This window comes from Kitasatospora sp. NBC_01560, assembly GCF_045208415.1.
Lineage (GTDB): Bacteria > Actinomycetota > Actinomycetes > Streptomycetales > Streptomycetaceae > Kitasatospora.
Genome location: NZ_CP109364.1, coordinates 3,830,740 through 3,945,369, shown reverse-complemented (window position 1 = coordinate 3,945,369; position 114,630 = coordinate 3,830,740). Strand labels below are relative to the sequence as shown.

98 protein-coding genes and 2 pseudogenes (2 of these 100 cut by a window edge) are annotated in these 114,630 nt (G+C 73.7%); 56 read left to right on the top strand and 44 right to left on the bottom strand.

Annotated features, from left to right (window positions below; all coding sequences use genetic code 11):
* The 5 genes and pseudogenes from OH807_RS16925 to OH807_RS16905 all read left to right on the top strand — a co-directional run.
* A protein-coding gene (locus tag OH807_RS16925) for an FAD-dependent oxidoreductase (protein WP_406199426.1) crosses the window boundary here: on the top strand, nt 1-1,516 show its 3' portion. The gene continues 329 nt to the left of window position 1, outside the view; the window shows 1,516 of its 1,845 coding nt (coding positions 330-1,845); its start codon lies off the left edge, out of view; it ends in the stop codon at nt 1,514-1,516.
* 118 nt (nt 1,517-1,634) lie between these two features.
* A complete protein-coding gene (locus OH807_RS16920; protein ID WP_406199424.1) occupies nt 1,635-3,401 on the top strand; it encodes a hypothetical protein in 1,767 nt (588 codons plus the stop codon).
* Nucleotides 3,402-4,509: 1,108 nt separating this feature from the next.
* Nucleotides 4,510-6,105, top strand: a complete 1,596-nt coding sequence (gene guaA, locus OH807_RS16915) for a glutamine-hydrolyzing GMP synthase (protein WP_406199422.1) — start codon at nt 4,510-4,512, stop codon at nt 6,103-6,105.
* 274 nt (nt 6,106-6,379) lie between these two features.
* A pseudogene (locus OH807_RS16910) lies at nt 6,380-6,889 on the top strand (DoxX family protein); the annotation flags it as partial.
* A gap of 42 nt (nt 6,890-6,931) precedes the next feature.
* Nucleotides 6,932-7,381 (top strand): ubiquinol-cytochrome c reductase iron-sulfur subunit, encoded by a 450-nt coding sequence (locus OH807_RS16905; protein WP_406211028.1) that lies wholly within the window; start codon nt 6,932-6,934, stop codon nt 7,379-7,381.
* A 17-nt stretch (nt 7,382-7,398) separates the two neighbouring features.
* Here the strand turns inward: OH807_RS16905 and OH807_RS16900 are convergent, their stop codons facing one another.
* Nucleotides 7,399-7,608, bottom strand: a complete 210-nt coding sequence (locus OH807_RS16900; RefSeq protein WP_406199419.1) for a hypothetical protein — start codon at nt 7,606-7,608, stop codon at nt 7,399-7,401.
* Complete coding sequence (locus OH807_RS16895) at nt 7,605-9,077, bottom strand: PspC domain-containing protein (protein WP_406199417.1); 1,473 nt, start codon at nt 9,075-9,077, stop codon at nt 7,605-7,607. Before OH807_RS16895 ends, OH807_RS16900 begins: the two co-directional genes overlap by 4 nt.
* Nucleotides 9,078-9,339: 262 nt before the next feature.
* Here OH807_RS16895 and OH807_RS16890 point away from each other — a divergent pair, with 262 nt between their 5' ends.
* From OH807_RS16890 to pcrA, 3 genes are all read left to right on the top strand, one after another.
* Nucleotides 9,340-10,683, top strand: coding sequence for a PspC domain-containing protein (locus tag OH807_RS16890; protein WP_406211027.1), 1,344 nt, complete (start codon nt 9,340-9,342; stop codon nt 10,681-10,683).
* A complete protein-coding gene (locus tag OH807_RS16885) occupies nt 10,676-11,428 on the top strand; it encodes a LuxR C-terminal-related transcriptional regulator (protein ID WP_406199414.1) in 753 nt (250 codons plus the stop codon). The genes OH807_RS16890 and OH807_RS16885 overlap by 8 nt, the downstream gene beginning before the upstream one ends.
* 83 nt (nt 11,429-11,511) lie before the next feature.
* Nucleotides 11,512-14,139 carry a DNA helicase PcrA gene (pcrA, locus tag OH807_RS16880; RefSeq protein ID WP_406199411.1) on the top strand — a complete coding sequence of 876 codons (2,628 nt, stop codon included), beginning with the start codon at nt 11,512-11,514 and terminating at the stop codon, nt 14,137-14,139.
* A 33-nt stretch (nt 14,140-14,172) separates the two neighbouring features.
* On the opposite strand, the gene OH807_RS16875 is transcribed toward pcrA, so the two are convergent.
* Entirely contained in the window at nt 14,173-14,988 is an 816-nt protein-coding gene (locus tag OH807_RS16875) for a M23 family metallopeptidase (protein ID WP_406199409.1), read from the bottom strand.
* 314 nt (nt 14,989-15,302) lie between these two features.
* On the opposite strand from OH807_RS16875, the gene OH807_RS16870 reads away from it, so the two are divergent.
* Nucleotides 15,303-15,710 carry a cobalamin B12-binding domain-containing protein gene (locus tag OH807_RS16870; RefSeq protein ID WP_148644434.1) on the top strand — a complete coding sequence of 136 codons (408 nt, stop codon included), beginning with the start codon at nt 15,303-15,305 and terminating at the stop codon, nt 15,708-15,710.
* Between the two features lie 66 nt (nt 15,711-15,776).
* Here OH807_RS16870 and OH807_RS16865 read toward each other — a convergent pair whose 3' ends face one another.
* Together OH807_RS16865 and OH807_RS16860 are read right to left on the bottom strand one after the other, a co-directional pair.
* Nucleotides 15,777-17,360: a DUF5691 domain-containing protein gene (locus OH807_RS16865; RefSeq protein WP_406199407.1), complete on the bottom strand. Its 1,584-nt coding sequence runs from the start codon at nt 17,358-17,360 to the stop codon at nt 15,777-15,779.
* A 44-nt stretch (nt 17,361-17,404) separates the two neighbouring features.
* A complete protein-coding gene (locus OH807_RS16860; protein ID WP_406199404.1) occupies nt 17,405-18,724 on the bottom strand; it encodes an SWIM zinc finger family protein in 1,320 nt (439 codons plus the stop codon).
* A 178-nt stretch (nt 18,725-18,902) separates the two neighbouring features.
* Between OH807_RS16860 and OH807_RS16855 the strand changes: the two genes are divergently transcribed.
* The 5 genes from OH807_RS16855 to sucD all read left to right on the top strand — a co-directional run bounded on the left by OH807_RS16855 (nt 18,903) and on the right by sucD (nt 26,073).
* Nucleotides 18,903-19,985 carry an AAA family ATPase gene (locus tag OH807_RS16855; protein ID WP_406199401.1) on the top strand — a complete coding sequence of 361 codons (1,083 nt, stop codon included), beginning with the start codon at nt 18,903-18,905 and terminating at the stop codon, nt 19,983-19,985.
* Between the two features lie 37 nt (nt 19,986-20,022).
* Nucleotides 20,023-22,383: a DUF5682 family protein gene (locus OH807_RS16850; RefSeq protein WP_406199398.1), complete on the top strand. Its 2,361-nt coding sequence runs from the start codon at nt 20,023-20,025 to the stop codon at nt 22,381-22,383.
* A 107-nt stretch (nt 22,384-22,490) separates the two neighbouring features.
* Nucleotides 22,491-23,666: a VWA domain-containing protein gene (locus OH807_RS16845; RefSeq protein ID WP_406199396.1), complete on the top strand. Its 1,176-nt coding sequence runs from the start codon at nt 22,491-22,493 to the stop codon at nt 23,664-23,666.
* 334 nt (nt 23,667-24,000) lie between these two features.
* Nucleotides 24,001-25,173 carry an ADP-forming succinate--CoA ligase subunit beta gene (sucC, locus tag OH807_RS16840; RefSeq protein ID WP_406199394.1) on the top strand — a complete coding sequence of 391 codons (1,173 nt, stop codon included), beginning with the start codon at nt 24,001-24,003 and terminating at the stop codon, nt 25,171-25,173.
* An 18-nt stretch (nt 25,174-25,191) separates the two neighbouring features.
* Nucleotides 25,192-26,073 (top strand): succinate--CoA ligase subunit alpha, encoded by an 882-nt coding sequence (sucD, locus tag OH807_RS16835; protein ID WP_406199392.1) that lies wholly within the window; start codon nt 25,192-25,194, stop codon nt 26,071-26,073.
* Between the two features lie 111 nt (nt 26,074-26,184).
* Here the strand turns inward: sucD and OH807_RS16830 are convergent, their stop codons facing one another.
* Nucleotides 26,185-28,119 carry a LuxR C-terminal-related transcriptional regulator gene (locus OH807_RS16830; RefSeq protein WP_406199390.1) on the bottom strand — a complete coding sequence of 645 codons (1,935 nt, stop codon included), beginning with the start codon at nt 28,117-28,119 and terminating at the stop codon, nt 26,185-26,187.
* A gap of 132 nt (nt 28,120-28,251) precedes the next feature.
* Here OH807_RS16830 and OH807_RS16825 point away from each other — a divergent pair, with 132 nt between their 5' ends.
* A complete protein-coding gene (locus OH807_RS16825) occupies nt 28,252-29,946 on the top strand; it encodes a DUF6350 family protein (RefSeq protein ID WP_406199387.1) in 1,695 nt (564 codons plus the stop codon).
* Here OH807_RS16825 and OH807_RS16820 read toward each other — a convergent pair.
* Complete coding sequence (locus OH807_RS16820) at nt 29,927-30,568, bottom strand: hypothetical protein (protein ID WP_406199385.1); 642 nt, start codon at nt 30,566-30,568, stop codon at nt 29,927-29,929. The genes OH807_RS16825 and OH807_RS16820 overlap by 20 nt on opposite strands.
* A gap of 356 nt (nt 30,569-30,924) precedes the next feature.
* Between OH807_RS16820 and purN the strand changes: the two genes are divergently transcribed.
* Nucleotides 30,925-31,584 (top strand): phosphoribosylglycinamide formyltransferase, encoded by a 660-nt coding sequence (gene purN, locus OH807_RS16815; protein WP_406199383.1) that lies wholly within the window; start codon nt 30,925-30,927, stop codon nt 31,582-31,584.
* Nucleotides 31,581-33,161, top strand: a complete 1,581-nt coding sequence (purH, locus tag OH807_RS16810; RefSeq protein WP_406199380.1) for a bifunctional phosphoribosylaminoimidazolecarboxamide formyltransferase/IMP cyclohydrolase — start codon at nt 31,581-31,583, stop codon at nt 33,159-33,161. The genes purN and purH overlap by 4 nt, the downstream gene beginning before the upstream one ends.
* A gap of 118 nt (nt 33,162-33,279) precedes the next feature.
* Here purH and OH807_RS16805 read toward each other — a convergent pair whose 3' ends face one another.
* Nucleotides 33,280-34,038: an RDD family protein gene (locus OH807_RS16805; RefSeq protein ID WP_406199377.1), complete on the bottom strand. Its 759-nt coding sequence runs from the start codon at nt 34,036-34,038 to the stop codon at nt 33,280-33,282.
* 584 nt (nt 34,039-34,622) lie between these two features.
* Here OH807_RS16805 and OH807_RS16800 point away from each other — a divergent pair.
* The 8 genes from OH807_RS16800 (at nt 34,623) to OH807_RS16765 (ending at nt 45,394) form a co-directional block, all read left to right on the top strand.
* Nucleotides 34,623-35,477 carry a bifunctional methylenetetrahydrofolate dehydrogenase/methenyltetrahydrofolate cyclohydrolase gene (locus OH807_RS16800; protein ID WP_406199375.1) on the top strand — a complete coding sequence of 285 codons (855 nt, stop codon included), beginning with the start codon at nt 34,623-34,625 and terminating at the stop codon, nt 35,475-35,477.
* A 35-nt stretch (nt 35,478-35,512) separates the two neighbouring features.
* Nucleotides 35,513-35,938, top strand: a complete 426-nt coding sequence (locus OH807_RS16795; RefSeq protein WP_406199373.1) for a DUF3017 domain-containing protein — start codon at nt 35,513-35,515, stop codon at nt 35,936-35,938.
* A gap of 252 nt (nt 35,939-36,190) precedes the next feature.
* Complete coding sequence (locus OH807_RS16790; RefSeq protein ID WP_406199371.1) at nt 36,191-37,552, top strand: hypothetical protein; 1,362 nt, start codon at nt 36,191-36,193, stop codon at nt 37,550-37,552.
* A gap of 297 nt (nt 37,553-37,849) precedes the next feature.
* Nucleotides 37,850-41,116 (top strand): hypothetical protein, encoded by a 3,267-nt coding sequence (locus tag OH807_RS16785; protein ID WP_406199369.1) that lies wholly within the window; start codon nt 37,850-37,852, stop codon nt 41,114-41,116.
* Nucleotides 41,117-41,382: 266 nt separating this feature from the next.
* The gene (locus tag OH807_RS16780) at nt 41,383-42,375 is read left to right on the top strand and encodes a malate dehydrogenase (RefSeq protein WP_406199367.1); all 993 of its coding nucleotides are present in this window, start codon (nt 41,383-41,385) and stop codon (nt 42,373-42,375) included.
* Between the two features lie 74 nt (nt 42,376-42,449).
* Entirely contained in the window at nt 42,450-43,772 is a 1,323-nt protein-coding gene (locus OH807_RS16775) for a hemolysin family protein (RefSeq protein WP_406199365.1), read from the top strand.
* Between the two features lie 30 nt (nt 43,773-43,802).
* On the top strand, nt 43,803-44,843 hold the full coding sequence (gene trpS, locus OH807_RS16770; RefSeq protein WP_406199362.1) for a tryptophan--tRNA ligase: 1,041 nt from the start codon (nt 43,803-43,805) through the stop codon (nt 44,841-44,843).
* A 62-nt stretch (nt 44,844-44,905) separates the two neighbouring features.
* Nucleotides 44,906-45,394, top strand: coding sequence for a 2'-5' RNA ligase family protein (locus OH807_RS16765; RefSeq protein WP_406199359.1), 489 nt, complete (start codon nt 44,906-44,908; stop codon nt 45,392-45,394).
* Nucleotides 45,395-45,427: 33 nt separating this feature from the next.
* Here the strand turns inward: OH807_RS16765 and OH807_RS16760 are convergent, their stop codons facing one another.
* The gene (locus OH807_RS16760) at nt 45,428-47,926 is read right to left on the bottom strand and encodes a CDP-glycerol glycerophosphotransferase family protein (protein WP_406199357.1); all 2,499 of its coding nucleotides are present in this window, start codon (nt 47,924-47,926) and stop codon (nt 45,428-45,430) included.
* 279 nt (nt 47,927-48,205) lie between these two features.
* A complete protein-coding gene (locus OH807_RS16755; RefSeq protein ID WP_406199356.1) occupies nt 48,206-51,778 on the bottom strand; it encodes a CDP-glycerol glycerophosphotransferase family protein in 3,573 nt (1,190 codons plus the stop codon).
* 154 nt (nt 51,779-51,932) lie between these two features.
* Between OH807_RS16755 and OH807_RS16750 the strand changes: the two genes are divergently transcribed.
* Nucleotides 51,933-52,931 carry a glycosyltransferase family 2 protein gene (locus OH807_RS16750; protein ID WP_406199354.1) on the top strand — a complete coding sequence of 333 codons (999 nt, stop codon included), beginning with the start codon at nt 51,933-51,935 and terminating at the stop codon, nt 52,929-52,931.
* 62 nt (nt 52,932-52,993) lie between these two features.
* Entirely contained in the window at nt 52,994-53,944 is a 951-nt protein-coding gene (locus OH807_RS16745; RefSeq protein ID WP_406199352.1) for a YihY/virulence factor BrkB family protein, read from the top strand.
* 43 nt (nt 53,945-53,987) lie between these two features.
* Here the strand turns inward: OH807_RS16745 and OH807_RS16740 are convergent, their stop codons facing one another.
* Nucleotides 53,988-55,202 carry a D-alanyl-D-alanine carboxypeptidase family protein gene (locus tag OH807_RS16740; protein ID WP_406199349.1) on the bottom strand — a complete coding sequence of 405 codons (1,215 nt, stop codon included), beginning with the start codon at nt 55,200-55,202 and terminating at the stop codon, nt 53,988-53,990.
* Between the two features lie 145 nt (nt 55,203-55,347).
* On the opposite strand from OH807_RS16740, the gene OH807_RS16735 reads away from it, so the two are divergent.
* Nucleotides 55,348-55,605 (top strand): SCO4848 family membrane protein, encoded by a 258-nt coding sequence (locus OH807_RS16735; RefSeq protein ID WP_406199348.1) that lies wholly within the window; start codon nt 55,348-55,350, stop codon nt 55,603-55,605.
* Nucleotides 55,606-55,681: 76 nt separating this feature from the next.
* Nucleotides 55,682-57,310, top strand: a complete 1,629-nt coding sequence (locus OH807_RS16730; protein ID WP_406199346.1) for a hypothetical protein — start codon at nt 55,682-55,684, stop codon at nt 57,308-57,310.
* Between the two features lie 63 nt (nt 57,311-57,373).
* Here the strand turns inward: OH807_RS16730 and OH807_RS16725 are convergent, their stop codons facing one another.
* The 4 genes from OH807_RS16725 to sdhC are packed head-to-tail and all read right to left on the bottom strand — an operon-like array spanning nt 57,374 to nt 60,801.
* Nucleotides 57,374-58,147, bottom strand: coding sequence for a succinate dehydrogenase iron-sulfur subunit (locus OH807_RS16725; RefSeq protein ID WP_406199343.1), 774 nt, complete (start codon nt 58,145-58,147; stop codon nt 57,374-57,376).
* Nucleotides 58,147-59,889, bottom strand: a complete 1,743-nt coding sequence (gene sdhA / locus OH807_RS16720; protein ID WP_406199341.1) for a succinate dehydrogenase flavoprotein subunit — start codon at nt 59,887-59,889, stop codon at nt 58,147-58,149. Before sdhA ends, OH807_RS16725 begins: the two co-directional genes overlap by 1 nt.
* 31 nt (nt 59,890-59,920) lie before the next feature.
* Entirely contained in the window at nt 59,921-60,412 is a 492-nt protein-coding gene (locus tag OH807_RS16715; RefSeq protein ID WP_406199339.1) for a succinate dehydrogenase hydrophobic membrane anchor subunit, read from the bottom strand.
* A gap of 8 nt (nt 60,413-60,420) precedes the next feature.
* Entirely contained in the window at nt 60,421-60,801 is a 381-nt protein-coding gene (sdhC, locus tag OH807_RS16710; RefSeq protein WP_406199337.1) for a succinate dehydrogenase, cytochrome b556 subunit, read from the bottom strand.
* Nucleotides 60,802-61,055: 254 nt separating this feature from the next.
* Between sdhC and OH807_RS16705 the strand changes: the two genes are divergently transcribed.
* A complete protein-coding gene (locus tag OH807_RS16705; RefSeq protein WP_406199336.1) occupies nt 61,056-61,823 on the top strand; it encodes a hypothetical protein in 768 nt (255 codons plus the stop codon).
* Between the two features lie 6 nt (nt 61,824-61,829).
* On the opposite strand, the gene OH807_RS16700 is transcribed toward OH807_RS16705, so the two are convergent.
* The 3 genes from OH807_RS16700 to OH807_RS16690 form a co-directional block, all read right to left on the bottom strand.
* On the bottom strand, nt 61,830-62,315 hold the full coding sequence (locus tag OH807_RS16700; protein WP_406199333.1) for a 2-oxo-4-hydroxy-4-carboxy-5-ureidoimidazoline decarboxylase: 486 nt from the start codon (nt 62,313-62,315) through the stop codon (nt 61,830-61,832).
* Nucleotides 62,316-62,610: 295 nt separating this feature from the next.
* Nucleotides 62,611-64,263, bottom strand: a complete 1,653-nt coding sequence (locus OH807_RS16695) for an alpha/beta hydrolase (protein ID WP_406199331.1) — start codon at nt 64,261-64,263, stop codon at nt 62,611-62,613.
* A gap of 80 nt (nt 64,264-64,343) precedes the next feature.
* Nucleotides 64,344-65,084, bottom strand: a complete 741-nt coding sequence (locus OH807_RS16690) for an SDR family oxidoreductase (protein WP_406199329.1) — start codon at nt 65,082-65,084, stop codon at nt 64,344-64,346.
* A 186-nt stretch (nt 65,085-65,270) separates the two neighbouring features.
* On the opposite strand from OH807_RS16690, the gene OH807_RS16685 reads away from it, so the two are divergent.
* From OH807_RS16685 to OH807_RS16650, 8 genes are all read left to right on the top strand, one after another.
* Nucleotides 65,271-66,860 (top strand): methylmalonyl-CoA mutase, encoded by a 1,590-nt coding sequence (locus OH807_RS16685; RefSeq protein ID WP_406199326.1) that lies wholly within the window; start codon nt 65,271-65,273, stop codon nt 66,858-66,860.
* A 236-nt stretch (nt 66,861-67,096) separates the two neighbouring features.
* Nucleotides 67,097-68,368, top strand: coding sequence for an amidohydrolase (locus tag OH807_RS16680; RefSeq protein ID WP_406199323.1), 1,272 nt, complete (start codon nt 67,097-67,099; stop codon nt 68,366-68,368).
* Nucleotides 68,369-68,605: 237 nt separating this feature from the next.
* Nucleotides 68,606-69,661, top strand: a complete 1,056-nt coding sequence (locus OH807_RS16675) for a BMP family protein (RefSeq protein WP_406199321.1) — start codon at nt 68,606-68,608, stop codon at nt 69,659-69,661.
* Nucleotides 69,662-69,792: 131 nt separating this feature from the next.
* A complete protein-coding gene (locus OH807_RS16670) occupies nt 69,793-71,541 on the top strand; it encodes an ABC transporter ATP-binding protein (protein WP_406199319.1) in 1,749 nt (582 codons plus the stop codon).
* A 4-nt stretch (nt 71,542-71,545) separates the two neighbouring features.
* Nucleotides 71,546-72,709: an ABC transporter permease gene (locus OH807_RS16665; protein ID WP_406199317.1), complete on the top strand. Its 1,164-nt coding sequence runs from the start codon at nt 71,546-71,548 to the stop codon at nt 72,707-72,709.
* Nucleotides 72,706-73,971: an ABC transporter permease gene (locus tag OH807_RS16660; RefSeq protein WP_406199314.1), complete on the top strand. Its 1,266-nt coding sequence runs from the start codon at nt 72,706-72,708 to the stop codon at nt 73,969-73,971. The genes OH807_RS16665 and OH807_RS16660 overlap by 4 nt, the downstream gene beginning before the upstream one ends.
* A complete protein-coding gene (locus OH807_RS16655) occupies nt 73,968-74,366 on the top strand; it encodes a cytidine deaminase (protein ID WP_406199312.1) in 399 nt (132 codons plus the stop codon). Before OH807_RS16660 ends, OH807_RS16655 begins: the two co-directional genes overlap by 4 nt.
* A gap of 115 nt (nt 74,367-74,481) precedes the next feature.
* Nucleotides 74,482-75,759, top strand: coding sequence for a thymidine phosphorylase (locus OH807_RS16650; RefSeq protein ID WP_406199310.1), 1,278 nt, complete (start codon nt 74,482-74,484; stop codon nt 75,757-75,759).
* 29 nt (nt 75,760-75,788) lie between these two features.
* Here OH807_RS16650 and OH807_RS16645 read toward each other — a convergent pair.
* From OH807_RS16645 to OH807_RS16625, 5 genes and pseudogenes are all read right to left on the bottom strand, one after another.
* Nucleotides 75,789-75,983, bottom strand: a pseudogene (locus OH807_RS16645) (Uma2 family endonuclease); the annotation flags it as partial.
* A 25-nt stretch (nt 75,984-76,008) separates the two neighbouring features.
* Nucleotides 76,009-76,683, bottom strand: a complete 675-nt coding sequence (locus OH807_RS16640; RefSeq protein WP_406199307.1) for an alpha/beta fold hydrolase — start codon at nt 76,681-76,683, stop codon at nt 76,009-76,011.
* Nucleotides 76,684-76,791: 108 nt separating this feature from the next.
* Nucleotides 76,792-77,085 (bottom strand): hypothetical protein, encoded by a 294-nt coding sequence (locus OH807_RS16635; protein WP_406199305.1) that lies wholly within the window; start codon nt 77,083-77,085, stop codon nt 76,792-76,794.
* The gene (locus OH807_RS16630; RefSeq protein WP_406199303.1) at nt 77,072-77,425 is read right to left on the bottom strand and encodes an AbrB/MazE/SpoVT family DNA-binding domain-containing protein; all 354 of its coding nucleotides are present in this window, start codon (nt 77,423-77,425) and stop codon (nt 77,072-77,074) included. Before OH807_RS16630 ends, OH807_RS16635 begins: the two co-directional genes overlap by 14 nt.
* Nucleotides 77,426-77,434: 9 nt before the next feature.
* Nucleotides 77,435-78,763: an MFS transporter gene (locus tag OH807_RS16625; protein WP_406199300.1), complete on the bottom strand. Its 1,329-nt coding sequence runs from the start codon at nt 78,761-78,763 to the stop codon at nt 77,435-77,437.
* Between the two features lie 154 nt (nt 78,764-78,917).
* Here OH807_RS16625 and OH807_RS16620 point away from each other — a divergent pair, with 154 nt between their 5' ends.
* The 3 genes from OH807_RS16620 (at nt 78,918) to OH807_RS16610 (ending at nt 81,706) form a co-directional block, all read left to right on the top strand.
* Nucleotides 78,918-79,835: a LysR family transcriptional regulator gene (locus tag OH807_RS16620; RefSeq protein WP_406211025.1), complete on the top strand. Its 918-nt coding sequence runs from the start codon at nt 78,918-78,920 to the stop codon at nt 79,833-79,835.
* 164 nt (nt 79,836-79,999) lie between these two features.
* Nucleotides 80,000-81,148, top strand: coding sequence for an adenosine deaminase (locus OH807_RS16615; protein ID WP_406199297.1), 1,149 nt, complete (start codon nt 80,000-80,002; stop codon nt 81,146-81,148).
* 207 nt (nt 81,149-81,355) lie between these two features.
* The gene (locus OH807_RS16610; protein WP_406199295.1) at nt 81,356-81,706 is read left to right on the top strand and encodes a hypothetical protein; all 351 of its coding nucleotides are present in this window, start codon (nt 81,356-81,358) and stop codon (nt 81,704-81,706) included.
* 92 nt (nt 81,707-81,798) lie between these two features.
* On the opposite strand, the gene OH807_RS16605 is transcribed toward OH807_RS16610, so the two are convergent.
* Nucleotides 81,799-81,981: a PspC domain-containing protein gene (locus OH807_RS16605; RefSeq protein WP_406199292.1), complete on the bottom strand. Its 183-nt coding sequence runs from the start codon at nt 81,979-81,981 to the stop codon at nt 81,799-81,801.
* Nucleotides 81,982-82,231: 250 nt separating this feature from the next.
* Between OH807_RS16605 and OH807_RS16600 the strand changes: the two genes are divergently transcribed.
* The 3 genes from OH807_RS16600 to OH807_RS16590 are packed head-to-tail and all read left to right on the top strand — an operon-like array spanning nt 82,232 to nt 84,707.
* On the top strand, nt 82,232-82,654 hold the full coding sequence (locus tag OH807_RS16600) for a GntR family transcriptional regulator (protein ID WP_406199290.1): 423 nt from the start codon (nt 82,232-82,234) through the stop codon (nt 82,652-82,654).
* Nucleotides 82,651-83,613 (top strand): ABC transporter ATP-binding protein, encoded by a 963-nt coding sequence (locus OH807_RS16595; RefSeq protein ID WP_406199288.1) that lies wholly within the window; start codon nt 82,651-82,653, stop codon nt 83,611-83,613. Before OH807_RS16600 ends, OH807_RS16595 begins: the two co-directional genes overlap by 4 nt.
* Nucleotides 83,610-84,707, top strand: a complete 1,098-nt coding sequence (locus tag OH807_RS16590; protein WP_406199285.1) for a hypothetical protein — start codon at nt 83,610-83,612, stop codon at nt 84,705-84,707. Before OH807_RS16595 ends, OH807_RS16590 begins: the two co-directional genes overlap by 4 nt.
* A gap of 309 nt (nt 84,708-85,016) precedes the next feature.
* On the opposite strand, the gene OH807_RS16585 is transcribed toward OH807_RS16590, so the two are convergent.
* From OH807_RS16585 to OH807_RS16575, 3 genes are read right to left on the bottom strand one after another with little or no spacing between them, the layout of a single operon-like run.
* A complete protein-coding gene (locus OH807_RS16585; RefSeq protein WP_406199283.1) occupies nt 85,017-85,256 on the bottom strand; it encodes a hypothetical protein in 240 nt (79 codons plus the stop codon).
* Entirely contained in the window at nt 85,244-85,504 is a 261-nt protein-coding gene (locus OH807_RS16580; RefSeq protein WP_406199280.1) for a hypothetical protein, read from the bottom strand. Before OH807_RS16580 ends, OH807_RS16585 begins: the two co-directional genes overlap by 13 nt.
* The gene (locus OH807_RS16575) at nt 85,501-85,872 is read right to left on the bottom strand and encodes an ATP-binding protein (RefSeq protein WP_406199278.1); all 372 of its coding nucleotides are present in this window, start codon (nt 85,870-85,872) and stop codon (nt 85,501-85,503) included. Before OH807_RS16575 ends, OH807_RS16580 begins: the two co-directional genes overlap by 4 nt.
* 262 nt (nt 85,873-86,134) lie before the next feature.
* Between OH807_RS16575 and OH807_RS16570 the strand changes: the two genes are divergently transcribed.
* From OH807_RS16570 to OH807_RS16545, 6 genes are all read left to right on the top strand, one after another.
* Nucleotides 86,135-87,025 carry a helix-turn-helix domain-containing protein gene (locus OH807_RS16570; RefSeq protein WP_406199276.1) on the top strand — a complete coding sequence of 297 codons (891 nt, stop codon included), beginning with the start codon at nt 86,135-86,137 and terminating at the stop codon, nt 87,023-87,025.
* 10 nt (nt 87,026-87,035) lie between these two features.
* Nucleotides 87,036-87,236 (top strand): DUF397 domain-containing protein, encoded by a 201-nt coding sequence (locus OH807_RS16565; RefSeq protein WP_406199273.1) that lies wholly within the window; start codon nt 87,036-87,038, stop codon nt 87,234-87,236.
* Nucleotides 87,237-87,305: 69 nt separating this feature from the next.
* Nucleotides 87,306-87,506 carry a DUF397 domain-containing protein gene (locus OH807_RS16560; protein ID WP_406211023.1) on the top strand — a complete coding sequence of 67 codons (201 nt, stop codon included), beginning with the start codon at nt 87,306-87,308 and terminating at the stop codon, nt 87,504-87,506.
* 151 nt (nt 87,507-87,657) lie between these two features.
* The gene (locus tag OH807_RS16555; protein ID WP_406199271.1) at nt 87,658-88,251 is read left to right on the top strand and encodes a DUF5753 domain-containing protein; all 594 of its coding nucleotides are present in this window, start codon (nt 87,658-87,660) and stop codon (nt 88,249-88,251) included.
* A gap of 308 nt (nt 88,252-88,559) precedes the next feature.
* Nucleotides 88,560-89,837, top strand: coding sequence for an aspartate--tRNA(Asn) ligase (gene aspS, locus OH807_RS16550; protein WP_406199269.1), 1,278 nt, complete (start codon nt 88,560-88,562; stop codon nt 89,835-89,837).
* Between the two features lie 104 nt (nt 89,838-89,941).
* The gene (locus tag OH807_RS16545) at nt 89,942-90,355 is read left to right on the top strand and encodes a hypothetical protein (protein ID WP_406199267.1); all 414 of its coding nucleotides are present in this window, start codon (nt 89,942-89,944) and stop codon (nt 90,353-90,355) included.
* 74 nt (nt 90,356-90,429) lie between these two features.
* On the opposite strand, the gene OH807_RS16540 is transcribed toward OH807_RS16545, so the two are convergent.
* Nucleotides 90,430-90,945 carry a hypothetical protein gene (locus tag OH807_RS16540; protein WP_406199265.1) on the bottom strand — a complete coding sequence of 172 codons (516 nt, stop codon included), beginning with the start codon at nt 90,943-90,945 and terminating at the stop codon, nt 90,430-90,432.
* Between the two features lie 400 nt (nt 90,946-91,345).
* Here OH807_RS16540 and OH807_RS16535 point away from each other — a divergent pair, with 400 nt between their 5' ends.
* From OH807_RS16535 to OH807_RS16525, 3 genes are all read left to right on the top strand, one after another.
* The gene (locus OH807_RS16535) at nt 91,346-92,764 is read left to right on the top strand and encodes a hypothetical protein (RefSeq protein WP_406199263.1); all 1,419 of its coding nucleotides are present in this window, start codon (nt 91,346-91,348) and stop codon (nt 92,762-92,764) included.
* 124 nt (nt 92,765-92,888) lie between these two features.
* Entirely contained in the window at nt 92,889-93,530 is a 642-nt protein-coding gene (locus OH807_RS16530) for a PhzF family phenazine biosynthesis protein (protein WP_406199260.1), read from the top strand.
* Nucleotides 93,531-93,616: 86 nt separating this feature from the next.
* Nucleotides 93,617-93,847, top strand: a complete 231-nt coding sequence (locus OH807_RS16525; protein WP_406199258.1) for a hypothetical protein — start codon at nt 93,617-93,619, stop codon at nt 93,845-93,847.
* A gap of 23 nt (nt 93,848-93,870) precedes the next feature.
* Here OH807_RS16525 and OH807_RS16520 read toward each other — a convergent pair whose 3' ends face one another.
* The 4 genes from OH807_RS16520 to OH807_RS16505 form a co-directional block, all read right to left on the bottom strand.
* Nucleotides 93,871-94,416: a VanZ family protein gene (locus OH807_RS16520; RefSeq protein WP_406199256.1), complete on the bottom strand. Its 546-nt coding sequence runs from the start codon at nt 94,414-94,416 to the stop codon at nt 93,871-93,873.
* 191 nt (nt 94,417-94,607) lie between these two features.
* A complete protein-coding gene (locus OH807_RS16515; protein ID WP_406199253.1) occupies nt 94,608-95,093 on the bottom strand; it encodes a hypothetical protein in 486 nt (161 codons plus the stop codon).
* Nucleotides 95,090-96,604 carry an ATP-binding protein gene (locus OH807_RS16510; protein ID WP_406199250.1) on the bottom strand — a complete coding sequence of 505 codons (1,515 nt, stop codon included), beginning with the start codon at nt 96,602-96,604 and terminating at the stop codon, nt 95,090-95,092. The genes OH807_RS16515 and OH807_RS16510 overlap by 4 nt, the downstream gene beginning before the upstream one ends.
* A gap of 66 nt (nt 96,605-96,670) precedes the next feature.
* Nucleotides 96,671-97,348: a response regulator transcription factor gene (locus OH807_RS16505; protein WP_148644494.1), complete on the bottom strand. Its 678-nt coding sequence runs from the start codon at nt 97,346-97,348 to the stop codon at nt 96,671-96,673.
* Nucleotides 97,349-97,936: 588 nt separating this feature from the next.
* On the opposite strand from OH807_RS16505, the gene OH807_RS16500 reads away from it, so the two are divergent.
* On the top strand, nt 97,937-98,614 hold the full coding sequence (locus OH807_RS16500; protein WP_406211021.1) for a SigE family RNA polymerase sigma factor: 678 nt from the start codon (nt 97,937-97,939) through the stop codon (nt 98,612-98,614).
* Nucleotides 98,615-98,873: 259 nt separating this feature from the next.
* Here OH807_RS16500 and OH807_RS16495 read toward each other — a convergent pair whose 3' ends face one another.
* From OH807_RS16495 to deoC, 5 genes are all read right to left on the bottom strand, one after another.
* On the bottom strand, nt 98,874-99,509 hold the full coding sequence (locus OH807_RS16495; RefSeq protein ID WP_406199247.1) for an ATP-binding protein: 636 nt from the start codon (nt 99,507-99,509) through the stop codon (nt 98,874-98,876).
* Between the two features lie 47 nt (nt 99,510-99,556).
* Nucleotides 99,557-99,967: a hypothetical protein gene (locus tag OH807_RS16490; RefSeq protein ID WP_406199245.1), complete on the bottom strand. Its 411-nt coding sequence runs from the start codon at nt 99,965-99,967 to the stop codon at nt 99,557-99,559.
* Nucleotides 99,968-100,224: 257 nt separating this feature from the next.
* On the bottom strand, nt 100,225-101,127 hold the full coding sequence (locus tag OH807_RS16485; RefSeq protein ID WP_406199243.1) for an aldehyde dehydrogenase family protein: 903 nt from the start codon (nt 101,125-101,127) through the stop codon (nt 100,225-100,227).
* Nucleotides 101,120-102,616 (bottom strand): aldehyde dehydrogenase family protein, encoded by a 1,497-nt coding sequence (locus OH807_RS16480; protein WP_406199241.1) that lies wholly within the window; start codon nt 102,614-102,616, stop codon nt 101,120-101,122. Before OH807_RS16480 ends, OH807_RS16485 begins: the two co-directional genes overlap by 8 nt.
* Nucleotides 102,617-102,621: 5 nt before the next feature.
* Complete coding sequence (deoC, locus tag OH807_RS16475; protein ID WP_406199239.1) at nt 102,622-103,638, bottom strand: deoxyribose-phosphate aldolase; 1,017 nt, start codon at nt 103,636-103,638, stop codon at nt 102,622-102,624.
* Nucleotides 103,639-103,954: 316 nt separating this feature from the next.
* Between deoC and OH807_RS16470 the strand changes: the two genes are divergently transcribed.
* Nucleotides 103,955-104,629: a PH domain-containing protein gene (locus OH807_RS16470; protein ID WP_406199237.1), complete on the top strand. Its 675-nt coding sequence runs from the start codon at nt 103,955-103,957 to the stop codon at nt 104,627-104,629.
* 243 nt (nt 104,630-104,872) lie between these two features.
* Here OH807_RS16470 and OH807_RS16465 read toward each other — a convergent pair whose 3' ends face one another.
* The 6 genes from OH807_RS16465 to OH807_RS16440 all read right to left on the bottom strand — a co-directional run bounded on the left by OH807_RS16465 (nt 104,873) and on the right by OH807_RS16440 (nt 113,099).
* Nucleotides 104,873-106,597, bottom strand: coding sequence for a phospho-sugar mutase (locus OH807_RS16465; protein ID WP_406199235.1), 1,725 nt, complete (start codon nt 106,595-106,597; stop codon nt 104,873-104,875).
* A 147-nt stretch (nt 106,598-106,744) separates the two neighbouring features.
* Nucleotides 106,745-107,566 carry a purine-nucleoside phosphorylase gene (locus OH807_RS16460; protein ID WP_406199233.1) on the bottom strand — a complete coding sequence of 274 codons (822 nt, stop codon included), beginning with the start codon at nt 107,564-107,566 and terminating at the stop codon, nt 106,745-106,747.
* Between the two features lie 127 nt (nt 107,567-107,693).
* Nucleotides 107,694-108,791 carry an NlpC/P60 family protein gene (locus OH807_RS16455; protein ID WP_406199231.1) on the bottom strand — a complete coding sequence of 366 codons (1,098 nt, stop codon included), beginning with the start codon at nt 108,789-108,791 and terminating at the stop codon, nt 107,694-107,696.
* A 136-nt stretch (nt 108,792-108,927) separates the two neighbouring features.
* On the bottom strand, nt 108,928-109,410 hold the full coding sequence (locus tag OH807_RS16450; protein WP_406199229.1) for a poly-gamma-glutamate biosynthesis protein PgsC/CapC: 483 nt from the start codon (nt 109,408-109,410) through the stop codon (nt 108,928-108,930).
* On the bottom strand, nt 109,407-110,876 hold the full coding sequence (gene pgsB / locus OH807_RS16445; protein ID WP_406199227.1) for a poly-gamma-glutamate synthase PgsB: 1,470 nt from the start codon (nt 110,874-110,876) through the stop codon (nt 109,407-109,409). The genes OH807_RS16450 and pgsB overlap by 4 nt, the downstream gene beginning before the upstream one ends.
* 15 nt (nt 110,877-110,891) lie before the next feature.
* Nucleotides 110,892-113,099, bottom strand: a complete 2,208-nt coding sequence (locus OH807_RS16440; protein ID WP_406199224.1) for a HAMP domain-containing protein — start codon at nt 113,097-113,099, stop codon at nt 110,892-110,894.
* Nucleotides 113,100-113,310: 211 nt separating this feature from the next.
* Between OH807_RS16440 and OH807_RS16435 the strand changes: the two genes are divergently transcribed.
* Complete coding sequence (locus OH807_RS16435; protein WP_406199222.1) at nt 113,311-114,273, top strand: hypothetical protein; 963 nt, start codon at nt 113,311-113,313, stop codon at nt 114,271-114,273.
* A gap of 6 nt (nt 114,274-114,279) precedes the next feature.
* Here OH807_RS16435 and OH807_RS16430 read toward each other — a convergent pair whose 3' ends face one another.
* Nucleotides 114,280-114,630: the 3' portion of a gamma-glutamylcyclotransferase gene (locus OH807_RS16430; RefSeq protein WP_406199220.1), read on the bottom strand. It continues 87 nt past the right edge of the window; 351 of the gene's 438 nt are visible here — the last part of the coding sequence; its start codon lies off the right edge, out of view; it ends in the stop codon at nt 114,280-114,282.

Sequence of the window (114,630 nt, the reverse complement as noted above, 5' to 3'; positions counted from 1 at the left end):
CCGCCAGTGGGCGCACATCACCGACTGGCAGGCGGAGCTGGCGCCGTTCTACGACCAGGCGCAGCGGATGCTCGGCGTCCGGCTCAACCCGACCGTCACGCCGTCGGACGTCCACCTCAGGGCGGCCGCCGAGAAGATGGGCGTCGGCGACACCTTCCACATGGCGCCGGTCGGGGTCTTCTTCGGCGACGGCAAGGACGCGGTGGGCGCCGCGGAGGCGCAGAGCGGCGGAGGCTGCGCCAAGGCGGCTCCCGGCGACGAGATCGCGGACCCGTACTTCGGCGGGGCCGGCCCCGCGCGGCGGGCCTGCGTGGAGTGCGGCGAGTGCATGACCGGCTGCCGGCACGGCGCCAAGAACATGCTCACCGAGAACTACCTCCACCTGGCCGAGGGCCTCGGCGCCGAGATCCACCCGCTCACCACGGTGGCCCGGATCCGGGAGTTCACCGCGGCCGACGGGGCGCCGGGCTACAAGGTGGATGTCCGGCGGACGGACGCCCGCTCCACCTCCGACCCGGTGAAGGCGGGCGCGCGGACCCTCACCGCGGCCCGGGTGGTGGTCGCGGCCGGCACGTACGGCACGCAGGCGCTGCTGCACCGGATGCGCGACGGCGGCCACCTGCCGCGGATCTCCGGCCGGCTCGGCGAGCTGACCCGGACCAACTCGGAGGCGCTGGTCGGCGCGCAGACCACCGACCGGCGGTACGGGGCGCGGGCGGACTTCACCAAGGGCGTCGCGATCACCTCGTCGATCCACCCGGACGCGAACACCCACATCGAGCCGGTCCGCTACGGCAAGGGCTCCAACGCGATGGGGGCGCTGTCGATCGCGCAGGTGAAGGGCGGCGGCAAGGGTCCGCGCTGGCTGCGCTACCTGGGGACGTCGGTGCGGCACCCGGTGACCTTCGCGCGTTCGATGAACCAGCGCCGGTGGTCCGAGAAGACGATCATCGGCCTGGTGATGCAGTCGCTGGACAACTCGATCACCGTCTCGCTGAAGCAGAAGGGCTTCGGCAAGGGCCAGCTCACCTCCAGCCAGGGCCACGGCGCGCCCAACCCGACCTGGATCCCGGCGGCCGAGGAGGGTGCCCGGGTGCTGGCCGACGAGATCAACGGCTTCGCGGGCAGCACCGTCGGCGAGATCTTCGACATCCCGATGACCGCGCACTTCCTCGGTGGCTGCCCGATCGGCGACTCCGCCGAGACCGGTGTGGTCGACCCGTACCACCGCCTCTACGGCCACCCCGGGATCAGCGTGGTGGACGGCTCGGCCGTCTCCGCCAACCTCGGGGTGAACCCCTCGCTGACGATCACCGCGCAGGCCGAGCGGGCCCTGTCGATGTGGCCCAACAAGGGCGAGCAGGACGGGCGCCCGGCCCCGGGCGAGCCGTACCGCCGGGTCGGGGCGGTCGCGCCGGTCCGGCCGGCGGTGCCCGCGGAGGCCTTCGGTGCGCTGCGGCTGCCGCTGCTGGCCGTCCCCGAGGTGCCGAAGAAGCGTGGTTCGCAGGCCTCCTGATCCGCTGCCGGGGCCAACGGGCGCTGCGCCGTGGCCGGTTGACAGCCGTCCGGGCCCGGTGGGATAAACGGGCTCCCTGGGGGACCAGGGGCTTGTTCTCACGGGGGGATCACGGTCCATGGCCATCTGCGCAGTCTGCGGCGCGGCTTCGGCGGACGGGGCGCTCGGCTGCGCCTCCTGCGGGCGGCCGCCGGTGCCGCCACCGCCGTCCGGAGCGCCGTCCGTCCCGCCGGTGCCGCCCGCGGCGCCGCAGGCCGGGCCGGCCCACCCGCCGCCGGCGGTCCCGGCGCCGCCCGTCGCCCCTCCGATGGCGACGCCCACCGCGCTGCCCGCGGTGGGGAGTTGGGGCGCCGGCCGACCGTACGATCCGGCCGCCGGGCAGCCCGCCGCGCTCCGCCGGCTGACCGGCCAGGACTGGCGGCCGGCGCTCAGGGTGGCCGTCGCACCGACCGCGGTACTGCTGCTCGCGGCGTTGATCGCGGCCGTCCCCGACGGCTACGACCTCCCCTTCGCGGACTCGCCCGGGTTCGGCGACCGCTTCGGCAGCGCCGTGGCGATGGCTCTGGCCGCCCTCGGCGCGCCGTTCCGGCTGGGCCTCACCGGCCGGCTGTTCGGTCCGGGCGGCACGGACTTCCAGGTGCGGGCGGTGCCGATGACGGTCACCGTGCTGTGGCTGCTCGCGCTCTGGCTCGGCCTGCGCTCCGGCAGCCGGCTCCGGCAGGCCCGGACGGGCGCGCAGACGACCAGGGCGCAGGCGGCCGGCGAGGCCGCCCGCACCGCCGTGGTGCTGGCGGCCGTGACCCTGGTGACCGGGCTGCTCGGCGGGGCCGACTGGAGCCCGGCGGCGGACGGCCGGGGGGCGGACTGGGCCAGCTACGCGCGCGGCGTCGAGTACAGCTCCGACTCCGGCTGGCTGGAGGCCGTCGGCTGGAGCGCCCTGCTCGGCGGGCTGCTCGCCTTCGCCGTGTACGGGACGGACGCGCTGCGCTGGGCGGCCTGGCGCAACCGCACGGTGCGCGGCTGGGCGGTGGCCGGGCTGGCCGCGGGCCGGGCGGCGGCGGTCTCGGTGGGGCTCGCCGCGCTGGTCGCCCTCCTGCTGATCGCCACGGAGGACGACGGCCTGTCGACCGGCGTCGCGGTGGCCTTCCTGCCGAACCTCGGCCTGATGCTGCTCGGTCTGGGCTCGGGGGCGACCGCCCGGACGTCCTACGGTGCCGGTTACGGCGAGGGCTACGGCGACGGGCCGGACTCCGCGGCCTTCGGCCGGGGTGCGCGGTCCGGTGACGAGTTCTCGCTGTTCGACCTGCACGGCGAGACGGCGGACTGGCGCTGGGCGCTGCTGCTCGCGGTGGTGGCGGCGGCCTACCTCGGCTGGACGGCCCACCGGCGCGGGCTGGACGCGGCCGACCGGATCCGGCTGGCCGTCGTCTCCGCGGTCGGCCTCACCCTGCTGATGGCGGTGGCGGGCCTCCTGGTGACGGGTACCTCGGGCTCCCAGGGCGGCGGGTGGAGCTCGTCGGTGCAGGTCGACCGGACGTTCTCGGTCGGCCTGGTGTTCGGCACCCAGCTGGTGGCCAACGCGGTCTGGGCGGCGATCGGCGCGCTGGCGGTGCCGCCGCTGCTGGCGGCGGTCCTCCGGGTCCGGTCCGGCGGACCGTCCGTGGCGGTGCCGCCGGAGCCCGGGCCGGACGGTTCGGCCGCCTTCGGGGCCGGCGCGCCGGCGCCGGGGGACGCGGCCGCGGCGTCGGTGCCCGCGCAGGGCGCCGGCCCGCTGGTGAGCGACGTGGTGGGCTCGGGCGAGGAGGCGCCGTCGGCCGGGGCCACGCCGTCGCAGGCCGGCGACGGCGCGGCCGCCGATCCGAGCGTCTGGCGCAAGGAGCCGTAGCCGCCCGGGGGCGCGCGCCGAACCGGCCCGCGCCCCTGACCGGATGTGCGGGCCGGGGGCGGCCGGGGCGGGCGCGCGACATGGCCCCCGGCTCGCGAAAAGGCCCCCGGACAGGGCAAAGGGCCCCGCGGGGGAACGGGGCCCTTTGTCGCTCAGCACGCGGCGTCAGGGCTGCGCCGGTGCTGGGGTGACGGCGCCGGGGGAGGAGCGCCGTCCTGTCGGTTGGTTTCTGGGGCCGCGTCGTCGCGGCGCCGGCGGGGTGGGCCGGGCGCGCGGGGCGCACACACACTCCTGGGGCGGTGGGCCGGCACGTCTGTCTGCGTCGAGCCTTCGCTCACGGAGCGTGAGGTGATAATCGTTGCCATCGGGGTCTCGGCGGCACCGGGACGAACCTCCACCGGTGGCCTTCGGCCAGCGGGAGAACCTCTTCCAAGCAGCATCGTGCTGGACGGAGGGCTTGCTCTGCAACCGATTCGGCATGATTCGGCACAGTCCATTTTCGGCCCGGCCGGTCCGCTGCGGTGTCTCCGGAGCCGCCCGACGGCCTTCCGGGCCGTCCGGGCGGGCGGGTTCGATGATCACGGTGCGTAGTGAAGTCGGCCGGAGCGCACGGAGACGCGCGTAGCGGCGCGGGACGGTGAAGGGTGTGCGCCTGGGTCGCGCCGGGGTGCGGCGGCCGGTCCCGGGCGTCCCCGGGGCCGGCCGCCCCACCTCCTTGGTCCAGTCGCGGCCGGGGTCGCTGTCCCCTGCTGGCCGGCCGCTGCACCCGCGCACGGTCCCACGGCGCACCGCTCCCGGCGGAGCCGGGACCGCGGCGGCGCCACGCGCGCCGGTGGACTGGGATGAGCTCCACGCGTGGTCCTGCAAGCCCGTACGGCGGCGCCCCTGGCCGGGGCGGAGGCGGCGCACCTGGTGGGTGCGGCGCGGTCGTACGGTCGTCAGAAGCAACGAACCGGCGGCCCGCACGGTCACGGTCTCCTGGACGGGCAGACGAGTGAAACCGGCCCGCCCGGTAGACTCGACCCCAGACCCCCGCCCGTCGCCCGCCGTCGCCCTCCGGAGGAGCGCTGCGCGCGACACCTTTCGTACCGCTGCCGGAAGGCCGTCTGTGTCCTCTGCTATTCCCGACCAGTCCGCACCCGAGACCGACACCGTCCTGGTCGTCGACTTCGGTGCCCAGTACGCCCAGCTCATCGCCCGTCGGGTGCGTGAGGCCAGGGTCTACAGCGAGATCGTGCCGAGCAGCATGCCGGTCGCCGAGATGCTCGCCAAGAACCCCAAGGCGATCGTCCTCTCCGGCGGCCCCTCGTCGGTCTACGAAGAGGGCGCGCCGCAGCTCGACCGCGCGATCTTCGAGGCCGGCGTGCCGGTCTTCGGCATGTGCTACGGCTTCCAGCTGATGGCCAAGACGCTCGGCGGCACCGTCGACAACACCGGCTCGCGCGAGTACGGCCGCACCCCGCTGACCGTCTCGCGGAGCGGCTCCACCCTGTTCGAGGGCGTCCCGGCGCAGCACTCGGTCTGGATGTCGCACGGCGACGCCTGCTCGGCGGCCCCCGAGGGCTTCACCGTCACCGCGTCCACCGACGTGGTGCCGGTCGCGGCCTTCGAGAACGACGAGGCCCGGCTCTACGGCGTCCAGTACCACCCCGAGGTGCTGCACTCCGACCACGGCCAGCAGATCCTGGAGCACTTCCTCTACCGCGGTGCCGGCCTGGCGCCGACCTGGACCACCGGCAACGTGGTGGACGAGCAGGTCGCGCTGATCCGCGCCCAGGTCGGCGACAAGCGCGCCATCTGCGGCCTCTCCGGCGGCGTGGACTCCGCGGTCGCGGCCGCCCTGGTCAACAAGGCCATCGGCGAGAAGCTGACCTGCGTCTACGTCGACCACGGTCTGATGCGCAAGGGCGAGACCGAGCAGGTCGAGAAGGACTTCGTCGCGGCCACCGGCGTCCAGCTGAAGGTCGTCGACGCGCAGGAGCGCTTCCTGGAGGCGCTCAAGGGGGTCAGTGACCCCGAGGAGAAGCGCAAGATCATCGGCCGGGAGTTCATCCGGGTCTTCGAGCAGGCGCAGGCCGAGATCGTGGCCGAGGCCGGCGAGCACGGCGAGTCGGTGGACTTCCTCGTCCAGGGCACCCTGTACCCGGACGTCGTGGAGTCCGGCGGCGGCACCGGTACCGCCAACATCAAGTCGCACCACAACGTCGGCGGCCTGCCGGAGGACCTCCAGTTCCAGCTGGTGGAGCCGCTGCGCAAGCTGTTCAAGGACGAGGTCCGGATGGTCGGCCAGGAGCTCGGCCTGCCGGAGGAGATCGTCCAGCGCCAGCCCTTCCCGGGCCCGGGCCTGGGCATCCGGATCGTCGGCGAGGTCACCCGGGAGCGCCTGGACCTGCTGCGCGAGGCCGACGCCATCGCCCGCGAGGAGCTGACCGCGGCCGGTCTCGACCGGGAGATCTGGCAGTGCCCGGTCGTGCTGCTCGCGGACGTCCGCAGTGTCGGCGTCCAGGGCGACGGCCGCACCTACGGTCACCCGATCGTGCTGCGTCCGGTGTCCTCCGAGGACGCCATGACGGCCGACTGGTCGCGCCTGCCGTACGAGGTGCTGGCGAAGATCTCCACCCGGATCACCAACGAGGTCCGCGACGTCAACCGCGTCGTCCTGGACTGCACCAGCAAGCCGCCGGGCACCATCGAGTGGGAGTGACCGCTCCCGGCCGGCGGCGAGCCGACCGGTAGTGAACGGCCGCGCCGTCGTTTCCGTACACAAGGGAAACGACGGCGCGGCCGTTCGCGGTGCACCGGGCGCCCACCGGGTGGGGTCTCCCACCGAAAGCGCTCACAACCGTGCAGAATGCGGACCGGACCTGTCAGGCGGTGGCAGGCCGCGAGGGAAGGTGTGAGGGATGACGGAGGTCAGCAGTCCCGTGGAGGCGAGCGACCCCGTGGAGGCCGGCGGCCCGCTGCCCGGCGGCGGCCCGGTGGCGACCGGTACGGGCGCGGACGGCGCGGCAGGCCGGGCGGCCCGGTGGCGGGCGGTGGCCTCGCGCTACGCGCTGCTGCCGCTGCGGATCTTCCTCGGCGTCACCTTCGTCTACGCGGCGCTCGACAAGCTCGCCGACGCGCACTACCTGGCCGGCGCCGGGGACCCTGCCTCGTTCGTGTCGCAGACCCAGGCCGCCAAGGGCTCCAGCCCGATCTCCTTCCTGCTCGGCGCCGCCCTCGACGCGCCGACCCTGTTCGCGCTCGCCATCGCCTTCGGTGAGCTGGCGGTCGGCCTGGGCACCCTGTTCGGCCTCTGGGGCCGGGTCGCGGCCCTCGGCGGCGCGCTGATCAACCTGAGCCTCTGGCTGACGGTCAGCTGGAACGTCTCGCCGTACTACCTCGGCAACGACCTGGCCTACCTGATGGCCTGGACCCCGCTGCTGCTGGCCGGCACCCCGTACCTCTCGCTGGACGGCTACCTGGCCCGGCGGGCCGCCCGGGACCGCACGCGCGGGCTGCGCGAGGACCACGTCCGCCGCCGGTCGCTGGTGGACGGCGGGATCGCGGCCGTCGCGATCGGCGGTGCGGGGCTGCTCACCGGCTCGCTGACCGCCACCTTCGGCCGGGACAAGAAGGCCGTCGGCCCGGCCGCCGCCCCGGCCCCCGGCGCGAAGACGCCCGCCGGGCCGCCCGTCTCGGTGGCCGCGGCGAGCGTCCCGGTCGGCGGCTCGGCCCAGGTCAAGGACCCGGCCACCGGCGACGCGGTGTTCATCGTCCAGCCCAAGGCCGGCCAGTACTGCGCCTTCTCCGCCGTCTGCACGCACTCCGGCTGCGCCGTCGACGCCCCGAAGAACGGTCAGCTGTACTGCCCGTGCCACGGCTCGCGGTTCGACGCGGCCACCGGCGCCGTGGTCAACGGCCCGGCCACCAAGCCGCTGCCCAAGTACGGCGTCACCAAGGCCGGCGACCAGCTGAACCTCGGGCCGCTGCAGGGCTGAGCCCGGGGCCGGGGCGGTCAGTCGCCGGCGCCGCCGCGGCCGCGCCTGGTCACCGCCGCGACGGCGCCGGCCAGGCCGCCGAGCCCCAGCACGATGAAGGTCACCGGTATCACGATCCGGCCGTTCACCGAGATGTCGTTCACCGCCGCCACCAGGTAGAGCACCGCGATCACGGTGAACAGGCCGCCCGCGATCAGCGAGAAGAGATCGAGCTGGTGCTTCCTCACGACTGGACCACCTTGATGCTGCCGAGCCCGACCGTCAGCTTCAGGTCGAGCGTGCCCTTGGATGTCTGACCGTTCGACGGCCGGTACTGGTAGGTGCGGACGACGTTCTCGCTGCCGACCGGCTCGCCCGGGGCCTGGACGTCGCCGAGCAGCACCCGGGTGGTCAGGTTCACCGTGACGTCCGGCGGCAGGGTGACCGTCAGGTCGCCGGCGCCGAGCTCCACGCTCGTCGCCAGGGTGGCGCCCGCCGGGTCCAGGCCACCGAGGTCCAGCCGGATCTCGCCGGCGCCGAGGACGTAGCTGTGCTCCAGCCCGGCGGCCGAGGTGACCGTCCAGCTGCGCTCGCCGGCCGCGTTCTGCATGGAGGTCGGCGAGTGGCCGACGAAGGCGAGCGCCAGGGTGAGCAGCAGCCCGGGCACGACCAGTTTCCGGGCCCGGCCGAACTTCGCGCCGACGAGCAGCGTCAGGCCGATCACCAGCAGGCCGCTCGCCAGCACGCCGGCGCTCACCACGGTGGGGCTCCCGTGCCCCTTCGAGGCCGCCCAGACCGCGCTGGCCGCCCCCACCGCCAGCAGCAGCCCGATCAGGCCGAGCGGCGAGTGCTCGCGCCGGCGGTGCACCGTCACCCGCGGGGGCGGGACGGCCGGGCCGCCCTTGCGCAGCGGGTCGCCCTCCGGCAGGTCGGTGCGCTGCCACCACGGCCGCACCGGGGCGCCGGCCGGGCTGCCGGGAGCCCCCGTGGGGGTGCCCTGGGGGGCGGAGCCGGCCTCGCCGTACGGGTTGCGCTCGGGGTGGCGCGGGTCCCAGAGGTAGCCGCTCGGGCCGGCGTGCGGGGTGTCGGCCGGCACCGTGCCGGCCTCCCGCTCCCGGGCGTGCCGCTCGCGGGCGGCCTCGTCCTCCTCGGGCCGCGGCCACGTGTAGGTGGTACCGGTCGGGCCTTGGCCGGGGAAGTGCCGGTCGTACGGGCCGTGGTGGCGGTGTTCCCGGTCGCGCCGGCGCCCGGTCCGGCGGTCGTGGCGGCGCTCGGGGTCGTAGCGGACGGCCAGGAAGACCAGGGCGCCGAGCAGCATCAGCGGGAAGAGCTGGTCGCCGTCGCCCATCGAGGAGAAGAAGACGCCGGTGCCGATCACGGTCAGCAGCACCGCGCCGACCGACTGGCCGTCCACCCGGCCGGTGAGCACCCGCTGGAGCTCGGTCCGGCCCGGCCGCGTGCCGCCCTTGCCGTCCGCGACCGGCTCGGTCGGCACGACCAGCCAGGCCAGCCCGTAGAGGAAGAGCCCGAGGCCGCCGGAGAGGCAGAGCACCACCGTCACGACCCGGAAGACCACCGGGTCGATGTCCAGGTGCCGGCCCAGGCCGCCGCAGACGCCGGCGACCACGCGGTGGTGCTCGGTCCGGTTCAGCGGGGGGCGGTCCGGCGCGGCCGGGGCGGTCGGCCCGGTCTCCTGGATGCGGTGGTCCTCGGTCATGTCCACCATCCTGGTGGCTCCCGGGCGTCCGCCCAACCGGTCCCGGCCCTGTCCGTACCCTGACTTGTCCCTGAGAACGGGTAGGGACCGACCCTGATGCGTCCGGCCCCGCCCGCGTGGAACCATCGGTGGCGTGGCAGCCCCAGGTACCGACCCCCGTCCGCTCGTCCCCGACGCACCGCCGTCGCCGGGCGCCGATCCGGCCGCCCCCGGCGAGGGCCGGCCGCCGTACCGCCGGCTCTACCGCAGCCCGCAGGGCCGGATGCTGGGCGGGGTCGCGCACGGGCTCGCGGTGCACCTGGGCCTGCCGGTCACCTGGGTCCGGGTCGCCTTCGTCCTGCTGTTCTTCGCGCAGGGGATCGGCGCGCTGCTGTACGCGGCCTTCTGGTTCGTGGTGCCGATCGGCATCGGCGAGCCCGCGCAGCGCGGCGGCGCGCACTGGGTCTACGTCGACGGGGCCTTCGTGCCGGCCGGCTCCTGGCAGGCCTCCGGCGCGTCCGGGGCGGAGCTGAGCAAGGGCCGCCGCGGCCGGATCGGCCGGCTGCGGGAGCTGCTCCAGCACGCCCTCCAGGGCGAGCCGGCCGTGGTGCCGGACACCGTCGAGCCGGGGGCGGCCCGGGCCGCCTCGAAGCGCCAGGGCGGGCTGGGGCAGCTCGCCGCGCTGGTCATGGTCGTCATCGGCCTGATCGCCCTGCTGAACGCGCTCGGCGTGCAGACCGCCCGGCCGTACACCTGGCCGCTGCTGGCGATCGGGGTCGGTGTCGCGCTGGTCTGGCGGCAGGCCGACGACTCGCGCTGGCAGCGCTGGTTCGGCCTGGAGGAGGGCGAGAAGAGGCGCGGCGCCTACACCCGGGTGGGCGGCGGCGTGCTGCTGGTGGTGGCCGGCACCATCGCCTTCCTCGCGATGCAGGGCAGCGGCTCCACGCTCGGCTCGGTGATCGAGGCCTCGCTCGCGGTGCTGGCCGGCGTGCTGGTGCTGGTCGGCCCATACGCGCTGCGGATGTGGCAGGACCTCGGCGCCGAGCGGACCGCCCGCATCCGCGCCCAGGAGCGGGCCGAGATCGCCGCGCACGTGCACGACTCGGTGCTGCACACGCTGACCCTGATCCAGCGCCGGGCCGAGGACCCGAAGGAGGTGCTCCGGCTCGCCCGGGCCCAGGAGCGCGAGCTGCGCCTGTGGCTCTACCGCCCGGAGGCGGCCGCCGAGGCCGCGCCGGACACCATGGCGGAGAGCCTGCGCGCGGTGGTCGCCGAGGTCGAGGACCGCCACGGCGTGCCGGTCGAGGTGGTCGTCGTCGGCGACTGCCCGATGGACGAGCGGATCGCGGCCCAGATGCAGGCCGCGAGGGAGGCGACGGTCAACGCGGCCAAGTACGGTGGCGGGGGACCGGTCCAGGTCTACGCCGAGGTGGAGGGGAGGACGGTGATGGTGTTCGTCCGCGACCACGGCCCCGGCTTCGACCCCGACACGGTGCCCGAGGACCGGATGGGCGTACGCGAGTCGATCCTCGGCCGGATGAAGCGCAACGGCGGCACCGCACGGGTGCGGCCCGCGCCGGACGGCGGCACCGAGGTCGAGCTGGAGATGGAGAGAATCAATGACTGAGGCAGCGCCGACGGGGGCATCGCCGGCCGAGGGCCCGGGGCGGATCGCGCGGGTCGTGCTGGTCGACGACCACCGCATGTTCCGTACGGGCGTCCGGGCCGAGATCGGGCGCACCGAGTCCACCGGCATCGACGTGGTCGGCGAGGCCGACGACGTGGAGTCGGCGGTCCGGGTGGTCGCCGAGACCAGGCCCGACGTCGTCCTCCTCGACGTCCACCTGCCCGGCGGCGGCGGCGTCGAGGTGCTGCGCCGCTCGGCCGGGCTGATGGGGGACGGAGGGGCGGCGCGGGGCGCCTCGGACAAGGGCGGTGGCGGGCGACGGGAGGGCGGGGTGACGTTCCTGGCGCTGTCCGTCTCGGACGCGGCCGAGGACGTGATCGGCGTGATCCGCGGCGGCGCCCGCGGCTACGTCACCAAGACCATCACCGGCACCGACCTGGTCGACGCGATCTTCCGGATCTCCGACGGCGACGCGGTGTTCTCCCCGCGGCTGGCCGGCTTCGTGCTGGACGCCTTCGCGGCCACCGACACCCCGCCGGTGGACGAGGACCTGGACCGGCTGACCCAGCGCGAGCGCGAGGTGCTGCGGCTGATCGCGCGCGGCTACGCGTACAAGGAGATCGCCAAGCAGCTGTTCATCTCGGTGAAGACGGTGGAGAGCCACGTCTCCGCGGTGCTGCGCAAGCTCCAGCTCAGCAACCGGCACGAGCTGACCCGCTGGGCCACCGCCCGCCGGCTGGTCTGACGCCCCGCGCACCCCGCCCGCCCGGCCCGGACCGCTCCGGGCCGGGCGGGCTTGTCAGTGCGGGGCCATAGACTCGGAGTGCCATGAGTAGCCTCTTTGACGACCTCCCGCTCCCCGGTTTCGAGGCCCCCGCCGCCGGGTCGAAGCAGCAGCCCGCCGCCGCGCCGCCCCAGGACGAGGAGCCGCCGCCGTACGAGGACGACACCCCGTACGACGCGTACGAGGAGGCGATCCCGGACGGGCTGTTCCCCACCGACCACGCCGCCGAGGCCGAGCGGGACGCCTGGTACCGCAACGGCGCCGCCCGCCCGGTGATCGACCCGGCGCAGCTGCTGGAGGGGATGAACGACCCGCAGCGCGAGGCGGTGCTGCACGCGGGCTCGCCGCTGCTCATCGTGGCCGGCGCCGGCTCCGGCAAGACCCGGGTGCTGACCCACCGGATCGCCCACCTGCTGGGCGCCCGCGGGGTGCAGCCGGGCGAGATCCTGGCGATCACCTTCACCAACAAGGCGGCCGGCGAGATGCGCGAGCGCGTCGAGCAGCTGGTCGGCCCGCGGGCCCGGGCGATGTGGGTCTCGACCTTCCACAGCGCCTGCGTGCGGATCCTGCGCCGCGAGTCCAAGCTGCTCGGCTTCACCTCGTCGTTCTCGATCTACGACTCGGCCGACTCGCAGCGGCTGATGGCCCTGGTCTGCCGGGACCTCGACCTCGACCCGAAGCAGTTCCCGCCGAAGTCCTTCACCGCGAAGGTCAGCAACCTCAAGAACGAGCTGATCGACGAGGAGACCTACGCCGACCAGGCCGCCAACCCGATGGAGAAGAAGCTCGCCGAGGCGTACTTCCTCTACCAGCGGCGGCTGCGCGAGGCCAACGCGCTCGACTTCGACGACATCATCATGACGACGGTGAACCTGCTCCAGGCCTTCCCGGACGTCGCCGGGCACTACCGCCGCCGGTTCCGGCACATCCTGGTCGACGAGTACCAGGACACCAACCACGCCCAGTACATGCTGGTGCGCGAGCTGAGCGGGGGCTCCGCCGCCTCGGCGCCCAGGCGCACCGTGGACGGGGACTTCGTGAACCCGGCCGCCGCCGGCCTCGCCGAGGTGCCGCCCGCCGAGCTCTGCGTGGTCGGTGACGCGGACCAGTCGATCTACGCCTTCCGCGGCGCGACGATCCGCAACATCCTCCAGTTCGAGGAGGACTACCCCGACGCCACGACGATCCTGCTGGAGCAGAACTACCGCTCCACCCAGACCATCCTCAGCGCCGCCAACGCCGTCATCGAGCGGAACAGCAGCCGGCGCGAGAAGAAGCTCTGGACGGCCGGCGACCACGGAGAGAAGGTCGTCGGCTACGTCGCCGACGACGAGCACGGCGAGGCCCAGTTCATCGCCGACGAGATCGACCGGCTCACCGACCGGGGCGAGGCCAAGCCCGGCGACGTCGCGATCTTCTACCGCACCAACGCGCAGTCCCGCGTCTTCGAGGAGGTGTTCATCCGGGTCGGCCTGCCGTACAAGGTGGTCGGCGGGGTGCGCTTCTACGAGCGCAAGGAGGTCCGGGACGTCCTGGCGTACCTGCGGGTGCTCTCCAACCCGGAGGACACCGTCCCGCTGCGCCGGATCCTCAACGTGCCCAAGCGCGGGATCGGCGACCGCGCCGAGGCGATGATCGACGCGCTGGCCGCGCGCGAGCGGATCTCCTTCGCCCGGGCGCTGGAGCGGGTCGACGAGGCGTACGGGATGGCGGCGCGCTCGGCGAACGCGGTGCGCAAGTTCAACGACCTGCTGGCCGGGCTGCGCCAGGTCGTCGAGTCCGGGGCCGGGCCGGCCGCGGTGCTGGAGGCGGTGCTGGAGGAGACGGGCTACCTCGCCGAGCTGCAGTCCTCGACGGACCCGCAGGACGAGACCCGGGTGGAGAACCTCCAGGAGCTGGCGTCGGTCGCCCTGGAGTACGAGCAGGACCCGGGCGAGCGGCCCGACGCGGGGGAGGACGGCGCACCGCCGGTCGGCTCGCTGGCCGACTTCCTGGAGCGGGTCGCGCTGGTGGCCGACTCCGACCAGATCCCCGACGACGACGAGGAGGGGCAGGGCGTCATCACCATGATGACCCTGCACACCGCCAAGGGCCTGGAGTTCCCGGTGGTCTTCCTGACCGGCATGGAGGACGGCATCTTCCCGCACATGCGGGCGCTCAACCAGGTCAAGGAGCTGGAGGAGGAGCGGCGCCTCGCGTACGTCGGGCTCACCCGGGCGCGGCAGCGGCTCTACCTGACCCGTTCGGTGCTGCGCAGCGCCTGGGGGCAGCCCTCGTACAACCCGGCCTCGCGGTTCCTGGAGGAGATCCCGGAGTCGCTGGTGGAGTGGAAGCGGACGGGGGCGGCCCCGGTGCCGGCCTCGCGCGGGTACTCCTCGGGGTCGTCCTGGGGCGGGAAGTCGGCCGGCTCCTCGCGCGGGGGCGCGGGCCGCGGCGCGGCGGCGGCCCCGCCGAAGGCGGGCTGGGGGCAGTCGGCGCGGCGCTCCGGCGCGGCGGTCGAGCGCGAGGTGGTCGGGCTGGCGGTCGGCGACCGGGTCACCCACGACACCTTCGGGCTGGGCACGGTGGTGGCCACCACCGGCGTCGGCGACAAGGCGCAGGCCACCGTCGACTTCGGGACGGAGGGGCGCAAGCAGCTGCTGCTGCGGTACGCGCCGGTGGAGAAGCTGTAGGACGCCGGGCGGCGGCCCGCGCCGGGCGGACGCTCAGCGCGGGTCGACGCCCTGGGCGAGGAACCAGGGCAGCGGGTCGACGGGCGCGCCGCCGCCCGCCGGGCGGATCTCGAAGTGCAGGTGCGGGCCGGTGCTGTTGCCGCTGGTGCCCACGAAGGCGATGACGTCGCCGGCCTTCACGGTGCCCTTGCGGATCTTGTACGAGCGCAGGTGGCAGTACCAGGCCTCGGTGCCGTCGGACATCTTCAGGATGGTCATGTAGCCGTACGAGGGGTTCCACTGGGTGCGGATCGTGCCGTCGGTGACGGCCCGCACCTCGGTGCCGCCGTCGACCGGGAAGTCGATGCCGGTGTGCAGCCGCGACCAGTGCGTGCCGGCCGCGCCGAAGAGCTCGCCCAGGCCGCGCTGGGCCACCGGGAGGACGACGGTCGGGGCCGCGGGGGGCTGCACAGCCGCGGTGGGGGCACCGGCCGGATCCGCCCCGGGCGCGCTCGCCGGCTGGGCGCCGGAGAGCGGCTGACGGGAGTCGCCGCGGGAGGCCTGGTCGGCGCCGCCGGTGGCGAGGGCCTGCTGGGCGGCGGCCCGGGCGGCCGTGCCGTCCGGGGCGTCGGCGGCCGTGGCCTGCGCGGGCACCCGGCCGGCGGCCTGGGTGCGCTGGTCGGCCTCGCCCTGGACGGTGACGGCGGCCGCCGCGGCCACCCCGAGGGCGGCCATCGAGGGCAGCGCGACGCGCAGCAGGGCCGTCCGGGTGGCGGCCTTGGCGGCGTCGCGGCGCTGGCTGCGCGACTGTTCGCGGGCGGCCAGGCGCAGCTCCGCCCTGGTGGGTCGGGCGGCAGCGTCGGGAGCCATCGGGGGCTGCCTCCTCGGTGGGCCTCGGGCACGTCGTCGGGCACGGGGGAAACTGCCGAGACTGTAGCCGCAAGGCCGACATCCGGACAAAAGTCCGGATGTCAAGAGCGGAACGGGCATACCGAGAGCGCGTTCAAGGCGGCGTGCGCGCCGGCGGCAAGCCGGGGAGCTGTGATTTTCCCCTCCTCTTGAGGGGCGGCACGGTCAGGGGCGCCGGGTGACGCTAACCTCCCCTCAGGTTGGTTATTGCTGGTTAACCGCGCCCGTGCCCGACGAGGTCTGGGGTGGTGGACGACGAAGTCCAGGAGGCAGTGATGGGTGTGTCAGGGCCGATTCGTGTGGTGGTCGCCAAGCCGGGGCTGGACGGTCACGACCGTGGCGCGAAGGTCATCGCGCGCGCCCTGCGCGACGCCGGTATGGAGGTCATCTACACCGGCCTGCACCAGACGCCCGAGCAGATCGTCGACACCGCGATCCAGGAGGACGCGGACGGCATCGGCCTCTCCGTCCTCTCCGGCGCGCACATGACGCTCTGCGCGCGCGTGCTGGAACTGCTCAAGGAGCGCGAGGCGGAGGACATCAAGGTCTTCTGCGGCGGCATCATCCCGGACGAGGACATCGTCGAGCTGAAGGCGATGGGCGTCGCCGACATCTTCACCCCGGGCACGCCGACCCGGGACGTGGTCGCGTGGGTCGAGGCGAACCTGCGGGCCGCGGGCTGAGGCCCTGCGTGACCGGGCACCGGGCCGGTGCGGGGCTTCCCCGTACCGGCCCGGGTGCGTCCGGGGTCAGTCGCCCAGCTCGGCGAGCATCGTGGCGCGGAAGCGCAGGGTGGCGGCCAGCCGGGTGAAGGTCTCGGCCCAGGCGGTGGCGGGCGGGGTGCGGGCGGCCAGCGCCTCGACGGCGGTGGCCGTCCCCGGGGCGAGGGCCCGCTCGGTCATCCCGAGCACGCCGCTGTGGCTCCACGGGTAGGCACCGGAGTCGGCCGCCCGGGCGAGGGCGGCGACCACCGCGGTGGACAGCGGCGGCGTCCACGGGGTCGCGCAGGAGCCGAGCAGCTGGAAGGCCTCGCCGAGGCCGTGCACCTCGATGAACGCGGCCGTCCAGGCGGCGCGCTCGGCGGCCGGCAGGACGGCGAGCAGCTTGGCCGGGGCACCGGTGGCCCGGGGCGGGCGGGCCCGGCGCTGGTCCGGCGCGGGGGCGGGGGCCGGCCCCAGCAGCGCCCGGGCCCAGTCGGCGTCCTGCTGGCGGACGGCGGCCCGGGCCCAGGCCTCCCGCAGGTCGTCGGCCCAGCTGCTGTTGGTCTCGTCGATGCTGTCGCCGACCCGCAGCGCAAGCAGCCGGGCGGGGGTCAGGCCGGTGGACTCCGCCCAGAGCGGGAGCGGCGTGGCGGCGATCACCTCGCCGAACCACCAGGCCCGTTCGCCGCGCCCGGTGGGCGACGTCAGGGCTATGCCGTCGCGCTGCATGGCCGCGTCGCACTCGGCGGGCGGGGTGACCAGCAGGTGCGTGCCGCGGTCGGAGAGCCGGACGGCGGCGCGGGCGCGGGCGGCCATCCGGCCGGCGAGCGTCGAGCCGGGCAGGGTCGAGAGCAGCTCGGCGGCGGTGGCCCGGACGTTCTTGCTGCGGTCGCCGAGGGCGGCCTCCAGGAAGGGCTCGTCCGCGGGGGAGAGGCCCTCCTGCAAGGAGTCCAGGAAGAGCAGGCGGTCCTCGGCGCGCTCGGTGGGCCAGGTGCTGCGGAGCAGGGCGAGGCCGGCGACGGGGTCGGTGCGGCGCAGCAGCGTGAGGTGGGTGACCCGCTCGGCGAACAGGCCCTCGTGCCAGAGCCGGTCGTCCCCGGGCCCGGCCGCCCCCGTGGCCGCCGCGGCGGCGGTGCGCAGGACGAAGCGCCAGTCGGGGTTCCGGCCGGCCAGCCAGCGGCCGAGCGGGCCGGCCAGGGCGACCGCGTCGGGGCGCAGCTCGCTGCGGGCACGGGCGGCGTCGAGCAGGGCCGGCACCAGGACGGCGGGCGGGCGCAGGTCGCGGGCGCGCGCGGCGCCGAGCCACTGCGGGAGCAGCTCGGTGAGATTGGCCGGGGCGCCGCCGGCGGTGCCGCGGGTGCCGAGCAGCAGGGCGAGCCGGCGGGCGGCCGGGGCGGGGAGCTCGCGGCGTGCGTCGGCGGGGGCCGGGGCGCCGGGCGGTCCGGCGGCCGGGGCGGGCAGGGCGCCGGCCCGGCGGCGGACCGTTTCCAGGGCGGCGAGTTCGAGCAGTGCGGTGGCCGGGTCGGTGCGGTCGACGGCCCGGTGGGAGGGGGAGTCGCCGGCGGGCGGGAGCGGGCGGCGGTCGGTGCCGAGGAGGGCGGTGGTGCGGAGGGACTCCCAGGGGTCGGGCACGTGGGCTCCTGAGGTTGGGTGCGGGCGCTGCGGGCGGGAGCGCCCTACGGGGCGGTGAGGCCGATCGGGAGCCGGTCGGCGCCCCAGGCGGTGACGGGCGTGAAGCCCCGGTGCCCGTACTCGCCGAAGACGGTCAGCGGGCGGCCGGTGGAGACGGCGGCGAGGCGCCAGAGCGCGGCCTCCGGGGTGGCGGCGCGGTGGACGGGGAGGGCGTGCTCGCCGTCGGTGAGGTGCCAGCCGTCGGGGGTGAGGACGGGCACGACGTCGGTGAGCACGGTGGGCCAGGCGTCGAGCCAGGGGTCGTCGGCGACGGCGGCGCCGTACTGGGCGACCGCCTCGGCGGGGGTGAGGCCGGGCGGCGGGCCCGCCGGGCCGGCCGGGGCTCCGTAGCGGGTGCCGAGGGCGGCGCGCAGCGGCCGGGCCCCGGGGTGAAAAGCAAGCTCGGCCTCCAGCAGGTGGCCGGTGGGCAGGGCGGGTTCGGGGGCCCGGCCGGGGCGGCCGAAGACGAGCAGCAGGGCGGGGCGGCCGGTCTTGGCGCCGCGGAGCCAGATCCGGCGGGTGGTGAGCCGGTCGTCGGACCGGCCGTCCATCGGTGTGGTGCGGCTGCCGAGGACGTGCCACCGGTCGCGGACGGTGGGGCCGGCCAGCAGGTCGGCGGTGTCGGTGGGGTAGCCGACCCGGGCGCGGACGGTGGCGGCGAGCGGGGCGGGCAGCTCGTCGACGCGGGTGGCGGCGGTGGCGAGCAGGTGGAGCATGGCGTACTCCTCAAGGAGGTGCTGCTGGGGGGTGGTGTCGAGCTCGCGGACGCGGGTGGCGAGGCCGGGCGCCTGGGCGTCGACCATCCGGGCGGCGACCTCCTCCCAGGGGGCGGCGCCGGAGGGGTCGGCGAGGCCGCGGCGGATCCGGTCGGCCAGCCGCAGGCGCAGTTCGGCGGCGCCGGCGCCGACCCGGGCGGCGCGCTTCTCGGCGCGGCGGCGGGCGGCGGCCGGGTCGGCCGACGGGCTGGGCCCGGCGGTCCGGGGCCCGGTGCCGTCCCGGCGGGCGGTCAGCCACTGCGCGGCCCAGTCGGCCGGCTCACCGGCCGGGACGGCCCCGGGGGCACCGCTCCAGAGCAGCAGCAGCCCGAGGACGTGCTTGCACGGGGACTTCCGGCTGGGGCAGGTGCAGTCGAAGGCGGGAGCGGCGAGCTCGACGACCGCCCGGTACGGCGCCCCCCCGCTGCCCCGGCACTCGCCCCAGAGGGCGCCGCCGCCGGTGCCCGTGGCCGACCAGGCGGCGGGCGAGGAGAACTCGCCCGCGGACTTCTGCGACGCGGCGTCGGGCGCCAGGGACAGGACGTGTTCGGTGCTCCAGCGTTCCTCCATGCCGAGCACGGTAGGCGGGGGGACTGACAGTCCCGGTGGCCGAACTGAGGTCCGGTCAGGATTGTCAGTGGCCCGGTGCAGGGTGGTTGTCGCAGGCCGGTACGCCGGTCTGGCTCCCCCCGATCACCTCGCCGCCCGCCACAGGTGTGTCCGGCGGCCGACCCGAAGGAGCCCCTCGATGAGCGACGTTCTGCGGCAGCACGCGGAGGACGCCTTCGCTGCCGAACTGTCCGCGCTGGCCGAGCAGGACGACCGCCCGCGGCCCGCGCGCTGGAACCTCTCCCCGTGGGCCGTGGCCACCTACCTGCTGGGCGGGGAGCTGCCGGACGGCACGGTCGTCACGCCCAAGTACATCGGGCCGCGGCGGGTCGTCGAGGTCGCCGTGACGACGCTGGCGACGGACCGGGCGCTGCTGCTGCTCGGCGTGCCGGGGACGGCGAAGACCTGGGTGTCGGAGCACCTCGCCGCCGCGATCAGCGGCGATTCGACGCTGCTGGTGCAGGGGACGGCCGGCACGCCGGAGGAGGCCGTCCGGTACGGGTGGAACTACGCCCGGCTGCTCACCGACGGGCCGAGCCGGGAGGCGCTGGTGCCGTCGCCGCTGATGCGGGCGATGGCGGACGGGAAGATCGCCCGGGTCGAGGAGCTGACCCGTATCCCGGCCGACGTGCAGGACAGTCTGATCACCATCCTGTCGGAGAAGACCCTGCCGGTGCCGGAACTCGGTGGTGAGACCCAGGCGGTGCGGGGCTTCAACCTGATCGCCACCGCCAACGACCGGGACCGCGGCGTGAACGAGCTGTCGAGCGCCCTGCGCCGGCGGTTCAACACCGTGGTCCTGCCGCTGCCGGCCTCGCTGGAGGAGGAGGTCGACATCGTCACCCGGCGGGTCGGCCAGCTCGGCCGTTCACTGGAGCTGCCGGAACTGCCCGGCGGCGCCGAGGAGATCCGCCGGGTGGTCACCGTCTTCCGCGAGCTGCGGGCCGGGATCACGGTGGACGGCCGGACGAAGGTCAAGACGCCGAGCAGCACCCTGTCGACGGCGGAGGCGATCTCGGTGGTGACCAACGGGATGGCGCTGGCCGCGCACTTCGGGGACGGCGTACTGCGGGCCGGCGACGTCGCCGCCGGGGTGGTCGGCGCCGTCGTCCGCGATCCGGCGGCCGACCGGGTGGTGTGGCGCGAGTACGTCGAGGGCGTCGTCCGGGAGCGCGACGGCTGGAAGGACTTCTACCGCGCCGCCCGCGACAACGCCCGCTGATGACGAGCCGGTTCGAGCCCGGAGGAGGGAGGCCCGCATGACCGCCGAGGTGACACTGCTGGGGATCCGGCACCACGGGCCCGGTTCGGCCCGCGCGGTGGCCGCCGCACTGGCGCTGCTGGAGCCGGACGCGGTGCTGATCGAGGGGCCGCCGGAGGCCGACGCGATCGTCGGGCTGGCGGCGGAGAAGGAGATGGTGCCGCCCGTCGCCCTGCTCGCCCACGCCGTCGACGACCCGGCCCGTGCCGCGTTCTGGCCGTACGCCGAGTTCTCCCCGGAGTGGGTGGCGATCCGCTACGGCGTCGACGCCGGCCTGCCGGTCCGCTTCATCGACCTGCCGGCGGCCTACGGCTTCGGCCCGGACGGGGAGTTCGAGGGCGGGGAGCCGGACGGCGGGGAGCCGGAGGACGGCACGGACGGCGGGGCGGACGGGACCGGGGACGCCGGGGGGCGCCCGCGGGATCCGATCGCCCTGCTCGCCGCGGCCGCCGGCCACGACGACCCGGAGCGCTGGTGGGAGGACGTGATCGAGCACCGCTCGCCCGGCGCCGACGCGCTCGCCCCCTTCGCCGCCGTCGCCGAGGCGATGACGGTGCTGCGCGAGGAGGGCGCGACGGGCCGCACCACCCGGCGCGACACCCTCCGGGAGGCGTACATGCGCCGGCAGATCCGGGCCGCCCGGCGGGCCGGGTACCGGCGGATCGCCGTGGTCTGCGGCGCCTTCCACGTCCCCGCGCTGGCCGTGATGCCCACCGTCGCGCACGACCGGGCGCTGCTGGCAGGCCTGCCGAAGAAGGTCCGCACCGACATCACCTGGGTGCCCTGGACGCACCGCCGGCTCGCGCAGGCCAGTGGCTACGGTGCCGGGATCCCCTCCCCGGGCTGGTACCGTCACCTCTTCGCCGAACCGGGCGACCCGCTGCCGAAATGGCTGGCCGGGGCCGCCGAACTGCTGCGGGCCGAGGACCACCCGGTCTCCTCCGCCCACGTCATCGAGGCCGTCCGGCTGGCCCGGACGCTGGCGGTGCTGCGCGGCCGCCCGTTGGCCGGCCTCACCGAGACGCTGGACGCCGTCCGCGCGGTGATGTGCGAGGGCTCGGACGTCGCCCTGGCGCTGGTGCAGGACCGCCTGGTGATCGGCGACGCGCTGGGTGAAGTCCCGCCCGGCGCACCGGCGGTGCCGCTCCAGCGGGACATCGCCCGGCTGCAGCGCGCACTGCGGCTGAAGCCGGACGCCGAGCCGCGCGAGCTCGACCTCGACCTGCGCCGGGAGACCGACGCGGCCCGCTCCCGGCTGCTCCACCGGCTGCGGCTGCTCGGCATCGACTGGGGTGTGCCCGCGCGCTCCGCGGTGCACTCGACCGGCACCTTCCGGGAGAGCTGGCGGCTGTGCTGGCAGCCCGAGTTCGCCGTCCGGATCGCCGAGGCCGCCCAGTGGGGCACCACGGTGGAGGCCGCGGCCACCGGCAGGGCCGTCGGCACGGCCCGCGCCGCGACCGAACTCTCCGAGCTCACCGCCCTGGTGGAGACGTGCCTGCTCGCCGGTCTGGACGGGGCCCTGCCGGCCGTGATGCGGGTGCTCGCCGACTGCGCGGCGCTGGACACCGACGTCGCCCACCTGGCCGGCGCGTTGCCCGCGCTGGTCCGCGCGCTGCGCTACGGCGACGTCCGCGGCACCGACGACGACGCGCTCGGCGAGGCCGCGACCGGCCTCGCGGACCGGATCTGCGTCGGCCTGCCGCCCGCCTGCACCGGGCTGGACGCGGCCGGCGCGGCGGTGCTGCGCGGTCATCTCGACGCGGTGCACGGCGCGATCGGCCTGCTGGCACCCGGCACCGGGCTCGCCGACCGGTGGGCCGCCGCGCTCCGGTCGCTCGCCCGCCGCGAACCCGTGGGCGGGCCGGCCACCGGCGTTCCCGGCCTGCTGCGCGGCCGCGCCGTCCGGCTGCTGCTGGACGACGGCCGGCTCGATCCGGGGGAGGCCGCCCGCCGGATGGGCCTGGTCCTCTCGGCGGCCAACGACCCGGCCGACGCGGCCGGCTGGGTCGAGGGCTTCCTCACCGGCGGCGGAGCCCTGCTGCTGCACGACCCGCGCCTGCTCGGTCTGCTCGACGCCTGGCTGACGTCGGTGCCGTCCGGGGCCTTCACCGACGTGCTGCCACTGCTGCGCCGGACGTTCTCCGCGCTGGAGGCCGGCGTCCGCAACAGCATCGGCAGCCGGGCCGCGGCCGGGCCGTTCGACGCCGGGCCGGCCGCCGGTGAGGGCAGCGGCCCCGAGTTGGACCGGGCCCGTGCCGAGGCCGCGCTGCCGGTGGTCGCCACCGTGCTCGGGTTGGCCGGCGGCCCGGCCCGGCCGCCCGCCCGGATCCCCCGTCAGGCCACCGGCCGTGACACCTGACCCGGCCCCGGCCGCGCGGCCCCGATCCCGCAGGGCCCCGGCCCCGACCCGATCCCGTTAGGCCCCGACCCGCACGGACCCGGCCCCGGAACCAGAAGGAGCAACCGATGGCAGAGACCACCACCCCCGCCGACGACGAGCGGCTGCGCCGTTGGCGACTGGTGCTCGGCGGCGAGGCGGACGGCACGGGCCGGGCCCTGCGCGGCCGGGACGCCGCGATGGACGGCGCACTCGCCGCGCTCTACCGCGGGGCGCCGGAGGAGGGCCGGACCGGCCGGCCCGGCCGCCGCGGCGCGGGCCTGGGCGGCTCGGCGCCGCAGGTGGCGCGCTGGCTGGGCGACATCCGCGGCTACTTCCCGTCCACCGTCGTCCAACTGATGCAGCAGGACGCCATCACCCGGCTCGGCCTGGACCGACTGCTGCTGGAGCCCGAGATGCTGGACGCCGTCGAGCCCGACGTCCACCTGGTCGCCACCCTGCTCTCGCTCAAGCACGCGCTGCCGGAGACCACCCGGGAGAGCGCCCGCGCGGTCGTCGGCAAGGTCGTCGCCGAGCTGGAGCGCCGGCTCGCCGACCGCACCCGGGCCGCCCTGGGCGGGGCGCTGGACCGCAGCGCCCGGGTGAACCGCCCGCGCCACCGGGACATCGACTGGGACCGCACCCTCCGGGCCAACCTCGGGAACTACCTGCCCGAGCACGGCACCGTCGTCCCCGAGCGGCTGATCGGCCACGCCCGGGCCCGCAGTGCGGTGCGCAAGGAGGTGATCCTCTGCATCGACCAGTCCGGCTCGATGGCGCCCTCGGTGGTGCACGCGGCGGTGTTCGGCGCGGTGCTCGCCTCGATGCGCACGCTCGACACCCGGCTGGTCGTCTTCGACACCTCCGTGGTCGACCTCACCGAGCAGCTCGCCGACCCGGTGGACGTCCTGTTCGCCACCCGGCTCGGCGGCGGCACCGACATCAACCGGGCGCTCGCCCACTGCCAGTCGAGGATCACCCGTCCGTCCGAGACGGTCGTGGTGCTGATCAGCGACCTCTACGAGGGCGGCATCCGGGAGGAGATGCTCAAGCGGGTGGCGGCGATGAAGGCCGCCGGGGTCCAGTTCGTCGCGCTGCTGGCGCTCTCCGACGAGGGCGCGCCGGCCTACGACCACGCGCACGCGGCGGCGCTGGCCGCCCTCGGCGCCCCGGCGTTCGCCTGCACCCCCGACGCCTTCCCGGAGATCATGGCGGCGGCGATCGAGAAGCGGCCGATCCCGGTGCCGGAGCGGGCGGCGCGTTGACCGCCCCTGCACGGGTTCACCCGGACGGGGGAACCGGGCCCCCGGTACCCCCGGTCCGCCCGCCCGCCGACCTGGGCGCGCGACCCGCGGCCGTAGGCTGTCTGTGACGGTTCTCACCCAAGACGGGCCGGTCCCGGGCGAAACACGCCCGTCGTCCGGGGATAACCTGCCAGACGGACGTGACGCGCGTGTTGATTGACGTGTGCGCCCGTGGCTGTGTGGGCCGCAAGGCCGTACCTCTGCGTACCCGCACCGCTTCGACGACCCGCAGCGAAGATCCTGCCGTGGCACGCTCGTAGAGACACAATCCGCGACCACGAACAAGGACAAACACGTGGACCTGTTCGAGTACCAGGCGAGGGACCTCTTCGCCAAGCACGGGGTTCCCGTGCTTGACGGTGATGTCATCGAGACCGCCGCAGACGCTGCCGCCATCGCGGAGCGCTTCGGCGGCCGCGCCGTCGTCAAGGCTCAGGTGAAGGTGGGTGGCCGAGGCAAGGCCGGTGGCGTGAAGCTCGCCGCCGACCCGGCGGACGCCGTCGCCAAGGCCGAGGCGATCCTCGGCATGGACATCAAGGGCCACACCGTTCACAAGGTGATGCTGGCCCAGACCGCGGACATCAAGGAGGAGTACTACGTCTCCTTCCTGCTGGACCGCACCAACCGCACCTTCCTGGCCATGGCCAGCGTGGAGGGCGGTGTGGAGATCGAGGTCGTCGCGGAGGAGAACCCCGAGGCGCTCGCCAAGATCCCGGTCGACGCCAACGAGGGCTGCACCCCGGAGAAGGCCGCCGAGATCGTCGCCGCCGCGAAGTTCCCGGCCGAGATCGCGGACCAGGTCGCCGACGTCCTGCAGAAGCTCTGGGTCGTCTTCATCAAGGAGGACGCCCTCCTGGTCGAGGTCAACCCGCTGATCAAGTCCGGCGACGGCAAGATCATCGCGCTCGACGGCAAGGTCTCCCTGGACGAGAACGCCGAGTTCCGCCAGCCCGAGCACGAGGCGCTGGAGGACAAGGCCGCCGCCAACCCGCTGGAGGCGGCGGCGAAGGCCAAGGGCCTGAACTACGTCAAGCTCGACGGCCAGGTCGGCATCATCGGCAACGGCGCGGGTCTCGTCATGAGCACCCTCGACGTGGTCGCCTACGCGGGCGAGAAGCACGGCGGCGTCAAGCCCGCCAACTTCCTCGACATCGGTGGCGGCGCCTCTGCCGAGGTCATGGCCAACGGCCTGGAGATCATCCTCGGCGACCCCGACGTCAAGTCGGTCTTCGTCAACGTCTTCGGTGGCATCACCGCGTGCGACGCCGTCGCGAACGGCATCGTGCAGGCCCTGGAGCTGCTGGAGTCCAAGGGCGAGAACGTCTCCAAGCCGCTGGTCGTCCGCCTGGACGGCAACAACGCGGAGCTGGGTCGCAAGATCCTCGACGACGCCAACCACCCGCTGGTGCAGCGCGTCGACACCATGGACGGCGCCGCCGACCGCGCCGCCGAGCTGGCCAACAAGTAAGGAAGGGGACTTAACACCATGGCTATCTTCCTTACCAAGGACAGCAAGGTCATCGTCCAGGGCATGACCGGCTCCGAGGGCATGAAGCACACCCGCCGCATGCTCGCCTCGGGCACCCAGATCGTCGGTGGCGTGAACCCGCGCAAGGCCGGCACCACGGTGGACGTCGACGGCACCGACGTGCCCGTCTTCGGCTCCGTCGCCGAGGCCATCGAGAAGACCGGTGCCGACGTCACCGTCATCTTCGTGCCGCCGAAGTTCACCAAGGACGCCGTCGTCGAGGCCATCGACGCCGAGATCGGCCTCGCGGTCGTCATCACCGAGGGTGTCCCGGTCCACGACTCGGCCGCCTTCTGGGCGTACGCCGGCTCGAAGGGCAACAAGACCCGGATCATCGGCCCGAACTGCCCGGGCCTGATCAGCCCCGGACAGTCCAACGCCGGCATCATCCCGGCGGACATCACCCAGGCCGGCAAGATCGGCCTGGTGTCGAAGTCCGGCACCCTGACGTACCAGCTCATGTACGAGCTGCGCGACATCGGCTTCTCCTCGGCCGTGGGCATCGGTGGCGACCCCGTCATCGGCACCACCCACATCGACGCCCTCAAGGCGTTCCAGGAGGACCCGGACACCGAGATCATCGTGATGATCGGTGAGATCGGTGGCGACGCCGAGGAGCGTGCCGCGGCCTACATCGCCGAGCACGTCACCAAGCCGGTCGTCGGCTACGTCGCGGGCTTCACCGCCCCCGAGGGCAAGACCATGGGCCACGCCGGCGCCATCGTCTCCGGCTCCTCGGGCACCGCGCAGGCGAAGAAGGAGGCCCTGGAGGCCGCCGGTGTCAAGGTCGGCAAGACGCCGTCCGAGACCGCCCGCCTGGCGCGCGAGCTGATCGGCTGACGCCACCCGCTCGTCGAGCGCCCCCGTCCGGACCTCCGGGCGGGGGCGCTCGCGCTTTCCGGCCGGTGCGCGGGGGACCGGTGCGCGCCGGCCGGCTCCGGCCGGTGGGCGTCAGTGGTCGCTCGCGCAGGGGCGGAGGACCCAAAGGGTGCAGGCCTGCGGCCCCATCGGGGCCGGGCCGGGCGGCGGCAGCGCCTCACCGGCGTGCCCCGCGGCCGGCAACTCGCTCGGCCAGGACGGCCGCGGCGGCGGCGGGTCCAGCACGACCGGCTCGACGCCCGGCGTGTTGCTGCACCAGATGCTGCGCACGCCCGTCGCCGCCGCCCCCGGGGCCGCGGGGACGGTGGCATCGGCGCCGGTCGCGGCGCAGACCGTCGTCGCCGGGGCATCGGCGGGCCCGGGCCGGAACAGCACACCGGGCCCGCCCCCGGCCAACGTCGCCACCGTCGCCCCCGCGACCGCCACCGTGAGCAGCGCCGCCGCCCCGGTCCGGGTCGCGTTGGCCAGCCCGTGCCGGGCGCGCAGCACCGGCACCGGCGGGCGGTGCGGCTCCGGGCAGCCGCGGACGGCGGCCCGGTGCAGCAGACCGCTGAGCCGGTCCGCGAAACCCTCCTCCGCCGGATCCGGCCCGGCGAGGTCCGGTACCCACGCCGCCAGGGCCGTCCGGGCCGCCCAGACCCGGCCCTCCGCGGCCGCCAGGGTCGACTCCACCTCGACGGCCACCGCGGCGGCGGGCAGCCCCAGGCCGTCGTGCAGGACCAGCGCGCGGCGCTGAGGGCGGGAGAGCCGCTTGAGCGCCTTGAGGAGCGCGCGGTCGCGGTCGGTCAGCCGGTCGTGGTCCGGCAGCACCGTCTGCGACTCGTCGGCCGGGCGGACCTTGATCCGGCGGTGCGGCAGGCGCCAGACGTGCGCCCGGCGCGGTCCGCCGCGGTGCCAGGGGGAGAGCGCGGCCTCCGCGGCCCGGGCCCGCACCCAGCCCTCCGGGTCGGGCCCGGCGGCCACCTCGTCCCACTGCCGCCGGGCCTCGCCGAAGGCCCGCTGGACGCAGTGCACGGAGCGGTGCTTGCAGGCGGTGAGCAGGAAGACCTGCTGCACGAGGCGGGTGTGGGCGGCCTCGTACAGCTCCTCGAAGGCGGCCGGTGCGGCCGGTGCTGGGGTGCCCGGTGCGGGAGTGTCCGTCCGGGCCGGCGGGCGGGCGCCGGCCGCGGGCGTGGGACGGTCCGTCACCGGTGCTGCTGCTGCCGCGGGTACGGGTGCGGGTGCGGGTGTCGGCGCGTCGGCGGCGGGCGTCGGACGGCCGCTCGGCGTGGCGGGCCTCGCGGGCTTCGTTCGACGGTGGTCGGTGGGTGCGTCGAGGGGCACGGCGGTCTCCGGCCGGATGGGGGTGGGGGGCAGGGTGGGAGCGGGGGGCTGTGCGGGGCGGTCCGCCGGGCTCGTGCCGTGGCGGGTCGGCGGCTTCGGGGACGGCGGGGGCTTCGGGGACGTCGAGGGCGTGGCGGGCTTCGGGGATGGCTGGGACGTCGAGGGCTTCGGGGCGGCGCCCCGGCGCGGGGGCCGGGCATCGGTCCGGGCACCGGGCCCGACGTGCCCGGCGGGTGGAGCGCTCCGCTCGGGGGTCAGCAGGGCGGCGAAGGCGGCGATCTCGGCGTGCGTCCGGGTGCCGAGCTTGCGCAGGGCCCGGTGCCGGTAGCTGCGTGCGGTGGCCGGCGTGACGCCGAGGGCGGCGGCCGACTCGTCGAGGCCCCGGCCGGCCGCGAGGTGGGCCAGCGCCTGCGCTTCACGTGGCGTCAGCTGCCGGAGCAGCCGGGCGGCCTCCGCCCGGTCGCCGACGGCGTCCGCCGCCGTCCTGCCTCCGGCGGCCCCGGCAGCCCCGGCGGGCCTCGCTGGCTCGACGGTCCGGGCGGCGTCGGCGGCCCCGGCCGACCGCCCGCGTCCGGCCCGGCCCTTGCGGGAACCGCTCGGCGGCGCGGGCCGGTCGGCCGCCGGCGGGGCGGTGGCGGAGGTGGCGGCGCCGGTGGGGCGCTCGGCGGTCGGCGGCGTGGTCATCAGATGCTCCGGGCCGGGGTGGGGGCGGCGGGAGAGCCGGGTCTGAAAATGCGCATAAGCCAATAATCTGGGACACGACGGCGGTTTGCCTCTTCACGGAGCATGGCGAGTCGCCTTGGCACCATGAGGCGCATGACGCAGCTGATGGGCCGTCCGATCGTCGAAGTGCCGCAGGAGCTGGGCACCAGGCCGGTCCTCGCCGACATGCTCACCGGGGTGCGGACGGCGCTGCTCGGCCTGGCGGTGGTCGCCGTCCCGGTGCTCGGACTCTGGGTGGTGACCCCGTACGCGGACGACGGCGCGGCGGGCGCGGTCCGGCTGGCGGGTGCGCTCTGGCTGCTCGGCCACGGGGCGCCGGTGCTGCGCGGCGCCGCGGACGCCCCGTTGACCGCCACTCCGCTGCTGCTCGGTCTGCTGGCGGTGGGGCAGCTGTACCGGGCCGGCGGCCGGGTGGCGGCCCGGCGTGGCCTCCGGTCGCGCTGGGGCGGGCCGTCGGCGCTGTGGTGCGGCTACTGCGCGGTGGCGGTGGCGGTGGTGCTGCACTGCTCGGGAGCGGGGTTGTTCCGGTCGCGGGTGCTGCCGGACGTGCTGGCGGTGACGGCGCTGGCCGCCGCCGCGACGGCGGCCGGCGCCCGGACGGCGGACCGCGCGGCGGGCGTCCGGCCGCCGGCCCGGTCCGCCGGGTGGCCCGTTTCCTGGTGGCGGGCGGGCCGGCGGGTGCTGGACCGGGCGCCGGCCTGGGCCCGGCCGGACGGCGGCGCGGCGGTGGTCCGGACGGCCGCGCTGGCGGGCGGCGCGGGCCTGCTCGCGGCCGGGGCGGCGGTGGTCGCGGTGGCGGCGGTGCTGGCCGCGGTGGCCGGCGCCGGGCCGGCGACGGCGGCCTTCGGGTACGGCCCGGTCGCCGTGGTGGGGCTGCTGCTGCTGAGCGTGGTGCTGCTGCCGAACGCGGTGCTCTGGGCCGCGGCGTACGCGCTGGGGCCGGGGTTCGCGGTGGGGGCCGGGACGCTGGTGGCACCGGCCGGTGCCGTGTTGGGCCCGGTGCCGGAGTTCCCGCTGTTCGCGCTGGTGGCGGAGCCGGGGGCGGGCGGCTGGCGGTGGGCCGCCTGTGCGCTGCCGGCCCTGGCCGGGGTGGTGCCGGCGCTGCTGCTGGGCCGCCGGGCGGCGGAGGGCCCCGAGGCCGTGGCGGGCAGCGGGGCTACGGAGGGCAGCGGGACAGCGGAGGGCCCTGAGGGCGCCGAAGGCACGGCGGAGGACGTCGGGGGTACGGCGGGCGCCCCCGGCCCGGCCGGCCCCTGGCACCCGGTGGCGACGGTGGTCGCGGTGCTGGCGGCGGCGCTGCTGCTCGGAGCGGCGGCGGCGGTGCTCGCCGGGTTCTCGGGGGGCGCGCTGGCCGCCGGCCGGATGGCGGAGCTGGGCCCGGTGCCGTGGCGTACGGGCCTCGCGGCGGCGGGCTGGTTCGAGGTGGTGGCGGGCCCGGGGGCGCTGCTGGTCCGGGCGCTGGCGCTGGCCGGGGCGGTCGATCGGACGGCGGGCGGTCGGGAGGCGGGCGGCCGGGCCGCGGGCACTGCGGCTGCCGACGGCGGGGCGGTCGGGGCGGCCGGGGCCGTCGGGGCCGTCGGGGCCGCGTTGGCCGGCACCGCGGCCGTGGGCGGCGCGCTGGCCGGCCGTGCGCGCCGGGGTGCGCTGCTGCTGCGCACCGGCGCGTACGCGCTGGTGCTCCGGCTGGGCGGGCCGCCGGACGGCGCGGCAGCCACGGACCCCGACCCCGACTCTGCCCCCGCCCCCGCGCCGGGCGGGGGCCGGTCGGCTAGTCGCTCTTCGTCGTGACGTCCACGTACCACTTCGGCGCGAGCCGGTCGCAGTTGTCCGCACCGGTGGCGGTCAGAGAATCCCGGACGCAGGTCACGTAGTCGTTGTAGTAGAGGCTGAGCCCGATCACCGAGGAGACGAAGACCACCGTCATCGCGCCGGTGAGCACCCCGGCGAGCGCGGCCGGGGTCAGCGGGTTGGGCCCGGCCGCGGCGGGGGCGGGCGCCGCACCGGTCACGGCCGCCCGGCCGGGGGCCGGCCTGGGCGTGCGCATCGCGCCGACGCCCCAGACGATGGCCAGCGCGCCGACGAACAGCGCCACGTAGTGCAGTGCGGCGAACGCGCAGATCAGCGCGCCCATGCCGGCCAGTGCCGCGTTGCGGGCCTTGCGCTGCGCCGGGTCGGCCGGGTCGAGCTTGGGCGGCTGCGGGCCGGACGGCCGGGAGCCGCGCCCGCCCTGGTAGCCGGGGCTCCAGGGGTGCGGCGGCGGGACGAGCGGGCGCTCGTCCGGGCCCTCGCCGTCGGGTGCGTCCGGTCCGCCGGAGGCGCCGGGATCGCGCGGCCGCCACGGCTGCTCCGGGGCATCCGCCGGCGGCGGCGCGAAGGGGTTGCGCTCGCCGGTGTCGTCACCGCTGCTCATGGTTCGGCCATTCCTTCTCGTCGGTGGGGCGGACGCCCGCGCCACCCTATGATCCCGCAGGCGTCCGCGGGCACCCCTCGGGGCCGACGCAGCGGCCGGAACACCCGCCCGGGCGTCCGTGCGGATCGGCCGACGAGATCCCCGTCTCAACTACGCGCGTAGCGCCGAGACGGCGTTTCGGAGGCCGTCGGACCAGCCGTTATCGTGGTGACGGTCAGCAGCTCGCAGAGGTTCCCCGGGGTCCGCGTCGCGGCGGGTTCTCCCGGTGTTCCCCCTCGCTCGACCTGCCGTTCGTAGTGGCCCCACCACCGGTGGACGTACCAGCGGGCGGCGCCCGACCTACGGAGAATCGCGCAGTGGCCGCCGCCCCCGCTCAGCTCTTCCCGCCCCGCACACCAGGACCGGCCCGGCTGGTGGTGCTGGTCTCCGGCTCCGGCACCAACCTGCAGGCACTGCTCGACGCCGCCGCCGACCCGGCCTTCGGCGCCGAGATCGTCGCCGTCGGAGCGGACCGCGACGCCATCGCCGGCCTGGAGCGCGCCGAGCGCGCCGGCCTGCCGGTCTTCGTGCACCGGGTCAAGGACTTCGCCGACCGGGCCGACTGGGACCGCGTGCTGACCGCCTCCGTCGCCGGCCACGAACCGGACCTCGTGGTCACGGCCGGCTTCATGAAGATCCTCGGCCCCGGCTTCGTCGCCGCCTTCGCCGGACGGATCGTCAACACCCACCCCGCACTGCTGCCCGCCTTCCCCGGCGCCCACGGCGTCACCGACGCCCTCGCGTACGGGGTGAAGGTCACCGGCTGCACCGTCCACCTGGTCGACGCCGGGGTGGACACCGGGCCGATCATCGCGCAGGGCGTCGTGGAGGTCACCGACGCCGACCACGCCGATGGCGGCGACGCGCTGCACGAGCGCATCAAGACTGTCGAGCGAAAGCTGCTCGTCGACGTCGTGGGCCGGCTGGCCCGCGAAGGTCACCGCATCGAGGACCGAAAGGTATGGATCCCGGCATGAGCGCCGCCCCCAGCACCACGCCCCCCGTCTCCGAGAATGTCCGTCCGATCCGTCGCGCGCTGATCAGCGTGTACGACAAGACCGGTCTGGAGGAGCTGGCCCAGGGCCTGCACGCCGCCGGGGTCGCCATCGTCTCCACCGGCTCCACCGCCGGCCGGATCGCCGCCGCCGGCGTGCCGGTGACGGAGGTCTCCGAGCTGACCGGCTTCCCCGAGTGCCTGGACGGGCGCGTCAAGACGCTGCACCCCCGGGTGCACGCCGGCGTCCTCGCCGACCTCCGTCTGGAGTCGCACCGCGAGCAGCTGGCCGAGCTGGGCGTCGAGCCCTTCGACCTGGTCGTGGTGAACCTCTACCCGTTCAAGGCCACCGTCGCCTCGGGCGCCACCCCGGACGAGTGCGTCGAGCAGATCGACATCGGCGGCCCGAGCATGGTCCGCGCCGCCGCCAAGAACCACCCGTCGGTCGCCGTCGTGGTGGACCCGGCCCGCTACGGCGACGTGCTGAAGGCCGCCCAGGAGGGCGGCTTCGACCTGGCCACCCGCAAGCGCCTGGCCGGTGCCGCGTTCGCGCACACCGCGGCCTACGACGTCGCCGTCGCCTCCTGGTTCGAGGCCGGCTACGCGCCGAGCGACGAGCGGTTCCCGGAGTTCCTGGGCGCCACGTGGGAGCGCCAGAACGTGCTGCGCTACGGCGAGAACCCGCACCAGGGCGCCGCGCTGTACAGCGACGGCACCGGCGGCCTGGCCGGTGCCGAGCAGCTGCACGGCAAGGAGATGTCGTACAACAACTACGTCGACACCGACGCCGCCCGCCGCGCCGCCTACGACCACGCCGAGCCGGCCGTCGCGATCATCAAGCACGCCAACCCGTGCGGCATCGCGACCGGCGCGGACGTCGCCGAGGCGCACCGCAAGGCGCACGAGTGCGACCCGGTCTCCGCGTACGGCGGCGTGATCGCGGTCAACCGCCCGGTCACCGTGGCGCTGGCCGAGCAGATCGCCCCGATCTTCACCGAGGTCGTGGTGGCCCCGGGCTACGAGGACGGCGCCGTCGAGGTGCTCGCCCGTAAGAAGAACCTGCGCGTGCTGCTCGCCCCCGAGGCCCCGGCCAACCGCCAGGAGGTGCGCCCGGTCTCCGGCGGCGTGCTGCTCCAGGAGACCGACCGGGTGCACGCCGAGGGCGACGACCCGGCGACCTGGACGCTGGCCACCGGTGAGGCGCTCGGCGAGGCCGAGCTGGCCGAGCTGGCCTTCGCCTGGCGGGCCTGCCGGGCCGTCAAGTCCAACGCGATCCTGCTGGCCAAGGGCGGCGCCTCGGTGGGCGTCGGCATGGGCCAGGTCAACCGGGTCGACTCGGCGAAGCTCGCGGTCGAGCGGGCCGGCGAGCGGGCGAAGGGCTCGTACGCGGCCTCCGACGCGTTCTTCCCCTTCGCGGACGGTCTGAAGATCCTGCTCGACGGCGGCGTCCGGGCCGTGGTGCAGCCGGGCGGTTCGATCCGCGACGAAGAGGTGATCGCGGCCGCCGCCGAGGCCGGCGTGACCATGTACCTCACCGGCACCCGCCACTTCTTCCACTGACGACGGTGTGAGCGACGCGGTGCGAACGACCGCGGTGTGAACGACCGCGGTGTGAACGACGGAGCGGCCCGGCCCCCTCGCGAGGGGGCCGGGCCGCTCCGTCGTGCGGCGGTGCGCGTTACTTCTTGACCACCAGGGTGCCGGCGGCACGGTCGTGCCAGCCCTGCAGCTTCCCGGAGTTGTCGAAGAACGGGGACAGGTAGACCAGCAGCTGGCCGAGGCCGCAGAGCAGGCTGCCGACGCTCGGGATGATGAAGCGGATGAAGCCGCCGCCCAGGCCGGGGACCTGGCCGTTGTTCTCCTTGACGACCCGCAGGCCCATCGCGAACTTGCCCAGCGTGGCACCGGTGAAGGCCACCAGCAGCCACTCGTACAGCAGGCCGACCGCCATGAAGAGGCCGAACAGCAGCATCGACGTGACGAACCAGCCGGTCGCGGCCTGCGAGTTGGCGTGGATGCAGTCGTAGTACGCCGAGTTGGTGCCGCTGTAGCTGGACGTGCTGTAGTCCAGCTTCGAGCTGCAGTCCTGCTGGTCCTTGGCGACGCCGAGCGCGCCGAGGACGCCGAAGATCGCGAACACCGCGTACAGCGCGCCGAAGAACAGGCCGTCGATCAGCCGGGCGGCGAACCGCTGGCCCATGGTGGCGATCTTCACGGTGCCCAGGTGCGCGACGTTGATGTAGCCGTTGTTCGCCTGGATGGTGCCCGGGACCGGCGCGTACCCGTACGCCGGCTGCTGCGGCACGCCGTACCCGGGGGCCTGCGGCGGCTGCTGGGGGTAGCCGTACCCGGCGGCCGGCGGGGCCTGCTGCGGGTAGCCGTACCCGGGCTGCTGGGGCTGGCCGTACGGGTTGTTCGGGTCGGGCGGGTAACTCATCGATGCCTCCGGGCAGGATGTGGGGACGGGAACGGGACAGCGGAGGACCCGGATCGGACCGGCGGGTCGGGCCGCCGGACGGACGGGACGATAGCGGAGCGCGGCGACGGGTGCGTGCGGCGCGGACGGGTGCGGTACCGGCGCGGTGGGGCGCCGGCACGGTGCGGGCGGGCCGGTACGGGCCGTCCGGGCCCGGGCGTGTCGGCCCTCAGGGCCGTGCGGGCCGCGGTGCCGGTGGCAGCGGTGCGGACGGGAACGCCGACGGCTGCGGGCACGGCGGCACGCCGCCGTTGCGGTCCGGCGGCACGGTGTGGTGTGGTCGGCTCACTCTGTTCTTCCCCCGGGTGTGCCCCGCCGGTGGTTCCGTCGGCCCGTCACCGGGCCGGATGCGGCAGGGAATGCCCGCTCATCGTCGTCCGGGCGGCCCGGCGCTGTCCAGCCGCGCTCGCGCGGCGGACCGGACTGTGGCGCAACCGCAACGTGCCCCGCACCTTCCGCCCCGCCCGCGGGGCTCCGCGCGGGCGCCGGGCGGCCTCGCCCGGGGGCTGGCGCGGCCCACCGCCGCGATCCGGGAGAATGGGGTCATGACTGCCCAGATTCTCGATGGCAAGGCCACCGCCGCCGCGATCAAGTCCGAACTCGCCGTCCGCGTGGCGGCCCTCAAGGCGAAGGGCATCACGCCCGGCCTCGGCACCGTCCTGGTCGGCGACGACCCGGGCAGCCGCTGGTACGTCAACGGCAAGCACAAGGACTGCGCGGAGATCGGCATCGCCTCGATCCAGCGCGAGCTGCCCGCGACCGCCACCCAGGAGGACGTCGAGAACGTCGTCCACGAGCTCAACGCCGACCCCGCCTGCACCGGGTACATCGTCCAGCTCCCGCTGCCCAAGGGGCTCGACCAGAACCCCGTCCTGGAGCTGATGGACCCGGACAAGGACGCCGACGGCCTGCACCCCACCTCGCTGGGCCGCCTCGCGCTGGGCATCGAGGGCCCGCTGCCCTGCACCCCGCTCGGCATCGTCGAGCTGCTGCGCCGCCACGACGTCGCGATCAACGGCGCCGAGGTGGTCGTGATCGGCCGCGGTGTCACCGTCGGCCGCTCGATCGGCCTGCTGCTCACCCGCCGCAGCGAGAACGCCACCGTCACCCTCTGCCACACCGGCACCCGGGACCTCGCCTACCACCTGCGCAAGGCCGACATCGTCGTGGCCGCCGCGGGCGTGCCGCACCTGGTCAAGCCGGAGGACGTCAAGCCCGGCGCGGCCGTGCTGGACGTCGGCGTCAGCCGCAGCGAGGGCCGGATCGTCGGTGACGTCCACCCGGGCGTGGCCGAGGTCGCCGGCTGGATCTCCCCGAACCCGGGCGGCGTCGGCCCGATGACCCGCGCCATGCTGCTGAACAACATCGTCGTGGCGGCCGAGCGCCGCGCCGGCGTCTGAGACCCAGGAAACCGGGACCGGAGGAAGGGCGAGCCATGAACCAAGCACGACCGGCGCGGTCGCGGCGCAGGCCGGTGAAGACCACCGGCACCCTGCCCCCCGAGGGCTCGGCCGCGGCGCTCGGGCGCGACCACGCGCTGCCGGTGCGGCAGTGGCCGATAACGCTGGTCCTGCTGGTGGTCGCGGCCGGACTCGCGGTGACCTGGTTCGCCGACTTCAAGGACGGCTTCAAGTACGGGCTGCTGATCCTCGGCGGCGGCGTGCTGCTCGGCGCGGTGCTCCGGCTGGTCCTGCCCGAGGTCGGCATGCTGGCGGTGCGCAGCCGGTTCACCGACGTGATCGTGCTGGGCTTCCTGGGCCTGTCGATCGTGCTGCTGACCCTGGTGGCCCAGCCCAATCCGTGGCTGGAGATCCCGCTGCTGGACAACATCGGCCAGCTGATCGGCCGGCCCAAGCACTGAGCCGGCCCAAGCACTGAGCCGGCCCAAGCACTGAGCCGGCCCACCCCGTGACGGCCCCCGCCCGGTACCCCCGGGCGGGGGCCGTCCGCATGCCGGAAAACCGGTGTGCGTTCGAAGATCGAGCGTTGGTATGCTCCGGCCGTTCGTGGGGGGATTGTGTGCGGGGGGACGGTTCGGGCCGCAACGGCCTTGTCCCGTGCTGCACTTCGGCATGGTTCCCTCTCGTCTCCGTTAGCCCGAGAGAGGGCCTCGATGGACTTCACTGCACAGCGATCCGTGCGCGTGCGCCGCGTACTCGGCGCCGCCGCCCTGGCGCTGGCCACCGGCGCCGCCACCCTGGGCCTGGCGGTGCCCGCCACGGCGGCCCCGGCCCCCGTGGTCGGCGCGCCCACCCCGCTTCCCCTGGTCGGCACGCCGGCCCCGTTGTCCGCGGCCGGTAAGGCCGCCGCGGCGCCGGCCGGCGTGACCGCCGAGGCCGGCCAGCGCTTCGTGCCGGTGACACCGGCCCGCCTGCTGGACACCCGCAAGCCGGGGTTCAGCCCGCTGTACAACAGCCACCCCCAGATACTGAAGATCGCCGGCAACGGCGGCGTGCCGCTGACCGGGGTGAAGTCCGTCGTGCTGAACGTGACGGTCACCGAGACGCACTCCCCCGGCTTTCTGAAGATGGGGCCCACGGGCATCGCGGAGCCGGACTCCTCCAACCTGAACTGGGCGGCCGGCCAGACCGTGTCGAACCAGGTCGTCGTCCCGGTGGGCGACGACGGCAACGTGGTGCTCCTCAGCCCCGGCAAGACCGGCCTGATGTCCGGCGACACGCCGCGGGTCCAGGGGATCGTCGACGTCTTCGGCTACTACACCGACGACCAGGCCGCCGGCTCCACCTTCTCCTCGCTGAGCCCGGGCCGCCTGCTCGACACCCGGGCCGCGGTGGGCGTTCCGGGCACCACGCCGGTGCCCGGCAGCGGTCAGGTGGACCTCCAGGTCGCCGGCCGCGGCGGTGTGCCGCAGACCGGCGTGAAGGCCGTCGTGCTGAACGTGACGGTCACCGAGCCGGAGTCGAACGGCTTCGTCAAGGTGTGGCCGTCGGGCATCGAGCAGCCGGACGTGTCCAGCATCAACTGGACGCCGGGCCAGACCAAGTCGAACCACGTCGTGGTCCCGGTCGGCGCCGACGGCAAGGTGTCGTTCTACAACGCGGCGGGCGGCTCGACCGACTTCGTCGCCGACGTCTTCGGCTACTACTCGGACGACCCGGCCGGCACCACCTTCCACGGTGTGGGCCCGGGCCGCCTGGTGGACACCCGGACGACCAACTCGCCGTTGGGCGCCTTCCAGGCCGGCACCCTCGGCCTCGGCGGCCACCCGGCGCTGCCCGGCGCGAAGGCCGTGGTGCTGAACGTGACGGTGACCGAGACGCAGGCGGACGGTTTCCTGACCGCCTGGCCCGCCGACACCGATCTCCCGGACTCCTCCAACCTGAACTGGACGGCCGGCCAGACCGTGCCGAACCTGGTCACCGTCCCGCTGAGCGCCGACGGCAGCGTGAACCTGGGCAACCTCAGCGGCGGCTCCACCCACCTCGTCCTGGACGTCTTCGGCTACTTCTCCTGAGCCGCTGGTTCTCCTGAACCACCGGCTCCCCCGAACCACCGCGGTACGTGACCGGGCCCCGCAGGCAGCCGCCTGTGGGGCCCGGCCCGTCCCCTGGCCGCGTTCGCGGAAACCCCTGTGCGCAGCAAGATCACCGGTTGGTATGCTCCCGCCGTTCGTGGGGGGACCGTTGTGTGCGGGGGGCCGGTTCGGGCCGTAACGGCCTTGGCCGGAGCTGCACTTCGCCTGACGCCCTCTCTGCTCCCGTTCGCCCGAGAGAGGGCTGCGATGGATCTCACTGCAAGACGCTCCGTGCGTGTGCGTCGCGTACTCGGCGCCGCCGCGCTGGCGCTGGCCACCGGCGCCGCCGCCCTGGGCCCGGCGGTGCCCGCCACGGCCGCCCCGGCACCGGCCGCGACCGCCTCCGGTGCGCCCGGCGAGCTGGTGCTGCCCGCCGCCCCGCGCGGCATCCCGGCCCGCGACCAGCTGTTCGTGGCCGGCGACACCGGCCTGCTGCACGCCCGCGAGGGCAGTGACCGACTGCTGTGGACCAGGTACGACACCGGCGCCACCACCGACACCGGCCTGCGGCTGCCCGCCGCGCTGGAGTCCGACCTCCGGCAGGGCGTGCCGTCCGGCTACTACCGGGGCGCGCCGGACCACCGCTACGGCACCTCCTCCGACACCGTCGCCGTGCCCTCGGCGGGCAAGGTCGACCTCTACTCGCTGGCCACCGGCACCCCGGTGGCGGCCGGCAGCATCGGCATCCCCGCCGGGCAGACCTACGCCGGCACCTACGGCCGGACGGTACTGACCTCCGAGGGCACCGGCTCCACCGTCACCGGCTGGTACCTCAACCGGCTCGACGGCGGCACCGTCGTCCGCACCAGGGTGGCGCTCCCCGCCGCGGCCGCCCTCGTGGCCTCGGTGCACGACGGCGACCGGACCTCGGTGATCCTGCGGTACCGCCTCGACGACGTGCTGCACAGCGCCCTGGTCGACCTCGCCACCGGCTCGGTCACCGAGCTCCCGGACGGCGGCCAGTTCGAGTTCTCCTACACCTTCCGGCTGGCCAAGAACCGCATCGTGCGCCACGGCACCGGGATGGGGACCACCGCCGACCTGCTCGACCGGGCCCAGCCGCAGACCGTGCTGGGCTCCACCTACGTGGGCGGCGAGAACTCGGGCGAGCTGCGGCTGGCCGGCGACTGGCTGATCGCCACCGCGTCGACGAGGAGCTCCGGCGACTACCGCGGCCGCCCGCTGGGTGCGACCCCGCTCGGCTCCACCTCCGGCACCGTCCAGTCCGTGCTGGACAGCGCGGACACCCAGCTGCTGCCCGCGCCGGACGGTTCGCTGATCGCGATCGGCACCGAGCACGTCTCCGGCGACGGCCAGCGCGACACCGCCGTCTACCGGCTCACGGGCGCCGGCGAGCGGCCCGCGGTCGCCAAGCTGACCGACGTCCCGGCGGCGCCCGCCACGGTCTTCGGGCTGACGCTCGGCGGCGGCACGCTCACCGTCGCCTCCGACACGGTGGACTTCCACCCGGCCGACACCACCGGGTCCTACCGCAGCCACCGGCTGTCCGGCGCGGCCACCCCGGTCGAGCTGTCCGAGACGCTCAACACCCTCCACGACCTGACCGACTGCTACTCCGCCACGGCCTCCTGCGCCACCCTCCGGTCCACCGGTGACCAGCGGTTCCTCGCCGGGGATCCGGTGTACGGGGACAGGGCGCTGGCGCACCGGGCCGACTCCCACGAGTGGGGCTCCTCCAGCGTCCGGGTCACCGGGATCCCGGGCCTGCGGACGATGGACGCGGCAGGCCGCTACGTCGTCCTCGCCCAGTCCTCCGGCAACCACCTGTCCAACCGGGTCGTCGTGGTCGGCGACCTCGACACCGGTGCCCAGTTGCTGCAGACCGCCGCGACCGCCGCCGCCGTCCAGGGGGAGACGCTCTGGCGGGCCAACGAGGGCAGCACCACGGTGACGGCCACCGACGTGACCGGCTACAACGTCCACGACACCTTCACGGCCCCGTGCAGGGTCACCATGCTCCAGGCCGTCGGGCGCTGGGTCCACTGGGGCTGCCAGGACAACGACGGGACGCTGCGCACCAGCGGCGTCTTCGACACCGCCACGCGCAAGACGCTCAAGGTCCCGGTGATCGCGACCGGCAACTTCAACAACGGCCAGGGCCGGGAGGCCCTGCTCGGTGACGGCTACCTCGTCCGCCAGGACCGCGCCAACGGCAAGCTGCTGCTGCTGGACTTCCGCGCCGGCATCGCGGCCGACGGCGACGAGAGCAGCGTCACCGTCCGCACGCTGGCCTCCGGCGACCACTGGAAGACCCTCCGGGAGACGGACTCGGCCTGGACGGTGGACCGCACCGGCCCGGACGTGGCCTGGACCGACCCGGACGGGCAGCGCATCCACGTGGTCAACGCGACCGCGGAGGAGGGCAGCCGGTTCACACCGCTGGCGCCGGCCCGGCTGCTGGACACCCGGGAGGCCGTCGGGCGCCCGGGGTCGGACCCGGTGGCGCCCGGCGGGGAGGTGTCACTGCAGATCGCCGGCCGCGCCGGGGTCCCGCAGTCCGGGGTGAAGGCCGTGGTGCTCAACATGACGGTGACCGAGGCCCGGTCGACGGGGATCCTGATCGCCTGGCCGTCGGGCACGCCGCGCCCGGACTCCTCCAACCTGAACTGGACGGCCGGCCAGACCGTGGCCAACCAGGTCGTGGTGCCGGTCGGCGCCGACGGCCGGGTCGACCTCCGCAACGCCGCCGGGGGCTCCGCGCACCTGATCGCCGACGTCTTCGGCTACTACAGCACCGACCCGGCCGGCTCCACCTTCTCCTCGGTGAACCCGGCCCGGCTGCTGGACACCCGGGAGGCCGTCGGCCGCCCGGGATCGGACCCGGTGCCCGCCGGCGGCGAGGTGTCGCTCCAGGTGGCCGGCCGCGCCGGCCTGCCGCAGAGCGGCGTCAAGGCCGTGGTGCTCAACACGACGGTGACCGAGCCGCAGTCGGCGGGCTTCCTGACCGCCTGGCCGTCGGGCACGCCGCGCCCGGACTCCTCCAACCTGAACTGGACGGCCGGGCAGACGCTGCCGAACCACGTGGTGGTGCCGGTCGGCGCCGACGGCCGGGTCAACCTCCGCAACGCCGCCGGCGGCACCTCGCACCTGATCGCCGACGTCTTCGGGTACTACTCCGACGACCCGGCCGGCAGCACGTTCCACAGCGCGGGCCCGTCCCGCCTGCTGGACACCCGGCAGGGCCCGGGCGCGGTCGCCCCCGGCGGGAAGGTCACCCTCGACCTCTCCGGCCGGCGGGAGCTGGCCGGCGCGCGGACCGTGGTGCTGAACGTGACGGTGACCGAGCCGCAGTCGGCGGGGTTCCTGACCGCCTGGCCCTCGGGCACCGCCCGCCCGGACTCCTCCAACCTGAACTGGACCACCGGGGCGACGGTCGCCAACCTGGTCACCGTCCCGATCGGCGCCGACGGCAAGGTGGAGCTGGCCAACCTCGGGGGCGGCTCCGCCCAGGTGATCGCGGACGTCTTCGGCTACTTCTCCTGATCCGCCGCTCCTCCCGGAGCACCGCGGTACGCGACCGGGCCCCGCAGGCGACCGCCTGCGGGGCCCGGCCCGTGTCCGGGCCGGGCGGCCCCGCGCCCGGGGTTCGCGGGGGCCGATCCCGTTGTGACGTATCAGCCACGACCGCACACGCGGCGTACGCTTCCCTTTGCGATAACCTGACGCCGGTCTCTCGATGTCGAGAGACCGTTCTCGGCTCCAGCGCCGGTGTGCCTGGGGCGCCTGGCGATCTGCTGGAGAAGGTAGAAATGACCCGCACCCCCGTCAACGTCACCATCACCGGAGCGGCCGGCCAGATCGGCTACGCGCTGCTCTTCCGCATCGCCTCGGGCCACCTGCTCGGCGCCGACGTCCCGGTGAACCTGCGCCTCCTGGAGATCCCGCAGGGCGTCAAGGCCGCCGAGGGCACCGCCATGGAGCTCATCGACTGCGCGTTCCCGCTGCTGCGCGACATCAAGATCACCGCTGACGCCAACGAGGCCTTCGACGGCGCCAACGTCGCACTGCTGGTCGGCGCCCGCCCGCGCACCGCCGGCATGGAGCGCGGCGACCTGCTGCAGGCCAACGGCGGCATCTTCGGCCCGCAGGGCAAGGCCATCAACGACCACGCCGCGGACGACATCAAGGTCCTGGTCGTCGGCAACCCGGCCAACACCAACGCCCTGATCGCCCAGCGCAACGCCCCGGACGTCCCGGCCGAGCGCTTCACCGCGATGACCCGCCTGGACCACAACCGGGCCGTCGGCCAGCTGGCGCTGAAGACCGGTGCCGCCGTCTCCGACATCAAGCGCGTCACCATCTGGGGCAACCACTCCGCCACCCAGTACCCGGACATCTTCCAGGCCGAGATCGCCGGCAAGCCGGCCTTCGAGGCCGTCGGTGCCGACCAGGGCTGGCTGGAGAACGACTTCATCCCGACCGTCGCCAAGCGCGGCGCGGCCATCATCGAGGCCCGTGGCGCCTCCTCGGCCGCCTCGGCCGCCAACGCCGCCATCGACCACGTGCACACCTGGGTCAACGGCACCGCCGAGGGCGACTGGACCTCGATGGGTGTCGTCTCCGACGGCTCCTACGGCGTCCCGGCCGGCCTGATCTCCTCGTTCCCGGTCACCACCAAGGACGGCCGGTTCGAGATCGTCCAGGGCCTGGAGATCTCCGACTTCTCGCGCGGCCGCATCGACGGCTCGGTCAACGAGCTGGTCGAGGAGCGCGACGCCGTCCAGGGCCTCGGCCTGATCTGAGCGCAGCCCCGCTGACGCACCCGGCCCGCCGCCTCCCACCGAGGCGGCGGGCCGTCGCTCTACACTGACCCCCCGTGAGCGAAACCATCGAGGACGCGGCACTCGTACTCGTCTTCATCATGCTGGGCGGCCTGTTCAACGTGGCCGAGATCTCGCTGATCTCGTTGCGCGAGGGCCAGATCCGGTCCCTGGAGGCACGCGGCACCCGGCGGGCCTCCCGGGCGGCCCACCTGGCGGCGGATCCGAACCGCTTCCTGGCCGCCGTCCAGGTCGGGGTGACCTGCATGGGTTTCCTGTCCGCCGCGTTCGGTGCGGACACGCTGGCCGGCAAGGTCGCCCCGCTGTTCGTCCGGGCCGGGCTGACCGCGGGCGTCGCCGACGCCGTCTCGCTGGTCGGGCTGACCCTGGCGATCAGCTACGTCTCGCTGGTGCTCGGCGAGCTGACCCCGAAGCGGATCGGCCTGCAGCGCGCCGACTCCATCGCCCTGCTGGCCGCCCCCGTGGTCGACGTGATGTCGGTGGCGCTGCGGCCGGCGATCTGGCTGCTCGGCCACTCCACCGACCTGATGGTCCGCCTCCTCGGCGGCGACCCGGCCGCCGGCCGTGGCTCGATGAGCTCCGAGGAGCTGCGCGGCCTGGTCGCCGCCAACACCGAACTCGGCAGCGACCAGCGGGCGTTGATCGCCGACGTGTTCTCCGCCGGGGAGCGCCAGCTGCGCGAGGTGATGGTCCCGCGGACCGAGGTGACCTTCCTGGACGCCGAGCGGCCGCTCGCCGCGGTCCGCGAGCAGGCGAGCTCCTCGCCGCACTCCCGCTACCCGGTGGTCGAGGGCAGCTACGACGCCGTCACCGGCTTCGTGCACGTCCGGGACCTCTACGGCTCCCGCGGCGAGCAGGCCGCCAAGGTCCGCGACCTGGCCCGCCCGGTCAAGCTGCTGCCCGGCACCAAACGGGTGCTGGAGGCGATGGGCGAGATGCGCCGGGAGGGGCACCACCTGGCGATCGTGGTCGACGAGTACGGCGGCACCGCCGGCATCGTCACCCTGGAGGACCTCGTCGAGGAGGTGATCGGCGAGATCCGCGACGAGTACGACTCCCAGGAGCCCAGCACCACCCGCCGGCTGGCCGGCGGCGGCATGGAGCTGGACGGCCTGCTGAACCTCGGCGACTTCACCGAGGAGACCGGCGTCACACTGCCCGAGGGCCCCTACGAGACGGTGGCCGGCTGCCTGGTGGCCGCCCTGGGCCGGCTGCCGGCCGACGGCGACCAGGTCCGGATCCCGATCGGCGCCGAGGAGGTCCGGCTGACGGTGGCCAAGCTGGAGGGCCGGCGGATCGCCCGGGTCGGGGTGAGTGCCGTCACACTGGCGGAACCTCCAGGGCCAGACGTTTCCTGACCGGTCGGTGGAACTGGAACAATGGCCCGCATGGTCAACGCAGCGGTCACTGGTCCGGTCAAGGACCGTCCCCGGGTTCTCTCCGGGATCCAGCCCACCTCCGGGTCGTTCCACCTCGGCAACTACCTCGGCGCGGTCCGCCAGTGGGTCGACCTCCAGGAGGCCAACGACGCCTTCTACATGGTGGTCGACCTGCACGCGATCACCGTCGAACAGGACCCGGCGACGCTGCGCCAGAACACCCGGATCTCCGCCGCCCAGCTGCTCGGCGCCGGTCTGGACCCGGAGCGCTGCACCCTCTTCATCCAGTCCCACGTGCCCGAGCACGCGCAGCTCGGCTGGGTGATGAACTGCCTCACCGGTTTCGGCGAGGCCTCCCGGATGACCCAGTTCAAGGACAAGTCGGCCAAGCAGGGCGCCGCGGGCACCTCGGTCGGCCTGTTCACCTACCCGGTCCTCCAGATTGCCGACATCCTGCTCTACCAGGCGGACGCGGTGCCGGTCGGGGAGGACCAGCGCCAGCACCTGGAGCTCACCCGCGACCTCGCGGAGCGCTTCAACACCCGCTACAGCCCGACCTTCACCATGCCGAAGCCGTACATCCTCAAGGAGACGGCGAAGATCCTGGACCTCCAGGACCCGGGCGCCAAGATGAGCAAGTCCGCCTCCTCGGCCAAGGGCCTGGTCAACCTGCTGGACGAGCCGAAGGTGAGCGCCAAGAAGTTCAAGAGCGCCGTCACCGACACCGGCACCGTCGTCTCCTACGACGAGGACGAGAAGGCGGGCGTCTCCAACCTGCTGCGGATCCACTCGGCGCTCAGCGGCCTCTCGATCGACCAGCTGGTCGCGCACTTCGAGGGCAAGATGTACGGCGCCCTGAAGACCGAGCTGGCCGAGCTGTTCACCGAGTGGGTGACGCCGTTCCAGCAGCGCACCCACGGCTTCCTGGACGACCCGGCCGAGCTGGACCGCGTCCTGGCGATCGGCGCGGAGAAGGCCCGGGAGGTGGCGTCGCAGACGCTGGAGACCGTCTACGACCGGATCGGCTTCCTCCCGGCCGCCAAGCGGTGACGCCGCCGGCGGGCTCCGCGGCGCACGGCGACCTCCCCGAGGTCGTCACCATCGGCGTGTCCGTGAGCGTCCCGGATCCGTACGGCTCGGCGATCCAGGACGCGCGGGCCGGGCACGGCGACCCGCTGGCCCGGTCGATACCCACCCACGTCACCCTGCTGCCGCCGACCGAGGTGGCGGCCGCGGACCTGCCGAAGATCGAGGAGCACCTGGCGGAGGTGGCCCGCGCGCACCGGCCGTTCCGGATGCTCCTCCGGGGCGGCGGCACCTTCCGCCCGGTCTCCCCGGTGGTCTTCGTCCGGGTCGACGAGGGCGCGCAGGAGTGCCGGCTGCTGGAGGCGGACGTCCGCTCCGGCCCGCTGGCCCGTGAGCTGGCCTTCCCGTACCACCCGCACGTCACGGTGGCCCACGGCCTGCCGGAGGACGCACTGGACCAGGCGTACGAGCAGGCCCGCGGCTTCCGGGCGGCCTTCGAGGTGCCCGGCTTCAGCCTCTCCCGGTTCGACGCCGACGAGGTCTGGCGGCCCTGGCGGGCCTACGACTTCTCCTGACCGGCCGCGGCCGGGTGCCGCGGCCGGGGCCGGTCAGGCCCGCCCGAGTCCGAGCATCCGGTCGACCACCCGGCGGGCTGCGCCGCCGTCGTCCAGCCCGCAGTGGGTGGCCCGGAAGCGGCGGTAGCGCTCCTCGTACCCGGCCGGCAGCGGGGCGCCGCCGTCGGCGAGGGCGCGCAGCTCGCCGAGCAGCCCGGCGGAGGTGGGGACGAGCGGCCCGGGGGCCTCCCGCTCGAAGTCGAAGTAGAAGCCGCGCAGCGTGCCCCGGTAGTGCTCCAGGTCGTAGGTGAAGAAGAGCATCGGGCGGCCGGTGATCGCGAAGTCGAACATGATCGACGAGTAGTCGGTGACCAGCACGTCCGCGATCAGCAGCAGTTCCTGGACGTCGGGGTAGTCGCCGCAGTCGTACAGGAAGCCGTCGCCGGCGCCGGGCAGCGGCTCGCGGACGTGCACGTGCGGGCGGATCAGCAGCACGTGGTCGAGGCCGAGGGCACGCCGGGCGTGGTCGAGGTCGATCCGCAGCCCCAGCCGGAAGCCGTCGCCGTCGCCGTGCTGCTGGTCCTCGCGCCAGGTCGGTGCGTACAGCACGACCCGCTTGCCGTCGGGGATGCCGAGCCGGCGGCGGACGTCCGCGGCGCGCGCCGCGTCCGGCCGGGCCAGCAGGTCGCCGCGCGGGTAGCCGGCCTCCAGGATCTCGCCGTCGTAGCGGAAGGCCCGGCGCAGGATCGGGGTGGCGAACGCGCTGGGGGAGAGCAGCAGGCTCCACTGCGGGGTCTCCCGGTCGAGGGCCTCCAGGTAGCCGTGGTCGGCCAGCCAGGGGTTGTCGACGTCGTGGGCGATCCGCTTGAGCAGCGAGCCGTGCCAGGTCTGCACGACCACCTGGCCGGGGCGGCGCCGCAGGAAGTCCGGGAAGTGCGTGTTGCCGACCAGGTAGCGGCTGGTGGCCAGCGCCCGGTACCACTCCGGGCTCCAGATCCGGACCGGGCGGACGCCGGCGGGCAGCTCGGCCTGGGCGTCGTCGACCACCCAGAGGTGCTCCAGGGCGGCCCCGCGACGGGCGAGTTCGGCGTGCACCGCACGGGGTGAGTCGGAGTAGCCACGGCCGCCGAACACGTCGTAGAGCACGGCCTCGCGCAGCGGCTCGCGGCGGGCGGCGGGGTAGCCGGCGGTGCGCTGGCGCTGCTGCGCCCAGGCGCTGCGCTCGGTGGCGGTGAGGACGGGCGTGGAGTCCAGCAGCAGGGTGTCGTGCCAGCGCCGTTGCAGCAGGATCCGCTTGCCGCCGGCCTGGGTGGCGGCGGGCAGGGCGGGCAGGGCGGCGGGGGCGGCGATCAGCGGGCGGGCCGGGCCGGGGCGTCCGGCCGGGTGCAGGGCGGCCTCCCAGATGCCCTTGCGCAGCGGCAGGGCGGTGCCGTCGGAGCCGGTGCGGGTGGCGGGCAGCCGGATCCGGAAGCTGCCGTCGGTGCCGCGGTCGACGGGGTGGCGGACCTCGCCGCCGTTGCCGCTGTGCCGGAGCACCAGGTCGAGCGGCTCGTCGCCGGGGCAGTCGCCGGTGAGTTCGAAGCCGCCGGCCCGGACGGCGACCTGCCGGACGTAGCCGGCCGCGGGCTGGACGCAGAACTGGAGCCGGCCGTCGGCCAGGTGCTTGAGGTAGAGCACGCGGTCGGGGCGGCCGGGCAGCGGGTGCTGGCCGGCCACCGGGCCGCCGCGCTCGTCCAGGGTGAGCTGCTCGGCGGAGCCGTCCGGGCGCAGCAGGTCGGCGTCCCAGTGTTCGAGGTCGCCGGTGCCGCGCCCGTCGTCCGTGAACGGCCGGTACGGCAGGTGGACGGCGAAGGTGTTGCCGGTGCGGGCGACCGGCCGTTCGAGGACGGCGTCGCTCTCCCGGTGGCGCAGCCGGAGCACGGTGCCGGGCGGGCAGTGCCCGGCGGTGCCGCGCAGGTCGAGGCCGTCGGGGTCGGGGACGGCGTGGGTGAGCCGGACGCCCGGGCGTTCGAGCCGCAGGCAGAGCCGGCCGTCGTCGAAGTACGGCTGGAGCCGGACGTCGTGGTCGACCCAGTGGGCGGGCGGGTACTCGCCGGAGCCGCACCAGTGCGGGGCGAGCGTGCCGTACTGGCGGCGCAGCCGGGTGGGGCGGGGCCGGGTGAACAGGGTGGTCCCGACCTGCCAGTCGCCGAGCAGCCACTCCTCGCCGCGGCGCAGCCGGCGCGGTTCGACCAGGGCGGTGAAGCCGGACCAGTCGTGGTTGTGGTCGGGCTGGGCGCTGTCGTCGGTGACCTCGGGCAGCCGCCGGGGTCTGGACCGGAGGTGGACGGGCGGCTCGTCCTCGCCGCGGTGCAGGGTCAGCCAGGTCCAGGCGGAGCCGGGGCGGGCGGTGTCCGTGCCGTCGGGGCGGGCGTAGCCGGTGAGTTCCAGGCCGCGCGGGGTCCAGCGGGCGCGCAGCAGGCCGAAGTCGGCGTCCTCGTCGTCCGGGGTCGGCAGGCCGTCGCTCGCCCGGGGGTCGGCGTGCGGCAGGACGAGCCGGGTGAGGACAGGCATGCGGGGAGAGCCCTTCGGGACGGGACCCGGTCCTTGGCGGTGGTCCGGGGGCCTTCGTGCCGAGCGGGTGAACGGACGGGGGCCAATTCGACATCCCATACCGAAATGACGAGTGGGTCAACTGTGCGGCCCGATGGATTGGCTGAGAAATTCGTTTGCGAAACGTGAGTTCGACTGCAATGTGGACGTAAAGGACAGCTCGCACGCAGGTAACCCCCAGGGAACACGGAGGCGCCCGACGCAGGGTTCGCGTCGGGCGCCTCCGGGGCGGTGCGGGTACTACTGCTGGCGGAGCATGCCGTCCACCACGCGGGCCGCGGCCTGGCCGTCGTCCAGGTCGCAGTACGCCTCACGGAAGGCCGTGTACTTCTCGGCGTACTCCGCGGTCACGGATTCGACCCGGCCGAGCGCGGAGACCAGCTCCCCGGAGGTGGCCAGCAGCGGGCCGGGCGCCTCCGCCTCGAAGTCCAGGCTGAATCCGCGCAGGTTGTCGCGGTAGTGCTCCAGGTCGTGCGTGAAGAACAGGACCGGCTTGCCGGTGGCGGCGAAGTCGAACAGCGTCGCCGAGTAGTCGGTGACCAGTACGTCCGCGATCAGCAGCAGCTCCGCCATGTCGGGGTAGCTGCCGACGTCCCAGAGGTAGCCGTTGCCGGCGCCGGGGATCTGGCCGCACATCACGCTGTGCCGGCGGACCAGCAGCACCTGGTCGTCACCGAGCGCCTCCCGGGCCGCGTCCAGGTCGATCCGCAGGTCGATCTGGTAACCGCCGTTCGGGCGCCGGCGGTCCTCCCGGAAGGTCGGTGCGTAGAGCACGACCTTCTTGCCCTCGGGCAGGCCGAGCCGCTCGCGGACCTGCTCGGCGGTCTTCTCCCGGTCGGGGGCGAACAGCAGGTCGTTGCGGGGCGAGCCGCTCTCCAGGATCTCGCCCTTGAAGTCGAACGCGCGGCGCAGCACCGGCGCCGACCAGCTGTTCCCGGCCACCAGCAGGCTCCAGTTCGGAACCTCCTTGACGACGCCCTTCAGGTAGTTGGCGTCGGTGAACCAGACCTTCTCGAAGTCGTAGCCGATCTGCTTCAGCGGGGTGCCGTGCCAGGTCTGCACGACGACCTGGCCGGGGCGGCGGACGAAGAAGTCCGGCAGGTGCGCGCTGGTGACGATGTACTTGGCGGTGGCCAGCGTCTCGAACCACTCCGGGCTCCAGAGCCGCGTCGCGTCCGCGGTCTGCGGCAGCTCGGCCTGGAGGTCGTCGCTGCCCCACAGGTGCTCCAGCGGCAGGCCGCGGCGGACCAGCTCCTCGTGGATCGCCCGCGGCGAGTCCGCGTAGAGGCCGCCGAGCGCGACGTTGTAGAGCACGGTGTCGCGCAGCGGGAGCCGGCGGGCCGCCGGGTAGTCGACGGTGCGCAGCTTGCGCTGGCGGTAGCCGCTGCGCTCCTCGGGCAGCAGCGCCGAGTGCGACTCCAGGGAGAGGCCGTCGTAGTGGCGGCGCTCCAGCACGATCCGCTTGCCGCGCGACTCCACCTCCAGCGGCAGGGCGTCGAAGCACTCCGGGGCGATCAGCGCGTGCCGGGTGGCGAGCGTGTCGGCCGGCTCGTCGATCGGGCGGAAGAAGACGTCCCAGGTGCCCTGGGCGAGCGGCACGCGGCCGGCGAAGGAGGCCGTCGGCACCGGCGGCAGCGCCGTCCGGAACCGGCCGTCCGCGATCTCCACCGGGTAGACGTGCTCCTCCTCGCGCCAGTTGTGCCGGACGACCAGCTCCCAGCGGTGGTTGCCGGGCAGCGGGAAGGCACCGTTGAGCAGGAAGCCGTCGCCGCCGCGCGAGGTGATCCCGTCCACCACCGGCTGGAGCAGCTGGTCGGAGAACTGGAGGTAGCCGCCGGGGGAGGGCTTGGCGTAGAGCGCGCGGCGCTCCGCGGCCGGGGCGTGCGGGTTCACGGCCAGGTGCAGCTGCTCCGGGGCGTTGCGGTCGTCCCAGGCCAGCGGCACGGTGCTGCCGTCGGCGAGCAGCAGGGTGGTGTCCCAGCGGTCGCGGGCACGCTCCGGGGCCACCGGGTCGAGCTCGGCCCAGGCCTCGCGCAGGGCGGTCAGCTCGGCCATCGGGACGGAGACGCTGAACGGCTGCAGCGTGCCGACCGGGGCGGTGAGCTCCAGCGGGCGGAGCAGGTCGCGGTCGGACTCGACGTGGGTCAGCTTGAGCCGGGCCCCGGCCAGGTCGTGGCCGGAGCGGACCGCACCGGTGACCTCCACCCGGCCGTCCTGCGCGGCCAGGCCGGTCACCCGGGCCAGGACGTTCTCCACCCGCAGGTAGACGTGGCCGTCCCGGACCCACGGCACGATCCGGACGTCCGGCTCGACCCAGCTGGCCGGGAGGTAGCGCGCGGTGTCGCTCCAGCCCGCCGAGACCCGGCCCTTGTAGACGCCGCCCTTGCCCGCGCCGGCCACCAGGACGCGCCAGTTGCCGTCCTTCCACTGGCCGCGGTGCTTGAGCTTCTTGGGGTCGAGGGCGACGGTGAAGCCGGCCCAGTCGCAGCTGTAGAGGTCGTGGCTGCAGCTGGCGGTGGCCTCGGGGCTGTACAGGGTCTTCATCGGGACGGCGATCACCCGGCGGCCCTTGGCCTCGCGGAGCACCAGCGTGCGGACCATGTCGAGCTTGTTGGCGGCGCCCATCTGCTCCGGGTACGCGTGCCCGGTCAGCTGCAGCTTGCCGCCGACCCAGGCCGACTCGTACAGCCGGCTGCGCATCACCAGCGAGTTGTCCAGCTTGAGCACGCCGGCCGGCACGCTCTTGCGGCCGCCGCGCAGGAACGGGTAGTCGGCGTACGGGCGCAGCACTCCGCGGGCCGAGACGCCGCCGTTGCTCTCGCCCTCGTACTTGATCTGCTCGACGAACTCGTCGATCCGGCCCTGGAGGGTCAGGTGGTACTTCAGCCGCAGCGGCGCGCGCAGCTTGCGGACCTGCTCGGGGCCGATCGCCCGGAGCAGCCGGCTGACGTTCTTCGCGTAGGCGTCCCGGTACTCCTTGTCGCCGTCCACGACGGACCAGAAGAACATCGGGATCTCCTCGACGAGGGTGTTCTCGTCGTAGGAGCGCAGGTACTGGGCGAAGCGCGGGTCGGTCTGCTTCCGCAGCCAGCCGCGGACCAGCTCCACCGAGGCGACGCGGTCCACCAGGCCCTTGGGGTTGGTGCGCATCTGCGTGATCGACATCTCGCCGACCTCGCGCTCGCGCCAGTGGTAGATCGGCTCGGAGAGCACGTCCACGCTCTTGGCGAGGTAGTGGTGCGGCACGCTGACCGGGGCGTCCTCGTACAGGATGCCCTCGGGGTAGAGCAGGCCGGCCGCGTCGAAGAAGGACCGGCGGTACACCTTGTTCCACGCCGTGCGGTCGGTGACCAGCGCGGGGATCTCGGTGATGTGGGTCTTGAGCCTGGTCTCCTTGAACGGCCGGGAGTGGCCGCCGGACTGGTAGTAGCCGACCGCGCGGAACCGCAGGACGTTGCCGGTGGCGAAGTCCGAGCCGGTCTCGTCCAGCGTGTTGATCATGAGCTCGTACGCGCTCGGCGGCATCGAGTCGTCGCTGTCGACGAAGCAGAGGAACTCGCCGTCCGGGTCGATGTGCCGGATGCCGGTGTTGCGGGCCGCGCCGAGGCCCTTGTTCACCTGGCGGACCAGCCGGAACCGGGAGTCCTTGGCGGCGTACGCGTCGGCGAGGGCGGCGCTGCCGTCCTTCGAACCGTCGTCGACCATGACGCACTCGAAGTCCGTGAAGGTCTGGGCGGCGATCGAGTCGAGGCATTCCACGAGGTAGCGCTCGACGTTGTAGATCGGAACGACGATGGAGAGGCGGGGAGCCATCGGCTACGCAGGCCTTTCTTGGGAAGGAGCGTGGCAGCCCGCTCGGGGTCTGGCCGCACTTTTGAACCGGTGCGTACGTGCCCACCGATCCTACCGTCCGGCCCCGCGGGCCCTTGGGGACCGTGGCCGCGGGGCCGCGCACTACGCTGTGCCCATGCCCCGCTTCAGCATCATCGTCCCGGTCCACAAGGTCCAGGAGTACCTCCCCGAGTGCCTCGACTCGGTGCTCGCCCAGGGCGGCCCGGACTTCGAACTGATCGCGGTGGACGACCGCTCCCCGGACGGCTGCGGGGCCCTGCTGGACGAGGCCGCCGCCGCCGACCCCCGGGTGCGGGTGCTGCACCTGCCGGAGAACGTCGGCCTCGGCCGGGCCCGCAACGCCGGCCTGGAGGTCGCCACCGGCGAGTACGTGATCTTCCTGGACAGCGACGACACGCTGACCCCGGGCCTGCTCAAGGCCGTCGACGTCCGGCTCGCCTCCGGCGGCGACCCGGACGTCCTGGTCTACGACTACGCCCGCACCTACGCCGACGGCCGGATCACCCGGGCCGCGTCGGCGCACGTCTTCGGCGCCGCCTCCCCGGAGGTCTTCGACCTCGACGCCCGGCCCGACCTGCTCGACCTGCTCCAGGTGGTCTGGAACAAGGCCTACCGGCGCGGCTTCCTCACCGGGCAGGGCCTCGCCTTCCCCGCCGGCTACTACGAGGACACCCCCTGGACGTACCCGGCGCTGCTCGCCGCCGGGAGCATCACCCTGCTCGACCAGGTCGGCGTGCACTACCGCCAGCGCCAGGAGGGCGGCAACATCCTCGCCACCCCCAGCCGCAAGCACTTCGACGTCTTCGCCCAGTACGACCTGGTCTTCGCCTTCCTGGACGGCCGCCCCGACCTCGACCGCTGGCGCCCGGTGGTCTACGGCCGGATGCTCCACCACCTCAACACCGTCGTCTCCAGGGCCGGCCGCGTCCCGCCCGGCGACCGCCGCGAGTACTTCCGCCGGGCCGCCGCGCACTGCGCCCGGCTGCGCCCGGCCGGCTACCGGCCGCCCGCCGGGGTGGACGGTGTGCGCACCGAGCTGCTCAGCCACGGCCGCTACGGCGCCTACCAGGCCGTGCGCGCGCTGGCCCGGGCCCGCCGGCTGGTGAAGCGCTGAACCCCGGCCGCGGCCGGGGAGCCTGACGGCCGTTCGGGCGACGGGCCGGTATAACCGGTCGGGTGGACTTCCTCACCCGCCTCCCGGTGATCGGCCCGATCGTGGCCCGGGTACTGCGCAGCCGCCCGTACCGCGTCTACCAGCACTTCACCGCCGCCCGCGGCAACCGGCTGGCCGGCGCGATCACGTTCTTCGGCTTCCTGGCACTCTTCCCGCTGCTCACCGTGGCGCTGGCGATCGCGGTCGCGACCCTCAGCGACAGCCGGGTCGCCGAGTTGCAGAAGAAGATCTCCGACCAGCTGCCGGGGATCTCCGACGCGCTCAACCTCTCCTCGCTGGTGGCCAACGCGGGCGCCGTCGGGCTGGTCAGCGGCGTGCTGCTGCTGATCTCCGGCCTCGGCTGGGTGGACACCATGCGCAGCTCGGTCCGGGACATCTGGCAGCTTCCGCCGGAGGACGGCAACCCGGTGCTCCGCAAGGCCTGGGACTGCCTGGTGCTCTGCGGGCTGGGCCTGGTCTCGCTGTTCTCGCTGGCCGCCTCCGCGGCCGGGACGACGCTGGCCGGCCGGATCGCCGACTGGATCGGCCTGGCCACCGGCGGCTACCTCTTCACCGCGGTCGGCCTGCTGATCGCGGTGGCCGCGGACACCCTGCTCTTCGCCTACCTGCTGGCGCCGTTCCCCGGGATCGGCGGCCAGCACCGGCGGGACGTGCTGCAGGGCGCGCTGATCGGCGCGGTCGGCTTCGAGCTGCTGAAGATCCTGCTCGCCTCCTACCTGGGCTCGGTCGCCGGGAAGAGCCTCTACGGGGCCTTCGGCGTGCCGGTGGCCCTGCTGCTCTGGATCAACTTCGTCTGCCGGCTGCTGATGTACTGCGTCTCCTGGACGGCCACCGCCGATCCGGCCGCCGCCCTCGACCGGGCCCGCGAACGCGCCCGGCAGATGGTGGCGGAGGCCGATGAGGAGGAGGCCGCGGCGCGGGCGGACGCACCGCGGGCCCGGCCCCAGGACTGAGGCCGGGCCCGCGGGCCGCTCGTGCTCCCGCTGCTGTTCCTGCTCAGGCCGTGCGGCCGCGCCTCCTGAGCAGGTGCCGCGCGCCCGCGCCGGCCACCGCCAGGGCGGCGGCGATCCCCAGCCAGCCGGCCGGGCCGAGCCCGTCGCCGCCGCCCGCGGCGGCGGTCGGGGCGGTCGGGGCCGCCGTCGGCGTCGGCGAGGGGTGCGGCGGCGGGGCGGGCACCCCGGCGTTGCCGCCGGCCTGTCCGGTCGGCGCAGGCTCGGTGCCGCCGGCCGGGGCCTCGTCCACCAGCCTGCCGACCGGCGTCACCTTGTCGGCCGCCGCGAAGCCCCAGTCGAGCAGTGCCGCCGTCTCGTCGTAGACCTTCTGGTACGTCGTCGGGTGCATGACCGTCACCAGCAGGGTGCGGCCGCCCCGTTCGGCAGCGCCGACGAAGGTCGAGCCGGCCTCGGTGGTGAAACCGTTCTTCACGCCGATCAGGCCCGGGTACTTGCCGAGCAGGCGGTCGGTGTTGGCGATCCCGAAGCTGCCGCGCTGGCCGCTGTTCTTGTCCACCGCACCGGGGAACATCGCGTCCCGGGTGGCGCAGTACATCCGGAAGTCCGGGTTCCGGAGCCCGGCCCGGGCGAACAGGGTGAGGTCGTAGGCGGAGGAGACCTGGCCCTCCATGTCGTAGCCGTCGGGCGAGACCACCTTGGTGTCCCGGGCCTGCAAGGCGGTGGCGCGGGCCTGCATCTCGGTGACGGTCTGCTGGATCCCGCCGTTCATGTGCGACAGGACGTGCACCGCGTCGTTGCCCGAGCTGAGGAACACCCCGCGCCAGAGGTCCTCGACCTTGTAGTCCAGGTCCTCCTTGATACCGACCAGACTGCTGCCGGCACCGATCCCCTGGATCTCGGCGTCCGCGACCCGGTGCACCAGGTTACGGTCGAACTTGGGCAGCACCGTGTCCGCGAAGAGGATCTTCAGCGTGCTGGCCGGGGCGAGCCGCCGGTGCGGGTTGCTGGACGCCAGCACGTCACCCGACGCGGCGTCGGCGACCACCCAGGACTGCCCGGTGAGGTCCCCCGGCAGTGCCGGTGCGCCGGCCAGCGGGGCCACCTGGACCCCGGAGAGCCCCATCCGCTCGCCGCCGATCGCGGCCGGCGGGGGAGGCGGCTCCTGCGGGGCTGCGACGGCCGCCGGGGCGGCGAGGAGGACCGGGACGGCCGCGGCGTACACGGCGAGCAGGTGTGCGAGCTCAGGACGTTTGGGCACCAGCAGACCGTACCCAGTCGGGGGGCCCGCCGTCCGCCCCGCCGGGCCACTCCTCCGCAGGAGGGGGCCGCCGTACGCCGAACGGCCGCCTGCGCATACTGGGAGCGCACGCCATCTTCACGCCACCGCCCGCCGAGGACCCCCCATGAAGCTCAGCCGCCGTACCTCCTGGTTCCTGACCGCCTTCGGGGTCTGGTCCATGATGATCTGGATCACCTTCGCCAAGAACCTCTGGAAGGACTCCGGCGGCCAGGCCTTCCTCGACGGCGACCACTCCCGGCCCACCGCCTTCTTCTGGGTCCACCTCCTGCTCGCCGTCACCTCCTTCCTCCTCGGCATCGCCGTCGGCTCGGTCGGCGTCCGCGGCCTCCGCGCGACCCGCCGCGAGCCGGCCACCGACTGAATCCCGTTGCCGCTGTCGGTCCCCCCTGGCAAGATCCTCGCCGTTCGAACACAAACGTGAGGGTGGGGATTTGAGCATGCGACACACACGTCATCGCCGGATCGGCGGCGTCGCCGTCGCGGCCCTGGCCGCGGGCCTGCTGGCGACGCCGGCGATGGCGGCCGGGCCGGGCCTCAGGGTGGCCAACCCGGGGGCCGATCCGGCGCCGAGGACTGTCACGGGCGCCCGTACCGACGCCTGTGACCGGACCACCGAGCCGGGCTGGATCGGCCGCACCGTCAGCGGGCCGGCCCTGCGGGCGGACGTCACCTCCGACACGACCGGCGACCTCTCCGGCCGCTTCGGCGTCTGGGACACCGCCAACCTCGACAGCACCGTCTTCAGCGGCACCGCGGCGGCGGCCTACCCCGGGACGGCCCGGATCAACGTGCCCGGCCTGGTGGACGGCCACAGCTACCAGTGGCGCGCCTGGGCGCTCCAGGGCCACCGGATCTCGCTGCCCACGCCGGACTGCCACTTCAAGGTCGACCTGACCTCGCCCACCGTCGCGATCACCTCGCCGGACTTCCCCCCGCAGGGCTCGACCAAGTACGCGGGCGACAAGGGCACCTTCGTCCTCAAGGGCGCCGACCCCGTCCCGGCCGGCGGGGAGGCCTCGGGCGTGGCGTGCTTCCGGTACGGCTGGAGCGACCTCGGGGTGGCCGACTGCACCGCCAAGGACGCGGTGAAGCCCGGCGCCGACGGCACGGCGGCGGTCAGCCTGAAGGTGCTGAACTGGGGCACCAACAGCCTCAACGTCCAGGTGATCGACACCGCGGGGAACGTCTCCGGGGGGTCGTACCAGTTCTACGCCCGGTCGAACCCGAACCCGCCGAGCACACTCGGGGACGTGGACGGCGACGCGGTGGCGGACATCCTGCTCCCCGACGCCCAGGGCAACCTGCAGTACCTGAGCGTCAACGCGGCCGACACCACGCCGAACGCCACCATTGCCGCCGGCTATTCACCCGCTCACGTGAGCTGGGGTCCCTACCAGGTGGCGCACCGGGGCTGGGGGCGGCACACGCCCACGGACGACCTGTTCATCCACAAGCCGGGCGAGGGGTACCTCAGCATCTACGACAACGAGGACTACGGGTCCTTCTCGGCGCTGATGTCGATCTCGACCTCGCGCGAGTGCGTGGAGACCGGCTGGACCACGGTGCCGTGCCCCGAGGGCTATGCCCGCGACTGGACCAAGGCCGACCAGCTCGTCGCGTTCGGCCCCGTGGCCGATGCCACCTCGCCGTCCCTGCTGACGCTCGAAGGCGGGGACCTCTGGCTGCAGACCGGCGACTTTGCCTACGGCTACGCGAAGGTCCGCCGGCTCACCACCACCGGTGCCTGGAACGGCTACGACCTGATCGCCCCCGGCCCCGACGCCGCCGGGAACCTCGCGCTGTGGGCACGCGAGCGGGCCACCGGCGCGCTGCACGCGTACCCCGTCCCGAAGCGGGCGGACGGCACCTTCGACTTCTCCGCCCTCACCGACCCCTCCGCCGGCGTGGTCGCGACCGGCTTCACGGTCGAGGCCTACCCGACGCTCGGCAGCTCGGGCGACGGGAACGGCGACGGGCAGCCGGACCTCTGGGCCGTCACGGCCGACCGGCACCTGCTGACGTACAGCGGCGTCACCGCGCCGAAGGACCTCGGCGCGCTGCGCTGAGCACGGCGAAGGCCCCCGCCGACCGGATGGGTCGGCGGGGGCCTTCGCGGTGTCAGGACGGGATCAGAAGCGGCGGGTGACCAGCGCCCGCTTCACTTCCTGGATCGCCTTGGTGACCTCGATGCCACGGGGGCAGGCCTCCGAGCAGTTGAAGGTGGTCCGGCAGCGCCAGACGCCCTCGCGGTCGTTCAGGATCTCCAGCCGCTGCTCCGCACCCTCGTCGCGCGAGTCGAAGATGAAGCGGTGCGCGTTGACGATCGCGGCCGGGCCGAAGTACTGGCCGTCGTTCCAGAAGACCGGGCAGGACGACGTGCACGCGGCGCACAGGATGCACTTGGTGGTGTCGTCGAAGCGCTCGCGGTCCTCGGCGGACTGCAGGCGCTCGCGCGTCGGGTCGTTCCCCTTGGTGATGAGGAACGGCATGACGTCCTTGTACGCCTGGAAGAACGGGTCCATGTCGACGACGAGGTCCTTGAGGACCGTGAGGCCCTTGATGGCCTCGATCGTGATCGGCTTCTCCGGGTTGACGTCCTTGATCAGGGTCTTGCACGCCAGCCGGTTGCGGCCGTTGATCCGCATGGCGTCGGAGCCGCAGATGCCGTGCGCGCAGGAACGGCGGTAGGTGAGGGTGCCGTCCTGCTCCCACTTGATCTTGTTGAGCGCGTCCAGGACGCGCTCCTTCGGGTCCAGGGTGAGCTGGTAGTCGACCCACACCGGGTCCGGGTGCTCCTCCGGGTTGAACCGGCGGATCCGGAAGGTGACGGTGATCAGGTCGACACCGCCCGCCTCGACCGCGTCCAGAGCGGCCGAGTGCTTCTCCACAGTCGGAGTGCTCATCAGTACTTACGCTCCATCGGCTGGTAGCGGGTCGTGACGACCGGCTTGTAGTCGAGGCGGATGGAGGTGGTGCCGTCCTCGGCAACCTCCTGGTACGCCATGGTGTGCTGCATGAACTTCACGTCGTCACGGGTCGGGAAGTCCTCGCGGTAGTGACCGCCGCGCGACTCCTCACGGGCCAGCGCGGAGACGGCCAGCACCTCGGCCAGGTCGAGCAGGTTGCCCAGCTCGACGGCCTCCAGCAGGTCCGTGTTGTAACGGAAGCCCTTGTCCTGGATGGAGACGTTCTTGTACCGCTCCCGCAGCGCGGCGATGTCCTCGACCGCCTGCTTCAGGGTGGCGCCGGTGCGGTAGACCATGGCGTTGGCGTCCATGGTCTCCTGAAGCTCCTTGCGGATCTGCGCAACGGACTCCGTGCCGGTGGACTCGCGCAGGCCGTCGACCAGCGCCTCGACCTTCTCGGCCGGGTTCTCGGGCAGCTCGGTGAAGCCCACCGTCTGCGCGTAGTCGGCGGCGGCGATGCCGGCCCGCTTGCCGAACACGTTGATGTCCAGCAGCGAGTTGGTGCCCAGGCGGTTGGCGCCGTGCACGGACACGCAGGCGACCTCGCCGGCCGCGTACAGGCCCGGGACGACGTCGGTGTTGTTGCGCAGGACCTCACCCTCGACGTTGGTCGGGATGCCGCCCATGGCGTAGTGCGCGGTGGGCTGGATCGGGATCGGGTCCGTGTAGGGCTCGATGCCGAGGTAGGTGCGCGCGAACTCGGTGATGTCCGGGAGCTTGGCGTCCAGCTGCTCCGGCGGCAGGTGGGTGAGGTCCAGGTAGACGTGGTCGCCGTCCGGACCGCAGCCGCGGCCTTCGCGGATCTCGGTGTAGATCGCGCGGGAGCAGACGTCACGGGACGCGAGGTCCTTCATGACGGGGGCGTAGCGCTCCATGAAGCGCTCGCCGTCCTTGTTGCGCAGGATGCCACCCTCGCCGCGGGCGCCCTCGGTGAGCAGGATGCCCATGCGCCAGATGCCCGTCGGGTGGAACTGGAAGAACTCCATGTCCTCCAGGGGCAGGCCGCGGCGGTACACCAGGGCCTGGCCGTCACCGGTGAGGGTATGGGCGTTGGAGGAGACCTTGAAGAACTTGCCGGTGCCGCCGGAGGCGAACACGACCGACTTGGCCTGGAAGACGTGGATCTCGCCGGTGGCCAGCTCGTAGGCGACGACACCGGCCGTCTTGCCCTCGTTGATCAGCAGGTCGAGGACGTAGAACTCGTTGAAGAACTCGACACCGTGCTTGACGCAGTTCTGGAACAGCGTCTGGAGGATCATGTGACCGGTGCGGTCCGCGGCGTAGCAGGACCGGCGGACCGGGGCCTCGCCGTGGTTGCGGGAGTGACCGCCGAAGCGGCGCTGGTCGATCCGGCCCTGCTCGGTGCGGGAGAAGGGCAGGCCCATCTTCTCCAGGTCGAGGACGGCGTCGATGGCCTCCTTGCACATGATCTCGGCGGCGTCCTGGTCGACCAGGTAGTCACCGCCCTTGACCGTGTCGAAGGTGTGCCACTCCCAGTTGTCCTCCTCGACGTTGGCGAGGGCGGCGCACATGCCGCCCTGGGCCGCGCCGGTGTGGGACCGGGTGGGGTAGAGCTTGGTGAGCACCGCGGTGCGGCTGCGCTGGGTCGACTCGATGGCCGCGCGCATGCCGGCGCCACCGGCGCCGACGATGACGGTGTCGTACTGGTGAATCTGCATGGGGGGTCTACTCGCCTCTGGCCTCTGCCGATTAAATGTTCGGGTCGAAGGTGAAGATCACCAGGGTGCCGAGCAGCACGGTGAAGACCGTGGCGGCACCCATGAGGCCCTTCAGCCAGAGCCGGGTGGAGTCCTTCTCGGCGTAGTCGTTGATGACCGTCCGCATGCCGTTGGCGCCGTGCAGCATGGCGAGCCAGAGCATCAGGAGGTCCCAGCCCTGCCAGAACGGCGAGGCCCAGCGGCCGGCCACGAAGGCGAAGCCGATCTTCGAGACGCCGCCGTCGAGCACCAGCATGATCAGCAGGTGGCCGAGGATCAGCACCACGAGGACGATGCCGGACAGGCGCATGAAGAGCCAGGCCAGCATCTCGAAGTTGGTGCGGGTGCGGCGCGGGGTCTTCTTGCTCCGCTGGCGGGCCGGCTCGATCACGAAGGCGTCGGCCGGGTTACCGGTCCCGAGGCCCTTGCCGGTGTGCGCCTGGGCGGAGGGGACCACCAGGGCGTCGGAGTATTCCGTCGACATGTCTCAGATCACTTCCCGAACCAGGTGGTCAGCGTGTGCTGAAGGATCGGGTAGAAGGCGCCGGCCATCAGGACGACCCACACCCCGACCACGGACCAGAGCATCTGCTTCTGGAACTTCGGGCCCTTCGACCAGAAGTCGACGGCGACGACCCGCAGGCCGTTGAGAGCGTGGAACAGGATGGCGGCCACCAGGCCGTACTCCATCAGGTTCACCAGGGGCGTCTTGTACGTCTGAATGACGGTGTCGTACGCCTCGGGCGACACCCGCACCAGTGCGGTGTCCAGGACATGGGCGAACAGGAAGAAGAAGATGAGGACGCCGGTGACTCGATGAGCCACCCAGCTCCACATGCCTTCCCGGCCGCGGTACAGCGTTCCAGCCGGCACGGAAAAACCCTCCGGAAGCGGATTGGGGGCTCGGCCGGCTTCGGTGTCGGTCAGCCCGGCCGGGTACGGTCCACCGGCCGCCAGCATCCTATCGACGCCGTCTGGGGAACCGCCTCCGGGGGGCCGAGGTGTGATCAATCAGGCACGACTGGCCTAGTACGGCGGGAACTGCGCCCGAAATACGCACGCAGGGTGACCGTTCGGTTGCGCTACGGTGGCGGCCCCTTCCGTGCCGACACCCTGCCGAGGCCCCCGTGCCGCTCCGCCCGCCCCGTCCGTCCGCCCCCGCCGTCGTCTGCGTCCTGCTGCTGGCGGCGGCGGGCTGCACCACGGTCGGCGGCTCCGCCGACCGGGCGGGGCCCGGGCGCGAGCTGTCCGCCGCCGAGCTGCGGGCCGCCGCGGTGGCCGACGCCGACCTCGGGCCCGGCTACACCGTGACGGTGATGACGCCGGGTCACGGCGAGACCGGCGCCGGCGGGGCCTGGGAGATCGTCGACGTGCCCGCCTGCCGGCCGTTGCTGGACGCGGTGACCCCGGCCGTCACGGCGGGCGCCGCCACGCCCTCGCCGGGTCCGGGGGGTGCGTACGCCGAGACCGATCTGAGCGTGGCGCGGGCGGCGGACCCGCGGGGCGGGGTGTACGGAGCACTGCTGGGGTACCGGTCCGGGCGGGCCGCGCAGCTCCAGGCGGAGCTGGAGACGCTGTTCGGCCCGTGCGCCTCCTTCACCTCCACGGCTCCGGCGCCGGCGTCGGACCGGGCCGGGAAGGGGGCGCGGACCAGGCACCGGCTGACCCGGGACGACACGCCCACGCCCGGGGGAGCCGACGGTGCGACCGGGTTCACCCTGACGAATGAATCGGGCGCGGTGGTGCTCTCGCAGCGTGCCGTGCTGGTGCGGGTCGGCCCGGCGCTGGTGGTTTTCACCACGGTGGGCGTCGGCGCGGAGCCGGCCGAGCTGCCGGACGAGCGGATCGTCCGGCAGCAGGTGACCAGGCTCCGCGCCGCGCAGGCGAGGAGGTGAGCCGGTTCAGCGGGCTCCGGCCTCCGAGTGGGTGGCGACCAGGTGCTCCAGGCGGGTGAGGGCGATCCGGCGCAGTTCGTCCGAGGCGATCAGCCGCTCCTCGTCCGGGTCGTTGGCCAGTCGGGTGCGGATCGAGGTGAGGACGGTGTCGAGCATCTCCTCGGGGGCGATGCCCTCCAGGCAGACCACGAACACGTGCCCGAACCGCGCCTCGTAGGCGGCGTGGGCCGCCCGGAGTGCGGTGTGGGCGGCCTGGCTGCCGGGTGCGCGCATGCCCAGGAGCGGCTGCGGCATCCAGCTCTCGTCCGCCAGTGCCTCGGCCAGGTCGGCCGGGCGCAGGTCGTAGGAGGCCTCGCTGGCCGCGGCCAGCAGGGACTCTATGTCGGGGTAGGGCCGGTGTGCGGTCAGCCTGAGTGCCCAGCGGTGGCTGCCGCAGCAGGCCAGCAGGGCCTCCTCGGCGGCGCCGGCGTCGGCCTCGTTGAAGCGGTGCAACCCGAGGAGGGTCGGCTCGGAGCTTGGGTCCAGCCGCTGTGGCGGGATGTCGCTGGCCAGCGGGTCCTCCTCGTGAGGGCGGGAAGGGGCCGGTGAAAGGGAGGGTGGAGCAGCTGAAGTATCGAGGCTGCGGGACGGCCTCCGGGGCCCGCCGGGCAGCGGGTCAACGGTAGTTGAGCAGTCATCAGTTGGGGAGGGCGCACGCGGAATTCATCCGATCGAGCTATCAAGTTGTGACGTTGACACCTCGGTGTCAGCGCCCTCCCCGTTCTCATCTGCTAATAACGCCGGCTCCTCAGGAGCAGCGCGTCCCGGCCGCGGGCATCGTCCCGTCGACCAGGTAGGCCGCCAGCGCGGTGTCGACGCAGGTGTTGCCCTTGCCGAACGCGCCGTGGCCCTCGCCGACCCGGGTCAGCAGGGTGGCGTTGGCGAAGCCCTTGGCCAGCGCCTCGGCGGAGGCGTACGGGGTGGCCGGGTCGCCGGTGGTGCCGACCACCAGGATCGGGGCGCTGCCCTCGGCCCGGACGGTGTGCGGCTGCTCCTTGGTCTTGAAGGGCCAGTAGGCGCAGCCGGCCTCGCTGAAGTCGTCCGCCGTGGCGCCCTTGGCGATCAGCGGGGCCTCGGCCAGGAGCTTGGCCACCGCCTGCTGGGCGCGCTCCGTGGTGGGGGCGGGCCGGGCGGCGTCGGCGCAGCTGATCGCGCCGTTCGCCTCCTCCATCGGGCTGTAGTGGCCGTTCTCGTCGCGGCCGTTGTAGTTGTCGGCGAAGGAGAGCAGCGGGTCCGCCTTGTGGCCGAGCATGGCCCAGCCGAGGCCGTTGCGCAGGTTCTGCCAGGCCACCTTCTCGTCGCCGTAGAGCATGCTGAGCGTGCCCGTCCAGGCGAGGTCGCGGCCGAGCTTGCGGCCGTCCTTCGCCGTCATCGGGTGGTCGTACAGGCCGTCCAGGAAGTCGGCGGCCTTCTGGGCGGCCTTGTCCGGGTCCTTGCCGAGCGGGCACTGGTCGGCGTGGTTCCGGACGCAGTCGGCGGCGAAGCGCTCGAAGGACTTCTCGAAGCCGATCTGCTGGTCGATGCCGTGGTCCAGCCGGTCCTGGGCGGGGTCGACGGCGCCGTCCAGGATGAGCCGGCCGGTGTTCTGCGGGAACTCCTCGGCGTAGAGCGCACCGAGGTAGGTGCCGTACGAGATGCCGAGGTAGTTGAGCTTCTTGTCGCCCGAGGCCGCGCGCAGCACGTCCAGGTCGCGGGCGGTGTTGCGGGTGCCGACGAAGGGCAGCAGCTTGCCGGACTTCGCCTGGCAGGCGGCGGCGTGCTCGGTGGAGCTCCTGACGTGCTCGGCCTTGCGGGCCTGCGGGTCCTGCGGGCTGTCGCGCTGGTTGGCCTCGTCGTGCTGCTTGTCGTCGTAGCAGAGCACCGGGGAGCTCTCGCCGGTGCCGCGCGGGTCGAAGCCGATCACGTCGAAGCGGTCGTGCAGGGCGCCGTCGTAGTCCTTGGCGCCGTACTTCACCATCTCGATGCCGGACCCGCCCGGGCCGCCCGGGTTGACCATCAGCGAGCCGAGCTTCTGGTCCGGCTTGCCGGCCGGCAGCTTGATCAGCGCGATGTCGAGCGCGTCGGTGGCGGGGTTGGCGTAGTCGAGCGGGACGTGCAGCTTGCCGCAGAGCATCCCGGAGATGTCGATCTTGGCCTTGGCGGCCTCGGGGTCGGCGGGGCAGGCGGCCCAGGCGATCTGCTGGCCGTAGAACGGCTTGAGCGCCGGGTCGTCGGCGCCGGTGGGCTTGGGCGTGGGGGTGGGGCTCGCCGTCGCGGTGGCCGTCGGTGCGGCGGGCGCCGGAGTGCCGAGCGCGTCCTGGGCGGGCTTGGCGGTGTCGTTGCAGGCGGAGACGAGGAGCAGGGTGCCGGCCGCGAGAGCGGTCAGCAGAAGCTGCGGGCGGGCGGCCCGGGAGGATCTCATCGCACGTGTGTACCACTGGCGGGTGACACGCTCGATCATGACCCCCCCCGGCCCACCCCCCGGACCGCCCGCCCGGCGGGTCAGGCCCGGTGCACCTTGTGGTTGGCGGCCTGGGCCCGCGGGCGCACCACCAGCAGGTCGATGTTGACGTGCGGCGGCCGGGTGACCGCCCAGGCGACGGTGTCCGCGACGTCGTCCGAGGTCAGCGGCTCGGCGACGCCCGCGTAGACGGCGGCCGCCTTCTCCTCGTCGCCGCGGAACCGGGTGACGGCGAAGCCCTCGGACTTCACCATGCCCGGCGCGATCTCGATCACCCGGATCGGCTCCCCGCAGAGCTCCAGCCGCAGCGTCGCCGCGATGGTGTGCGCGGCGTGCTTGGCCGCCACGTAGCCGCCGCCGCCCTCGTACGCGGCCAGCGCCGCGGTGGAGGAGAGCACCAGCACGGTGCCGTCGCCGCTCGCCCGCAGCGCCGGCAGCAGCGCCTGCGTCACGTGCAGCACGCCGAGCACGTTCACCTGGTACATCGCCAGCCAGTCGGCCGGGTCCGCGCTCTCCACCGGCTCCGCGCCGATCGCGCCGCCGGCGTTGTTGACCAGGACGTCCACCCGGCCGACCACGGCCGCGAAGGCGTCCACGGCGGGCCGGTCGGTGACGTCCAGCGGGTACGCCCGGCCGCCGATCTCCTTGGCCAGGGCCTCGATCCGATCGGCCCGCCGGGCGGTCAGCACCACGTCGAAGCCCTCGGCCGCGAGCCGGCGGGCGGTCGCCGCGCCGATCCCGCTGCTCGCACCGGTGACCACGGCCACCTTCTGCTCGCTCATTGCCACTCCTGAGTTGTCCGGTCGTTGTGCCGATCATCTCAATGGTGTCCGCCCGGCCCGGCGGCGCCCGGGGGCCGTCGCGCCCGAGGGCCCGGCCGCCGTCCGGTGGGCGGGCCGGGCGTTCCGGGTATGTCCTGGACTGCGGGGGGACGAGCCCACCGCCCCGCCGACCCCGCGGAGGACACCATGGCAGCCGAGCCGCGTCGCACCGAGTCGGGCCTCCCGGTCGAGCCGGTCTACGGCCCCGGGGCGCTCGACGGCTGGGATCCGCGGGAGCGGCTCGGCCGGCCCGGGGAGTACCCGTACACCCGGGGCATCCGGCCGACGATGTACACCGGCCGGCTGTGGACGATGCGCCAGTACGCCGGGTTCGGTACCGCCGCCGAGTCGAACGCCCGCTACCGGCAGCTGATCGAGGGCGGCGGCACCGGTCTCTCGGTGGCCTTCGACCTGCCCACCCAGATGGGCTACGACTCGGACGCCCGGCCCGCGGCCGGCGAGGTGGGCCGGGTCGGGGTGGCGATCGACAGCGTCGAGGACATGGGCGTGCTCTTCGAGGGCATCCCGCTGGGCGAGGTCTCCACCTCGATGACCATCAACGCGCCGGCCGCCCCGCTGCTGCTGCTCTACCAGCTGGTCGGTGAGTCCCGCGGGGTCGCGCCGGCCCGGCTGACCGGCACGGTGCAGAACGACGTGCTGAAGGAGTACATCGCCCGCGGTACCTACATCTTCCCGCCGAGGCCCTCGCTGCGGCTGGTCGCGGACGTGTTCCGGTACTGCCGGGCCGAGCTCCCGCGGTGGAACACCATCTCGATCTCCGGCTACCACATGGCCGAGGCCGGGGCGGATCCGGCGCAGGAGATCGCCTTCACCCTCGCCAACGCCGTCGAGTACGTGCGCACCGCCCTCGCGGCCGGCATGGCGGTGGACGACTTCGCGCCCCGGCTCTCCTTCTTCTTCGTGGCCCGCACCACGCTGCTGGAGGAGGTGGCCAAGTTCCGCGCCGCCCGGCGGATCTGGGCCCGCGTCATGCGCGAGGAGTTCGGCGCGCGGGATCCGCGCTCGCAGATGCTCCGCTTCCACACCCAGACCGCCGGCGTGCAGCTGACCGCGCAGCAGCCCGAGGTCAACCTGGTCCGGGTCGCGGTGCAGGCGCTCGCGGCGGTGCTCGGTGGCACCCAGTCGCTGCACACCAACAGCTTCGACGAGGCGATCGCCCTGCCCACCGAGAAGGCCGCCCGGCTGGCGCTGCGCACCCAGCAGGTGCTCGCCCACGAGACCGACGTGACCGCCACCGTCGACCCGTTCGCCGGCTCCTACGCGGTCGAGTCGCTGACCGACGGGCTGGAGGCCGCCGCCCTCGCCCTGATGGCCCGGATCGAGGAGCTGGGCGGTGCGGTGGCCGCGATCGAGGCGGGCCACCAGAAGGCCGCGATCGAGCGCACCGCCTACCGCGTCCAGCAGGAGACCGACTCCGGCGCGCGGACGGTGGTCGGCGTGAACCGCTTCCGGCTGGACGCCGAGGAGCCGTACCGGCCGCTCCGGGTGGATCCGGCGGTCGAGGCGCAGCAGGCCGGGCGGCTGGCCCGGCTGCGGGCCGAACGGGACTCCGCGGCGGTGGCCCGTTCGCTCGGCGCGCTGCGCCGGGCGGCCGCGGGGACGGACAACGTGCTGTACCCGATGAAGGAGGCGCTGGCCGCCCGGGCCACCCTCGGCGAGGTCTGCGACGCGCTGCGCGAGGTGTGGGGCACGTACACCGCCCGGGAGCGGTTCTGAGGGCCGGGGCGGCTCCGGGAGCAGGAGGGGCGGGGGCGGCCCTGAGGGGGCGTCAACCCGCTGCCGGCGCGGACCCGTGACCGCCGCGGCGGGCGGTCGTTGCACAGGGCACGCAACTTGGGGAAGGCGACTGAAACGAGATGTCATACCCACCTGCTCAGCCGGTATGCGCCCATCCGGGGACTTCTTTTCGGGAAGTCGGGCCAAATCCCCCCAACAGGCCTACCCTTGTTGAGATGAACCGTCCTGAGTCCGCCCAGTCGGCCGTCACGCTCACCCCTGCCCGCCCCGCCGCAGACCTGCGCGCCCGGGTCGGGGCACTGGAGCCCGAGCTGATCGCCTTCCGCCGCGATCTGCACCGGCATCCGGAGCTGGGCCGCCAGGAGTTCCGTACCACCGGCCTGCTGCGCGACCGTCTGACGGCCGCCGGGCTGGCCCCCCGGGTCCTGCCCGGCGGCACCGGCATGATCGTCGACATCGTCCCGGAGGGCACCCCGCGCGGCGCCGAGTTCCTGGCCTTCCGCGCCGACATCGACGCGCTGCCGATCGACGACGCCAAGGCCGACGTGCCCTACCGCTCGACCGTCCCGGGCCGGGCCCACGCCTGCGGCCACGACGTGCACACCTCGGTGGTGCTGGGGACGGCCCTCGTCCTGGCGGAGGCCGCCCGCACCGGTGAGCTGCGCCGGCCGGTCCGGCTGTTCTTCCAGCCGGCCGAGGAGGTCATGCCGGGCGGGGCGCTGGACGTGATCGACGCCGGCGGGATGGACGGGGTCGGCCGGATCTTCGCGGTGCACTGCGACCCCAGGGTGGAGGTGGGCCGGGTCGGGCTGCGGGCCGGTGCGATCACCTCGGCCTGCGACCGCCTGGTGCTCCACCTGGACGGCCCCGGCGGCCACACCGCCCGCCCGCACCTGACCACCGACCTGGTGACCGCGATCGCCCGGATGGCCGCCGACCTCCCGGCCGTGCTGGCCCGCCGGATGGACCCGCGCTGGGGCGTCAGCCTGGTCTGGGGCCGGATCGCCGCCGGCTCCGCCCCCAACGTCATCCCGCAGCACGCCGAGCTGGAGGGCACCGTGCGCTGCCTGGAGCTGGCCGGCTGGCGCGAGGCGCCGGACCAGCTGCACGAGCTGATCGCCAAGCTGGCCGAGACCTACCGGGCGAAGTGGACGCTCGACTACCACCGCGGGGTGCCGCCGGTGGTCAACGAGGCGGTCTCGGTGGCCCTGCTGGAGGCCGCCATGACGGCCCGGTTCGGCGGCGACGGCCGCGAGGTGGTGGAGGACACCGAGCAGAGCCTGGGCGGCGAGGACTTCTCCTGGTACCTGGAGCACGCCCCCGGGGCGCTGGCCCGGCTGGGCGTCCGGCCCCCCGGGGACACCACGGTGCGCGACCTGCACCAGGGCCGCTTCGACGTGGACGAGCGGGCGATCGGGATCGGCGTGGAGCTCTTCGCGGCCCTGGCGCTGGACGCGGGGCAGGGGCCCGTCGCGCAGGGGGCGTAGCCCGGTCCGTGATGCCCGGATTGGCGGGAATCCTGTCTTTTTGCCCGGTTGCGTAAACTGGGCGGGGCCAGTTGCAGTCACCGTCCGCGCACGGCAAAGGAGCGTCGGGAGGGCCGTGAGACCACGGTTTGATAACAACCCGAATGCTCCGGCGGCCCGTAATACAACCGTGTTCTACGCGCGTTACGGTGGCGTCCGACCACGCTAATCGGGTGCGTGTGAGAAGGAGATACTCCCTTGCGCCGTTCTATTAAGCTCGCCGCGGTTGTGCTCTCGGGTTCCCTGGGCATGGCCTCGCTCGCCGCTTGCGGCGCAAAGAGCAACGACACCACCGCTTCTGCCGGTGCCTCTGAGGGCAGCCTCAAGGTCGGCATGGCGTACGACATCGGCGGTCGTGGCGACCAGTCGTTCAACGACTCCGCCGCCCGCGGCCTCGACAAGGCGAAGGCCGACCTCGGCGTCGCCGTCACCGAGGCCGACGCCAAGACCGGCGAGGCCGAGGCCGACAAGGAGACCCGGCTCAAGAACCTGGTCACCGCCGGTTACAGCCCGATCATCGCGGTCGGGTTCGTCTACCAGGACGCGGTCAACAAGATCGCCAAGGAGAACCCGAACACCAAGTTCGCGATCATCGACTCGGCCTCCGACGCCCAGCCGACCAACGTCACCTCGCTGACGTTCTCGGAGCAGGAGGGCTCGTACCTGGCCGGCGTCGCCGCCGCGCTCAAGACCAAGACGAAGCACATCGGCTTCATCGGTGGCGTGCAGACCGAGCTGATCAAGAAGTTCGAGGCCGGTTACAAGGCCGGCGCGAAGTCCATCACCCCGGACATCGCGATCGAGACCACCTACCTCACCACGCCCCCGGACTTCTCCGGCTTCAACTCGCCCGACAAGGGCAAGGAGGCCGCGCAGGGCCAGCTCGACAAGGGCGCGGACGTCATCTACACCGCCGCCGGCTCCTCCGGCAACGGTGCCATCGAGGCCGTCGCCAACAAGGCGGGCGCCCTCGCGATCGGCGTCGACTCCGACCAGGCCGCCCAGCCGGCCCTGGCGAAGTACAAGAACAGCATCCTGACCTCGATGGTGAAGAACGTCGACAAGGCCGTCTTCGCCTACATCGAGTCGGCCAAGAAGGGCAACGTCTTCACCGGTGTGAAGAACTTCGACCTGAAGGCCGACGGCGTCTCGCTCGCCACCACCGGCGGCAAGATCGACGACATCCAGGGCAAGCTGAACGACGCGGCCACCGCCATCAAGAGCGGCGCCACCACCGTCCCGACCGCTCCGTAAGGCGCGTCCGGACGTCGCTGCCGCTGCCACCTGTCCGGCAGCGCAATGATTGACACAGCATCAGGGAGGGGCCCGGCAGGGTGCGCTCAGTGCGTACCCCCGGGCCCCGTCCCGTACCCCACCGTTTTTTCTTGGCCCTCCAGCGCAACGACGCGCCTCCAGACCACCAGGAGATCGCCATCACCGCATCCGACCCCGCCCTCAGCAAGGGCGGTACCCCCAGCGCGGGGACGGCGACACCGGCCGTCGTACTGCGTGGCATCACCAAGCGCTTCCCCGGCGTCGTGGCCAACCACGACATCAACCTCACCGTCCGCACCGGCACCGTCCACGCGCTCATGGGTGAGAACGGCGCCGGCAAGTCGACGCTGATGAAGATCCTCTACGGCATGCAGAAGCCGGACGAGGGCACCATCGCGATCAACGGCGAGCTGTGCGAGTTCAACACCCCGGGCGACGCCATCGAGCGCGGCATCGGCATGGTGCACCAGCACTTCATGCTCGCGGACAACCTGACCGTCTGGGAGAACGTCGTCCTCGGCGGCGAGAAGCTCCACGGCATCGGTGCCCGGGCGAAGGCGAAGATCAAGGAGATCTCCGACCAGTACGGCCTGGGCGTGCGCCCGGACGCCCTGGTCGAGGACCTCGGTGTGGCCGACCGCCAGCGCGTCGAGATCCTCAAGGTGCTCTACCGGGGCGCCAAGATCCTGATCCTCGACGAGCCCACCGCGGTGCTCGTCCCGCAGGAGGTCGACGCGCTCTTCGACAACCTGCGCGAGCTCAAGTCCGAGGGCGTCACCGTCATCTTCATCTCGCACAAGCTGCACGAGGTGCTCTCGGTGGCGGACGCGATCAGCGTCATCCGGCGCGGCACCACGGTCGGCGACGCCGACCCGGGCAACGTGACCGCGCGCCAGCTCGCCGAGATGATGGTCGGCGCCGAGCTGCCCTCCCCGGAGAGCCGCGAGTCCACCGTCACCACCGACGAGATGCTGGACGTCCGGGACCTGCGGATCGCCAAGACCGATGCCGAGGGCATCGAGCGCGTGGTGCTGGACGACATCTCGCTGCGCATCCACCGGGGCGAGATCCTCGGCATCGCCGGCGTCGAGGGCAACGGCCAGGCCGAACTGGTCGAGGCCATCATGGGCATGCTGCCGCTGGACGGCGGTACCGTCACCCTCGACGGCAAGGACCTCTCGGGCACCCTCACCCGGGCCCGGCGCGAGGCCGGCATCGGCTACATCCCCGAGGACCGCCACCGGCACGGCCTGCTGCTGGAGGCCCCGCTCTGGGAGAACCGGATCCTCGGCCACGTCACCGAGACCCCGAACTCCAAGGGCATCCTGCTCGACCCGGCCGGCGCCCGCAAGGACACCCAGCGGATCGTCGAGCAGTACGACGTCCGCACCCCCGGCATCGAGGTCACCGCGGCGTCGCTCTCCGGCGGCAACCAGCAGAAGCTGATCATCGGCCGCGAGATGAGCCACCAGCCCAAGCTGCTGATCGCCGCCCACCCGACCCGCGGTGTGGACGTCGGCGCGCAGGCGCAGATCTGGGAGCACATCCGGGTCGCCCAGCGGGCCGGCCTGGCCGTCCTGCTGATCTCCGCCGACCTGGACGAGCTGATCGGCCTCTCCGACACCATCCGGGTGATCTACCGCGGCCGCCTGGTCGCCGACGCCGACCCGGCCACCGTCACCGCCGAGGACCTGGGCACCGCGATGACCGGTGCGGCCCGCGGCCACATCGAGTCCGACGCCGACGCCGTGGAGGAGTTCCACGCGCTCAAGGCGGAGGGTACCGAGGCTGCCGCACCCGGGGACGGCACCTCGTCCGACACCCCCACCGACACCGCCGACCCGCAGGCGGGGGAGTAGCCACATGACCAGTCCCAACCCCGCCGCCAAGCCCAGCCAGGCGAAGCGGTTCGACGGCGAGAAGATCGTGCTCGCCCTTGCCGCACCGGTGCTCGCCGTGGTGCTGTCCGTGGCGATCTGCTCGGTGCTCCTGGCGACCTCCGGCAAGAACCCGTTCGAGGCGTGGAACGTGATGATCACGTACGCCACCAAGTCGGACGGCCAGGTGGCCATCCTCAACCGGTCCACCACGTACTACCTGGCCGCCGCGGCCGCCGCCTTCGGCTTCCGGATGAACCTCTTCAACATCGGTGTCGAGGGCCAGTACAAGCTCGCGGCGCTGTTCGCGGCGTTCGTCGGCAGCCGGCTCGACCTGCCGTCCTTCATCCAGATCCCGCTGCTGCTGATCACCGCCATGCTGGTCGGTGGCCTGTACGCGAGCATCGCCGGTCTGCTGAAGGTCTTCCGCGGCGTCAGCGAGGTCATCTCGACCATCATGCTGAACGCCATCGCGATCGCGATCGTCGGTCTGCTGCTCGTCCCCGGCATCTTCGCGCCGGAGAAGGGCACGACCAGCAACTCGATCCAGACCTCCCCGGTCTCGGAGTCCAGCCACTTCTTCGCGATCAACACCGACGGCGGGCCGCTCTACGGCTTCCTCTTCATCGCGATCCTGGTCGGCGTGGCCTTCCAGTTCACCCTGACCCGCACCCGCTTCGGCTTCGACCTGCGCGCCACCGGCCGCTCGGAGACCGCGGCCACCGCGTCCGGCGTGAACGTCAAGCGCATGGTCGTCACCTCGATGGTGGTGTCCGGCGCGCTGGCCGGCCTGATCGGCCTGCCCGAGCTGCTGCAGAACTCGTACAACTTCGGCCAGAGCTTCCAGGGTGGCCTCGGCTTCCTCGGTATCTCGGTCGCGCTGCTGGGCCGCAACAGCCCGATCGGCATGGCCTTCGCCGCGGTGCTGTTCGCCTTCCTGGACGCCACCGGCTCGCAGCTGCCGCTGCCGCAGAACGGCGGCTTCCCGTTCGAGATCGTCCCGGTCATGCAGGGCACCATCGTCATCTGCGTCGTCGTCGCCTACGAGCTGGTGCGCCGTTACGGCCTCAAGCGCCAGCAGCAGAAGGTCGGCGCCGAGCTCGCCGCCCTGGCCGCGGCCGCCAACGAGAAGAAGGAGGTGTCCGCATGAGCACGGCCACCGCTGCCCGCGCGAAGGCGCCGGGCGCTCCCGCCAAGAAGCGCAAGATGTCCTGGCCGGTGGTGCTGCTGCTGATCGCGGGCGCCCTCGTCCTCTTCTCCGCCGTGGGCATGGCCACCGGCAACCACTCGCTGACCTCCTCCGGGCAGGTCACCGCCGCGCTCAGCGCCGCCGTGCCGATCGGCATGGCCGGTCTGGGCGGTCTCTGGTCCGAGCGGGCCGGCGTGGTCAACATCGGCCTCGAAGGCATGATGGTCGCCGGCACCTTCTGCGGCGCCTGGGGCGGCTACCTGGTCAGCCCCTGGTTCGGCCTGGTGGCCGGCATGCTCGGCGGCGCGCTCGGCGGTCTGCTGCACGCCGTGATCACGGTGACCTTCGGCGTCGACCACATCGTCTCCGGCGTCGGCGTCAACCTGCTGATCCCCGGCATCTGCGCGTACGTCAACCGGATCTACTACAAGGACTACATCTCCGTCGGTGCCGGGGCGAACCAGTCCCCGCCGGCCGATCCGCTGCCGTACATCACGATCCCCGGCCTCTCCTCCGGGCTGAAGGACATCGAACTCCACCACTGGTTCCTGGTCTCCGACGTGGCCGGTGTGCTCGGCGGCCTCGTCACCAACATCTCGGTGGTCGTGCTGCTGGCCGGCGCGCTGATCGTGGTCAGCTACTTCGCGCTCTGGCGCACCGTGTTCGGCCTGCGCCTGCGCTCCTGCGGCGAGAACCCGACCGCGGCGGAGTCCCTGGGCGTCAACGTCTACAAGTACAAGTACTACGCGGTCATCGCCTCCGGCGCCTTCGCGGGCCTCGGCGGGGCGTACCTCTCGCTGGTCGCGGCGCACTTCTACAAGGACGGCCAGACCAACGGCCGGGGCTTCATCGGCCTCGCCGCGATGATCTTCGGCAACTGGATGCCCGGCGGCCTGGCCATGGGTGCGGGCCTGTTCGGCTTCACCGACAGCCTCCAGCTGCGCGACCCGGAGTCGGTGCACGTGCTGATCCTGGTCGTCGCCATCGCGATGTTCCTGCTGGCGCTCTGGCACCTGTACCGCCGCAAGCTGACCTCCGCGGCGATCACCTTCGTGGTCTCCGGCGGCCTGTTCGCCTGGTACGCGACCACCGACGAGGTCCAGCGCCCGCTGATCGTCGCGACGCCGTACGTGATCACCCTGGTGGTGCTCGCGCTGGCCTCGCAGCGGCTGCGGCCGCCGAAGGCCGACGGCCAGATCTACCGCAAGGGCCAGGGCAAGTGACCGCCGCGGCCCCGGAGGTCGACTGGGCGGCGCTGCGCGAGGCGGCGCGCGAGGCGATGACCCACGCCTACGCCCCGTACAGCAAGTTCCCGGTCGGCGCGGCGGCCCTGGTGGCCGACGGCCGGGTGGTCACCGGCTGCAACGTGGAGAACGCCTCGTACGGGCTCGCCCTCTGCGCCGAGTGCGGCCTGGTCTCCGCGCTGCACGCCGGCGGTGGCGGCCGGCTGACCGCGTTCACCTGCGTGGACGGGGCCGGCGAGCTGCTGATGCCGTGCGGCCGCTGCCGCCAGCTGCTGTACGAGCACGGCGGTCCGGACCTGCTGATCGAGCTGCCGTCCGGCGTGAAGCCGATGAGTGAGGTCCTGCCCGACGCGTTCGGGCCGGAGCGGCTCTAGGATCTGGTATTTCCGTTTGTTACGCGCGTAGAGTGTCGCGAGTGGGGCCGTGATCCGGCCGGCTCGCGACACTCTTCGTTTTTTGAAACCCCCTCCGGTTAGCAATGGAGCAGCCATGGACGCCATCTCCGTCATCAGGACCAAGCGCGACCGCGGCGAGCTGAGCGACGCTCAGATCGACTGGGTCATCGACGCCTACACCCGTGGTGAGGTGGCCGACGAGCAGATGTCCGCCCTCGCCATGTCGATCCTGCTCAACGGCATGAACCTGCGCGAGATCAGCCGCTGGACCGACGCGATGATCCGCTCCGGCGTCCGGATGGACTTCTCCTCGCTCGCCCAGCCCACCAGCGACAAGCACTCCACCGGCGGCGTCGGCGACAAGATCACCCTGCCGCTCGCCCCGCTCGTCGCCGCCTGCGGCGCGGCCGTCCCGCAGCTCTCCGGCCGCGGCCTCGGCCACACCGGCGGCACCCTGGACAAGCTGGAGTCCATCCCCGGCTGGCGCGCGCTGCTCTCCAACGACGAGATGATGAAGGTGCTGCACGACGCCGGCGCCGTCATCTGTGCGGCCGGCGACGGCCTCGCCCCCGCCGACAAGAAGCTCTACGCGCTGCGTGACGTCACCGGCACGGTCGAGGCGATCCCGCTGATCGCCTCCTCGATCATGTCCAAGAAGATCGCCGAGGGCACCGGCGCGCTCGTCCTGGACGTGAAGGTCGGCTCCGGCGCCTTCATGAAGAACCTCGACAACGCCCGCGAGCTGGCCCGCACCATGGTCGGCCTCGGCACCGCGGCCGGCGTCAACACCGTCGCCCTGCTCACCGACATGTCCACCCCGCTCGGCCTCACCGCGGGCAACGCCCTGGAGGTCCGCGAGTCGGTCGAGGTGCTGGCCGGCGGCGGCCCCGCCGACGTCGTCGAGCTCACCCTCGCCCTGGCCCGCGAGATGCTCGCCGCGGCCGGCGTCCACGGCAAGGACCCGGCCGACGCCCTGCGCGACGGCTCCGCGATGGACCACTGGCGCCGGATGATCTCCGCCCAGGGCGGCGACGTCGACGCCCCGCTGCCCGTCGCCCGCGAGCAGCACGTCATCCCCGCCCCGGCGTCGGGCGTGCTCACCACGCTGGACGCGTACGCGATCGGCGTCGCCGCCTGGCGCCTCGGCGCCGGCCGCGCCCGCAAGGAGGACCCGGTGCAGGCCGGCGCCGGCGTCGAGATGCACGCCAAGCCGGGCGACACCGTGGTGGCCGGCCAGCCGCTGCTGACCCTGCACACGGACACCCCCGAGCGCTACGACTACGCCATCGAGGCGCTGGCCGGCGGCATCGAGGTCTCCCCGGCGGGCACCGCGTTCACCCCGAACCCGATCGTGCTCGACCGCATCGCGTAACGGCTTGCGGGCTGCTCATGTGTGCCGGGTCAGGCATACATGAGCAGCCCGCTGGTGTCGAGCGTCCAGGGACCGACGGCGATCGTGTCGCCGAAGGCGAACTCCCTGCGGGACGTGCAGCCGGGCTCGTCGTGGACGATCCCGGTGCCCTTGCGCGGGTCCACGAGCAGGTAGAGCGGGATGCCCATCGCCGAGTAGTCACGGACCTTGCCGCGGTAGTCGTTCTCGGGATTCGACTTGGAGCAGCCGTCACCGGCCGGCGGCGAGGGCGATCTTGAGGAACTCCTCCGGTGCCTCGTGGATCAGGTCGTGGCCGACCGGCAGGGAGTGCACCGTCCAGGAGGGGTCGTCGCGCAGGCGGTCGAAGGTCTCCAGCAGCGGGCTGTCCTCGAAGCGCTCGGCGTGGATGTACGTGCGGTTGGCGACGCCGTGGACCGCGCCCGTGAGCGCGATCGGCTGCAGCAGGCTGGCCGTCGGGTGGACGGTCGCCCGCGGGTCGAGGGCGGGGTTCGAGCCGACCACGGTGGTGCCGCCGCCCGCCGCCGCGCCCGCCAGGTAGCGCTGCTTCCAGACGTCGTTGACGATCCGGTACGCCGACTCGCCGTCGCGCGGCACGAAGGCGTCCGCGTACACCAGCGCGCCGACCCGCTCCGGGGCCCGGTCGGCCGCGCCCGTGACGACCATCCCGCCGTAGCTGTGCCCGATCAGCACCACGTCGGTGAGCTGCTCGGCCTCCAGGGTGGCCAGCACGTCCTGGATGTGGGTGTCCAGATCGACCGCCGCGTGGTTCAGGTGGCCCCGCTCGCTCACGCCGGTCAGCGTCAGCGGGTACACCTCGTGGCCGGCGGCCCGCAGCCCCTCGGTGAGCGGGCGGTACCACCAGGCGCCGTGCAGCATGCCGGGGACGAGGACGTACGTGGCCATGATCGGTTCCTCTGGTCGTTCGGGCGGGACGAGAGGAAACTACGGCGGATACCTGACACCCGGCGTCAGGTATTCACGGCGAATGCCGAGGCACCGGCGGGGTGTGTGTCAGGGGCGGTGGAAGATCTCGTGGGTGCCGACCCGGCGCCAGACGATGTGCGGTTCGCCGTCCTGGACGGACGGCCCGTAGCCGAACGTGGCCCGGCCGTCGGGCGCCCAGGTCAGCTCCCACACGTCCGGATGCCCCTGCATCTTCTTCACCCGAAGCCCCCGCCGGAATCCCCGGCCGTCCCGCAGATCGGCGGCGAACTGGGCCACCGCTACGAGGAAAGCCGCCTTCTGCGCGGCGGTCAGGCCCTTCCAGTCGCGCAGGAAGCGGGCCAGTGACTCATACGTCGGCACGGCGCTTGATCTCCTCAAGATCCAGCCCGGCGTCGTTCGCGAGCGACTGCAGGAACGCGTCGCCGTCCTGGAACACCTCGCCGCGCTCGCCTTCGGCGAGGGCGTCGTCCACCTCCGCCTCCCCGGCCTGCCAGGCGGGGCTCCAGAACCATGCCTGGTCGTCGGGGATGACGGAGGCGGGCGTGAGGACGATCCGGCCGTCCTCCACCGCGACGACCAGCTGGTCCCCCTCCTGGAGGTCGAGCTGCTCCCTGATCTCCTGCGGGATCGTGACCACGCCCTTCTTCCGGACGGGTGTGGACACCAGGTGGGGTCGACGGCGGCGCTTGAGGTCTGCCATGAGGAAAGTCTACCGGGCAGACAGTCTGCCCGGCAGGGCGTTGGCGGTGCGGCGGGCGGTGTGGGCCTGCCGGGTGGCGTAGAGGGTGACGCCGGCGGCGAGGGTCATGGCGGTGAGGCCGACGGCGGCCGCGCCGGACCAGCCGGTGGAGTGGTAGGCGTCGGCGCCGATCGTGCCGCCGAGGCTGTTCCCCAGGTAGTAGGCGATCAGGTAGAGCGCGGAGGCCTGCGCGCGCCCCTCGGTGGCGGTGCGGCCGACCGCCGACGAGGCGGTGGCGTGGCCGGCGAAGAAGCCGGCGGTGATCAGGACGAGGCCGAGCAGTGCGCAGAGCAGCGAGCCGGCGAGCGAGAGCAGCAGGCCGGCGGCGGTCACGCCGATCGAGACGTAGAGGGCGCCGCGGCGGCCGAGCCGGCCGGAGAGCCGGCCCGCCGCGGCCGAGGTGCCGGTGCCGACCAGGTAGACCACGAAGATCGAGGCGGCCACCGACTCCGGCAGGTGGAACGGCGCGGAGATCAGGCGGTAGCCGACGGTGTTGTACACGGCGCCGAAGACGGCCATGAACAGCAGCCCCAGCGCGTACAGCCGGACGAGCAGGGGATTGCGCAGGTGCCGGCCGACGGTGCGGGCGAGGGCGCGGGCGTCCACCGGGGCCGGGGTGAAGTGCCGGGCGGCGGGGATCAGCAGCCGGAACGCCAGCGCGGCGAGCAGGGCGAGGGCGGCGGACGCGGCCAGGCCCCAGCGCCAGCCGAAGCCCGCGGCGACCCAGCCGGAGAGCAGTCGGCCGCCCATGCCGCCGATGCTGTTGCCGGCCACGTAGAGGCCCATCGCCGAGGCCAGTGCGCTGGGGTGGACCTCCTCGGCGAGGTAGGCCATCGCGGTGGCGGGCAGGCCGGCGAGGGCGGCGCCCTGGAGGACGCGGAGCACCACCAGGGTGGTGAGGTCCGGGGCGAACGGCAGGGCCAGGGCGAGCGCGGAGGCGGCGAGTGTGGAGGCGGTCATCACGGTGATGCGGCCGTACCGGTCGGAGAGCGCGCTCGCCGGGAGCAGTGCGAGGGCGAGGCCGAGGGTGGCCGCGGAGGCGGTCCAGCTGGCCTGGCCCGGGGTGAGGTCGAGGTCGGCCGAGAGGACCGGCAGCAGGCCCTGGGTGGAGTAGAGGAGTACGAAGGTCGCGATGCCGGCCGCGAAGAGCGCGAGGTTGGCGCGGCGGAAGGCGCGCCCGCCGGGGCGGTGGCGGTCGTCGTCGGCCGCCGGGCGCGGGGGCGGCGTCGCGGTGCGCGGGGACGGCTGGGCGAGGGCATCCGGGATGGCCACGGATGCCCCGGTACTGGAGGGCTGCATGGCTCCGACGTTAGGCGCGTCCGCGCTGATGCGTCCAATGCATGATCGGTCGATAATGCATGCGTCGGGGTATGAGTGCAGGTTGGCGCAGTGAGGACGGGCGAGAGTGACGGACGGCACCGAGGGGTACGAGCTCCCGCACCGGCTCGCCGAGCTGGGGCCGGAGTTGCCGGCTGCCCAACTCGCTCCCAGGCTGGCTCAGTTCGCGGCGGTGGCCCGGCTGGAGCACGTGACGCAGGCGGCCGCACTACTGGGCATGCCGCAGCCGACGCTGTCGCGTTCGGTGGCCCGGTTGGAGGCGGAGCTGGGGGTCGACCTGCTGGCCCGTCAGGGCCGGACGGTGCGGCTGACCCGGGCCGGCCGGCTGCTGCTGGCCTCGGTGGAGCGGGCGCTGGCCGAGGTCGAGCGCGGGGCCGAGGCGGCCCGGGCGGAGGCCGACCCGGCGTCCGGGCGGGTGGCGTTCGGATTCCTGCACACGATGGGGACGGACGCCGTGCCGGCGCTGCTGCGCGGGTTCCGGGCGGAGCACCCGCAGGTGCGGTTCCAGCTGGTGCAGGACTACGTCGGCGCGATGCTGGAGCGGCTGCGCGCCGGTGAGCTGGACCTCTGCCTGGTCGCGCCGGTGCCGGAGGACGATCCGGCGCTGGTGGCCCGGCCGCTCGACGAGCAGCGGCTGTACCTGGTGGTGCCGGCCGACCACCGGCTGGCGGGGCGGCGGCGGATCCGGCTGGCGGAGGTGGCGGAGGATCCGTTCGTCGGGCTGGAGCGCGGGTACGGGCTGCGGGCGATCACCGACGGGTTCTGCGCGGAGGCCGGGTTCGCGCCGCGGATCGCCTTCGAGGGGGAGGACGCGGAGACGCTGCGAGGCCTGGTCGCGGCCGGGCTGGGGGTGGCGCTGCTGCCGCCCGCGCTGGTGCCGCGGCCGGGGGTGGTGGAGCTGGAGGTGACGGCGCCGCGCACCCGGCGGGCGCTCGGGCTGGCGTGGGCGGCGGGCCGGCCGCCGACCCCGCCGGTGGCGGCGTTCCGGGACTTCGTGCTCTCCCGGCGGGGGCGGTTGCTCCAGCACGACTGACGGTGGCGGACCGGGCAGTGCCGGCTTCCGGGGGCCCGGCGTCGGCCGGTCCGGCGCCGGCGGACCGGTCCGATCGTCCGTCCGGTGGAATTCGCGGTGCACATTGGCCGAACCACCCGTGTGGACAGTGGCCTGTCTACGCGCGTAGGAGCTACACTCCCGCAATGGAGAAGCAGATCCCTGTCACCACCGCGGGCGCCGGCCCCCGGATCCCCACCCACGACCAGATCGTCCGCGCGCCGAAGGTGCTGCTGCACGACCACCTCGACGGCGGACTGCGCCCCGAGACCGTGGTCGAGCTGGCCGCCGCGGTCGGCTACGCGGGCCTCCCCACCACCGACCCGAAGGAACTCGGCGAGTGGTTCCGCGAGGCCGCCGACTCCGGCTCGCTGGTCCGCTACCTGGAGACCTTCGCGCACACCTGCGCCGTGATGCAGACCCGCGACGCCCTGATCAAGGTCGCCGCCGACTGCGCGGAGGACCTCGCTGCCGACGGCGTCGTGTACGCCGAGGTCCGCTACGCCCCCGAGCAGCACCTGGAGGGCGGCCTGACCCTCGACGAGGTCGTCGACGCCGTCCAGGAGGGCTTCCGCCTCGGTGAGGCGAACGCCCGCAAGGCCGGCCACCGCATCCGGATCGGCACCCTGATCACCGCGATGCGCCACGCCGCCCGCTCGCAGGAGATCGCCGAGCTGGCCAACCGCCACCGCGACGCGGGCGTGGTCGGCTTCGACATCGCCGGCGCCGAGGCGGGCTACCCCCCCACCCGCCACCAGGCCGCCTTCGACTACCTCAAGGGCGAGAACAACCACTTCACCATCCACGCGGGCGAGGCCTTCGGCCTGCCGTCGATCTGGGAGGCCCTGCAGTGCTGCGGCGCCGACCGGCTCGGCCACGGTGTCCGCATCGTCGACGACATCACCGTGAACGAGGACGGCAGCGTCGCCCTCGGCCGCCTCGCCGCGTACGTGCGCGACAAGCGCATCCCGCTGGAGATGTGCCCGACCTCCAACCTCCAGACGGCGGCCGCCACTTCGTACGCCGAGCACCCGATCGGGCTGCTCAGCCGGCTGAAGTTCCGGGTGACGGTGAACACCGACAACCGGCTGATGAGCGGCACCAGCATGAGCCGCGAGTTCGGGCACCTGGTCGAGGCGTTCGGCTACACGCTGGGCGACATGGAGTGGTTCACCGTGAACGCGATGAAGTCCGCGTTCCTGCCGTTCGACGAGCGGCTGGCGATGATCAACGACGTGATCAAGCCGGGCTACGCCGAGCTCAAGGCCGAGTGGCTGTTCAGCGTCGGCGCCTGACGGTCGACCGTGGGGTCGGATGAACGCCGTTTTCTCCCAAAAGAGTTGGCGTTCATCTGACTACCCACTCGTGTGGGTTAACCGCCTTTGATCCTCGTGCGATCCAATCACTACGGTGTGCCAGTCATCGCCGACCGGCCGTGTCGGGCGGAACCCGCCTGCCCTGCCGTGGACGTCGGCCACCGACGAGGACTCAAGGGGACGAACATGAAGCAGGCCACTCTCAAGGCCGCCGGTGCCGCCGTGCTCGGAATCGCCATCGCGGCGGTGGGCGCCGGCAGCGCGTCCGCCGACCCGGCCGCCGCCGGTGGCCTCGGGCTCCCGACCGGCGCGGTGACCAACCCGGCCGTGACCGGTGCCGTCGTCGACACCGCGGGCAAGCTGCCCGGCGGGGACAAGGTCGCCGGCACCCTCGGCACCCTCACCCCGAGCGCCGGCCAGGCCGCCGAGCCGACGGGCGAGGCCACCCGCGCCGGCGTCCCGAGCGTCCCGGGCCTGGGCAGCACCCCGCTCGGCGGGCTCACCGGCGCCCTCCCGCTCCCGGGCCTCGGCGGCTGACACCCGCCGGAAGTCCGCGTTCCGCGCAGCCCGAACGGGCCGCCCGCCGCCCCCGGTGATCCCGGGGGCGGCGGACGGCCCGTTCCGGCGTTTCACGGCTCCTGCGGCAGTAGCAGCCAGAGTGCCAGGTAGATCAGGAACTGCGGGCCGGGCAGCAGGCACGAGGCCAGGAAGATGATCCGGACCGTCCACGGCGTCAGGCCGAAGCGGTCGGCGATCCCGGCGCAGACGCCGGCGATGACGCGGTGGTGGCGGGGGCGGGCGAGGCGGCTCATGGTCTGCTCCGTGGTCGTTTCGCCTGGTCCGGTCCCTCCGGTCGGCGTACTTCCATGCTCCGCCGCCGCCGCGGCCGGATCGTCGGCCTGGACGGCGATCCCGACCCCGGCATTTCTCACCGGGGAGGACGACCCGGCCTCGGGGTTCCTCTCGGGGGTGCCCCGGAGACCATCCCGATCGGGCATCTCCGGCACGGGAGTTGACGGCCGATCATGCTCCGGTGCACCATTCCACTAGATAACTAGTGGAATGGTGGATGCCATCGTCGACTACCTCATCGACCGTCGCGGCGGGCTCTCGCCGTACCTGCAGATCATCGAGCAGACGAAGCGCGCCCTCCGGCTCGGCGTCCTTCGGCCCGGCGACCAGCTCCCCACCGCCCGCGAGGTGGTGGAGGCGACGGCGATCAACCCGAACACCGTGCTCAAGGCCTACCGCGAGCTCGAACGCGAAGGCCTCGTCGAGAGCCGAAGAGGCGTCGGGACGTTCGTCCGCAAGTCCCTGGCGAAACCGCAGACCGTCGAGAGCTCGGCCCTGCACGCCGACCTCGCCGGGTGGATCGCCCGGGCCCGGGACGCCGGCCTCGAACGCGAGGACGTCACCGCGCTCGTCGACACCGCCCTCGACCGCGCCTACCCCACCAGCACCGAGGCCCCCGAGGAGTCCGGGTGAACCACCCCGCAGCTCAGCACCGACCGACCGACGACGCCCCCGCCCTGGAGACGGTCGGGCTCGGCCTGAAGTACCGCCGGCGCTGGGCCCTGCGCGACTGCGAACTCCGGCTCCCCGCCGGCCGCGTCTGCGCGCTCGTCGGCCCCAACGGCGCCGGCAAGAGCACCCTGATGGCGCTCGCCGCCGGGCTGCTCGCGCCGACCGAAGGCACCGTCACGGTGTTCGGGAACGGGCCGCAGGAGACCGCGGCCCTGCGGCGCACGGCCTACCTGCGGCAGGACAAGCCGCTCTACCCGCGGTTCACCGTCGCGGAGACCCTGCGCGCCGGCCGCGAGCTCAACCCGGGCTGGGACCAGGAGGTCGCGGAGCGGATCGTGCGGCTGGGCGACCTCCCACCGGACGCCAGGGTGGGCACGCTCACCGCCGGCCAGCGCACCCGGGTCGCCCTCGCACTCGTCCTGGGCAAGCGCCCCGACCTGCTGATTCTCGACGAGCCGCTCGCCGACGTCGACCCCGTCGCCCGCCAGGAGCTCACCGGCATCCTGATGGCCGAGGCGGCGGAGCACGGCACCACCATCCTCATCTCCTCCCACGTCCTGGCCGAGCTGGACGGCGTCTGCGACCACGTCACCGTGCTGCGGGACGGGCGGATCCGGCTCACCGGCGACGTCGACGAGCTGCTGGACGACCACCGCCTGGTGGTCGGCGCCACCGAGGGCGGCGGCGACGCGATACCGGAGGAGCTGGCGTGCCACGAGACTGTCGAGCTGCGGCGGACCGGCCGCCAGGCGACCGCGCTGCTCAAGCCCGCAGGAGAGATCGACCCGCGCTGGGACGTCAGCCGGCCGAACCTGGAGGACATCCTGATCGCCTACCTGCGCACACCCGCACCGCAGGACCGGCCGCAGGCCGGGGCCGCTGCGCACACCGCCGGCCGCGAGGAGGTGACGGCCCGATGAGCGCCGCCGACCTCACCACCCTGCCGCCGGCCCGACCCTCGCAGCGGCGCCTCCTGCGCGGCACCGCCTGGCTGGGCCTGCGCCAGGACCGCACCCCGCTCCTGATCGCCGGCGCGTCCGTCGTGCTGCTCTGCGGCTGGCTGCTCTACCTGGGCAGCCGGATCTCCGGCTTCGTCGAGGAACAGCACATCCAGGGCTGCAACGTCGTCTACTTCCCGGAGAGTTGCAAGGCCCTCACGGACCAGGCCATCGCGCTGGACATGAAGTGGGGTGTCGCCGTCACCGTCACCGGCTGGCTGCTGGCCGTCCTGCCCGTCGCCTTCGGCGTGTTCTACGCGGCCCCGCTGCTGGCGAGGGAGTTCGAGACCGGGACGTACGCCCTGGCCTGGACGCAGTCCGTCTCCCGGCTGCGCTGGCTGACGTCCCGGTTGGGCCTGCCGATGCTGCTCACGCTGGTGGGGTCCTGCCTGCTCGGGGTCGTCTCCACCTGGTGGGGCGGTCTGGTCGAGGGCCGGTTCGCGGTGCCCGGCTACTACCACTGGTTCACCTGGATGAGCCGCAGCTCCTCGGGGCCGTCGATCGTCGGATTCTGCCTGCTCTCCGTCGCGTTGGGGGCGGCCGTCGGGCTGGTGCTGCGCCGGGTGGTCGCGTCGATCGTCGTCACGGCGGTGCTCACGCTCGCCGTCCGGTTCGCGGTGGACGCCGGGCGGTACCTGCTGGCCCCCGTGCAGGAGGTGGTGGGGAGCGTCCGGATGGCCGCGCCCGGGGCGCCCGATCGGATGATCACCGTCACCACCGGCCATCTGCCGACGGTGACGCCGCTGGAATCGGACGTCGTGCAGAACGGGCTCCTGACCAACGACGGTCGACGGCTCCCGGTGCCCAGCGACTTCGTCAACATCCTGCCCGACGGGGCGCTGGAGTGCCCCGTCACCGAGTGCAAGGAGCAGTACCAGAGCATCGAGCGGGCCTACACGCTCTTCCACCCGCCGGGCGACGAGTGGGTGATGCACTGGACGCAGGCCGGCCTGAGCCTGGCGGTCACCGCGGCGCTGCTGGTGTTCTGCGCGGTGTGGGTGCGGCGGGTGCGCTGAGCGGCGGATCCGTGTGACCCGGGGCAGGGCTTCCTGGTGGGAGCCCTGCCTTTCGCCTGCCCCGGGGGTGGGGGGCAAGTCTGCAACGGTCGGGGTGGGCGGAGGGGGCGGAGTGGGCGGGGTGGGCGGGGTGGGCGGAGTGGGAAGTCGGCGGGGCCGACTTCTCGTGTGCGGTGGTCGGTGGGGTGGTCGGTGGCGCGTGCCGGTTCACCTTGAGAGCGGTGACCACGCCGAGGGCGACGGTGCCGAGCGCGAGGGCGAGGAGGGTGAGCAGGGCGGCGCCGACCAGGAACTCGGCGGTGCCGGGCCTCACCGGCGGATCCCGATGACGCGTCGGCCCAGGTGGGCGGCCAGGCCGTGGAGCAGCTCCTCGGCCTGGCCGCGGGTGAGCGGGACGGCGAGGTGCTCGCCCGGGCCGGCGTGGACGTCGAGGTCGACGGCGACGCGGAGTTGGAGCGCGGCGTCCGGGACGCTCTCGACGGCGAGGTAGGCGGCCGTCGTGCGCTCGGTGTGGACCGCCTCCGTGACGAGGGGGATCAGGAATCCCATGCCGGCCCCTCCGTCGCGGCCCCGCGGAGTAGGCGGAGGAGATTGAGGGCGGTGGAGACCGGCGCGTTGCCGAAGTCGATCAGGATCCGGCCGTCGACCCGGCCGGCGAGGGTGGTCGCGGAACCCCAGAGGATGCCCAACTGTTGACCTGCGGCGTGGAGTTCGCGGAGGAGCTCGACCACCTCGGCGTCGGAGTAGGCGCTCGTCCGCGGGTCGTCGGGCGCAATGGGGGAGTGGCGGGCGCTCACGCGGCGGCGTCCAGCTCGAACCATACGACCTTGCCGTTCTTGCGCGGGTCGGCGCCGAAGCGGTGGGTGAGCGAGCGGACCAAGTGGAGCCCCCGGCCGGAGAGTTCGTACGGGTCGGCGGAGGTTCGCTGTTCGGGGAGGGTGGGGCTGTCGTCGGCGACCGACACCCGGAGGGTGCGGTTCAGGAGGACGACCACCACCAGGGGCGCCTGACTGCCCGCGTGACGCCAGGCGTTGACGAAGAGCTCGTGCAGGGCGAGTTCGGCGTCGGCGATGGTGTCCGGCGGCCAGCCGGTGGCGGCGAGGGCCGCGCGCAGCTCACGCCGGGCGGCGGACCAGTCGGGAGGGGGTGAGGTGAAGGCACGCACGAAGAACCTCCGGGAGGGGAGAAGGAGTTCGAGGCGGAGTCGAGACCGTGAGCCAGGCCGCACATGGCTGCTCTGCGGCGCCCGGGCAGGGCATTACTGACACTCCGTCATGTGATCGGTGCAACACTGAGAGTAGGACTACAAGTTCCACGCGTGCAACACGATCGCCCAAGATGCCTCCCGTGGTTGCGTAGTCTCACTCTTGCGGGTGGCGTCCAGCGCCTTCGAGGCGGGAGACTGCCTCGACACGGAAGGAAGACCCTTGGCACTCAGGACTCAAATCAGCGAACGACAGAAGCGGTTCGGCGCTGAGCTGAGGAGACTGCGTGAGGCCGCCGGGCTGGCGGTGAAGGATGCCGGCGCCACCATCGGCATGGGTGGCCCGCAGCTGAGCCACATCGAGGCGGCGCGAACGGGGCTGGACCCGGCGCGCCTGACGACACTCCTCGGAACCTACGGGTGCACGGATGAGACCTACATGGCGATCCTGCACGAGCTGGGTGCCAGTGACGGCAAGGGCTGGTGGACGGAGTTCAAGGGAAAGGTCCCAACGCTCGCACTCGATCTGGCGGAGGTCGAGAACCGGGCGGTCTCGTTGGCCAGCTACGACACGCTCTACATCCCCGGTCTCCTCCAGCTGCCGGCCTACACGGAGGCCATTTACGAACACTCTTATCGCGAGCGAACGTGGGATGTGGGGACTGCTGTCCGGTTCCGCATGGAGCGGCAGCGGATCCTGACCGATGGCAAGAGTCGGCAGTTTCGGTTCGTGGTTCACGAGGCAGCGCTGCGCATGCGGTTCGCCGGCGACATGGCGATGAGGGCCCAGCTGCTTCATCTGCTCGACATGGCCGAGCTTCCGAATGTCACCATCCAAGTTCTTCCGTTCACTGCGCCCAAGCATGGCCCGCTGTCGGCATCGTTCCTGTTCTGCGACCCGGGCTGTTCGGACCTCTCGACGATCATTCTGGCTGGCCCCAAGCGTGCAGAGCACCTTGGTGATCCGGTCGACATCACGGACTACGCTCAGGCTTTCCAGCAGCTGAGTGATATTGCCTTGCCTGCCATTGCTGAGGGAAGGTCTCTGCGAGAGCTCCCCTCTCGTGACTCCTGGGGGCTCCTTCAGCATCTTCTCTATCTGCTTCAGAGCTGAAAGGCACCCGATGTTCCACCTCACCTGGCAGAAGTCGTCGCTCAGTGGTGCGGACGGCGCCGACAACTGCCTTGAACTCGCCTCCGGTGCCGACGGCCTTCGTCACCTCCGTGAGTCGGATGACCCGGACGTCGTCGTCACGACCGATGCCGCCAAGCTCCGGGCGTTCATCCTCGGGGTCAAGGCCGGCGAGTTCGACCACCTCGTCTGAGTAGTGCGCGGGGTCGACCGTTCGTTGGGTCCCTGGGTCTGGTGCGTCTCCACGTCTGAAAGGCCTGTGATGTTCGAAGCCCACTGGCAGAAGTCGTCGTTCAGCGGAGGGGATCCCGAGAACGCCTGCCTTGAACTCGCCGCCGGTGGTGGCGACCTGCGTCATCTCCGTGAGTCGGACGACCCGGACGTCGTCGTCACGACCGATGCCGCCAAGCTCCGGGCGTTCATCGTCGGGGTCAAGGCCGGCGAGTTCGACCACCTCGTCTGATCTCAGTGCCCCAACACGCAGCGGGCCGCCCGGCCCCGCTGCGCCCTTGCGCCGGTGCGTACTCCTCTGCGCCGGAGCGTGGCCTTGACCTGGTGTCGCTCCGACGTGAACGCTTGCCGCAAATGCCTCCGACGAAGCGCTGGGAGAGGGCATGTTGGCCGCGTGGCAGCAGGTGGAGCAGGACGGGCTGAAGGCTGCGCAGGACGAGGTCCGGCCGCTCTACGAGCGGACGCGGGACTTCCAGGCGTACTCGTCGTGGTTGGTACCGGGGCTGCTCCAGATCCGTGCGTACACCGAGTCCGTGCTGCGGGCCGTCCAGCGGCGCCGCGTGACCGTGGACGACGTGGGCGCAGCCGTGGACGTGCGGATGGAGCGGCAGCGTGTCCTGCGCGAAGGCGACCGTCGGTTCGCCTTCCTCGTGGAGGAGTCCGTGCTGCGTTCCGGGCTCGGCGGCCGGGACGTCCAGTGTCAGCAGCTCGCGCACCTGCTCACCGTCGGTGCGTTGCCCAACGTCAGCCTCGGCGTCGTGCCCATGGGCCCGGACCGCGTGCGGATGCCGGTCGAGGGCTTCTGGATCTATGACGCGGCCCAGGTGAACGTGGAGCTGGTGTCCGGCTACCTCACTCTCAGCCAGCCCAGCGAGATCGCCCTCTACGCCCAGGCCTTCGGCGAATTGACCGAGCGGGCGGTGTACGGGGAGCGGGCCCGCGCCCTGATCGACGCGGCGGTGGAGACCCTGGGGTGAAGCGGGTGGATATCCCGTTGCACGGGGACCTGCCGGGACCTACTGTCCTCCTCAATGCGTCGAGGGAGACGAGTACCTCCGGGCCCGGTGGGCCGAGAGAGCCGCCGGTTGCTGTGAAGGCGGCCTCACCGCCCGGAGGGAAGACACTCCTGAGTGCGGGGAGGAAATGCCCCGCCGGCCGGCCCCCGTCATCGGGCCAGCCACGAGGCCGCTGCCCTCCCCGGGCGGCGGCGAAGTGCGGTGGCACCGCGAGTCCCCTTCTCGCCCGCACTCCCAAGGGATCACCACGACGCCCCTGGAGGGCCGCGATGATCCACCCTTCGAGCCGTGTCCTGGCCGCCGAGCTACCCGGCCGCATCGGCGAATCCGTCGAACTCCGCGGCTGGCTGCACCGCCGCCGCGCACTGAAGTCCGTCACCTTCCTCGTCCTGCGCGACCGCTCCGGCCTCGCCCAGGTGGTGGCCCCCGGAGGAACGGCGGACCTCCCCGAGGAGACCGTGCTGCGGATCCGCGGCACGGTCACCGCCAACTCCCAGGCGCCGAACGGCGTCGAGCTGACCGGGCCGACCGTCGAGGTGCTGTCCAGCCTCGCCGAGCCGCCGCCGTTCAGCCTCTTCCGTCCCGGTGTCCCGGCGGCGCTCCCGGTGATCCTGGACGGCGCACCCGTCACTCTCCGCCACCCGCGGCTCGCCGCCCCGCACCGGATCTCAGCCGCCTCGGTGGCCGGGTTCCGCGCCACGCTCGACGGTCTCGGCTTCACCGAGATCCACACGCCCAAGGTGGTCTCCTCGGCCACCGAGTCCGGCGCGAACGTCTTCGCCCTGGACTGGTTCGGCCGGCCCGCCTACCTCGCGCAGTCGCCGCAGTTCTTCAAGCAGGCCATGGTCGGTGTCTTCGAGCGGGTCTACGAGACCGGGCCGGTGTTCCGGGCCGAGCCGCACGACACCGCACGCCACCTGGCCCAGTACACCAGCCTGGACGCCGAGCTCGGCTTCATCGCCGACCACCGCGAGGTGATGGCCGTCCTGCGGGAGGCCCTGGCCGGGATGGTGGAGTCCGTGGCGGCCCGGGCTGCGGCCGCCGTCGAGCTGCTGGGGGTCGAACTGCCGGCCGTGCCGGCCGAGATCCCGCAACTCCACTTCGCCGAGGCGATGCGGTTGCTCGGCGCCGACGAGCCGGACCTCGCGCCCGCGCACGAACGGTGGCTGAGCGAGTGGGCGTTGCGCGAGCACGGCAGCGAGTTCCTCTTCGTGGTCGGCTACCCGATGCGCAAGCGGCCGTTCTACACCCACCCGGAGCCGGGCCGACCGGAGTACTCGAACAGTTTCGACCTGCTGTTCCGCGGGCTCGAACTGGTCACCGGCGGCCAGCGCCTGCACCGGCACGAGGACTACCTCGCCGCGCTCGCCGCCCGTGGCGAGCGGCCGGAGCCGTACGCCGCCTACCTGCGCTCCTTCGCCCACGGCATGCCGCCGCACGGCGGGTTCGCGTTGGGCCTGGAGCGGTGGACGGCCCGGCTGACGGGTGCGGACAACGTCCGCCGCACCACGCTGTTCCCCAGGGACCTGCACCGGCTGGAGCCCTGACGGACCGTCCGCCCGTCGCCGGTGCGGCTCCGCGACGGGCGGACGGAGGGGGCGGCGGGGCGGTACGGTCGCAGCCGGGAACGCGGCGACCTGCGGGAGGCTTGATGTCCAAGTACGGCCGGGACGAACTGGAGTGGGACGAACTGGTCGAGGCGGGTACGGCCTTCCTCGTCGAGCGGGCCCGTCTCGACCAGCCGACGACCACCTACACCGAGCTGAACACGACCCTCGTCGAGCGGACCGGCCTGCGGGGGTTCGACTTCTCCCAGCCGGGCGACCGGGCGGCCGTGGGGCACCTGCTCGGGCTGATCGTCGAACGCGACCACCCGCAGTCGCGGCTGATGCTCTCCGCGCTGGTGCGCTACCAGGGGGAGAACGACGCGGGCTCGGGGTTCTACCTGCTGGCCCGGCAGCTCGGCCTGCTGTCCAAGGGCGCGTCCGCCGACGAGCGGACGGCGTTCTGGATCGGCCAGATCAACGGCCTGAAGCGGCTCCACTCCGGCGCGGCCGCGGGTTGAGCCACCCGGACGGGCTGCGCCGTTCGTCCGGAGGCGGCCGGCCTCCGGACGAACGGCGCGGGTGGGGCGCTCGGTCAGCCCTGCGGAGCCTGCGGCTGCGCGGCGGGCGCGGCCGGGGCGCCCGGGGCGGCCTGCGGCGGAACCGGGGCCGACTGGGCGTACGGGTTCGGCTGGGCGACCGGCGCGCCCTGCGCGTACGGGTTGGGCTGCGCCTGCGCCTGCGCGTTCGGGTCGTACGGCGCGTTCGGGTTGTAGGCGGCGTTCGGGTTGTACGGCGCGGCACCCGGGACGGGCTGCGGGGCCGGGGTGTTGCCACGGGCCAGCATCGCCTTCACCGCGTTGGCGATCAGCAGCACCGGCAGGATGAACGCCTGGAAGAAGATCCGGTACTCGTTGCCCTCGAAGACGAACGCGAGGTAGTACGCGTAGCCGGCGAACGCGATGCCGCCCAGCACGTTGATGGCACGCCAGCCGCCGCTGAGGCCGCCGCCGAGGTTGATGGCGCCGAGGACGACCATGGCGATGCCGCTGAAGGCCAGCAGCAGGACGTACCAGGAGAAGAGCGGCTCGGCGGTGAAATCGAGGTTCACGAAGGCATTCCTGTGGGGTGTGAGGACGTACTGGTGACGGGGACGAGAGCGCACAGTACTGGAGCCCGCCGACATTCGGCGCCACGTTTTCGTCACGGAGTCATCACCCCATTCCCGGGCTCGTCCTGACGGGGTGGGGGGAATGGGCGCTATGGGGATCTTCAGGGGTTTTGCGCCCGCCCCGCGCGGGCGGTGCGACCGGGGCTCCGCCGTGCGGCGGGGGACCGGGCCGGTGCGGTGAAAACCCCTTCACAAGTGTTCCCTTCGGTCCGATAAGATGCCGCGGTTGCTTGATGTTTGGGGGCGAAGCAGCGGCAGAGGGCTGCGCCGGTCATGGCCTCCTCGTCCACCCCGGCGATCCTCCTTCCGGGTTCGGCCCGCTTTCTTCCGTGAGGTCCCCATGCGTACTCAGCACCGCAGCATCCTCGCCGTGGCCGCGGCGGCCACCCTGGTCTCGGGTGCGGCCCTGGCCACGGCCCCGGCGGCGCTCGCCGCGCCGGCGTCCGTTCAGGGTGCCCCGAGCGTCCAGAGCCAGGACGGCCCCGTGTCGATCACGCTGAGCGGCCTCCCGGGGGCGCTCAACGCGGGGGCGGCGCCCGTCGAGTTCACCGCCACCCTGAAGAACTCCGCCGACCACCCCGTCGACGCCACCACCGGCCTCACCGTGGCGGACGTCGACTCCGGGATCAAGGAGACCCAGCTCAAGCTGGAGTACCGGTCGCCGGGGAGCACGCAGTGGAAGGACGCCGCGCTCAGCCCCGGCCAGCGGGTGGGCGCCGTCTGGGAGCTCGACACCTTCGCCACCAGGGTGAGCGTGCCCGCCGGGGGCTCCGTCGCCTACCGGCTGCGGCTCAGTGTGGCCGCGGACGCCCGGGGCGGCACGGCGACGGCCGGCTTCCGCGCGGTGGTCTCGGACCCGACCCTCCCGCCGGAGCAGCGGACCACCACTCCCTCCAGCGAGTACGGGCGCTTCACCGTCGTGCCCGTCGGCGGCCCGCCGACCACTCCGCCGGTGCCGGCCCCCGGCCTGCCGGACGTGAGCGTCGTCGGCATGCCCGCCTCCTTCGCCGCGGGCGGCGGGGCGAGGCAGTTCAAGCTGGTGATCGCCAACCACAGCGGCAAGGACGTCCGGGTGGTGCCCGAGGTCGCCCTCCAGGGGGCGAACGTGCTCCCGGCCGAGGCGGTGCGGTTCGAGTTCCGGACGGCGGCGGGCGAGTGGCTGGACGCCACCGTCTTCGAGCCGGAGCAGGTGCCGCAACCCCGGCTGATCCTGGCGCTGCGCTCGGGCGACAAGGAGGCCGACCTCGTCCGGCTGCACGACGGCGAGTCCCGCACGATCGACGTCCGGCTGGCCTTCGCCAAGGAGGCGCCGGCGGGGGCGGAGTCGTTGGTGCTGACCGGCGTCAGCCTGCCGGCCGCGGGCGGCACGGGGGTGAGCGCCGTCGGTCCGGCGGTCGACTTCCGGATCGTGGCGGCCGGCGCCTCCGGCACGCCCTCGTCCCCCGGTACCGCGACGACCGCTCCGGTGACCTCGGTGCCCGGCCCGTCCGTCCCGTCGGCGCCGGGCTCCGCCCAGGGCACACTGCCGACGTCCGGCGCGCCGGTCGTCCCGGCGGCGGTGGCCACCACCGAGGCGCCGGGCCGGACGGCCGTGGCGGCCGTGACCGCGGCACCCGTCGCGGTGCCGGTGGCGACGCCGACCAGTGCCCTCGCCACGACCGGCGGCACCTCCTCCGCGCCGATGGCCATCACCGGCGCGACCGCGATCGCCCTCGGCCTGGGCCTGCTGGTCGTCGCGTACCGCCGCCGGTACCTGTAGCCGGCTCCACCCGGCGGCCCCGGCCTGGCGGGCGCGGTACGGTCGTCCGGATCGGGGGACGGCCTCCGCGCGGGGCGGCCCGACGGCCCCCCGACCCGGCTCACCGACGGACGGAGCAGGACCAGTGACGGACTACGAGGTGCTGCGCGTCTTCTGCAGCCCCGACGGCGGCCACGGCAACGAACTCGGCGTCGTCCGGGACGGCGCCGCCCTCCCCGCGGAGGCCGACCGGCAGGCGTTCGCCCACGAACTGGGCTTCAGCGAGACGGTGTTCGTCGACGACCCCGGGCGCGGCGTCATCGACATCTACACGCCCACCCTGCGCCTCCCGTTCGCCGGCCACCCCTGCGTCGGCGCCGCCAGGCTGCTCGGCGTCGCGGAGCTGGTCACCCCGGCCGGTACCGTCCGGGTCCGCCACGACGGCGAGTTCACCCGGATCGCGGCCCGCCCCGAGTGGGCGCCGGCACGGACCACCCGGCGGTACGGCTCGGCCGCCGAGGTGGAGGCGCTGGAGGTGCCGCCGCCCGGTGAGTGGATCTACGCCTGGGCCTGGCAGGACGAGCAGGCGGGCACGGTACGGGCGCGGGCCTTTCCCGGGCGCGGAGACGGGATCGACGAGGACGAGGCGACCGGCGCGGCGGCCCTGCTGCTGACCGCCGAACTGGGCCGCGAGCTGACGATCACCCAGGGGCTGGGCTCGCAGATCGTGACGGCCGTCCTTGACGACGGCCTGATCGAGGTGGGCGGCCGGGTGCGGCCGGTCTGAGCGGCCGCCGAGAACCGGCCGGACGCCGAGGGGGAGGGAGAACGCCGAGAACCGGTCGGACGCCGAGGGGGAGGGAGAACGCCGGGGTGGACACCTCGAACCGGATCGAGAACGGCACGTTCCAGAACGTCGTGATGGCGGGCCACGCGCACGTCACCCTCGGGGCCGGCGCCCTCGCCGCTGCCGGGGCGCCCGCCGAGGCCCCTGACCTGCCGGAACTCCCACCGCTTCCCGCGGGGTTCACCGGCCGGGAGGCGGAGCCGGCCACGCTCCTGCCGCTGCTCGACCCGGACGCCGAGCGGGCCGCCGACGCGTAGCCCCCGCCGGGTGGGGCCGGGCCTCAGCGGCTGTGGCTGGAGACCGGCTCCGCGTAGACCCCGGCGGGCACGGCGGCCGGCGTCGTCGCCGGAGCCGGAGCGGAAGCCGGGGCCGGAGCGGAGGGCGGCACCGGGCCCCGGGCCGGCACCGGGCCCCGGGCGGGCCTCGGGCGGCGGCCGGCGCGCAGGGCGAGCGAGCGGGCGGCCGGCACCACGGCCAGGTGGGTGAGGGCCACGCCGACGACGGCGAAGAGTATGTGGTCGACGTCCAGGGCGTGCCCGGGCGTCCAGGAGGAGAAGAACTCCAGGGTGGTGGCCAGCAGGGCCGAGGCGCCGGTGGTGCGCAGGAAGGAGAACAGCCAGGGGGTGCGGAGGCGGCCGCCGGCCAGCGGGAGCAGGAAGCCGAGCGGGGCCAGCAGCACCAGTTCGCCGAGGAGCTGCCGGCCGGTGGAGAAGCGCAGCGAGGCCAGCGGCGTCAGGTTGGCGTCGTAGACCCAGGCCACCGGGAGCGGCCGCAGCACCAGCCAGCCGGCCAGCACCAGATGGAGGCAGAGCCCGATCAGGCCCACCGTGCGGAGGGGACGGTGGACGGCCGCCGCCGGTCCGGTCTCGGGCCGTGCGCCGGAACGCTCGTCGCGTGTCCTGGTGCCATGTCGCTGCACGCGGGGAAGGACGTGGGCGGGTGGCGCAGTGGTTCCGCGGGCGGCGTGAAACTTCCGGCGCGCACCCCGGGCACTGCCGGGGCACGCGCCGGGACGTTTCAGCGGCAGGGGGCCGACGTGGTGGGCGGCGCCGACGGCAGCGCGCTGAACACGTTGTCCGCGGGTGCTGCGGACGCGGGGGCCGTGGACGCTGGCGCCGTGGACGCGGCCGCACCGGACGCCGCCGGGGCCGGGGCGGCGGGCGGCGCGAACATCGACACGGACGGCGACGGCGCCGCCTTCGCGCCCGCCTTCACCGAGGCGTGCGCGGCGGGTGCCGTCGGCGCGGTGGGCGAGGGCGTCGCCGGTGCGGTGGGTATCTGCGGCGGCGTCGGGCAGGCCGTCCGGCTGGCCGGCGCGCCCGCGTCGACGGGGACGGGGGTGGGGCGGATCCCGCAGGCGGTGGCGAGCGCGAGCAGCAGCACGGCGCCCGCCACCCGCCGGACGGACCGCCCGGACGACGGGGACCGCCCGGACGCCAGGGAGCGCCCGGAGCGCCCGGACGAACCGGCCGGGCGGAGCCAGAAGGACGGACCGGTGGTCACTGCGCACTCTCCTCGGAAGCGGCGGCCGGCTCGGGCGGCTGGGCGAGCGGCAGCGTCAGTGTGAACACCGCACCCACCTCCCCGTTGGCGGCCGTGATCGTCCCCCCGTGGATCCGGGCGTTGGCCATCGCGATCGAGAGGCCCAGCCCGCTGCCCTCCGAGCGCGCCCGCCCCTTGTCGGCCTTGTAGAACCGGTCGAAGACGTGCGGCAGCACGTCCTCGGGGATGCCCGGGCCGCTGTCCGAGACCTCCACCGTGACGGCGTCCTCGGACTCGCGGACCTTGACCCGGACCGGCGAGCCGCCGTGCTTGAGCGCGTTGCCGATCAGGTTGGCGAAGACGACGTCCAGGCGGCGCGGGTCGACCACGGCCCGGACGCCGCGCGGGGCGTCCAGTTCGACGGCGTCGTACCAGGCCCGGCCGTCGATGCAGGACATGATCAGGTCGGCGATGTCCACCTCGTCGGCGACCAGCTTGGCGGTGCCGGCGTCGAAGCGGGTCACCTCCATCAGGTTCTCCACCAGGTCGGAGAGGCGCCGCGTCTCGTTGACCACCAGCCGTACGGCCGGCGCGATCATCGGGTCCAGCGACTCCGCCTCGTCCTCCAGGATGTCCGTCACGGCGGTCATCGCGGTCAGCGGGGTGCGCAGCTCGTGCGACATGTCGGCGACGAACCGGCGGCTCTGCGCCTCACGCGCGCTCAGCTCCTCGACCTGCTCGTGCAGCGACTCCGCGGTGCGGTTGAAGGTCCGCGCCAGGTCGGCGAGTTCGTCCGAGCCCTCGACCTCCAGCCGGGTGTCCAGGCGGCCCTCGCCGAGCCGCCGGGCGGCGTCGCCGAGCCGCTTGACCGGCCGCAGTACCGTCGCCGACGCGGCCTGGGCGAGCAGGGCCGAGCCGATCAGCGCCAGCAGCGTGGCGATGGCCAGCGACCAGCCGAGCGTGTTGAGGTCGGCCCGCTCGTTCTCCAGCGACTTGAACATGTACGCGGTCGGCCCGGTCGGCACCACCTTGGTGCCGCCGATGACGTACGGCCGGCCGTCCAGGTTCTGCCGCTGCCAGTAGAGGTGGTACGGGTACGGGTTGGTCTCGGTGATCTCGCGCGGCTTGCCGACGATGTCCCGCAGCTTGGCCGGCACGCTGGCGAGCGTGTACTGCGCCGGGTCCGAGGAGGCGGTGGTGCAGTCCGGCTGGGCGGGGTCGGCCACGACCACGGCGTAGTTGAGCCCGGAGCTCGCGACGTAGTCGGCGAGCTGGCGCAGTTGCTCGCAGGTGGCGTTCAACGGCAGCTCGGAGACGTTCCGGCTGAGCGAGACCCGGAAGTCGTTGAGCGCGGTGTCCTGGGCGCGCTTGAGCACCGCGTCCCGGTTCAGCCAGTAGGCGATGCCGGAGGCCGAGACGGCGGTGAGCAGCGCGACCGCGGCGAACACCGCGATCAGCCGGACCCGCAGGGAGCGCAGCCGCCGCCACGGGCCCGAGGAGAACCGGCGGGTCGTCGTCTGGTGGTCAGTCACAGGAGCCTGTCGTTGGGCGAGATCAGGAGGAGCGGGCTATCGGCGGGTGCCGGCGGGCGGGGGCGGTCATGCGGGCGGGTCCAGCCGGTAGCCGACCCCGCGGACGGTGCGGATCAGCGTCGGCGCCGAGGGGACGTCCTCGACCTTGGCCCGAAGCCGCTGGACGCAGGCGTCCACCAGGCGGGAGTCGCCGAGGTAGTCGTGCTCCCAGACCAGGCGCAGCAGTTGCTGCCGGGAGAGGGCCTGCCCGGGCCGGCGGCTGAGCTCCAGCAGCAGGCGCAGCTCGGTCGGGGTGAGCTGGAGGTCCTCGCCGTCCTTGGTGACGGTCATCGCGGCCCGGTCGATCACCACGCTGCCGTAGGCGGAGGAGTCCGAGCTCTCCCGCTCACCGCGGCGCAGGACGGCCCGGATCCGGGCGTCCAGGACGCGCGGCTGCACGGGCTTGACGACGTAGTCGTCCGCACCGGACTCCAGGCCGACCACCACGTCGATGTCGTCGGACCGGGCGGTGAGCAGGATGATCGGCAGCTGGTCGGTCCGGCGGATGCGCCGGCAGACTTCGAAGCCGTCGATTCCGGGCAGCATGACGTCCAGCACGATCAGGTCCGGCCGCTGCTCCTTGAAGAGCCTCAGACCGTCCTCGCCGGAGGCGGCGGTGGCCACTTTGTGGCCCTGGCGGGTGAGGGCGAGTTCGAGGCCGGTGCGGATGGCGTCGTCGTCCTCGATCAGAAGGAGGAAAGGCACGGCCTCATTCTGGCTCACCCGGAGCGCCGAATCACCCCCCGGCCCGGTCCGTCCCACCGGCCACCCGGGGCACGGGAACCGGAATGCGTGCCACCGGCGTCCGTGTCGGCAGACGGGAGTGCGGGACGAAAGCCCCGGCCCTGTGACACCCCTGTGACAGTCGGCGGACAGCGCCATCACAACCGGCGGGCAGGATTTTCCATGTCGCCGCAGTACAGCGGGCCAACAGGCCGGCTGGACGGCGGCAACAGGAACCGCTCGTACCGACCAAGGGGGCGCACGATGAACGCCATGCTTCAGACCCGGACCAACCCGGCTGTCCGCACTGCGCGTTCCTCAGCCGCCACCCACCGGACCCGGTACGAGGTCAGGACCGACGAGACCTCCGGTGCCGTGACCGTACGGGGGTGCGCGCACAGCACCGGTGGCAACACTGCAGGACGCCGGGTGAGCGGCGTCGGCAGGCAGGGGGAGCTGTACGGGATCGGCCGGACGGGGAGTGCGGCCGACTCCGCCGACACCCTGACGCTGCGGGGGATCCTCCCCGTCCGCGTCGAGGGCAAGGACACCCCGGGGGGGAACGGGGGAATCGGGGGGACCGGCCTGCGGAAGGCCGACTCGGGGGAGTCGGCCGGCCGCGAGGCCGCCGGTGCGACGCTGCTGCGGCTGAACCCCGCAGCGGCCCGCACCACCGAGGCGGGACAGGGAGGCGTGCAGGGGGAGCACCCGGCCGTCGCGGAGGACCACATCACGGAGTTCACCGCGTACGTGCGCGAGCGCCGCGCCTCCCTGTACGCCACGGCGTACCACCTCACCGGTGACCGCTACGAGGCCGAGGACCTGCTGCAGAGCGCGCTCTTCAGCACCTACCGGGCCTGGGGCCGGATCACCGACAAGGCCGCGGTCGGGGGCTACCTCCGCCGCACCATGACCAACCTGCACATCTCCGCCTGGCGGCGCCGCAAGGTCAGCGAGTACCCGACCGAGGAGCTGCCGGAGACGGCCGGCGACACCGACGCGATGGGCGGCACCGAGCTGCGCACCGTGCTCTGGCAGGCGCTCGCCAAGCTGCCGGAGAACCAGCGGACCATGCTGGTGCTGCGGTACTACGAGGGCAAGACCGACCCGGAGATCGCCGACGTGCTGAACATCAGCGTCGGCACGGTCAAGAGCAGCATCTGGCGCGCGCTGCGCCGGCTGCGCGAGGACGAGCACCTGAACAAGTCGGGCGACACCGTCCGCGCGTTCGGCGAGCTGGTCGCGTAACCGCCCGGGCGGGCGGGCACGACAGAGGACTCCCGTCGGGGGACGGGTGAGGACGGCCGGGCGACTGGCGACGCCGGCTCGGGGGAGCGGCGACGCCGGGGGAGTCGGGTGGCCGTCCGGGAAGGCGACGGGCCCGGTGCGGGGGAGACGCACCGGGCCCGTCGTTCGTTCCTCGGGCCGTTCGTCGTGACGACCGCGCGTCGGCCGGGCCCGGGCCGTACGCGGCCCGCGGCGCACCCGCAGCGCACCCACGCCGTGCTCAGACCGCAGAGAGCTCCCGCGCGGCCGCCGCGCGGATCCGCCGGTCGGCCTCGGGGCCGGTGCACGGGTGTGCGCCCAGGCCGACCTGACGGCCGACGATCGAGCGCTCGGCCCGCATCAGCCGCCACCCGCGGCGTACCAGCACCGGCAGCGACTTGCGGCTCTCGCGGACGTCCCGGCGCAGCCGGCGCCAGGCGGTGGTCAGGGCGCCGTTGCGCAGGCAGAGCGCGTCACCGAGCAGGCCCTCGGCGGCGCAGTCGGCGGTGATCTCGGCGGCGAAGATGCCCTCGGCGATGAACGCGGGCGCGCCGGCGAGGTCCAGGACCCTCGTGGAGACACGGCCGTTGGCCGGGATCGAGTACACGGGGACGTCGGCGCGGCCGGTCTCGTACAGGCTGCGGATGGCGGCGACGGCCTGCGCGCGGTGCCAGGCGAGCGGGGAGTCCCAGTCGACCGCGCCGTCCGCGAGCAGCGGCAGGGTGGGGTCGTCGCCGTCCTTGTAGAAGTCGTCCAGCTGGAGCACGGGCAGACCGCTGCGCTCGGCGAGCGAGGACTTCCCCGAACCGGAGGGCCCGGACAGCAGGACCACCCGGGCGCGGGCTATCGGCACAGGGTTCAGCGGGGAGTCACTCACGAGACACCAGTCTGACGCATCGGGACGCGATGCCGAAACCGTCCGGATCAGACTTTCTGCAGGGCCCGCGGGTCGGTGAGGGCGGCGTGCACCATCGGCAGGTACCGGTTGTCGACCTGGAGGTGCACGGGGTGGCCGCCGTCGGGCGGCAGGTAGGCGGTGGAGCCCCAGTCCGGGTCGTGCCAGGCGTCCGGCTCGGGGGCGTGGAAGGTGCCGCCGGTGGCCAGCCCGGTGTGGCCGAGGACACGTGAGCCGAAGGTGACGGTGCCCGCCCCGGGCACGATCCGCAGCCGGCCGTTGACGTACGCGCGCTGCCAGCCGGGCCGCTCGGACCGGGCCGAGCAGGGCAGCCGGACGGGGCGGCCGGCGGCGAGCCGGCGCCGGGCGCGGGCGATCCGCAGCTTGCGCAGGAACCCGTCCGCGAACAGTGCCATCAGCTCGCCCGCGATCTCTCCCACGGTGCCGCCCCCTCGGTCGTCCCCGGTCCGTCCGGTACGGCCGATTCTGCCGGGCCGGGGCCCGTGCGGGCAGCGCCGAAGGGCGCGACCCGGCAGCGACGAAAGGCGATGAAAGGCGACGGACCCGCGCCAGGGGGGGAGAGGCGCGGGTCCGTCCAATGACCGTCCGGGCCCTGGGGGGGAGAGGGCACGAGGGACGGCCAGCTTGTGGAGTTGTTACTCGGTGGGCCCGAAGGGCCCGGTGGCCGACGGGACGGTCAGATCCCCATCGGGTGCCAGACCGTCTTCGTCTCCAGGAACGAGAGTAGCCGGTCGGTACCGGGAGCATTGGTCCAGTCCTGGGCGAACGGGTCCAGCTCCGGACGGACCACCCTCTTCAGGGTATCCGCGGCAAGGGCTTCCAGCGCAGCCGCCGCGCCGGGACCGTCGGCGGCGATCGCCCCGGTGAGGTCCAGCGCGTTGACGTCCTGGTGCGAGGCCAGGGTCGGCGCGATGTCGGCCGTGCGGCCGGAGAGGAGGTTGACCACGCCGCCGGGGACGTCCGAGGTGGCCAGCACCTCGCCCAGCGACAGGGCCGGCAGCGGCGCGTCGGCCGCGGCCGCGACCACCACGGTGTTGCCGGTGGCGATCGCGGGCGCGATCACCGAGACCAGGCCGAGCAGCGAGTGCCCGAGGCCGGCCTGCGGGGCCACGATCCCGACCACGCCGGTCGGCTCCGGGGTGGAGAGGTTGAAGTACGGCCCGGCGACCGGGTTGGCGTTGCCCGCGATCTGGGCGACCTTGTCCGTCCAGCCCGCGTACCAGACCCAGCGGTCGATCGCCGCGTCCACCAGGGCGGCGGCCTTCTTCGCGCCGATGCCCTCGGAGACCGCCACCTCGGCGGCGAACTGCTCCCGCCGGCCCTGCAGCATCTCGGCCACCCGGTACAGCACCTGGCCGCGGTTGTACGCGGTGGTGCCGGCCCAGCCCTTGACCGCCGCGCGGGCGGCCAGGACGGCGTCCCGGGCGTCCTTGCGGGTGCCGAGCGGGGCGTTGGCGAGCCACTCGCCCTTGGAGTCGGTCACCTCGTACACCCGCCCGCTCTCGGAGCGCGGGAACTTCCCGCCGACGTACAGCTTGTAGGTCTTGAGGACGTCAAGACGGCTCACGACATCAGACATCTCGGGCCTCGACATTCAGGTAGGGCTGCAGACCGTGGCGGCCACCCTCGCGGCCGTAACCCGACTCCTTGTAGCCGCCGAACGGCGAGGTCGGGTCGAACTTGTTGAAGGTGTTGGCCCAGACCACGCCGGCCTTGAGGCGGTTCGCGGTCCAGAGGATGCGCGAGCCCTTCTCCGTCCAGACGCCGGCGGAGAGGCCGAACGGGGTGTTGTTCGCCTTCTCGACCGCCTCCGCGGGGGTGCGGAAGCTCAGCACCGACAGCACCGGGCCGAAGATCTCCTCCTGGGCGATCCGGTGGGCCTGGCTGACGCCGGTGAAGATGGTCGGCTTGAACCAGAAGCCGGTGCCCGGCAGCTCGCACTCGGGCGACCAGCGCTCGGCGCCCTCGGCCTCGCCGGCGTCGGTCAGCGCGGTGATCCGGGCCAGCTGCGCGGCCGAGTTGATGGCGCCGATGTCGGTGTTCTTGTCCAGCGGGTCGCCGACCCGCAGGGTGGACATCCGGCGCTTCAGGGCGTCCAGCAGCTCGTCCTGGACGGACTCCTGGACGAGCAGGCGCGAGCCCGCGCAGCAGACGTGGCCCTGGTTGAAGAAGATGCCGTTGACGATGCCCTCGACCGCCTGGTCGATGGGCGCGTCGTCGAAGACGATGTTGGCGGCCTTGCCGCCCAGCTCCAGCGACAGCCTCTTGCGGGTGCCCGCCAGCTGGCGGGCGATCGAGCGGCCGACCGGGGTCGAGCCGGTGAAGGCGACCTTGTTGACGTCCGGGTGCGCGGTCAGCGCGGCGCCGGTCCGGCCGTCACCGGTGACGATGTTGACGACACCCTTCGGCAGACCCGCCTGGCGGCAGATGTCGGCGAAGCGCAGCGCGGTCAGCGGGGTGGTCTCGGCCGGCTTCAGCACGACGGTGTTGCCGGTCGCCAGCGCCGGGGCGATCTTCCACGCCAGCATCATCAGCGGGAAGTTCCACGGGATGACCTGGGCGGCCACGCCGAGCGGCTTCGGGTTCGGGCCGAACCCGGCGTAGTCCAGCTTGTCCGCCCAGCCGGCGTAGTAGAAGAACCACGCGGCGACGGTCGGGATGTCGAAGTCGCGGGTCTCGCGGATCGGCTTGCCGTTGTCCATCGACTCCAGGACGGCCAGCTCGCGGCCGCGCTCCTGGACGATCCGGGCGATCCGGAACAGGTACTTGGCGCGCTCGCTGCCCGGCAGCGCCGACCAGTCGGTGAAGGCCCGGCGGGCGGCCGCGACCGCACGGTCCACGTCCTCCTCGGTGCCCTGGGCGAACTCGGCGAGCACCTGCTCGGTGGCCGGGTTGACCGTCTTCAGGGCCTCGCTGCCGGAGGAGTCGACGAACTCGCCGCCGATGAAGTGGCCGTAGGAGGTGGCGATGTCACCCGCGGCCGCGGGCGACTCGGGGGCCGGGGCGTAGCTGAAGAGGCCGCCGCGCTGGGGGGCCGCGGGCTCCTCGATGGTCTTCTTCTTGGCCATGGTGATCAGTCCACCGTCACGTAGTCGGGACCGGAGTACCGTCCGGTGGTGAGCTTCTGACGCTGCATCAGCAGGTCGTTGAGCAGGCTGGAGGCGCCGAAGCGGAACCAGTGCGGGGTCAGCCAGTCGTCGCCGAGCGTCTCGTTGACCATCACCAGGTACTTCATCGCGTCCTTGGTGGTCTTGATGCCGCCGGCGGGCTTCACGCCGATCTGGACGCCGGTCTGCGCACGGAAGTCGCGGACCGCCTCCAGCATGAGCAGGGTGACCGGCGGCGTCGCGTTGACGGCGACCTTGCCGGTCGAGGTCTTGATGAAGTCGGCGCCGGCCAGCATGGCCAGCCAGGAGGCGCGGCGCACGTTGTCGTACGTCTGCAGCTCGCCGGTCTCGAAGATCACCTTGAGGTGGGCGGAGGTGCCGTCCGGGCGCTTGCACGCCTCCTTGACGGCGACGATCTCCTGGAAGACGTCGAGGTACCGGCCGGAGAGGAACGCCCCCCGGTCGATCACCATGTCGATCTCGTCGGCGCCGGCCGCGACCGCGTCGGCGGTGTCGGCCAGCTTCACCGGGAGCGCGGCGCGCCCGGCGGGGAAGGCGGTGGCGACGGAGGCGACCTGGATGTCGGTGCCCTGCAGCGTGGCCTTCGCCGTGGCGACCATGTCCGGATAGACACAGATGGCCGCGACACGGGGGGTCGTCGGATCGGTCGGGTCGGGGTTCCTGCCCTTGATGCACAGAGCGCGCACCTTGCCGACCGTGTCCGCGCCCTCCAGCGTGGTCAGGTCGATCATCGAAATGGCCAGGTCGATGGCGTACGCCTTCGCCGTGGTCTTGATCGAGCGGGTACCGAGAGTGGCGGCACGCGCCTCCAGGCCGACCTGGTCGACGCCGGGCAGGCCGTGCAGAAAGCGGCGGAGCGAGGCCTCGGACGCCGCAACGTCCTGGAGACCACTGCCCGCGACGCCTGCGGGTACCGCCCGGCCGCCAGGCTGGGGGAGGGCGTTGGCTGCAAGAGTGGACATAGTCACCAGACCAGCATATCTACGCGCGTAACATCCCGCTAGGCCCGCCCCTCATCGATGCCGGACCGAGACCTCCGGGCCCACCCGGCCCGGCCGGTTCGCCGGTCGGCCCGGCGGCTTCGGCGCGTCCGGCCCCCGTCCGGCCGGGCGCCGGCCGGGCGCCGTCCGGGCGGATCGTCGCGCGACCGGACGCGCACCGTGGACGGATCGCGGCGCTCGCCCGGACGAGGGCGGGGGCGAGGGAAGGGCGGGCCGCGGGCGGAACCGTGATCGCCACCCCTGTGGAAGGCCGGGGCCATGGGGCAGAATCGTCGCCATGACCGATTCCGACGGCAAGCCCCACCAGGGCTCGGCCGGCCCCGACGGGGAGCCCGTGTACGCCGACCGCGTGTACCGCTCCATTCCCGGTGTGATCTCCGGTGTGCTGCTGCTGGCCGTGGCCGGGTGGCTGATCGTGGACGCGGCGCTGAACGGGACGGGGAAGACGCCGTACGTGTCGCTCGCGGCGGTGCCGGTGTTCGCCTTCCCGGTGATCGCCTACACGCTGCGGCCGGCCGTGCTGGCCAACGAACGGCGCCTGGTGGTGCGCAATCCGCTGCGGACGATCACGGTGCCGTGGGCGTCGATGGACGCGCTGCGGGCCGGCTACTCGGTGGAGCTGCTGGCGGACGGCCGGAAGTTCCAGGTCTGGGCGGTGCCGGTGTCGCTGCGGCAGCGCAAGCGGGCCAACCGGACCGAGCTGCGGGGCGGCGCCGCGCACGCCTCCCGGCTGACGACGGTGGTGGGACGGCAGCCCAACCCGGTGGTCTCCGGCTCGCCGGACCCGAACCGGGCCTGGTCGGACCAGGTCGTCGCGGTGCTGCAGGAGACGGCCGAGCGGAACGCGTCGCGGCCGGACGCGGCCGGCCCGGTGGTCGTCCGCTGGTGCTGGTGGATCATCGTGCCGACGCTGGCCGGCCTGGCCGCGCTGATCACCGTGATCGCCGTCTGAGACCACGAACGGACCGGGCCCAGGTGGTCCGGGGAGCACGGACGGAGGGGCCCGCCGCGATCGGCGGGCCCCTCCGTCGTGTGCTCGGGCGGTGCGCGTCAGCCGGCGGCGCCGGACGTAGGCGTCCGCCGCGCCGGGGAGGCCGGCCACGTAGAACCGCGGCCCGGCCTGACCCGGCCCGGCCCCGGAACGCGTGCGCCTCCCGGTGGTGACCGGGAGGCGCACGTCGTGCCGGGCCGTGCGTCAGGCGTCGATGCCGGCGGCGGCGGCCAGGTCCTGCTTGACGGCGGCGAGCAGGGCCGCGGCGCGGGCGCGGGCGGGGGCCAGCTCGGCGGCGGAGCCGACCGGGAGGACGACCTCCAGGTAGCACTTCAGCTTGGGCTCGGTGCCGGACGGCCGGACGACGATGCGGGCCGAGCGGACGGCGTCGCCGGCCAGGTAGTAGCGCAGGCCGTCGGTGGGCGGCAGGTCGGCGGAGCCGGCGGTCAGGTCGTCCGCCCGGGTGACGGTCAGCCCGGCCAGGACGGTCGGCGGCTGCTCGCGCAGGCGCTGCATGGCGTCGGCGATCAGGGTGAGGTCCTGGACGCGGACGGAGAGCTGGTCGGTGGCGTGCAGGCCGTGCTCCAGCGCCAGGTCGTCCAGCAGGTCGGCCAGGGTGCGGCCGGACTGCTTGAGGGTGGCGGCCAGCTCGGCGACCAGCAGGGCGGCGGTGATGCCGTCCTTGTCGCGCACGCCCTGCGGGTCGACGCAGTAGCCGAGGGCCTCCTCGTAGCCGTAGCGCAGGCCGTCGGCGCGGGCGATCCACTTGAAGCCGGTGAGCGTCTCGGCGTAGTCCAGGCCGGCCGCCTCGGCGATCCGGCCCAGCAGGGTGGAGGAGACGATCGTGGTGGCGAAGGTGCCGGAGGCCTTCTTGGCGACCAGCGCCGCGCCGAGCAGCGCGCCGACGTCGTCGCCGCGGAGCATGCGCCAGCCGCTGTCCGCGCCTGGGCCGCCGGCGGCGTTGCCGTTGGCGGGGACGGCCACCGCGCAGCGGTCGGCGTCCGGGTCGTTGGCGATGACGATGTCGGGGCCGACCGAGGCGGCGGTGCGGAAGGCGAGGTCCATCGCCCCCGGCTCCTCCGGGTTGGGGAAGGCCACGGTCGGGAAGTCCGGGTCGGGCTCGGCCTGCTCGGCGACGACGGTGGGGGCGGGGAAGCCGGCCCGGCGGAAGGCGGCGACCAGGGTGTCCCGGCCGACGCCGTGCATCGGGGTGTAGACGACGTCGAGCTCGCGCGGGCTGTGCGGGTCCACGATGGAGACGGCGCGGGCCAGGTAGGCGTCGACGATGTCCTCGCCGAGGACCTCCCAGCCGTCGGCGGCGAGCGGGACGTCGGCGAGCGAGCCGATCGCGTCGATCTCGGCGGCGATCCCGGCGTCGGCCGGCGGGACGATCTGCGAGCCGTCGCCCAGGTAGACCTTGTAGCCGTTGTCCTGGGGCGGGTTGTGGCTGGCGGTGACGGTGACGCCGGCGGCCGCGCCGAGGTGGCGGACGGCGAAGGCGAGCACCGGGGTCGGCAGGGCGCGCGGCAGCAGCGCGGCGCGCAGGCCGGCGCCGACCACCACGGCGGCGGTGTCGCGGGCGAAGTCGTACGACTTGTGCCGGGCGTCGTAGCCGATGACGACGAGGTCGCCGAGGTCCTGCTGCTTCACGTACGCGACCAGGCCGGCGGCGGCCCGGATCACCACGGCGCGGTTCATCCGCATCGGTCCCGCGCCGAGCTCGCCGCGCAGGCCCGCGGTGCCGAACTGGAGCCGGCCGGAGAACCGCTCGGCCAGCTGGGACCAGGCGATCTTGCTGTCCGACTCGGCGTCCGGGCCCTCGGCCTCGGCCAGCAGTGCGGCCAGTTCCTCGCGGGTCTGCGGGTCGGGATCCTCGGCCAGCCAGGTCCGGGCCCGGGCGAGGAGATCGGTGGTGGGTGCCTGCGTCATGGCCAGCTCCGTTGGAAGGTCCGCAAAGTGGTGAAAGACCGCAAAGTTGTCGGTGTGCGCATGCGGACGGGGCCCGCGGGCGGGTGTGATCAGCGGATCACAGCCGCCCGCGGACCCCGTCGCTCATGATTGTGCGCCAGGTCCGGGTCAGATCCGCTCAAGGACCTTCGCCAGCAGCGTGCCCATGCGCTCGGCGGAGGCCTTGCCGGCCTCCAGCACCTCGGCGTGGTTGAGCGGCTCGCCGGTGATGCCCGCGGCCAGGTTGGTGACCAGCGAGATGCCGAGCACCTCGGCGCCGGCCTCGCGGGCGGCGATGGCCTCCAGGGTGGTCGACATGCCGACCAGCTCGCCGCCGATCACCCGGGCCATGTGGACCTCGGCCGGGGTCTCGTAGTGCGGGCCGCGGAACTGCACGTAGACGGCCTCGTCCAGGGTCGAGTCGATCTCGCGGCAGAGCTCGCGCAGACGCTTGGAGTAGAGGTCCGTCAGGTCGACGAAGTTGGCGCCGACGATCGGGGAGTCCGCGGTCAGGTTGATGTGGTCGCTGATCAGGACCGGCTGGCCGGGGACCCAGCCCTCGCGCAGACCGCCGCAGCCGTTGGTCAGCACGATGATCCCGCAGCCCGCGGCGGCGGCGGTGCGCACGCCGTGCACGACGGTGGCCACGCCGTGGCCCTCGTAGTAGTGGTTGCGGCCGAGGAAGATCAGGGCGCGCTTGTCGCCGATCTTCACCGAGCGGATCGTGCCGGCGTGGCCGGCCACGGCGGGGGCGGGGAAGCCCGGGAGGTCGGTGACCGGGAACTCCGCCACGGTCTCGCCCAGGGCGTCGGCGGCCGGCACCCAGCCGGAGCCCATCACCAGGGCGACGTCGTGGCGCTCGGCACCGGTCAGCTCGCGCAGGCGGGCGGCGGCGGCCTGGGCGGCGGCGTAGGGGTCGGCGGAGACGACCGACTGAGGAGATGCGTTCACACGTCCGAGGATAGACGGGAAACGGCTACGCGCGTAGAAAATCCTGCGCCGACGTGCCGGATCGTTACCCGGATGGCGTGAAACTACAGCTCGCAGGCCCCTTCCGGGGCGTCCGGACGGGAGCAACCTACAGCCGCTTGGCGCTCCTCAGCCCCTTGGCGTACAGGCCGTTGTCGTCCAGTCGCGCGGTGCCGCCCCGGTCGCCGAAGGTCGGCCCGTTCGCCTCCTCGCGGCTGGAGATGTAGCGCGGGTGGCCGTCGGTGTCCAGGCCGAGGTAGATGCCGGTGTGGTCGAGCCGGGCCCCGGTGCGGGCGTCGATCTCGAAGAACACCAGGTCGCCGGGTTGCAGCGGGTCGATCGAGGCCGGCCGCACGGTGGTCTCCGAGCCGGGCGCGGTGGTCAGCGGCAGCACCGGTACGCCGGGGGAGAGCCGGGCCAGGCCGTTGGCGGTGCGCGGCAGGCCGGCGCCGGCCACGTCCTTGGAGAGCAGCGGGTAGCCGGAGCGGTAGCCGTAGACCATCCGGACGAAGCCGGAGCAGTCGAAGGAGCCGTAGCGGGTCCGGTCGGGCTGCCTGGTCACCTTGTCGGCGAAGGTGTAGGCGGTGCCGAGGTAGTCCAGGAAGTCGGTCTGCTCCAGCCGCAGGTCGTTGCCGGCCGAGCCGTTCGGGTTGAGCGGGCCGAACGAGGCGTCGCCCCGGATCCGCACGCCCTTGGCGTCCTTGCCCTCCGGCGCGTCGGCCAGGTACTGGGTGGCGACCGCCAGCACGTCGTCGGCGGTGGAGCCGAGCGACTGCTGGAACCACGCCCGGAACCAGCCCTCGTTCTCCGCGCCGGCCTTCCAGGCCTGCGGCATCAGCCGGACCCAGCTGTCGCCGACCAGGGTGGCGGTGGTGGTGCCCGGCTCGGCGAAGGTCCGGCTCGGGCCGGTCAGCACGGCCGTCCGGGCGCCGTCCGTGAGGGTGGCGAGCACGCCGCCGCGGGCGTCCCGGACGACGGTGCGGTCCGGGCCGGCCAGCCGTTCGTACCGCAGGCCGGTGCCGGCCGCGGCGGTGCCCCGGTCGGCGGCCGGGGTGGCTCCGGTCGTGGCGGCGATCAGCGGGGCGGTGCCGCCGGCCCCGGCGGGCTGCCGGTCGCGGTCGCGCAGCTGCACGGTGAGGTACCCGCTGGCGGTCAGCAGGGTGACGGCGAGGCCGCCGCTGAGCAGGGACTTCCGGGTGACGGGCATGGGGCTGCCTTCCGAGGGGCGGGGGCCGGGTACCGGGTACCGGCGGCGTCGGGGACGGCGTAGCCGGAGTGGTCGGGCACCGGCGTGGTCGGGTGCCGGTTCGGCCAGGTGCCGGCGTGGTCGGGTGCCGGTTCGGTCAGGTGCCGGGGAGGGCGCCGAGCAGCACGCCGGCGGTGAGCACCACGTAGTTGGCGAGCGTCACCGTGCTGGTGGCCATCAGGGTGGCGCCGCGCGGCTGGCGGACGAGCTGGTACGCGATCAGGCCGGGGACGATGAAGCCGAGCGTCTGGTTCGCGTACAGGGTGGGCAGTTCGCGCTGGAGGACGAGCATCACGGTGGCCTGGAGCAGGACGCCGATCAGCACCACGGCGGCGAACAGCCGCTTGCCGTAGAGGATCACCAGCTTCTGGACCACCCGGGTGGCGAGGTAGGTCAGCGCCGTCACGCCGATCACGATGGCCACCCGCCGGAGGTCCTCGACGAGGGTGAGGGCCAGCCAGCCCGGGGTGATCATGCCGCCGGGGGAGAGGTTGGTGGTCAGGTAGCAGACGAGCGAGAAGACCAGGCCGAGCGCGATGCCGATGGCGGCGATCTCGGGGGTGAGCTCGGTGGGGATCACTGCTGGTCTCCGTGGGGGAAGGGGCGGTGCGGTCGGTCGGGGGCCGGGGCGAACCACGAGTCGGGCAGCGGCTCGGGCACGTACACGGGGTGCGCGTACTCGGGCTGCGGGTACATGGGCTGCGGGTACGTGGGCTGCGGGTACATGGGCTGTGCGTGCGCGGGCTGTGCGTACGTGGGCCCGGCGTACTCGGGCTGCGCGTACGGCCCGGGGTACGCGGGCTCGTCGTACGCGTCCCGGTCCGGCGCCCGGTCCCGCTGCCCGGCCGGTTCCCCGTCGGGCTCCTCGTCCGGTGCCAGCCGGGCCAGCTCCGCCAGGAACAGCTCGCCCTGGCCGTGGATGTTGCCGATCGCGACCAGCGAGGAGTCCGGGCCGAGCGCGTCGAGCAGGTCGGCGGTGAGCGCCGCCGGGTCGCGCCGGTCGCCGCCGAGGTCGACCACCCGGCCCGTCCAGTCGGCCGGGATGCCGTCCCGGGCGCTCCGGGTGGGGTGCCCGATCAGGAAGACGGTGTCCGGGGCGAGCTCCGGCACGATCTGGCCCATCTGGCCGTTGCGCTCGACCCGGTCCGGGCGGCAGTTGATCACCACGTTGAGCGGGCGGTGGATCGCGCCGAGGCCCTCCAGCTGGCGGACGTTCATCAGCGTGGACTCGGGGTCGTTGGCCGCGAAGACGTTGGCGAACCGCACCCGCCGGCCGTCCTCGGTGCGGTAGCGCTCGACGGAGAGCACACCTGGGTCCGGCGGGGCCTGCCACATGCCCCGGAGGGCCGTCTGCCGTTCCACGCCGAGGAGTTCGGCGACGGCGAGGGCGATCGCGACGTTCTCCTTGAAGGTGAACCAGCTGAAGCCGCGCAGCTCCTCGTCCGTGACCGACCCGGGGTCGACCACGATCAGCTCGCAGTCCCGCCGGGCCGCCTCGGCGCGCAGGACGGGCAGCCGGTCCTGCTCGGCGGTGACGCAGATGCCGCCGACCGGCATCGAGCGGGAGAGCGAGCGGGCGACGTCGTCCAGGGTCGGGCCCATTTCGGCGAGGTGGTCCTCGCGGACGTTGCAGAGCACGCCGATGGTGGAGCGGATCAGCTTGGTCTGGTTGACCTCCTGGAGGGCCGGCATCACCGCCATGCACTCGATCACCAGGGCGTCCGGGCGGTAGGTGGCGGCGCGGCGGACGATGCCGATCTGCTCCACCACGTTGGCGATGCCGAACTTGCGGTAGACCGGCTCCTCGGTCGCGTCCGGGTGGATGAACCGGGCGGCGGTGCCGGTGGTCTTGGCGACGGTGACCAGGCCGCCGCCGCGCAGCGCGCCCGCGCAGAGCCGGGTGATCGAGCTCTTGCCGCGGATGCCGTTGACCAGGACCCGGGCGGGGATCTGCTCCAGCGCGGCGAAGTGCCGGCGCTGTTCGACGATGCCCGCCACCAGCAGGACGGCGCAGCACACCAGCAGGACGACGTAGAGGAAGAGCACGGTGCGGTTGTCTCCTTATCCGTGGGCGGCCGGTGTGCGGCGGGCGGCCCGTTCCAGGTCCTGGCGGATCAGCTCCAGGCTCCGGGCGACGGCGCCGACCTCGTCGTGGTGGACGGGGTACAGGACGGTGCGGCGGTCCCCCGCGGCCAGTGCCTCGGCGCTCGCGGCCAGCCGGCGCAGCGGCAGGCCGACGGCGATGAGGAGCCAGCCGAGGCAGAGTGCGGCGGCGGCCAGGCCGAGCATGCCGGCCAGTACGGCGCGCCGGTCGGCCCGGTTCTGGTCGAGGTGCAGCCAGGCCACCGGGTGGGCGGTGACCACCGACCAGCCGAGCCGGGCGACGGTGCCGTTGCCGCCGAGCGGGGCGGCGGCGAGCAGCGCCGGATCGCCGCCGGTGCGGACGACGTCGGCGGCGGCCTCCTTCTTCGCGCCGGCCAGGACGGCGGCGGCCCGGCCGTCGGGGAGCTCGCCGAAGGAGCTGTAGCCCTCGTTGGCGGCGAGGACGCGGTGGCGGTCGTCGACCAGCCAGACCCGGCCGAGGCCGGGGCGGGTGAGCAGGGTGCCGAGGAAGCCGGTGTGGAACTCGCCGACCAGCACCGGGCCCTTGGGCGCGGCGGCGTCGTCGTCCCCGTCCGCCGCCGCGGGGTCGGCGGTGAGTGCGGTGCGGGCGGCGATCCGCGGCTCCTTGCCGGAGGTGTTGAGCAGCAGGACGCCGTTCGGGCCGAGCGCCTCGGGCCCGCTGCGGTGCGGCGCCGCGCCGGCCCGGGCGAGCACGCTGCCGTCGGCGCCGAGGACGTAGAGCGAGCGGTAGCGGTCGTGCTCGGCGAGGGTGGCGCGGAGCAGCGTCTCGGCCCCGCCGACGGAGGTGGCGGCGAGTGCGGGGGCGAGCGAGCGGAGGTCGGCGTAGCCCTCGTTGAGCGCCTGGCGGACGCGGTCGGCGGCGGTGTCGGTGCGGTCGCGCTGGCCGGCCACCACCTGGGTGGGTACGCGAACCTCGCCGTCCGCGCCGCCGAGCAGGAGCAGCGGGCCGGACCAGCCGAGGACGACGACGGCGCAGAGCGCGAGCGGCAGCGCGCTGCCGGGCCGGCGCCGGGCGGCGGCGGGTGCGGCGGGCGGTCGGGCCGGGTCGAGCAGTTGGAGCCGCAGCTCCTCCAGGGCGCGGGTGATCCGGCCGGCCTCGCCGCGCCGGGGCCCGCGGACGGGGTGGTCCAGCTCGCCGCGGGTGAGCCGGCGGGCGTTCAGGTAGAGCCGCAGCAGCGGGCGCTGGAGGACGCGCCGCAGGAACCACGCCACCAGCACGGCGAGCAGCAGCAGCGTGCCGGCGGCGGCCAGGCCGAGGGCGGGGTGGCGCAGGCCGCCGGTCCTGCCGTCGACGGTGCTGGTGGAGACGACGGTCAGGCCGAGCGGGCCGGCCGGGTCGTTCTCGTCGGGGCCGGCGACGGCGGCGTAGCCGGCCACGCGGCGGACGCCCTTGTCGTCGGGGCTGCCGGCCAGGCTGCCGGAGGCCGTCGTGCCGGGGACGGGCCTGGCGCGGGCGGCGCGGTCCCGGGCGGTGGCGACCAGCCGCCGGTCGGGGTCGGCGGTGAGCGCGGTGCCGGTGGAGTCCAGGACGGCGCCGGTGCCGTCGAGGACCTCGACGGTCTGGTCCCTGCGGGTGGCGGTGCCCGGCAGCCGCAGGTTGTCGGAGGCGACCAGCAGGGCCCGGCCGTCCGCCTCGGTGGTGACGAGCGCGAAGGTGAGCAGCCGGGTGCCGGCGGCGGAGGGCACCAGCAGCGGCGCGGGCGCGGTGTCGGTGACCTTGCCGAGGTCGAGGCCGGCGAGCGGGACGGTCTCGCCGCGGGCGGCGAGCAGCCGGCCGGTCGCGGGCCGGACGATCACCGTGCCGCGCCACTTGTGGTACGCCTGGCCGAGCGCGGTCAGCACGGCGGCGGGTGCGGCGGGCGCGCTGTCGTAGTGGGCGGCGGCCCGGCGCAGGTCGGTGGCGCTCTCGTGCAGTCCGGCGCGGAGCGAGGCCGCGGTGTCCTCGGCGGCGTACTGGTGGGACTCGCGGACGGCCTGCGGGGTGTCGTCGGTCCGGATGCCGCCGACGGCCAGTGCGGTGATCGCGGCGACGGCCAGCAGCAGGACGAGCAGCAGGACGATCGGCGGGCGGATGCCGCCGAGCAGTGGCATGTCGGCCCGGCGGCGATAGCGGTGCTGTCGCGGCGGGTTGCTTGCCGTGCTCACGGGAGGCCTCGTCATCGGGTCGGGGGCGTCGGCGGGCCCACCTCCCCTGGGGCGCCGCCGTGACCGGTTGGGTCAAGCCCAGGTCAAAACCTGAAAAGCGTACGAAGTACTCTGCGAAATGCTGTCACGTTCGGGTCTCGAAATGGAGAATCTTAGGGATCAATACATTTTGATCATGGAAATGCAAGGTGACACGGTAGGTTCTCGCCCCATGGAGACTCAGCCGGGGAAGAGCGCGGGTGCGCGGCGCGCGGTGCTGCTGCCGGCGGTGGCGCTGCTGGTGCTGGCGGCGCTGGCCGTCGGGCTGACGGTCGCGGCGCGCGGCCCGGCGGGGCCGCAGCCGGTGGACCTCGCCGCCCGGGTCGACGAGTACACCGCCGGCTTCGCCCCCGGTACCCCGTACACCGTGCCGGACGCGGCGCAGCGCCGGGCCGTCGCGGACGGTGTCGTGGCGGTGCTCGACGGGCGGCCCGACGAGGCCGGGCGGGCGCTCGGGCCGGTCGGCTACCGGCTGACCGAGTTCACCGAGGCGGACAGCGGACGCCGGGTGGCCGAGATCGCCGACGACCCGGCCGGCCCCGGCAGCGCCCGCGGCTGGGGCCGGGTCTACCTGGACCTCTCGGCCCGGGCGTCCTGGTCGGTGCAGGTGCCGCACCCCGTCTCCGACAGCCGCACCGAACTGCTCGGGGTCGACGTCTTCCGGGCCGCGCCCGGAGGCGTGCTGGTGCTCGCCGGGGCGCACCGCAGGGCCGGCCCGGACGGCTCCGGCGCTGCCGACCCGGCGCACCGCGCGGACACGGTGTTCGCCGCGGTGACCGAGGCCCTCACCGCGCGCGGGCTGCCCGGCCTCCAGGTGCACGGCTTCGACGAGGGCAGCCTGCCCGGCCAGGACGCGGTGGTCTCCGCGGGCCCGGGCCGGGCGGGGCCGGCCGCCGAGCTGACCGCGGACGGGCTCGGCACGGCCGGGTACGCGGTCTGCCGGGCGTGGCGGGAGAAGTGCGGGCAGCTGGAGGGCACCACCAACGTCGAGGGCCGGTTCGCGGCCGGTCTCGGCGTGCCGTGGCTGCACGTCGAGCTGGCCGGCCGGCTCCGCACCGAACCGGCGCGGCGCGCGGCGGTGGCCTCGGTGCTGGCCGCCACCGCCGCCGGGTGGCGCACCCCGGTCACGCCCTGACCGGGCTCAGCAGGGGCGGCGGCGCAGGTCCAGGACGTAGTCGTGCGGGGCGCCGGCGCTCTCCGCGGCGTCGGCGACCAGCCCGAGGTAGCGGGCCGCGGGCAGGCCGCCCTCGTAGTCGTTGAGCACGTACGTCCAGACCTGGATGTCGCCGTCCAGGGTCTGCGCGCGCAGCTTGATCTTGCGGTAGATGCCGAGCTGGACGCCCTCCCAGCGGTCGAGGCCCTCCTCGTCCATCGGGGCGACGTCGTACAGCGAGACGAAGACCTGCTCCTTCTCGTCCTCGACCACGGTGGCGAGCGAACCCTCCCAACCGAGCTGTTCACCGCCGAAGGTGAGCCGCCAGCCGTCCAGCCA

Excerpts from the sequence above, each read along its gene's own strand:
- OH807_RS16920 (WP_406199424.1), top strand. The coding sequence starts at position 1,635 with ATGGCCATCTGCGCAGTCTGCGGCGCGGCTTCGGCGGACGGGGCGCTC.
- OH807_RS16895 (WP_406199417.1), bottom strand. The coding sequence starts at position 9,077 with ATGACCGAGGACCACCGCATCCAGGAGACCGGGCCGACCGCCCCGGCC.
- OH807_RS16890 (WP_406211027.1), top strand. The coding sequence starts at position 9,340 with ATGCTGGGCGGGGTCGCGCACGGGCTCGCGGTGCACCTGGGCCTGCCG.
- OH807_RS16885 (WP_406199414.1), top strand. The coding sequence starts at position 10,676 with ATGACTGAGGCAGCGCCGACGGGGGCATCGCCGGCCGAGGGCCCGGGG.
- pcrA (WP_406199411.1), top strand. The coding sequence starts at position 11,512 with ATGAGTAGCCTCTTTGACGACCTCCCGCTCCCCGGTTTCGAGGCCCCC.
- OH807_RS16875 (WP_406199409.1), bottom strand. The coding sequence starts at position 14,988 with ATGGCTCCCGACGCTGCCGCCCGACCCACCAGGGCGGAGCTGCGCCTG.
- OH807_RS16870 (WP_148644434.1), top strand. The coding sequence starts at position 15,303 with ATGGGTGTGTCAGGGCCGATTCGTGTGGTGGTCGCCAAGCCGGGGCTG.
- OH807_RS16860 (WP_406199404.1), bottom strand. The coding sequence starts at position 18,724 with ATGGAGGAACGCTGGAGCACCGAACACGTCCTGTCCCTGGCGCCCGAC.
- OH807_RS16855 (WP_406199401.1), top strand. The coding sequence starts at position 18,903 with ATGAGCGACGTTCTGCGGCAGCACGCGGAGGACGCCTTCGCTGCCGAA.
- OH807_RS16850 (WP_406199398.1), top strand. The coding sequence starts at position 20,023 with ATGACCGCCGAGGTGACACTGCTGGGGATCCGGCACCACGGGCCCGGT.
- OH807_RS16845 (WP_406199396.1), top strand. The coding sequence starts at position 22,491 with ATGGCAGAGACCACCACCCCCGCCGACGACGAGCGGCTGCGCCGTTGG.
- sucD (WP_406199392.1), top strand. The coding sequence starts at position 25,192 with ATGGCTATCTTCCTTACCAAGGACAGCAAGGTCATCGTCCAGGGCATG.
- OH807_RS16830 (WP_406199390.1), bottom strand. The coding sequence starts at position 28,119 with ATGACCACGCCGCCGACCGCCGAGCGCCCCACCGGCGCCGCCACCTCC.
- OH807_RS16825 (WP_406199387.1), top strand. The coding sequence starts at position 28,252 with ATGACGCAGCTGATGGGCCGTCCGATCGTCGAAGTGCCGCAGGAGCTG.
- OH807_RS16820 (WP_406199385.1), bottom strand. The coding sequence starts at position 30,568 with ATGAGCAGCGGTGACGACACCGGCGAGCGCAACCCCTTCGCGCCGCCG.
- purH (WP_406199380.1), top strand. The coding sequence starts at position 31,581 with ATGAGCGCCGCCCCCAGCACCACGCCCCCCGTCTCCGAGAATGTCCGT.
- OH807_RS16805 (WP_406199377.1), bottom strand. The coding sequence starts at position 34,038 with ATGAGTTACCCGCCCGACCCGAACAACCCGTACGGCCAGCCCCAGCAG.
- OH807_RS16800 (WP_406199375.1), top strand. The coding sequence starts at position 34,623 with ATGACTGCCCAGATTCTCGATGGCAAGGCCACCGCCGCCGCGATCAAG.
- OH807_RS16795 (WP_406199373.1), top strand. The coding sequence starts at position 35,513 with ATGAACCAAGCACGACCGGCGCGGTCGCGGCGCAGGCCGGTGAAGACC.
- OH807_RS16790 (WP_406199371.1), top strand. The coding sequence starts at position 36,191 with ATGGACTTCACTGCACAGCGATCCGTGCGCGTGCGCCGCGTACTCGGC.
- OH807_RS16780 (WP_406199367.1), top strand. The coding sequence starts at position 41,383 with ATGACCCGCACCCCCGTCAACGTCACCATCACCGGAGCGGCCGGCCAG.
- trpS (WP_406199362.1), top strand. The coding sequence starts at position 43,803 with ATGGTCAACGCAGCGGTCACTGGTCCGGTCAAGGACCGTCCCCGGGTT.
- OH807_RS16760 (WP_406199357.1), bottom strand. The coding sequence starts at position 47,926 with ATGCCTGTCCTCACCCGGCTCGTCCTGCCGCACGCCGACCCCCGGGCG.
- OH807_RS16755 (WP_406199356.1), bottom strand. The coding sequence starts at position 51,778 with ATGGCTCCCCGCCTCTCCATCGTCGTTCCGATCTACAACGTCGAGCGC.
- OH807_RS16750 (WP_406199354.1), top strand. The coding sequence starts at position 51,933 with ATGCCCCGCTTCAGCATCATCGTCCCGGTCCACAAGGTCCAGGAGTAC.
- OH807_RS16735 (WP_406199348.1), top strand. The coding sequence starts at position 55,348 with ATGAAGCTCAGCCGCCGTACCTCCTGGTTCCTGACCGCCTTCGGGGTC.
- OH807_RS16730 (WP_406199346.1), top strand. The coding sequence starts at position 55,682 with ATGCGACACACACGTCATCGCCGGATCGGCGGCGTCGCCGTCGCGGCC.
- OH807_RS16725 (WP_406199343.1), bottom strand. The coding sequence starts at position 58,147 with ATGAGCACTCCGACTGTGGAGAAGCACTCGGCCGCTCTGGACGCGGTC.
- sdhA (WP_406199341.1), bottom strand. The coding sequence starts at position 59,889 with ATGCAGATTCACCAGTACGACACCGTCATCGTCGGCGCCGGTGGCGCC.
- OH807_RS16715 (WP_406199339.1), bottom strand. The coding sequence starts at position 60,412 with ATGTCGACGGAATACTCCGACGCCCTGGTGGTCCCCTCCGCCCAGGCG.
- OH807_RS16695 (WP_406199331.1), bottom strand. The coding sequence starts at position 64,263 with ATGAGATCCTCCCGGGCCGCCCGCCCGCAGCTTCTGCTGACCGCTCTC.
- OH807_RS16690 (WP_406199329.1), bottom strand. The coding sequence starts at position 65,084 with ATGAGCGAGCAGAAGGTGGCCGTGGTCACCGGTGCGAGCAGCGGGATC.
- OH807_RS16685 (WP_406199326.1), top strand. The coding sequence starts at position 65,271 with ATGGCAGCCGAGCCGCGTCGCACCGAGTCGGGCCTCCCGGTCGAGCCG.
- OH807_RS16680 (WP_406199323.1), top strand. The coding sequence starts at position 67,097 with ATGAACCGTCCTGAGTCCGCCCAGTCGGCCGTCACGCTCACCCCTGCC.
- OH807_RS16665 (WP_406199317.1), top strand. The coding sequence starts at position 71,546 with ATGACCAGTCCCAACCCCGCCGCCAAGCCCAGCCAGGCGAAGCGGTTC.
- OH807_RS16660 (WP_406199314.1), top strand. The coding sequence starts at position 72,706 with ATGAGCACGGCCACCGCTGCCCGCGCGAAGGCGCCGGGCGCTCCCGCC.
- OH807_RS16650 (WP_406199310.1), top strand. The coding sequence starts at position 74,482 with ATGGACGCCATCTCCGTCATCAGGACCAAGCGCGACCGCGGCGAGCTG.
- OH807_RS16640 (WP_406199307.1), bottom strand. The coding sequence starts at position 76,683 with ATGGCCACGTACGTCCTCGTCCCCGGCATGCTGCACGGCGCCTGGTGG.
- OH807_RS16630 (WP_406199303.1), bottom strand. The coding sequence starts at position 77,425 with ATGGCAGACCTCAAGCGCCGCCGTCGACCCCACCTGGTGTCCACACCC.
- OH807_RS16625 (WP_406199300.1), bottom strand. The coding sequence starts at position 78,763 with ATGCAGCCCTCCAGTACCGGGGCATCCGTGGCCATCCCGGATGCCCTC.
- OH807_RS16615 (WP_406199297.1), top strand. The coding sequence starts at position 80,000 with ATGGAGAAGCAGATCCCTGTCACCACCGCGGGCGCCGGCCCCCGGATC.
- OH807_RS16610 (WP_406199295.1), top strand. The coding sequence starts at position 81,356 with ATGAAGCAGGCCACTCTCAAGGCCGCCGGTGCCGCCGTGCTCGGAATC.
- OH807_RS16605 (WP_406199292.1), bottom strand. The coding sequence starts at position 81,981 with ATGAGCCGCCTCGCCCGCCCCCGCCACCACCGCGTCATCGCCGGCGTC.
- OH807_RS16600 (WP_406199290.1), top strand. The coding sequence starts at position 82,232 with ATGGTGGATGCCATCGTCGACTACCTCATCGACCGTCGCGGCGGGCTC.
- OH807_RS16590 (WP_406199285.1), top strand. The coding sequence starts at position 83,610 with ATGAGCGCCGCCGACCTCACCACCCTGCCGCCGGCCCGACCCTCGCAG.
- OH807_RS16585 (WP_406199283.1), bottom strand. The coding sequence starts at position 85,256 with ATGGGATTCCTGATCCCCCTCGTCACGGAGGCGGTCCACACCGAGCGC.
- OH807_RS16565 (WP_406199273.1), top strand. The coding sequence starts at position 87,036 with ATGTTCCACCTCACCTGGCAGAAGTCGTCGCTCAGTGGTGCGGACGGC.
- OH807_RS16560 (WP_406211023.1), top strand. The coding sequence starts at position 87,306 with ATGTTCGAAGCCCACTGGCAGAAGTCGTCGTTCAGCGGAGGGGATCCC.
- OH807_RS16555 (WP_406199271.1), top strand. The coding sequence starts at position 87,658 with ATGTTGGCCGCGTGGCAGCAGGTGGAGCAGGACGGGCTGAAGGCTGCG.
- aspS (WP_406199269.1), top strand. The coding sequence starts at position 88,560 with ATGATCCACCCTTCGAGCCGTGTCCTGGCCGCCGAGCTACCCGGCCGC.
- OH807_RS16545 (WP_406199267.1), top strand. The coding sequence starts at position 89,942 with ATGTCCAAGTACGGCCGGGACGAACTGGAGTGGGACGAACTGGTCGAG.
- OH807_RS16535 (WP_406199263.1), top strand. The coding sequence starts at position 91,346 with ATGCGTACTCAGCACCGCAGCATCCTCGCCGTGGCCGCGGCGGCCACC.
- OH807_RS16485 (WP_406199243.1), bottom strand. The coding sequence starts at position 101,127 with ATGTCTGATGTCGTGAGCCGTCTTGACGTCCTCAAGACCTACAAGCTG.
- OH807_RS16480 (WP_406199241.1), bottom strand. The coding sequence starts at position 102,616 with ATGGCCAAGAAGAAGACCATCGAGGAGCCCGCGGCCCCCCAGCGCGGC.
- deoC (WP_406199239.1), bottom strand. The coding sequence starts at position 103,638 with ATGTCCACTCTTGCAGCCAACGCCCTCCCCCAGCCTGGCGGCCGGGCG.
- OH807_RS16470 (WP_406199237.1), top strand. The coding sequence starts at position 103,955 with ATGACCGATTCCGACGGCAAGCCCCACCAGGGCTCGGCCGGCCCCGAC.
- OH807_RS16465 (WP_406199235.1), bottom strand. The coding sequence starts at position 106,597 with ATGACGCAGGCACCCACCACCGATCTCCTCGCCCGGGCCCGGACCTGG.
- OH807_RS16455 (WP_406199231.1), bottom strand. The coding sequence starts at position 108,791 with ATGCCCGTCACCCGGAAGTCCCTGCTCAGCGGCGGCCTCGCCGTCACC.
- OH807_RS16435 (WP_406199222.1), top strand. The coding sequence starts at position 113,311 with ATGGAGACTCAGCCGGGGAAGAGCGCGGGTGCGCGGCGCGCGGTGCTG.